102 protein-coding genes, 4 tRNA genes, 2 pseudogenes and 1 riboswitch (2 of these 109 cut by a window edge) are annotated in these 115,343 nt (G+C 52.3%); of the genes and pseudogenes, 48 read left to right on the forward strand and 60 right to left on the reverse strand.

Translation table 11 applies throughout. The features are described 5' to 3' along the window. From leuC to BZG25_RS05550, 7 genes are all read left to right on the forward strand, one after another. Positions 1 to 768, forward strand: partial view of a 3-isopropylmalate dehydratase large subunit gene (gene leuC, locus BZG25_RS05520; RefSeq protein ID WP_077638661.1) — the 3' portion only. Its footprint begins 654 nt before the window's first position; only the last 768 of its 1,422 coding nucleotides appear in the window; its start codon lies off the left edge, out of view; the stop codon is at positions 766 to 768. 9 nt (positions 769 to 777) lie between these two features. Then, positions 778 to 1,380 carry a 3-isopropylmalate dehydratase small subunit gene (gene leuD, locus BZG25_RS05525; protein ID WP_077606379.1) on the forward strand — a complete coding sequence of 201 codons (603 nt, stop codon included), beginning with the start codon at positions 778 to 780 and terminating at the stop codon, positions 1,378 to 1,380. Positions 1,381 to 1,522: 142 nt separating this feature from the next. Beyond that, positions 1,523 to 2,314 carry a DUF547 domain-containing protein gene (locus tag BZG25_RS05530; RefSeq protein ID WP_077638662.1) on the forward strand — a complete coding sequence of 264 codons (792 nt, stop codon included), beginning with the start codon at positions 1,523 to 1,525 and terminating at the stop codon, positions 2,312 to 2,314. Positions 2,315 to 2,352: 38 nt separating this feature from the next. Continuing rightward, a riboswitch (TPP riboswitch) is annotated at positions 2,353 to 2,454 on the forward strand. Between the two features lie 43 nt (positions 2,455 to 2,497). Then, complete coding sequence (gene thiB, locus BZG25_RS05535) at positions 2,498 to 3,493, forward strand: thiamine ABC transporter substrate binding subunit (protein ID WP_046074266.1); 996 nt, start codon at positions 2,498 to 2,500, stop codon at positions 3,491 to 3,493. Between the two features lie 5 nt (positions 3,494 to 3,498). Beyond that, entirely contained in the window at positions 3,499 to 5,088 is a 1,590-nt protein-coding gene (gene thiP / locus BZG25_RS05540; protein WP_046074267.1) for a thiamine/thiamine pyrophosphate ABC transporter permease, read from the forward strand. After that, positions 5,082 to 5,804: a thiamine ABC transporter ATP-binding protein gene (thiQ, locus tag BZG25_RS05545; protein ID WP_046074268.1), complete on the forward strand. Its 723-nt coding sequence runs from the start codon at positions 5,082 to 5,084 to the stop codon at positions 5,802 to 5,804. The genes thiP and thiQ overlap by 7 nt, the downstream gene beginning before the upstream one ends. 48 nt (positions 5,805 to 5,852) lie before the next feature. Continuing rightward, positions 5,853 to 6,857: a GGDEF domain-containing protein gene (locus BZG25_RS05550; RefSeq protein WP_046074269.1), complete on the forward strand. Its 1,005-nt coding sequence runs from the start codon at positions 5,853 to 5,855 to the stop codon at positions 6,855 to 6,857. 45 nt (positions 6,858 to 6,902) lie between these two features. Here the strand turns inward: BZG25_RS05550 and BZG25_RS05555 are convergent, their stop codons facing one another. Beyond that, positions 6,903 to 8,276: a PhoH family protein gene (locus tag BZG25_RS05555; protein ID WP_046074270.1), complete on the reverse strand. Its 1,374-nt coding sequence runs from the start codon at positions 8,274 to 8,276 to the stop codon at positions 6,903 to 6,905. Between the two features lie 315 nt (positions 8,277 to 8,591). Here BZG25_RS05555 and rapA point away from each other — a divergent pair, with 315 nt between their 5' ends. The 3 genes from rapA to BZG25_RS05570 all read left to right on the forward strand — a co-directional run bounded on the left by rapA (position 8,592) and on the right by BZG25_RS05570 (position 13,324). Then, complete coding sequence (gene rapA / locus BZG25_RS05560) at positions 8,592 to 11,501, forward strand: RNA polymerase-associated protein RapA (protein WP_077638663.1); 2,910 nt, start codon at positions 8,592 to 8,594, stop codon at positions 11,499 to 11,501. 39 nt (positions 11,502 to 11,540) lie between these two features. Then, positions 11,541 to 12,284, forward strand: a complete 744-nt coding sequence (gene rluA / locus BZG25_RS05565) for a bifunctional tRNA pseudouridine(32) synthase/23S rRNA pseudouridine(746) synthase RluA (protein ID WP_077638664.1) — start codon at positions 11,541 to 11,543, stop codon at positions 12,282 to 12,284. A gap of 68 nt (positions 12,285 to 12,352) precedes the next feature. Then, positions 12,353 to 13,324: a D-2-hydroxyacid dehydrogenase gene (locus BZG25_RS05570; protein WP_077638665.1), complete on the forward strand. Its 972-nt coding sequence runs from the start codon at positions 12,353 to 12,355 to the stop codon at positions 13,322 to 13,324. A gap of 12 nt (positions 13,325 to 13,336) precedes the next feature. Here BZG25_RS05570 and djlA read toward each other — a convergent pair whose 3' ends face one another. Then, the gene (gene djlA / locus BZG25_RS05575; protein WP_046074274.1) at positions 13,337 to 14,158 is read right to left on the reverse strand and encodes a co-chaperone DjlA; all 822 of its coding nucleotides are present in this window, start codon (positions 14,156 to 14,158) and stop codon (positions 13,337 to 13,339) included. Positions 14,159 to 14,312: 154 nt separating this feature from the next. On the opposite strand from djlA, the gene lptD reads away from it, so the two are divergent. The 6 genes from lptD to apaH are packed head-to-tail and all read left to right on the forward strand — an operon-like array spanning position 14,313 to position 21,007. Further along, positions 14,313 to 16,637, forward strand: coding sequence for an LPS assembly protein LptD (gene lptD / locus BZG25_RS05580; RefSeq protein WP_077638666.1), 2,325 nt, complete (start codon positions 14,313 to 14,315; stop codon positions 16,635 to 16,637). 53 nt (positions 16,638 to 16,690) lie between these two features. Beyond that, positions 16,691 to 17,986: a peptidylprolyl isomerase SurA gene (gene surA, locus BZG25_RS05585; protein WP_046074276.1), complete on the forward strand. Its 1,296-nt coding sequence runs from the start codon at positions 16,691 to 16,693 to the stop codon at positions 17,984 to 17,986. Next, entirely contained in the window at positions 17,976 to 18,968 is a 993-nt protein-coding gene (gene pdxA, locus BZG25_RS05590; protein WP_046074277.1) for a 4-hydroxythreonine-4-phosphate dehydrogenase PdxA, read from the forward strand. The genes surA and pdxA overlap by 11 nt, the downstream gene beginning before the upstream one ends. Beyond that, positions 18,958 to 19,764, forward strand: a complete 807-nt coding sequence (gene rsmA, locus BZG25_RS05595; protein WP_077578804.1) for a 16S rRNA (adenine(1518)-N(6)/adenine(1519)-N(6))-dimethyltransferase RsmA — start codon at positions 18,958 to 18,960, stop codon at positions 19,762 to 19,764. Before pdxA ends, rsmA begins: the two co-directional genes overlap by 11 nt. A gap of 14 nt (positions 19,765 to 19,778) precedes the next feature. Further along, positions 19,779 to 20,162: a Co2+/Mg2+ efflux protein ApaG gene (gene apaG, locus BZG25_RS05600; RefSeq protein WP_046074279.1), complete on the forward strand. Its 384-nt coding sequence runs from the start codon at positions 19,779 to 19,781 to the stop codon at positions 20,160 to 20,162. Between the two features lie 17 nt (positions 20,163 to 20,179). Next, on the forward strand, positions 20,180 to 21,007 hold the full coding sequence (apaH, locus tag BZG25_RS05605; RefSeq protein WP_077578805.1) for a bis(5'-nucleosyl)-tetraphosphatase (symmetrical) ApaH: 828 nt from the start codon (positions 20,180 to 20,182) through the stop codon (positions 21,005 to 21,007). On the opposite strand, the gene folA is transcribed toward apaH, so the two are convergent. The 6 genes from folA to rplU all read right to left on the reverse strand — a co-directional run bounded on the left by folA (position 21,004) and on the right by rplU (position 24,855). Then, entirely contained in the window at positions 21,004 to 21,486 is a 483-nt protein-coding gene (gene folA / locus BZG25_RS05610; RefSeq protein WP_046074281.1) for a type 3 dihydrofolate reductase, read from the reverse strand. The two genes, apaH and folA, sit on opposite strands and share 4 nt — an antisense overlap. Positions 21,487 to 21,503: 17 nt before the next feature. Beyond that, complete coding sequence (locus BZG25_RS05615) at positions 21,504 to 21,968, reverse strand: threonine/serine exporter family protein (protein WP_046074282.1); 465 nt, start codon at positions 21,966 to 21,968, stop codon at positions 21,504 to 21,506. After that, complete coding sequence (locus BZG25_RS05620) at positions 21,965 to 22,744, reverse strand: threonine/serine exporter ThrE family protein (RefSeq protein ID WP_046074283.1); 780 nt, start codon at positions 22,742 to 22,744, stop codon at positions 21,965 to 21,967. The genes BZG25_RS05615 and BZG25_RS05620 overlap by 4 nt, the downstream gene beginning before the upstream one ends. A gap of 145 nt (positions 22,745 to 22,889) precedes the next feature. Further along, the gene (gene cgtA / locus BZG25_RS05625) at positions 22,890 to 24,050 is read right to left on the reverse strand and encodes an Obg family GTPase CgtA (protein ID WP_046074284.1); all 1,161 of its coding nucleotides are present in this window, start codon (positions 24,048 to 24,050) and stop codon (positions 22,890 to 22,892) included. A 217-nt stretch (positions 24,051 to 24,267) separates the two neighbouring features. Then, the gene (gene rpmA, locus BZG25_RS05630) at positions 24,268 to 24,525 is read right to left on the reverse strand and encodes a 50S ribosomal protein L27 (protein ID WP_046074285.1); all 258 of its coding nucleotides are present in this window, start codon (positions 24,523 to 24,525) and stop codon (positions 24,268 to 24,270) included. 18 nt (positions 24,526 to 24,543) lie between these two features. After that, positions 24,544 to 24,855: a 50S ribosomal protein L21 gene (rplU, locus tag BZG25_RS05635; RefSeq protein WP_046074286.1), complete on the reverse strand. Its 312-nt coding sequence runs from the start codon at positions 24,853 to 24,855 to the stop codon at positions 24,544 to 24,546. A 367-nt stretch (positions 24,856 to 25,222) separates the two neighbouring features. Between rplU and ispB the strand changes: the two genes are divergently transcribed. Beyond that, positions 25,223 to 26,194 (forward strand): octaprenyl diphosphate synthase, encoded by a 972-nt coding sequence (gene ispB / locus BZG25_RS05640; RefSeq protein ID WP_046074287.1) that lies wholly within the window; start codon positions 25,223 to 25,225, stop codon positions 26,192 to 26,194. Positions 26,195 to 26,271: 77 nt separating this feature from the next. On the opposite strand, the gene mdh is transcribed toward ispB, so the two are convergent. Beyond that, the gene (gene mdh / locus BZG25_RS05645; RefSeq protein WP_046074288.1) at positions 26,272 to 27,210 is read right to left on the reverse strand and encodes a malate dehydrogenase; all 939 of its coding nucleotides are present in this window, start codon (positions 27,208 to 27,210) and stop codon (positions 26,272 to 26,274) included. Between the two features lie 306 nt (positions 27,211 to 27,516). Between mdh and argR the strand changes: the two genes are divergently transcribed. The 3 genes from argR (at position 27,517) to BZG25_RS05660 (ending at position 31,341) form a co-directional block, all read left to right on the forward strand. After that, positions 27,517 to 27,987 (forward strand): transcriptional regulator ArgR, encoded by a 471-nt coding sequence (argR, locus tag BZG25_RS05650; protein WP_046074289.1) that lies wholly within the window; start codon positions 27,517 to 27,519, stop codon positions 27,985 to 27,987. A 292-nt stretch (positions 27,988 to 28,279) separates the two neighbouring features. Then, entirely contained in the window at positions 28,280 to 30,850 is a 2,571-nt protein-coding gene (locus BZG25_RS05655; protein ID WP_077638667.1) for a TRAP transporter permease, read from the forward strand. A 59-nt stretch (positions 30,851 to 30,909) separates the two neighbouring features. After that, positions 30,910 to 31,341, forward strand: coding sequence for a universal stress protein (locus BZG25_RS05660; RefSeq protein WP_046074291.1), 432 nt, complete (start codon positions 30,910 to 30,912; stop codon positions 31,339 to 31,341). Positions 31,342 to 31,381: 40 nt separating this feature from the next. On the opposite strand, the gene BZG25_RS05665 is transcribed toward BZG25_RS05660, so the two are convergent. Beyond that, positions 31,382 to 32,002 (reverse strand): flavin prenyltransferase UbiX, encoded by a 621-nt coding sequence (locus BZG25_RS05665; protein ID WP_046074292.1) that lies wholly within the window; start codon positions 32,000 to 32,002, stop codon positions 31,382 to 31,384. Then, positions 31,992 to 33,365: a UDP-N-acetylmuramate:L-alanyl-gamma-D-glutamyl-meso-diaminopimelate ligase gene (gene mpl / locus BZG25_RS05670; RefSeq protein WP_046074293.1), complete on the reverse strand. Its 1,374-nt coding sequence runs from the start codon at positions 33,363 to 33,365 to the stop codon at positions 31,992 to 31,994. Before mpl ends, BZG25_RS05665 begins: the two co-directional genes overlap by 11 nt. A gap of 256 nt (positions 33,366 to 33,621) precedes the next feature. Here mpl and fbp point away from each other — a divergent pair, with 256 nt between their 5' ends. Both fbp and ppa read left to right on the forward strand, forming a co-directional pair. Next, a complete protein-coding gene (gene fbp / locus BZG25_RS05675) occupies positions 33,622 to 34,644 on the forward strand; it encodes a class 1 fructose-bisphosphatase (RefSeq protein WP_077638668.1) in 1,023 nt (340 codons plus the stop codon). A 126-nt stretch (positions 34,645 to 34,770) separates the two neighbouring features. After that, on the forward strand, positions 34,771 to 35,298 hold the full coding sequence (ppa, locus tag BZG25_RS05680) for an inorganic diphosphatase (RefSeq protein WP_046074295.1): 528 nt from the start codon (positions 34,771 to 34,773) through the stop codon (positions 35,296 to 35,298). Positions 35,299 to 35,350: 52 nt separating this feature from the next. Here ppa and BZG25_RS05685 read toward each other — a convergent pair whose 3' ends face one another. Together BZG25_RS05685 and BZG25_RS05690 are read right to left on the reverse strand one after the other, a co-directional pair. Then, positions 35,351 to 39,121 carry a translocation/assembly module TamB domain-containing protein gene (locus tag BZG25_RS05685; RefSeq protein ID WP_077638669.1) on the reverse strand — a complete coding sequence of 1,257 codons (3,771 nt, stop codon included), beginning with the start codon at positions 39,119 to 39,121 and terminating at the stop codon, positions 35,351 to 35,353. Continuing rightward, the gene (locus BZG25_RS05690) at positions 39,118 to 40,821 is read right to left on the reverse strand and encodes an autotransporter assembly complex family protein (RefSeq protein WP_241828655.1); all 1,704 of its coding nucleotides are present in this window, start codon (positions 40,819 to 40,821) and stop codon (positions 39,118 to 39,120) included. Before BZG25_RS05690 ends, BZG25_RS05685 begins: the two co-directional genes overlap by 4 nt. A 188-nt stretch (positions 40,822 to 41,009) precedes the next feature. Between BZG25_RS05690 and msrA the strand changes: the two genes are divergently transcribed. After that, positions 41,010 to 41,642 (forward strand): peptide-methionine (S)-S-oxide reductase MsrA, encoded by a 633-nt coding sequence (msrA, locus tag BZG25_RS05695; RefSeq protein WP_369795695.1) that lies wholly within the window; start codon positions 41,010 to 41,012, stop codon positions 41,640 to 41,642. Between the two features lie 96 nt (positions 41,643 to 41,738). On the opposite strand, the gene BZG25_RS05700 is transcribed toward msrA, so the two are convergent. Next, positions 41,739 to 41,945, reverse strand: a complete 207-nt coding sequence (locus tag BZG25_RS05700) for a DUF1107 domain-containing protein (protein ID WP_025673598.1) — start codon at positions 41,943 to 41,945, stop codon at positions 41,739 to 41,741. 373 nt (positions 41,946 to 42,318) lie between these two features. On the opposite strand from BZG25_RS05700, the gene BZG25_RS05705 reads away from it, so the two are divergent. The 7 genes from BZG25_RS05705 (at position 42,319) to BZG25_RS05735 (ending at position 47,742) form a co-directional block, all read left to right on the forward strand. Continuing rightward, positions 42,319 to 42,876 carry a YtfJ family protein gene (locus tag BZG25_RS05705; RefSeq protein WP_046074298.1) on the forward strand — a complete coding sequence of 186 codons (558 nt, stop codon included), beginning with the start codon at positions 42,319 to 42,321 and terminating at the stop codon, positions 42,874 to 42,876. A 63-nt stretch (positions 42,877 to 42,939) separates the two neighbouring features. After that, positions 42,940 to 43,263: a hypothetical protein gene (locus BZG25_RS05710; protein WP_046074299.1), complete on the forward strand. Its 324-nt coding sequence runs from the start codon at positions 42,940 to 42,942 to the stop codon at positions 43,261 to 43,263. Positions 43,264 to 43,288: 25 nt separating this feature from the next. Further along, positions 43,289 to 44,107, forward strand: coding sequence for a DUF2796 domain-containing protein (locus tag BZG25_RS05715; protein ID WP_108744010.1), 819 nt, complete (start codon positions 43,289 to 43,291; stop codon positions 44,105 to 44,107). Positions 44,108 to 44,147: 40 nt separating this feature from the next. After that, entirely contained in the window at positions 44,148 to 44,843 is a 696-nt protein-coding gene (locus BZG25_RS05720; RefSeq protein WP_046074301.1) for an ABC transporter ATP-binding protein, read from the forward strand. Continuing rightward, positions 44,840 to 46,099 (forward strand): ABC transporter permease, encoded by a 1,260-nt coding sequence (locus tag BZG25_RS05725; protein WP_077606395.1) that lies wholly within the window; start codon positions 44,840 to 44,842, stop codon positions 46,097 to 46,099. The genes BZG25_RS05720 and BZG25_RS05725 overlap by 4 nt, the downstream gene beginning before the upstream one ends. 3 nt (positions 46,100 to 46,102) lie before the next feature. After that, positions 46,103 to 46,600, forward strand: coding sequence for a DUF3299 domain-containing protein (locus BZG25_RS05730; RefSeq protein WP_077606396.1), 498 nt, complete (start codon positions 46,103 to 46,105; stop codon positions 46,598 to 46,600). 239 nt (positions 46,601 to 46,839) lie between these two features. Next, entirely contained in the window at positions 46,840 to 47,742 is a 903-nt protein-coding gene (locus BZG25_RS05735) for a TIGR03899 family protein (RefSeq protein WP_046074304.1), read from the forward strand. On the opposite strand, the gene cysC is transcribed toward BZG25_RS05735, so the two are convergent. The 5 genes from cysC to cysG are packed head-to-tail and all read right to left on the reverse strand — an operon-like array spanning position 47,739 to position 53,928. Next, positions 47,739 to 48,365 (reverse strand): adenylyl-sulfate kinase, encoded by a 627-nt coding sequence (gene cysC / locus BZG25_RS05740; RefSeq protein WP_077638670.1) that lies wholly within the window; start codon positions 48,363 to 48,365, stop codon positions 47,739 to 47,741. The two genes, BZG25_RS05735 and cysC, sit on opposite strands and share 4 nt — an antisense overlap. 34 nt (positions 48,366 to 48,399) lie before the next feature. Beyond that, positions 48,400 to 50,142 carry an SLC13 family permease gene (locus tag BZG25_RS05745; protein WP_077638671.1) on the reverse strand — a complete coding sequence of 581 codons (1,743 nt, stop codon included), beginning with the start codon at positions 50,140 to 50,142 and terminating at the stop codon, positions 48,400 to 48,402. A 3-nt stretch (positions 50,143 to 50,145) separates the two neighbouring features. Further along, positions 50,146 to 51,570: a sulfate adenylyltransferase subunit CysN gene (cysN, locus tag BZG25_RS05750; protein WP_077638672.1), complete on the reverse strand. Its 1,425-nt coding sequence runs from the start codon at positions 51,568 to 51,570 to the stop codon at positions 50,146 to 50,148. 9 nt (positions 51,571 to 51,579) lie between these two features. Then, a complete protein-coding gene (cysD, locus tag BZG25_RS05755; protein WP_046074308.1) occupies positions 51,580 to 52,488 on the reverse strand; it encodes a sulfate adenylyltransferase subunit CysD in 909 nt (302 codons plus the stop codon). A gap of 12 nt (positions 52,489 to 52,500) precedes the next feature. Beyond that, positions 52,501 to 53,928, reverse strand: coding sequence for a siroheme synthase CysG (gene cysG, locus BZG25_RS05760; protein WP_077606400.1), 1,428 nt, complete (start codon positions 53,926 to 53,928; stop codon positions 52,501 to 52,503). Positions 53,929 to 54,219: 291 nt separating this feature from the next. Between cysG and cpdB the strand changes: the two genes are divergently transcribed. Continuing rightward, a complete protein-coding gene (gene cpdB, locus BZG25_RS05765) occupies positions 54,220 to 56,175 on the forward strand; it encodes a 2',3'-cyclic-nucleotide 2'-phosphodiesterase (protein ID WP_371326847.1) in 1,956 nt (651 codons plus the stop codon). Between the two features lie 79 nt (positions 56,176 to 56,254). Continuing rightward, positions 56,255 to 56,722, forward strand: a complete 468-nt coding sequence (locus tag BZG25_RS05770; RefSeq protein WP_077638674.1) for a GNAT family N-acetyltransferase — start codon at positions 56,255 to 56,257, stop codon at positions 56,720 to 56,722. A 64-nt stretch (positions 56,723 to 56,786) separates the two neighbouring features. Here BZG25_RS05770 and BZG25_RS05775 read toward each other — a convergent pair whose 3' ends face one another. Further along, complete coding sequence (locus tag BZG25_RS05775; RefSeq protein ID WP_077638675.1) at positions 56,787 to 58,418, reverse strand: methyl-accepting chemotaxis protein; 1,632 nt, start codon at positions 58,416 to 58,418, stop codon at positions 56,787 to 56,789. Between the two features lie 407 nt (positions 58,419 to 58,825). Next, entirely contained in the window at positions 58,826 to 59,446 is a 621-nt protein-coding gene (locus BZG25_RS05780; RefSeq protein WP_158075458.1) for a LysM-like peptidoglycan-binding domain-containing protein, read from the reverse strand. A gap of 125 nt (positions 59,447 to 59,571) precedes the next feature. Between BZG25_RS05780 and BZG25_RS05785 the strand changes: the two genes are divergently transcribed. Then, a complete protein-coding gene (locus BZG25_RS05785; RefSeq protein ID WP_077606404.1) occupies positions 59,572 to 60,192 on the forward strand; it encodes an FKBP-type peptidyl-prolyl cis-trans isomerase in 621 nt (206 codons plus the stop codon). Between the two features lie 78 nt (positions 60,193 to 60,270). Here the strand turns inward: BZG25_RS05785 and alr (BZG25_RS05790) are convergent, their stop codons facing one another. The 12 genes from alr (BZG25_RS05790) to azu form a co-directional block, all read right to left on the reverse strand. Continuing rightward, positions 60,271 to 61,506: an alanine racemase gene (gene alr, locus BZG25_RS05790; protein WP_077606405.1), complete on the reverse strand. Its 1,236-nt coding sequence runs from the start codon at positions 61,504 to 61,506 to the stop codon at positions 60,271 to 60,273. A gap of 227 nt (positions 61,507 to 61,733) precedes the next feature. Then, positions 61,734 to 62,513: a phosphoadenylyl-sulfate reductase gene (locus tag BZG25_RS05795; protein WP_077638677.1), complete on the reverse strand. Its 780-nt coding sequence runs from the start codon at positions 62,511 to 62,513 to the stop codon at positions 61,734 to 61,736. Next, positions 62,506 to 64,221 carry an assimilatory sulfite reductase (NADPH) hemoprotein subunit gene (gene cysI, locus BZG25_RS05800; protein ID WP_077606407.1) on the reverse strand — a complete coding sequence of 572 codons (1,716 nt, stop codon included), beginning with the start codon at positions 64,219 to 64,221 and terminating at the stop codon, positions 62,506 to 62,508. The genes BZG25_RS05795 and cysI overlap by 8 nt, the downstream gene beginning before the upstream one ends. Continuing rightward, positions 64,221 to 66,029, reverse strand: a complete 1,809-nt coding sequence (locus tag BZG25_RS05805) for an assimilatory sulfite reductase (NADPH) flavoprotein subunit (RefSeq protein WP_077638678.1) — start codon at positions 66,027 to 66,029, stop codon at positions 64,221 to 64,223. The genes cysI and BZG25_RS05805 overlap by 1 nt, the downstream gene beginning before the upstream one ends. Positions 66,030 to 66,169: 140 nt before the next feature. Further along, complete coding sequence (locus BZG25_RS05810; RefSeq protein WP_046074318.1) at positions 66,170 to 66,397, reverse strand: hypothetical protein; 228 nt, start codon at positions 66,395 to 66,397, stop codon at positions 66,170 to 66,172. A 123-nt stretch (positions 66,398 to 66,520) separates the two neighbouring features. After that, positions 66,521 to 68,029: an aldehyde dehydrogenase family protein gene (locus BZG25_RS05815; protein WP_077606409.1), complete on the reverse strand. Its 1,509-nt coding sequence runs from the start codon at positions 68,027 to 68,029 to the stop codon at positions 66,521 to 66,523. Positions 68,030 to 68,246: 217 nt separating this feature from the next. Then, the gene (locus tag BZG25_RS05820) at positions 68,247 to 68,891 is read right to left on the reverse strand and encodes a TIGR04219 family outer membrane beta-barrel protein (protein WP_046074319.1); all 645 of its coding nucleotides are present in this window, start codon (positions 68,889 to 68,891) and stop codon (positions 68,247 to 68,249) included. 161 nt (positions 68,892 to 69,052) lie between these two features. Continuing rightward, positions 69,053 to 69,316, reverse strand: a complete 264-nt coding sequence (gene pspG / locus BZG25_RS05825; protein ID WP_046074320.1) for an envelope stress response protein PspG — start codon at positions 69,314 to 69,316, stop codon at positions 69,053 to 69,055. 158 nt (positions 69,317 to 69,474) lie between these two features. Beyond that, positions 69,475 to 70,503: a tRNA dihydrouridine(20/20a) synthase DusA gene (gene dusA / locus BZG25_RS05830; protein ID WP_077606410.1), complete on the reverse strand. Its 1,029-nt coding sequence runs from the start codon at positions 70,501 to 70,503 to the stop codon at positions 69,475 to 69,477. A gap of 179 nt (positions 70,504 to 70,682) precedes the next feature. Then, complete coding sequence (locus BZG25_RS05835; RefSeq protein WP_108744011.1) at positions 70,683 to 70,958, reverse strand: glycosyltransferase; 276 nt, start codon at positions 70,956 to 70,958, stop codon at positions 70,683 to 70,685. A gap of 9 nt (positions 70,959 to 70,967) precedes the next feature. Then, positions 70,968 to 71,615: a hypothetical protein gene (locus BZG25_RS05840; protein ID WP_077638680.1), complete on the reverse strand. Its 648-nt coding sequence runs from the start codon at positions 71,613 to 71,615 to the stop codon at positions 70,968 to 70,970. A gap of 104 nt (positions 71,616 to 71,719) precedes the next feature. After that, positions 71,720 to 72,166, reverse strand: coding sequence for an azurin (azu, locus tag BZG25_RS05845; RefSeq protein WP_046074360.1), 447 nt, complete (start codon positions 72,164 to 72,166; stop codon positions 71,720 to 71,722). A 282-nt stretch (positions 72,167 to 72,448) separates the two neighbouring features. On the opposite strand from azu, the gene zur reads away from it, so the two are divergent. Together zur and BZG25_RS05855 are read left to right on the forward strand one after the other, a co-directional pair. Beyond that, entirely contained in the window at positions 72,449 to 72,892 is a 444-nt protein-coding gene (gene zur, locus BZG25_RS05850) for a zinc uptake transcriptional repressor Zur (RefSeq protein ID WP_046074361.1), read from the forward strand. 29 nt (positions 72,893 to 72,921) lie between these two features. Next, positions 72,922 to 73,386, forward strand: coding sequence for a chemotaxis protein CheX (locus tag BZG25_RS05855; protein WP_046074362.1), 465 nt, complete (start codon positions 72,922 to 72,924; stop codon positions 73,384 to 73,386). A gap of 142 nt (positions 73,387 to 73,528) precedes the next feature. Here BZG25_RS05855 and pgi read toward each other — a convergent pair whose 3' ends face one another. Further along, the gene (gene pgi / locus BZG25_RS05860; RefSeq protein ID WP_046074363.1) at positions 73,529 to 75,184 is read right to left on the reverse strand and encodes a glucose-6-phosphate isomerase; all 1,656 of its coding nucleotides are present in this window, start codon (positions 75,182 to 75,184) and stop codon (positions 73,529 to 73,531) included. 229 nt (positions 75,185 to 75,413) lie between these two features. Here pgi and BZG25_RS05865 point away from each other — a divergent pair, with 229 nt between their 5' ends. Continuing rightward, positions 75,414 to 75,848 (forward strand): secondary thiamine-phosphate synthase enzyme YjbQ, encoded by a 435-nt coding sequence (locus tag BZG25_RS05865; protein ID WP_077638681.1) that lies wholly within the window; start codon positions 75,414 to 75,416, stop codon positions 75,846 to 75,848. 39 nt (positions 75,849 to 75,887) lie between these two features. Here BZG25_RS05865 and alr (BZG25_RS05870) read toward each other — a convergent pair whose 3' ends face one another. Then, positions 75,888 to 77,018 (reverse strand): alanine racemase, encoded by a 1,131-nt coding sequence (alr, locus tag BZG25_RS05870; protein ID WP_077638682.1) that lies wholly within the window; start codon positions 77,016 to 77,018, stop codon positions 75,888 to 75,890. After that, entirely contained in the window at positions 77,008 to 78,399 is a 1,392-nt protein-coding gene (locus BZG25_RS05875; protein ID WP_077578833.1) for a replicative DNA helicase, read from the reverse strand. Before BZG25_RS05875 ends, alr (BZG25_RS05870) begins: the two co-directional genes overlap by 11 nt. Before the next feature lie 177 nt (positions 78,400 to 78,576). Here BZG25_RS05875 and BZG25_RS05880 point away from each other — a divergent pair, with 177 nt between their 5' ends. Continuing rightward, complete coding sequence (locus BZG25_RS05880) at positions 78,577 to 79,323, forward strand: YdiY family protein (RefSeq protein ID WP_077638683.1); 747 nt, start codon at positions 78,577 to 78,579, stop codon at positions 79,321 to 79,323. Positions 79,324 to 79,370: 47 nt separating this feature from the next. On the opposite strand, the gene rplI is transcribed toward BZG25_RS05880, so the two are convergent. The 4 genes from rplI to rpsF are packed head-to-tail and all read right to left on the reverse strand — an operon-like array spanning position 79,371 to position 80,818. Further along, positions 79,371 to 79,820 carry a 50S ribosomal protein L9 gene (gene rplI, locus BZG25_RS05885; RefSeq protein ID WP_046074368.1) on the reverse strand — a complete coding sequence of 150 codons (450 nt, stop codon included), beginning with the start codon at positions 79,818 to 79,820 and terminating at the stop codon, positions 79,371 to 79,373. 32 nt (positions 79,821 to 79,852) lie between these two features. Beyond that, positions 79,853 to 80,080 (reverse strand): 30S ribosomal protein S18, encoded by a 228-nt coding sequence (gene rpsR, locus BZG25_RS05890; protein WP_021023493.1) that lies wholly within the window; start codon positions 80,078 to 80,080, stop codon positions 79,853 to 79,855. Between the two features lie 16 nt (positions 80,081 to 80,096). Beyond that, complete coding sequence (priB, locus tag BZG25_RS05895; protein WP_046074369.1) at positions 80,097 to 80,399, reverse strand: primosomal replication protein N; 303 nt, start codon at positions 80,397 to 80,399, stop codon at positions 80,097 to 80,099. 8 nt (positions 80,400 to 80,407) lie between these two features. Then, entirely contained in the window at positions 80,408 to 80,818 is a 411-nt protein-coding gene (gene rpsF, locus BZG25_RS05900) for a 30S ribosomal protein S6 (RefSeq protein ID WP_046074370.1), read from the reverse strand. Positions 80,819 to 81,428: 610 nt separating this feature from the next. On the opposite strand from rpsF, the gene BZG25_RS05905 reads away from it, so the two are divergent. The 5 genes and pseudogenes from BZG25_RS05905 (at position 81,429) to BZG25_RS16230 (ending at position 88,119) form a co-directional block, all read left to right on the forward strand. Next, positions 81,429 to 84,254, forward strand: a complete 2,826-nt coding sequence (locus tag BZG25_RS05905; RefSeq protein ID WP_077638684.1) for a glycosyl hydrolase family 18 protein — start codon at positions 81,429 to 81,431, stop codon at positions 84,252 to 84,254. Positions 84,255 to 84,306: 52 nt separating this feature from the next. Next, complete coding sequence (locus BZG25_RS05910; protein ID WP_077606414.1) at positions 84,307 to 85,479, forward strand: lytic polysaccharide monooxygenase; 1,173 nt, start codon at positions 84,307 to 84,309, stop codon at positions 85,477 to 85,479. 18 nt (positions 85,480 to 85,497) lie between these two features. Continuing rightward, positions 85,498 to 87,477: pseudogene (locus BZG25_RS05915) on the forward strand (glycosyl hydrolase family 18 protein); the annotation flags it as partial. 96 nt (positions 87,478 to 87,573) lie between these two features. Further along, positions 87,574 to 87,810, forward strand: a pseudogene (locus tag BZG25_RS16225) (Ig-like domain-containing protein); the annotation flags it as partial. Positions 87,811 to 87,819: 9 nt separating this feature from the next. Continuing rightward, the gene (locus BZG25_RS16230) at positions 87,820 to 88,119 is read left to right on the forward strand and encodes a carbohydrate-binding protein (RefSeq protein ID WP_371326848.1); all 300 of its coding nucleotides are present in this window, start codon (positions 87,820 to 87,822) and stop codon (positions 88,117 to 88,119) included. Positions 88,120 to 88,197: 78 nt separating this feature from the next. On the opposite strand, the gene rlmB is transcribed toward BZG25_RS16230, so the two are convergent. The 14 genes from rlmB to BZG25_RS05990 form a co-directional block, all read right to left on the reverse strand. Continuing rightward, positions 88,198 to 88,932, reverse strand: coding sequence for a 23S rRNA (guanosine(2251)-2'-O)-methyltransferase RlmB (rlmB, locus tag BZG25_RS05920; protein ID WP_046074372.1), 735 nt, complete (start codon positions 88,930 to 88,932; stop codon positions 88,198 to 88,200). Between the two features lie 3 nt (positions 88,933 to 88,935). Continuing rightward, the gene (gene rnr, locus BZG25_RS05925; RefSeq protein WP_077638686.1) at positions 88,936 to 91,431 is read right to left on the reverse strand and encodes a ribonuclease R; all 2,496 of its coding nucleotides are present in this window, start codon (positions 91,429 to 91,431) and stop codon (positions 88,936 to 88,938) included. Positions 91,432 to 91,648: 217 nt separating this feature from the next. After that, on the reverse strand, positions 91,649 to 92,284 hold the full coding sequence (gene motX, locus BZG25_RS05930; protein ID WP_046074374.1) for a flagellar protein MotX: 636 nt from the start codon (positions 92,282 to 92,284) through the stop codon (positions 91,649 to 91,651). A gap of 203 nt (positions 92,285 to 92,487) precedes the next feature. Continuing rightward, positions 92,488 to 93,786, reverse strand: a complete 1,299-nt coding sequence (locus BZG25_RS05940; protein WP_046074376.1) for an adenylosuccinate synthase — start codon at positions 93,784 to 93,786, stop codon at positions 92,488 to 92,490. A gap of 117 nt (positions 93,787 to 93,903) precedes the next feature. Next, positions 93,904 to 94,089 carry a DUF2065 domain-containing protein gene (locus BZG25_RS05945; RefSeq protein WP_046074377.1) on the reverse strand — a complete coding sequence of 62 codons (186 nt, stop codon included), beginning with the start codon at positions 94,087 to 94,089 and terminating at the stop codon, positions 93,904 to 93,906. Between the two features lie 92 nt (positions 94,090 to 94,181). Beyond that, positions 94,182 to 95,072, reverse strand: coding sequence for a protease modulator HflC (hflC, locus tag BZG25_RS05950; protein WP_046074378.1), 891 nt, complete (start codon positions 95,070 to 95,072; stop codon positions 94,182 to 94,184). A 2-nt stretch (positions 95,073 to 95,074) separates the two neighbouring features. Continuing rightward, complete coding sequence (hflK, locus tag BZG25_RS05955) at positions 95,075 to 96,235, reverse strand: FtsH protease activity modulator HflK (protein WP_077606418.1); 1,161 nt, start codon at positions 96,233 to 96,235, stop codon at positions 95,075 to 95,077. A 49-nt stretch (positions 96,236 to 96,284) separates the two neighbouring features. Then, positions 96,285 to 97,577, reverse strand: a complete 1,293-nt coding sequence (hflX, locus tag BZG25_RS05960) for a ribosome rescue GTPase HflX (RefSeq protein WP_046074380.1) — start codon at positions 97,575 to 97,577, stop codon at positions 96,285 to 96,287. A gap of 28 nt (positions 97,578 to 97,605) precedes the next feature. After that, a complete protein-coding gene (gene hfq, locus BZG25_RS05965; protein WP_046074381.1) occupies positions 97,606 to 97,884 on the reverse strand; it encodes an RNA chaperone Hfq in 279 nt (92 codons plus the stop codon). A gap of 77 nt (positions 97,885 to 97,961) precedes the next feature. After that, a complete protein-coding gene (gene miaA / locus BZG25_RS05970; RefSeq protein WP_077638687.1) occupies positions 97,962 to 98,903 on the reverse strand; it encodes a tRNA (adenosine(37)-N6)-dimethylallyltransferase MiaA in 942 nt (313 codons plus the stop codon). Next, positions 98,896 to 100,908, reverse strand: coding sequence for a DNA mismatch repair endonuclease MutL (gene mutL, locus BZG25_RS05975; protein ID WP_077638688.1), 2,013 nt, complete (start codon positions 100,906 to 100,908; stop codon positions 98,896 to 98,898). Before mutL ends, miaA begins: the two co-directional genes overlap by 8 nt. A gap of 1 nt (position 100,909) precedes the next feature. Beyond that, positions 100,910 to 102,598, reverse strand: coding sequence for a LysM peptidoglycan-binding domain-containing protein (locus BZG25_RS05980; RefSeq protein ID WP_046074384.1), 1,689 nt, complete (start codon positions 102,596 to 102,598; stop codon positions 100,910 to 100,912). 1 nt (position 102,599) lies between these two features. Then, positions 102,600 to 103,070 carry a tRNA (adenosine(37)-N6)-threonylcarbamoyltransferase complex ATPase subunit type 1 TsaE gene (gene tsaE / locus BZG25_RS05985; RefSeq protein ID WP_046074385.1) on the reverse strand — a complete coding sequence of 157 codons (471 nt, stop codon included), beginning with the start codon at positions 103,068 to 103,070 and terminating at the stop codon, positions 102,600 to 102,602. 67 nt (positions 103,071 to 103,137) lie between these two features. Next, positions 103,138 to 104,610: a bifunctional ADP-dependent NAD(P)H-hydrate dehydratase/NAD(P)H-hydrate epimerase gene (locus tag BZG25_RS05990; RefSeq protein WP_077638689.1), complete on the reverse strand. Its 1,473-nt coding sequence runs from the start codon at positions 104,608 to 104,610 to the stop codon at positions 103,138 to 103,140. Positions 104,611 to 104,690: 80 nt separating this feature from the next. Here BZG25_RS05990 and queG point away from each other — a divergent pair, with 80 nt between their 5' ends. Continuing rightward, positions 104,691 to 105,818 carry a tRNA epoxyqueuosine(34) reductase QueG gene (gene queG, locus BZG25_RS05995; RefSeq protein ID WP_158010252.1) on the forward strand — a complete coding sequence of 376 codons (1,128 nt, stop codon included), beginning with the start codon at positions 104,691 to 104,693 and terminating at the stop codon, positions 105,816 to 105,818. Positions 105,819 to 106,288: 470 nt separating this feature from the next. On the opposite strand, the gene BZG25_RS06000 is transcribed toward queG, so the two are convergent. The 5 genes from BZG25_RS06000 to orn all read right to left on the reverse strand — a co-directional run bounded on the left by BZG25_RS06000 (position 106,289) and on the right by orn (position 107,355). Beyond that, a tRNA-Gly gene (locus BZG25_RS06000) sits at positions 106,289 to 106,364 on the reverse strand. A gap of 18 nt (positions 106,365 to 106,382) precedes the next feature. Beyond that, positions 106,383 to 106,458: transfer RNA gene (locus tag BZG25_RS06005), tRNA-Gly, on the reverse strand. Positions 106,459 to 106,488: 30 nt separating this feature from the next. Further along, positions 106,489 to 106,564 (reverse strand) — tRNA-Gly (locus BZG25_RS06010). Positions 106,565 to 106,601: 37 nt separating this feature from the next. Next, a tRNA-Gly gene (locus BZG25_RS06015) sits at positions 106,602 to 106,677 on the reverse strand. A 132-nt stretch (positions 106,678 to 106,809) separates the two neighbouring features. Further along, positions 106,810 to 107,355: an oligoribonuclease gene (orn, locus tag BZG25_RS06020; RefSeq protein ID WP_046074388.1), complete on the reverse strand. Its 546-nt coding sequence runs from the start codon at positions 107,353 to 107,355 to the stop codon at positions 106,810 to 106,812. 79 nt (positions 107,356 to 107,434) lie between these two features. Here orn and rsgA point away from each other — a divergent pair, with 79 nt between their 5' ends. From rsgA to BZG25_RS06045, 5 genes are all read left to right on the forward strand, one after another. Beyond that, on the forward strand, positions 107,435 to 108,487 hold the full coding sequence (rsgA, locus tag BZG25_RS06025; RefSeq protein WP_046074389.1) for a small ribosomal subunit biogenesis GTPase RsgA: 1,053 nt from the start codon (positions 107,435 to 107,437) through the stop codon (positions 108,485 to 108,487). Between the two features lie 158 nt (positions 108,488 to 108,645). Next, the gene (asd, locus tag BZG25_RS06030) at positions 108,646 to 109,446 is read left to right on the forward strand and encodes an archaetidylserine decarboxylase (RefSeq protein WP_198535207.1); all 801 of its coding nucleotides are present in this window, start codon (positions 108,646 to 108,648) and stop codon (positions 109,444 to 109,446) included. Positions 109,447 to 109,647: 201 nt separating this feature from the next. Then, complete coding sequence (locus BZG25_RS06035; protein ID WP_046074391.1) at positions 109,648 to 111,054, forward strand: DASS family sodium-coupled anion symporter; 1,407 nt, start codon at positions 109,648 to 109,650, stop codon at positions 111,052 to 111,054. A gap of 239 nt (positions 111,055 to 111,293) precedes the next feature. Continuing rightward, a complete protein-coding gene (locus BZG25_RS06040; protein ID WP_077638692.1) occupies positions 111,294 to 113,180 on the forward strand; it encodes a methyl-accepting chemotaxis protein in 1,887 nt (628 codons plus the stop codon). Between the two features lie 181 nt (positions 113,181 to 113,361). After that, entirely contained in the window at positions 113,362 to 115,239 is a 1,878-nt protein-coding gene (locus BZG25_RS06045; protein WP_046074393.1) for a methyl-accepting chemotaxis protein, read from the forward strand. A gap of 49 nt (positions 115,240 to 115,288) precedes the next feature. Here BZG25_RS06045 and epmA read toward each other — a convergent pair whose 3' ends face one another. Then, positions 115,289 to 115,343, reverse strand: partial view of an elongation factor P--(R)-beta-lysine ligase gene (gene epmA, locus BZG25_RS06050; protein ID WP_077578846.1) — the final stretch only. It continues 923 nt past the right edge of the window; only the last 55 of its 978 coding nucleotides appear in the window; its start codon lies off the right edge, out of view; it ends in the stop codon at positions 115,289 to 115,291.

The following is a 115,343-nucleotide window of genomic DNA, read 5'->3' on the forward strand; positions in this document are numbered from 1 at the left end:
TTGTCGATGGAAGGGAGAATGACGGTGTGCAACATGGCAATCGAATTAGGCGCCAAAGCTGGCCTGATCGCCCCGGATGACACCACCTTTGCCTATTTAAAAGACAAGAAATTTGCCCCGAAAGGCGAGCAATGGCAGCAAGCAATCGCCTATTGGCAAACCTTGCATTCGGACGCCGATGCGCAGTTTGATCGCGTGGTCACCCTCGATGGCAGTCAAATTCACCATCAAGTGACCTGGGGCACCAACCCCGGCCAAGTGGTCAGTGTGCATGATACCGTGCCTGCCCCAGAGACAATGAACGATCCGATTGAACGTCACTCGGCAGAACGCGCATTAAAATATATGGGGCTGACACCCGGCCAAGCCATCAACCAAATCCGTATCGATAAAGTCTTTATTGGCTCTTGCACCAACTCACGGATTGAAGACATGCGTGCGGCCGCCGCAGTCGCCAAAGGGCGACGTGTGGCAGACAGCGTGCATGCCATGGTGGTGCCAGGCTCCGAGCAAGTGCGGGCACAGGCGGAGCAAGAAGGGCTGGATGTCATTTTCCGTGACGCTGGCTTTGAATGGCGCTTGCCCGGCTGCTCAATGTGTTTGGCGATGAATAATGATCGCTTAGGCCCCAAAGAGCGCTGCGCCTCCACCAGTAACCGCAACTTTGAAGGGCGTCAAGGCCGTGAAGGCCGCACCCACTTGGTCAGCCCAGCCATGGCCGCAGCGGCGGCGATTGCGGGCCATTTTGTCGACGTTAACCAATTATAAGGAGGCCTTATGTCAGGCATACACACTCATACCGGCATTGTTGCCCCGTTGGATGCGGCGAACGTCGATACCGATGCGATCATTCCTAAGCAGTTTTTGCAAAAAGTCACCCGCACCGGCTTTGGGCAGCACCTGTTTCACGATTGGCGCTTTTTAGACGATGCGGGCCAGCAACCGAACCCCGAGTTCGTGCTTAACCAAGCACGTTACCAAGGCGCTAGCGTCTTGCTCACCCGCGAGAATTTTGGCTGTGGCTCATCCCGCGAGCATGCGCCTTGGGCGCTGGATGATTACGGGTTTAAAGTGATTATCGCCCCCAGTTTTGCCGATATTTTCTATGGCAACTGCATTAATAACCAAATGGTGCCGGTGACCCTTGAAGAAGGCCAAATCGATGCTTTATTTACGTATGTGGCAGAAAATGAAGGCGCGACTGTAACGCTAGATTTGCCCGCCCAAACCATCCGTGCCGGTGAACACTGCTTTGCCTTCCAGATGGATGATTTTCGCCGTCATTGCCTGTTGGAAGGGTTAGATAGCATCGGTCTGACGTTGCAGCACGAAGCCGATATCTCACGCTTTGAAAAACAAATACCAGACTTTTTGGTGTAATACGCCCTCCAAGAACGCCAATAAGCGCGGTGTTACCCGTACTTATTGGCGCTTCAACCCATTTTTTCCATCCTCAATGAAACCAACCGCTGACTCGCTTGGTCTAGTCTCAAAGAAGGTTTGATCGCATTAAGGACTGGCAATGCAAAAACATTTGGTAATTCTGCTCTGGTTAGTGTTTCCGATCATCAGCCAAGCCGCGCCCAAAGCGGATTACTGGGCAATGTGGGATGCCCATAACCCTGACAGCCAAGCCACGTTTACCCATCACAGCTGGCAAGTGTTACTCGATAAGTATTTGCAATCTCAGGGGCAGCACACCTTATTTAACTATGCCGCGGTCACGGATAACGACAAAGCAACCCTCGACCATTACATTGACATGCTCACCGCGCGCGACCCACGTACCCTGACCAAAGACGAGCAATACGCGTATTGGGTTAACCTCTATAATGCGGTCACGGTAAAACTGATTATCGCCGAGTACCCGGTCCGTTCCATCACCAAACTCGGTGGGCTATTTAGCTTTGGCCCTTGGGATGATGAAGTGGTTACCATCGCTGGCGAGCCGCTCACTTTAAACGATATCGAACACCGGATTTTACGCCCGCTTTGGCAAGATCCGCGTACCCACTATGCGGTCAACTGTGCCAGCCTTGGCTGTCCTAACCTTCAGCCACAAGCCTTTCAAGCAAGTGCACTTGATGCACAGCTCGAGCACGCCGCCTATACCTTCATTAACAGTGATAAAGGCGTGAGTCAGCAAGGGGAAAAATGGCAAGTTTCCTCAATTTATGAATGGTTTGAAGCTGACTTTGGTGGCGATAAGCTAGGCGTGATCGCTCACATAAACCAGTATCGCGATATTCCATTGCCACAAGAGGCAACATTGGAATACGACTACAACTGGGACCTTAACCAACTCGGCAACTAAAAGGCTTGGTTAACCCTAAGCCAATCAGTACAATACCAACGTACTCATTGGGGAGCCTCACGGCTGAGATTGCGCACTGCGCTAGACCCATCGAACCTGATCCAGCTAACACTGGCGTAGGGATTGAGACTTGATGTTGCCATCAACTTGCCTCAACACCCACGCCCAACTTAGGAGCGTGCTGTGAAAGTTTTTACCTCTGTTCTCACTCTGGTTTCTTTATCGCTATTATCACTCGGCGCCCGCGCCGCGGACCCGCTTACTGTCTATACCTATGACTCCTTTATTGCTGAATGGGGGCCGGGGCCTAAAATTAAAGCGAAATTTGAACAGCAATGCGATTGCCAACTTGAGTTTGTGTCTCTCGACGATGGGGCCGCCTTACTTAATCGCCTGCGCATTGAAGGAGAAACCACCCAAGCCGATATCGTACTCGGTATGGATACCAACTTAATGAAAGAAGCCGAGCGCAGTGGGATTGTTGCCGAGCACGCGGTCAATACCGAGCGCCTGCAAGTGCCTGGCGGGTGGGATAACAAATACTTTATCCCTTACGATTACGGCTATTTTGCCTTTGTGTATGACACTACTCGTTTGCTCGACCCACCCAAAAGCCTCAAAGCCTTGATTGAGGAGCGCGATGACATCAGTGTGATTTACCAAGATCCGCGCGTATCAACGGTCGGTCAAGGGCTAATGCTTTGGATCCAAAAAGTGTACGGCGATAATAATCAACAAGCATGGCGCGATCTTGCCGATAACACGATCACTGTGACCAAAGGCTGGACCGAAGCTTACAACATGTTCCTCAATAAAGAAGCGGACATGGTGCTCTCTTACACCACCTCGCCGGCTTACCACTTAGTGGCCGATGAAGACGATCGCTTTGCCGCCGCCATGTTTGAAGAGGGGCACTATATGCAAATCGAAGTCGCCGCTAAATCAGCCTATACCGATCAGCCGGAACGTGCGGATGCGTTTTTACAATTTATGCTCAGTGATGCGGCACAGTCAGTTATCCCAACCACTCAGTGGATGTATCCGGTCACCGATGTCAACTTGCCTGATGCCTTCTACACCTTGGACAAACCGCAAGAGAGCTTGCTGTATCAGCCTGATGAAGTGATGGGCAATCGCCAGCAATGGGTGCGTGACTGGCAAACCGCGCTGGTTGAATAGCCAAGATGCTCAACCCTTCTCGAACCTGGCCGGGCAGTATTGCGGCCAGCTTGGTCGTGGCTTTGATTGGCAGCGCACTCTGGGCGTTATTCTCTCACAGCCACGATTTGTCACTTGCCTCCTTGTGGCAAGATACCTACTTGCGTCATGTCACCTACTTTAGTTTTAAACAGGCCGCTTTGTCCGTTGTACTTAGCGTTGGGCTAGCAGTGCCAGTCGCTCATGCGCTGTCTCGCCGACAATTTCCAGCAAAGGCATGGCTGCTGAAGTTATTCGCCATGACCTTGGTGCTGCCGGTCTTGGTGGGAGTATTTGGACTGGTTGCTATCTATGGCCGTAGTGGCTGGATTGCACAAGCTTTCGCGCACTTCGATGCGGCTATGCCGTTTTCTATTTATGGCTTAAGTGGCATTTTACTCGCCCATGTGTTTTTTAATCTCCCTTTTTCCGCCCAATTAATGGTGCAAGCCTTAGAGGGGATCCCAGCCGATCAACGCCGTCTTGCTACCCAGCTAGGGCTCAAAGGCTGGCAACGTTTTAAGCACCTAGAATGGCCGTATCTACGCCAAAGCTTGCCTCATATCGTGGGGCTAGTATTTATGTTGTGCTTTACCAGCTTCGCGACTGTCATGGCACTGGGCGGCGGGCCGAAAGCGACGACCATCGAGCTGGCCATTTACCAAGCCATTCATTTTGATTTCGATTTACAAACGGGTGCTGTCCTCGCGCTGTGGCAAATGCTGCTATGCGGGGCCATCGCATTTACCGTGCAAACCTTGACGCGCCCGCTGCCGAGCACACCCAGTGAAGTGCTGCCGCTGCCTGCGTCTTTGGATAGCCGTGCGGCCAAGTGTTGGGATGGCCTTTGGATTGGCCTCGTTTTGCTACTGGTGTTACCGCCTCTCGGCGTGGTGATTGCACGCGGGTTGAACCCCAGCGCATTAGCGGTGCTCGGCGATAGCGCACTGTGGCAAGCAACTCTGCACTCGCTGTTCATTGCCACGGGCGCAACCACCTTTGCTTTTGTGTTAGCCGTGGCGGTGATCTTAGCCAGTCGGCACTGGCGCTTACATGGACGAAAAAAACAGGCGGACGGCATAGAAACGCTCGGTGCCATCATCCTGGTAGTGCCAAGTATCGTGCTCAGTACCGGGCTTTTTTTGCTGTTTCGCCAGTTTAGTAACGTATTCAGCTTAGCGCTGTGGCTGGTAATGACAGTGAACGCCCTGATGGCGCTGCCTTATCTTATCAAGGTCTTGAGTGCCCCCGCCTTCCAGCTCGCTCAGTCATACCATAACTTGTGCGCCACCTTAGGCGTCAGAGGCATCACGCGTTTACGTCTGATTGAGTGGGACTGTTTACGTGCACCTATTGCGCGCGGTGTCGCGGTGAGTTTTGTGTTATCCATGGGCGATCTCAGTGCCATCTCCTTATTTGGTAGTCAAAACTTTCAAACCCTGCCCCTGTATTTGTTTCGCTTAATGGGCAGTTACCAAATGGAAGCGGGCGCCGCCGCGGCGATGCTATTACTGCTCACCAGCTTGGGGTGTTATGCCCTACTGACGCGCCTTATCCAATGGAGACACGCATGTTAACGCTTTCCGATGTTCAGTATAGTTACCAACAAGATTGGATGACCTTTGATGCCCATATCGCCCCTGGAGAGATTGTGGCCGTGCTTGGGCCCAGCGGGGCAGGCAAAAGCACCTTACTATCACTGATTGCCGGGTTGATTGCCCCTGATAGTGGCGAGATTGCTATTGATGGTAAGCCAGTGACAACAACCCCCGCCCACCAGCGGCCACTGTCTATCTTGTTCCAAGAGCATAATGTCTTTACCCATTTGTCGGTGTTCGACAATATGGCGATTGGCTTATCACCATCACTGAAACTCACCGCTACCCAGCGGGAAAACATTGAACAGGCAGCGCAATCGGTCGGCTTAAGCGACTATCTCTCTCGCCTGCCCGGCCAATTGTCAGGCGGGCAACGACAACGTATCGCACTGGGTAGAAGCATCGCACGCAACCAACCTTTATTGCTGCTCGATGAGCCCTTCTCCGCACTCGATCCCGCGCTAAAAAAAGACATGCTGATGCTAGTTAAGCGTACCGCCCAAGCGCAAGGCACTACCGTGGTGATGGTCACCCACCACCCTGAAGATGCTCAAGCCATTGCCTCTCAGTTTCTTTATCTCGATGATGGAAAAGTCTGTCTTCACCGTCCGGTTGAGGTGCTCAATCATCCACCCGCGATGATGCAAGGTTACATGGGCACCGCTGACGATTCGTTCCGGGTGGCATCCCCCTGATAGGCTTCTATACTAAGGAAAACACGGAAGAATCCAAGGAGGCGCCTTGTGGCCGCCAGCAGCATCCAGATCCTCGACTCGATTGTCGACTTTACCGCTAAAACGGAAGTCGATGCGATTACTAAAAGCTTGCTGACCTCAATTACCGAGCTTACCCCAGTGAGTGAAGTGGTGCTACTTGATTACTGCGCCGATATGCAGCCTGCCTTCACGGTATTAGGCACCAATGACAACAGCGCTTTTCAGCAAGAGAACATCCATCAAATTGACGCGCTGCTTGCAGAATGCCTAGCGACACAAGCGGTGACTCAACACCATACCAATGATCATGTATTGATTGCTGTCCCCATTTATTACGAAAAAGAAGAAGGTGTGAACGGTGTTTTATGCGGCCGCGCCACAGATCTCAGCCAGGAACAACGTGCTCTAGTGGCAGGATTGACGCGTATTTACGAGAACTATCAGCAGATTATCATGGCCAGCGAGCGTGACAGTTTCACCAGCTTATTTAATCGCAAAGTCCTCTCTAAAAAGCTGGATCTTATTTGTGATCGCCTAGCACAAAGCGAGGCGACATCAGATAGTGACTCCGACAGCTCGCTCTCACCTTGGGTGTGTATTTTCGATGTTGATCACTTTAAGCAAATCAATGATAACTTTGGTCATGTATTTGGTGACGAGGTCATCTTGTTACTGGCTTCATTGATGCGCCAGACCTTCTCGTCACAAGACACCTTGTTCCGGTATGGCGGCGATGAATTTGTGGTGCTGTTTCAGCCCTGCTCGCGGGCGATGGCAGAGCAAAAAGCCAACACCTTTATTGCTAATGTCAACGCTCGAGATTTTGGTGCCGCTCAGACCGTGACTATTTCCATGGGCGCGACACGGATTGAACGTGGACAACTCAGTACCAGCACCATCTTAGGCAATGCGGATCAAGCGCTCTATCACGCCAAACAAAACGGCCGTAACCAAGTCGCTTTTTATGATGACTTACTGCAATCTGGGGTGATAAAAACCTTTGTCGCCGAGGACGATGTTGAATTGTTTTAGCTCATGGAGAAAGGTGGCGGCTTGATGACCACCACCTGATATCCACTACAAATTCTCTTCGGCAAATTCAGCCAACCGACTACGCACCACGCCATTGAGGTATACGCACGCACTGCCCTCAAAGTTTTTAAACCGCTCGACAATGTAAGTTAGCCCTGATGTCACTGGGGTTAAATACGAAGAATCAATTTGCGCTAAGTTCCCCGAGCACACCAGCTTGGTTCCCTCCCCACATCGGGTGATAATGGTTTTAAGCTGAGAGGCAGTCAGGTTTTGGCACTCATCCAAAATGACAAACGCGTTTTGAATCGAACGACCACGCATAAAGTTAATCGATTTAAACTGTAGATTGGCTTTCTCCATGATGTACCGCATCGAGCCATCAGTGCACTCGTCATGCATGTGCAACGCTTCTAGCGTGTCGGTGACGGCCCCAAGCCAAGGCAACATTTTCTCTTCTTCAGTGCCCGGTAAAAAGCCGATCGACTCGCCAATATCTGGGGTATTGCGGGTCACGATAATCTTGTCATACATCCCTTTTTCGACCACTTGTTCAAGGGCCGCTGCCATCGCCAGAATGGTTTTACCACAGCCCGCCGGACCGGTGAGGATCGCCAAGTCAATGCTCGGATCCAGCAACGCATCCATTGCCATGCCTTGGTAGATATTTTTCGGTTTCACATCCCACGCGGCGCGATGCATCAATCGCTCTCGGCTCAGATCTTTAATCACCGCTTTATCGCCATCAATGGCTTGCACTCGCGCAGCAAAATCGTCACTGTCATCCAACAGGTATTGATTAACAAACGGGGTATCGAGGAGCTCGGAGGGCAACGTATGTAGGGTCTCTGTGCCATAGGCTTGACTATTGCACTCCCCCACTTTATCCCAAAAGCTACCTTCAAATTGGTGGAAACCCTTGGTCAACAATCGTACATCATCAATCAACTGGTCGGTGCGATAATCCTCCACATGCATCACCCCCGCCCCTTTAGCGCGCAGACGCATATTGATGTCTTTGGTCACCAACACCACTTTACGTGGCGAGCGTTTGGTTTGTAGATATAACACCGCATTGAGTATTCGGTTATCACCCGCTTTATCCGCGAAGGCATGGACCGTTTCTTTGATCTCAAAATCAGCGAGAATCGATACCGTGCCAGTGGCATCCCCTTTGCCAACGGCAATACCCTCGCCAATTTCGTCAGGAGTAGCCTCTTTAAAAATATCTTCCAAGGCGCGGATCGCCACACGCGCATCCCGTGAGACATCACGCTTGCTGTCTTTGATGCGGTCAAGTTCTTCGAGGACAGTCATGGGGATCACGACATCGTGTTCTTGGAAAGAGTAAATCGAGAAAGGCTCGTGGAGGAGAATATTAGTATCAAGTACAAACAGCTTCCGGTCGGCGTCGCCCATAGGCACCTCCTGTGTCGGCAGTTCACTGTCGGTGACAGCGCTTAAAATAAGCGTAGACCTGGCCGTTGGGATGCGCCCAACTTGTTTTACTGCGCCAGCTCACGCTTTTATCTTTGCCGCCCATTAATGACGTTTGTATGTCAGCGTGACCTTTGATGCGATTCGTTGAGTTTCATCGTGACCCTCCTCACAAGTTCGAGTACTATTGGCGGCCAATTTTTTCAGTGCCACACTGAATAGCAGAGTATTTAAACGACGCTGTATTGAATGGCGTCGCGTCTTTCGACAATCGAGTTAATTCAGAGGTTTTCCCCTATGTCATTTGCGCTTGGACAACGTTGGATCAGTGATACGGAACATGATCTTGGACTCGGCACTGTGGTGTCCGTTGATGGCCGTACCGTGACCCTAATGTTTCCTGCTAGTGATGAAACACGGCTGTACGCCAGCCATGATGCGCCCGTGACTCGGGTGATGTTCAATCCCGGCGATGAGGTGGAAAGTCACGAAGGCTGGACCATGACCGTCTCACGCGTTGAGGAAAACGATGGGGTATTAACCTATTACGGCCAGCGTTCCGACACAGGGGAAGATGAGGTCGCACTGCGTGAGATCTTACTCAGCCACCAAATTCGCTTTAACAAGCCGCAAGACAAACTGTTTGCAGGCCAACTCGATCGTATGGACCGTTTTGCCCTGCGTTATCGCGCCCTGACCAACCAATATCAGCAATTGCGCAGCCCGCTACGCGGCTTGACTGGTATGCGTGCTGGCCTGATCCCCCATCAGCTTTACATTGCCCATGAAGTCGGTCGTCGTCATGCACCACGTGTGCTGCTCGCCGACGAAGTGGGTTTGGGGAAAACCATTGAGGCAGGAATGATTATCCACCAGCAGGTGCTGGCTGGCCGTGCGGAACGTGTGCTGATTGTGGTACCCGAAACCCTGCAGCACCAGTGGCTGGTGGAGATGATGCGCCGCTTTAATCTGCATTTCTCCATTTTCGATGAAGAGCGCTGTGTCGAGGCTTTTGCCGACTCCCCCAACCCCTTTGATACCCAACAGTTGGTATTGTGCTCACTCGAGTTTCTGCGCAAAAACCGCCGCCGGGTGGAACAAGTCTGTGATACCCATTGGGATCTACTGGTGGTTGACGAAGCCCATCACTTGACTTGGACGCCAGAGGCACCGAGTCGAGAATATCAAATCGTTGAGAGCATTGCCGAACATACGCCGGGCGTGTTGCTACTTACCGCCACGCCAGAGCAACTGGGCCAACAAAGCCATTTTGCTCGCTTGCGCCTGCTCGACCCCGACCGTTTCTATGATTACGACGTCTTTGTCGAAGAAGCACAACAATACGCGCCCGTGGCTGAGGCCGTTGAAGCGCTGCTGAGTGATACCCCACTGACCGACGCGGCACAAGCTGGGATACGTCAGCTATTGCAACACGAAGATCTGTCAGCACGTTTAGCCCAAGTGCACAGTGATAACGCAGAAGAGAAAGCTCAGGCGCGCCAACAATTGATTGATGATCTTATGGACCGTCACGGCACCGGGCGTGTGTTATTTCGCAATACCCGAGCGGCAATCAGTGGCTTCCCCAGCCGCCACCTGCATATGCACCCACTCGCGCTACCCAGTCAATATCAAACTGCCATGCGAGTCGCTGGCATGATGGGTAGCACCGGCTCAAGCGAACAAAAGGCCGTGCAAAACCTGTACCCAGAAGATATCTATCAACAGTTTGAAGGGGATAGCGCGAGCTGGTGGGGCTTTGATCCACGTATTGACTGGCTGCTGGATTACTTAAAGGCCCATCGCAGCGAGAAGGTGCTGATTATTTGCTCGCGGGCGCAAACCGCACTGACTCTGGAGCAAGCACTGCGTGAGCGCGAAGGCATTCGCGGTACCGTATTCCATGAAGGCATGTCGATTGTCGAGCGTGACAAAGCCGCGGCTTACTTTGCCCAAGAGGAAGGGGGCGCTCAGGTCTTGATCTGCTCGGAAATTGGCTCTGAGGGGCGCAACTTCCAGTTTGCTCATCAGCTGGTAATGTTCGACTTACCGATGAATCCCGACTTACTCGAGCAGCGTATTGGCCGCCTTGACCGTATTGGCCAGACGCAAGATATTGCCATTCATGTCCCGTACCTTGAAGGCACCGCGCAAACCATTTTGGCGCGCTGGTATCACGAAGGCTTGGACGCGTTTGAAGATACTTGCCCCACGGGCCGAGCGGTGTTTGAACAATACGGCGAGACCCTCCTGGCCTTGTTGGCCGCCAACCAACAAGATGATGCGCTGACGACCCTTATTCACGACAGTGCCACCATGAACCAACGGCTAAAAGCGGAAATGGAGCAAGGCCGCGATAAACTGCTAGAAATGCACTCTCACGGTGGGGAAGCCGCCAACCAACTGGCAAACACCATTGCTGAGCAGGATGGCGATACCAACTTAGTCACCTTTACCTTGGGGCTGTTTGATACTATCGGTGTCAATCAAGATGACAAAGGGGAAAATGCCTTGGTGGTCAAACCGTCTGAACACATGATGGTGCCCAGCTACCCAGGGCTGCCTGCCGACGGCTGTACCATCACCTTTGACCGCGATACCGCATTGAGTCGCGAAGATGTCCAGTTTGTGTCTTGGGAGCACCCCATTGTTCGCGGCGGCATTGATTTGCTGCTGAGCGAAAACATCGGTACCACCGCGGTATCACTGCTTAAAAACAAGTCACTGCCGGTCGGCACGCTGTTTGTCGAGCTTATCTACACCATTGACGCCCAAGCTCCGAAATCGAGCGGTATCCACCGCTTTTTACCGCAAACACCCGTGCGACTGTTGCTTGATGCCAATGGCAATGATCTGTCCGCCAACGTCGAGTTTGAAAGCTTCCATCGTCAACTGAGCCCTGTTAACCGTCACCTCGGCAGTAAAATGGTCAATTCAGTACAAAGCCAGATCCACAAGCTGATTGAGAGCAGTGAGCCACTGGCAGAAAAAGCCCTCGGTGAGATCCAAGCCCGGGCGCTCCAAGAAATGGAAACCGAGCTCCAACAAGCCTTAGCGCGTTTAGAGGCGCTGAAAACGGTCAATCCGAATATTCGTGATGATGAGCTAGACGCATTACGCGAGCAGATAAGCACCTTGTCGCACCATATTCAGCACGCACAAATTGAACTCGATGCGCTGCGCCTTGTTGTGGTTAGCCACCAATAAACCAAAGTGAGACGGGGCCCGGCGGCCCCGATAAACCCTATGGCAATGACTGAATACCATCCACCGACAGATCCTTGGTTAGACATCCTCTATCAAGATGCGGATCTGGTGGTGATCAACAAACCCAGTGGTCTGCTGGCCAACCCTGGTCGCAATCCCGAGCATTACGACAGCGCATGGTCGCGCGTGAAAGCCGCGTTTCCCTCCGCCGAGCTGGTTCACCGCTTAGACATGTCCACCTCAGGGGTGATGGCCTTTGCCGCCCATAAAGAAGCAGAGCGCAACCTTAAAGCGCAGTTTCGCGACCGCGTCCCCACCAAACTCTATTATGCGGAAGTGTGGGGACAACCCGACAGCCATGACGGCATCATTGACTTGCCGCTGATTTGTGACTGGCCCAACCGCCCGCGTCAGAAAGTGTGCTTTGAACATGGCAAGCCATCACAAACCCACTACCGTTGCTTGCAAGCCTCACCATCTACCTGCTTGATGGCCCTGTACCCGTTGACGGGACGCTCGCACCAACTGCGTGTGCATATGCAGTCTATAGGGCACAGCATTGTCGGCGATGAATTTTATGCCTGCCCGGATGCGCTCGCCTATACCCATCGACTGCACCTCCATGCTGCCGAACTCAGCCTGCTGCATCCGGCCACCGGTGAAACGCTCCATTTTCAGGCTCCCTGTGATTTTTACCCCACGATGCCCGACAACCGCTTGGCCAATGAGTATCAATTGGCCGTACCACTTGCGAGCACAACGACGGATTCACAGGCCAGCTAGCTGAAACCATTGCACAACATCGCGATATCTCGCACCCTAGAGCCATGGATTGAGACTCGGAGATCAACATGGCTCAGCACGACCCCGTCAATATCGTCTTTCTCGACCGCAACACTATCCCAGCGCATATTGTCCTGCCCACGCCCCAGCATCCACATCACTGGCAAGCCTACGGTGAAACGCAACCCAGCGATGTGATCGCGCGCTTGCAAGACGCTGATATCGCCATTACCAACAAGGTGGTGATCGATGAGACGGTGCTTACCGCCTGTCCGAAACTCAAACTGATTGCGGTGGCCGCAACAGGGGTAAACAATGTCGACTTGGCGGCCTGCCAAGCGCATGGTGTACAAGTATGCAATGTGCAAGGCTATGCCACTCAGTCGGTGCCTGAGCATGTCATTGCCATGATTTTTGCCCTCAAGCGCCAGCTCCTCGGCTACCACCAAGATGTCCAAAATGGCGAATGGCAAAAGCAAGGACAGTTCTGCTTTTTCACCCACCCTATTGGCAGTGTGGCCGGCAGCACATTAGGGATCATTGGAAAAGGTGCATTGGGCGAGGCCGTCGCACAACTTGCGCGCGCAGTAGGAATGAAGGTGGTTTTCGCCGAGCACCGTGGTGCACAGGCATGCCGGCCTGGTTATCTGCCTTTTGAACACGTGCTATGCCAAGCAGATGTGCTCTCCTTACATTGCCCACTCACCGATAACACCCATCATCTTATCGACCAAGACACGCTGGCGTTGATGCCAGAGCATGCCATATTGATCAACACCGGACGTGGCGGCTTAGTCAACGAGACCGCGCTGCTACACGCGCTAGAAACGGGTCAAATTGGCGGTGCTGGATTGGATGTGCTGAGTGAAGAGCCGGCACCTAACACTCACCCGCTGATCGCCGCATCATTGCCTAACCTGCTGGTCACCCCTCATATCGCATGGGGCGCAGATGAAGCGGTTAACCGTCTCGCCAACCAACTGGTGGATAACATTGATGGCTTTTTAAGCGGATCGCCGCAACATACACTGGTTGACTAACGCACAAGCCCGCTACATATCGCGGGCTTTTTTCACCACATCGTAGGCTTTTTGGATCTCTTGCGCCTTTTCTTTGGCAAGCTCCATCATTTCTGGCGGCAAGCCTTTTGCCATCAATTTATCGGGATGATGCTCATTCATCAGCTTACGGTAGGCTTTTTTCACCTCCTGAGAGGAAGCCGACGCATCAACACCCAGCACATCATAGGCATCATCAATCTCACTTTGCCGTGGTGGTGCGCCCGGCCCATCGGTTTGATGCTGCCAGCCGCCTTGATAACCTTGGCTAAAGCGAAACGCGGCTTCTTGCATCCGTAACCGTTGCTCCAGTTGCTGCGGCGAAAAACCCAGTTTCTCAGCAATCACATAGAGTAGTTCGCGCTCTTTAGGATGTAGCTCGCCGTCAGCAAACGCCGCTTGTATTTGCATTTCCAGAAAGACACGCGACAAATCACGCTGCCCTTGGCTCAAAGCACGAATGCCGTTGAGGGTTTCATCCAGCGGAAAATCACTGTCTTTCCCCTCACGGAATGCCTGCTGAGCCAACTGCCTGGCTTCACCTTGCAGCTGCATTCTGTCCATAAATAAGCTGGCGAGACGAATTTCATCCTGTGTCACCTGCCCTTTGGCTTTGGCGATATGTCCCATCACGGCAAAGGTACCGTGAAAAAAAACACGTTGTGCTTGTGGGCCTTGGGCACCAAAACCGCCGAAACGCGCGCGCTGTTTCGCTTTATCAAACTGATGACCCAAGAAAAGGCCAAGAAGAAAACCGATTGGGCCTCCCAACAATGTGCCGAGAATTGCACCAATTACCTTGCCATTTAGTCGCATGCCATGGTCTCATTGCTAGTTTCACACCCTGAACATTTACAGGTGATGCCGGGCGTAAATTGATTTATGATAATCGCATTTTGCAGCCAAAGCATACTGATGCGTTGCCTTCGTGTACACCACGCAATCAGATAAAACAGGAATGTCTTCTTCAATGTCACCGACTGCACGTAGCTTTTTAGCCACCATGATTAGCCTGGCGCTTTATGGCCCAGCCCTTGTTTTTGCTAATGCGGAATCATCCAACGAACCTTGTCCTGATAGCGAGGCGCGCTGTATTCCAGCAAGTGAGCAAACCCAAGATGTGAACAATGCCCCTATTCGCGTGGTGGCCGATCGCGCGGAAGCGCAAACCAATGAAAAAGCCATCTACAACGGTAATGTCGAGGTGACCCAAGGTCATCGTAAAATGACGGCAGATACCGCGACCTTGCGCGATCCAGAACGGATCGTCACCGCTCAAGGTGATGTGGTGTTCAATGACGGCCAGATGATGGTGACATCGGACTATTTACAAGCCAATTTAGAAAACGAAGACACCACACTCAATAATGCGCAGTACAAGATGCTGTGTACGCCAGGGCGAGGGAAAGCCAAGCGGGTATTTAAAAACGGTACCACCTTCTATGAGCTGGAAGATGGCACCTATACCACCTGTCCGGACGAAGACAAAAGCTGGCGCTTTTCTGCCTCGAAAATAGAAAAAGAAGACAGTAGCTTATTTGCTGATCTTTATCACCCTCGGTTTGAGGTGATGAATGTGCCGATCTTTTATCTGCCATACCTGCGGGTACCCGTTGAAGATGGCCGGCTAACGGGCTTTTTATACCCATCAGTCTCTTGGAGTGATCGCGATGGTATCGAGATGGAAACGCCATTTTATTGGAACATCCATCCGCAACTTGACGCCACGATCACGCCCAAATACATGTCGGAACGGGGTGTGCAGCTCAATACTAAGGTGCGTTACTTAACCCCACTCGGCTCAGGCGCCTTGTACTCAGAATATCTGCCTGATGATCAGCGTAACCCAGATCTTGACGCACGCTGGGGCTTTAATTGGACACACAGCGGCGTACAGGGTCACTGGCGCTACCAAGCCGATTACAGCAAGGTCAGTGACATCACCTACTTCCAAAACATTGACTCGGACGTAGGTAAACGGGAAGACAATACCTTGCTGCAAACCGGTGAAATCAGCTACCGCGGCTTAGATTGGAACAGCACCGTGCGCGTGAGAGATTTCCAACCGCTCACAGAAAATACCAGCGTGTATCGTTTGATGCCGCAAGTCGATTTTAACTACTACGCGCCGCAAGTGGTGCCATGGTTGGATATCAGCGTACCGGCACAATTTAGTGTGTTTGCTAACGACGACCCGAATAAACCCGAAGCAACGCGCACACATCTCGCCCCGACCTTGACCATGCCCTTCACACGCCCTTGGTTTAATGCCACGGCCGAAGCCAGCATGCTCTACACCCATTACGATCAGCGCTTTGACAATGCCATGCCAGATGCCGAGTCGACGGCGACCTTGAGTAAGTCGGTGGAGCGTAAAATCCCAACCGTGCGCTTGCATTCCGGCGTGGTTCTAGAGCGTAACTTTTGGGCGATGGGGGGGCACTTTAGCCAAACGATCGAACCTCAAGTACAATACTTGTACATCAAAGACGTAGAACAAGGGGATATTTATAACCCCGTCAACTTCAGTGGTGGTGGCTACGATACCGCACGCTTACAAACCGACTACTATGGGTTGTTCCGCGGCAATCAATTTAGCAGCATTGATTATGTTAACCCGGCTAACCAGCTGACTTACGGGGCGACCACACGTTTTTACGACGGTGGCTATAAAGAGCGACTCAACCTGTCGTTCGGGCAAATTTATTACTTTGATCAGCCGTCAAACCAAGACGCAGAAACCTTTGACTATTCATCGTGGGCGCTCGAAGGGGAAGCGAATATTGATGACTACCTGTTTTTACGGGCATCAATGCAGTACGACAGCAACCTCAGTGAAATGCAATTTGGTAACGTGATTGCCGAGTATCGCCGCCAACAATTCTACGCGCAAACCAGTTATCGCTATGTGGCCCAAGAATACATTGAGTCTACCTTGCCTAACCGCGATATCAGCGCACTCACCGATGACGGCCTATCCCAAGCCGGTGTGGTCACAGGCTTCCCATTGTGGGGAGGCCTCAGTTTTAAAGGCCAATACTGGCGCGATCTGACTCAAGACGTGATGCTAGAAAATCAGTTTAGCCTGACCTATCGCTCGGATTGTTGGGTGGTCGGCCTGAGCTATAACGAGTACTTACTCTCGCGCTCTGATATTAATGCAGACCCAGAATACGACAACAACGTGACCCTCTCGTTTAGCCTATTGGGACTGGGCGCTGACAGTGGCTTTAACTTCAACACAGACTCAGGTAATGCGTTGGGTTATCGTAATCCTTTTGCCCTGAAGAACTAACCCGCCATATTGTGGTCTGGACTGTTGAACCTATGAAAAGAAGTGGACAAAGCATGAACAAATGGAGTCACGCCCTCATCACTGGCGTTTTAGTGTTGCTGACCCCTTTAACACAAGCCGCGCCGAAAGCACTCGATCGCGTGATTGCGGTCGTCAATGACGGCGTGGTGTTAAAAAGTGATATGACGGCGATGCGTCGTACCGTTACCCTTAATGCCGCCAACAGCGATCGCGAATTGCCGCCGCAAGAGGTGCTTGAAGAGCAGATGCGTGAGCGGCTGATTATTGAGGAGCTACAGCTGCAAGAGGCTAAACGTTTAGGGATTCAGATAGACGACAGCCAATTGCAACAAGCAATTGAAAACATTGCTAAGGAGCAATCGGTTAGCGTACAAGCCCTGCGTGAAAAAATGGCTGAGCAAGGTGTCGCGTGGGCACAATACCGTGAACAAGTGCGTCGTGAGCTCACCATTTCCGAAGCACGTAATGCGCAAGTACGGCGCCGTATTAGTATTTTACCGCAAGAAGTCGAGACGCTCGCTAGCCAACTAAACGAGCAAAAAATGCAAAAAGTGAAATACAAACTTTCGCATATTCAGCTCAAGTTAGACGACGATGCTAGCAAGGCTGAGCGTGAAAGCGTGAAACAGCAAGCTCATCGCTTAGTCGATACTCTACGCCATGACGGGAATGTCGCTGAACTGGCGATGGAATATTCCAAAGGGCCCAAAGCGCTCGACGGCGGTGATTGGGGCTGGTTGCGACGAGAAGAAATGCCGACCATTTTCGCCGACCAGATCACCAACCAAGGTAAAGGGGCGATCATCGGGCCGTTTAGAAGCGGGGTTGGCTTCCATATTCTCAAAATTGACGATGTACAAGGGCTAGAAACGGTCGCGGTCACCGAAGTGAAAGCGCGTCATATCCTGATCAAACCATCGATCGTACTGAGTGATAAAGGCGCGGAGAAAGAGCTCAACCAACTGACGAACCAAATCCGACGTGGTGAGCAAAGTTTTGCCGATCTCGCCAAGCAGTACAGCGACGATCCTGGCTCGGCAGTCAATGGGGGGGATCTAGGTTGGTCAACCACAGATGCCTATGTGCCTGCCTTCAAAGCCAAAGTCGATGCCCTGCCAGAAGGACAAGTCAGCGAGCCGTTTAAAACCGTACATGGCTGGCATATTGTCGAAGTCACTGATCGTCGTGAAGTGGATAAAACCGATGCGGCAGTGAAAAATCGCGCTTACCGCATGCTGTTCAATAGAAAATTCAACGAAGAAGCGCAGGCCTGGCTGCAAGAGCTACGCGCAGGGGCTTACGTCGAGGTGCTCACCGATGACAGCTGAGCGTATCGCGATTACGCCCGGAGAGCCTGCAGGCATCGGGCCTGATCTTGTCTTGGCCATGGCGCTTCATGCCTGGCCTCATCAGCTTGTCGCCGTCGCCAATAAGCAGATGCTGGCTGAGCGCGCCAAGCAGTTAGGGCTAGCCATCAGCTTACGCGACTACGATCCCCGCACTGAGCCGCAAGCACACAAGGCGGGCGAGCTCATTGTCGCAGAGACGCCGATTGGCGCGCCGGTGACGCCCGGGCAACTGGATGAGGCCAACGGCCGCTATGTACTTGATACCCTCACCCGCGCCGCGGAAGGAAACATGAGCGGCGAGTTTGCCGCGATTGTCACCGGTCCGGTTCATAAAGGGATCATCAACCGTGCTGGGGTCTCTTTTAGTGGCCACACCGAGTTTTTCGCCCAGCACGCCAATGTCAATCAAGTCGTGATGATGCTCGCCACTGAGGGGCTACGCGTCGCCTTGGTCACCACCCATATTCCATTGGCCTATGTCTCCAAGGCCATCACCCGTGAGCGCTTGCACGACGTTATCGGCATTTTGCATCAAGACTTACGCGAAAAGTTTGCCATCACACATCCTCGTATTTATGTGTGCGGCCTGAATCCGCATGCTGGTGAAGGGGGCTGTTTAGGAACAGAAGAAATCGACACCATTGAGCCGGCGCTGGATGATCTGCGCCAACAAGGGATGGATTTAGTCGGTCCTTTACCTGCAGACACGCTTTTCCAGGAAAAATACCTGCAAGATGCAGACGCCGTGCTGGCGATGTATCACGACCAGGGCTTACCTGTGTTAAAATTCAAAGGATTTGGCCGCTCAGTGAATATTACCCTGGGTCTGCCTTTTGTCAGAACATCAGTAGATCATGGTACTGCACTGGATTTAGCGGGTACCGGTACGGCGGATACAGGAAGCCTGCGGACGGCCATCTCCCACGCCATTGAATTAGTAGATAGCAAGCATGAGCGATAAAGTCCATCAAGGCCACCGTGCCAGAAAACGTTTCGGACAAAACTTCCTAAACGACCCATATGTCATCGATGGGATAGTGTCAGCCATTAATCCCCAATCCGGCGAGAATCTAGTTGAGATTGGCCCAGGCCTTGGCGCGCTCACTGAGCCCGTCACTGAGCAAGTTGATCACTTAAACGTGGTTGAGCTTGACCGTGATCTTGCCGCACGCCTACGCAGTCATCCATTTATGGGACGCAAACTCACGGTCCATGAGGCCGATGCCATGGCGTTTGATTTTGCCGAGCTTGCCAAGCAAGGTCCACTGCGGATTTTTGGTAACCTGCCATACAATGTCTCTACACCGTTAATGTTCCATCTGTTCTCGTTTGCCGATCAAGTGCAAGATATGCACTTTATGTTGCAAAAAGAGGTGGTTAACCGTCTGGCTGCAGGCCCGGGCACCAAAGCATATGGGCGTCTCACTGTGATGGCAAAATACTACTGCCAAGTCATCCCTGTATTGGAAGTGCCACCGAGTGCCTTTAAACCCGCACCAAAAGTGGACTCTGCCGTTGTCCGTCTGGTGCCACACAAAACCCTGCCACACCCGGTCACCAATTTGTCATGGTTAGAGCGCGTGTGTCGTGAAGGTTTTAATCAGCGTCGCAAAACCATACGTAACTGTTTTAAATCATTAGTCAGCACGGACACCTTGACCGATCTCGGTATCGACCCTAGCTTACGTCCTGAGCACATGACTTTGGCGCAGTTCTCCCGCTTAGCTAACTGGTTGGACGCCAATCACTCATCATAAACAGGAGCCTTGATTTGCAAGCCACTGAACAATCGCAATTCGAGATTCACGTCGCGACCCAATACGTGGAAGACCAATCAGAGCCTGACAATGAGCGTTTTGTCTTCTCTTATACCGTCACCATTGAAAACCGCGGCGATGCCCCTGCGCAACTTATGCGCAGAAAATGGCTCATTACCGATGCCAATGGTAAAGAGCTAGAAATAGAAGGAGAAGGCGTTGTCGGCGAGCAACCCAAGATTGCCGCGGGGGAAAAATACACCTACACCAGTGGCACCATCATCGAGACCCCTGTGGGTGTGATGCAAGGTTTTTATACCATGCAAGGTCAAGACGATCAGTCATTTAAAGTCGACATCGCACCGTTTCGTCTCGCGCTGCCAAACATTCTCCACTAACCCCAACAGGGAGGCATATGGCGACCTATCTTGTCGGGGATATCCATGGCTGTGAGCGCACATTAGATGCGCTTCTCACCCAAGTCGGGTTTTCCCCAGATAAAGACACTTTGTACTCAGTTGGGGATTTGGTCGCACGTGGGCCAGATTCCCTTGGCGTATTACGTTACTTTTATCAGCTCGGTGACGCAGCTCAGGTTGTCTTGGGTAACCATGACTTACATTTACTGGCCGTTGCCCATGGCATAAAACCGGTCAAAGCCAAAGACAACACCCAGCCCATTCTCGATGCGCCAGATAGGGAGCAACTCCTCGGCTGGCTTTCTCAGCAACCGCTTCTGATGGATGTCTCCGCGCCAGACGGTGGCTTTTTACTCACCCATGCCGGGGTTAGCCCGCAATGGGATAAAAAGACAGCGATCGCCTGTGCTCGCGAGGTAGAAGCGATATTGCGCAGTGATGATCAGCGCTGGTTACTAGAAAACATGTATGCCGACAGCCCCGATCAGTGGGATCCAACACTCACCGGGCTTGACCGCTATCGCTATATCATCAATAGCTTTACCCGCATGCGTTTTTGTTTCCCAGATGGCCGCCTTGATATGCAATGCAAATTGCCGCCCAACCAGGCCGAAGACAGTGGTTTGTTACCTTGGTTTGAGGTGCCGGCGCGCCAGCCGCTTGATCAGTCGGTGGTGTTTGGCCATTGGGCGGCGTTAAATGGCACCATCCAGCCCAAGCTTTATGGGCTAGATACTGGGTGCGTATGGGGCGGTAAGCTCACGCTCCTTCGTTGGGAAGATAAAGCCTGCTTTACGTTAGCGGCAGACAATAGCGCCACTTAGGCACGATCCCAGACAGTAAAAGTGACGGGGTAGGCGTTTTTTTCATCCACAGGATGGGCGCCGACCTCTGTTTTCACCCATCCTTCTCCCCACTGCGGGAAGCGGGTGTCGCCGTCGACGTCGAGATCGATAAAGGTCAGGTACAAACGGTCAGCACGGGGCAAAAACGCCTGATAAATGGTACCGCCACCAATCACCATGACCTCCTCATACTCGACCACGGTTTCAAGCGCTTGCTCTGGCGAGCTCACCACTGTGACGCCCTCTGGCTGAAAATCAGGGTCGCGGCTGATCACAATGTTCGGTCGTTTGGGCAGCGGACGACCAATCGACTCAAAGGTTTTACGCCCCATCACCACAGGGTGACCAAGGGTGGTGCGTTTAAACCACGCTAAATCCGCCGGCAAATGCCACGGCATTTGGTTATTCTTGCCAATCACTCGATCGTTTGCCATCGCAGCCACTAAACTGATGCGCATTCTAGGTGCCTTTTTCCTTAAATCACTGGTCGGCGACGATAAAACAATAACCCGGGCATCGCAAGACCAATGGCCAATGCCGAGAGAATAAAGCCGGCTGTGGTGAGGTTTTCGATAAGGCTCGCCCATAAAGCAGGGCTATAGCCTTGATTGTTGATGGTTACCAACGCAATCATCGCTTTAAACGCGTAAACGCCGGGGATCATCGGGATGATCGCTGCTACGGTAAACACCTTGGGGTGCGCCAAAAAGCGCTGCGACCAGTACACACCTAAAAACCCAATCGTGGTCGCCCCAGCCAGCGTGGCCCATTCAATCGCGACACCAGACTCCATCAGTAAAAAGCGTAAGCCATGCCCCACGGCACCGCCATAAGCACAGTATTTGAGCGCCTTAACCGGTACATTGAACACTAATGCAAACCCCACCGCAGGGATCATGGCAAAAAACATATCTTCCAGTAAGGCGAGCAATAAACTCATAACCATCCCCACGCCCCCACGAGACTCATAGCACCGACAATGCCTAATGCTGTTGCCAAGGTGAGCAAGGATGCCATCGTCCAGCGTGCGATACCCATATCGACAAAGCCTTTGACCATATCTGATACCGCGTTTATCAACGGGTAGCCAGGTACCAACATTAAGACTGATGAGGCCATGATGAGGAAGGGTTCATTGCCCCAATGCATTATGGTCCCCACACTGGATATCAAGGTGGTGACCATGGCGGTGACCGCGAAGGTGAGAAGCGGATTAAATTGACGGTGAGCTATCAACTGGCGTACCCGCATACCGGTGGCAGAGGCGATAAACGTGAGTGCAAACACCACCGCATCACCGCCCGCTAAACGACTAAAGGCCGCACAAGAAAGCCCTATCATCCCCACCACGAGCCAAGGTGGGTAACGAAAGGGTTCAATCCGGCTCAAGCGCTTACGTACCGCCAAGGCGTCGAGGATCCCTTTCTCGGCCAAAATGACCGTGCGCTGGATATCGGTCACCACTTTCATATTAATCCCGCGATCGGGACAACGTCTGGCGGTGGTAATGCAGTGACCTTGACTGAGTGTGGTGACCACTAAGGAGCTCGCCGATAACGCCAGTTCAACGCTATCGAGCCCTAGCGCCCGCCCTAAACGGATGCTCACATCACTGACGAGTTTACTTTCCGCACCATGCTGTAATAGCCGCTGGCCGACTTCAATCACCAGACGCGATATGGCCCGTTGCTCTGGTTCGGTTAACCGCTTTCCCACCTCAAAAATCCCTCTTCGTTGCACTTATCTACTCGCAGTATTCACCACAGCGTCATCTCGGTCTTTGATGCAAATAAAGTTGTGCTCAGATTATCGCCACGTCGGAGATAAAAAAAGCCGCTACAACAGTAACGGCTTTATAAGATTAAGGCTTGTAGATGATCTCGACATCGTAGTCGTCTTCGTTCCAGTCGTCCCAATCATCGTCGTCATCACTTTGATTGAGCTGCTGTTCGTGGTGATCATCCCACTTAAACGCCACTGTCTCATCTTCCGGCTCAACTTCAGGTTTCGGCGCGGGTAGCGCTTCAATCGACGCCATCAGATCGTAAATAAGCGGTTGGACGTTCGCTTTATTAATCGCAGATATCGCATAGTATTTGTCATCCCACGCCAATGCCTCAAGCACGCGGTCAATCTGCGCCTGCGCCTCGTCTTCCGGCATCAAATCCACTTTATTAAACACCAACCAACGCGGTTTATCCGCCAGCTTTTCGCTGTATTGGTTCAGCTCATCAATAATGGTGAACGCGTTATCGACCGGATCGGTACCATCCACGGGCAGCAAGTCAATCATGTGCAATAAGACGCGGCAACGCTCTAGGTGCTTCAAGAAGCGGATACCCAACCCAGCGCCATCCGCCGCACCTTCAATCAGGCCTGGAATATCGGCCACCACAAAGCTCTTGTCAGCCGCTACACGGACCACGCCTAAGCTTGGCACCAAGGTGGTAAAAGGATAATCAGCCACTTTCGGTTTCGCCGCGGATACCGCACGAATAAAGGTGGATTTACCCGCATTCGGCAAGCCCAACATCCCCACATCAGCCAACAGCAACAACTCCAAACGCAGCTGACGAACTTCGCCTTTGGTTCCCATGGTTTTTTGTCGTGGGGCGCGGTTGATGGACGACTTAAATCGGGTATTGCCTAAGCCGTGAAACCCGCCTTTGGCCACCATTACCTGCATGCCATGCTCGGTTAAATCGGCAATCACTTCACCGGTATCTTCATCGATGGCGCGCGTGCCCACCGGAACATTCAGCACCAAGTCGTCGCCCCGTTTACCGGTACAGTTGCCACCGCGACCGTTTTCGCCACGAGCCGCAGAATGAAAGCGCTCAAACTGGTAATCGATCAGGGTATTCAGGTTTTCGTCGGCCAGCAGATAGACGTCACCACCATCGCCGCCATCACCGCCATCTGGGCCCCCTTTAGGGACATATTTTTCCCGCCGGAAGCTAACGGTGCCATTGCCCCCGTCTCCGGCATCGACGCGAATAATCGCTTCATCTACAAACTTCATGCTAACTTCTCCGCACCAATCGCTAAAACGCACGTTTATTGCAATTAGTTTTATCCCAGATTAGTGAATGGCGATCTTATCGATCTTAGGATCATTTTTCTGTTTTGACCGCTTTTCTGTGCTGCTCTGATCAGACGCTCACTGACCGGTGATCACCAGACACAATAAAAAGCCCCGCCAAAAGGCAGGGCTTCAAAAATTCGCTTGGCGTTGAAGCTTATTCAGCTTCGATAGTAACGAATTTACGGTTATGACGACCTTTGGTCTCAAATTTCACTTTGCCATCAGACAGAGCGAATAGAGTGTGGTCTTTACCGCAACCTACGTTATTGCCTGCGTGGAATTTAGTACCACGTTGACGAACGATGATGTTACCTGCTAGTACAGACTCACCACCGAAGCGTTTAACACCTAGGCGTTTACTTTCTGAATCGCGGCCGTTTTTAGTAGAACCGCCAGCTTTTTTGTGTGCCATCTCTTCTCTCTCCTACTCTTAAGCGCTGATGCCAGTGATTTTGACTTCAGTGAACCACTGACGGTGGCCCATGTGCTTGCGAGAATGTTTACGACGACGGAACTTAACGATATTCACTTTATCGCCGCGACCGTGAGTAACAACTTCTGCTGTTACTTTTGCACCGCTAACAAAAGGCGCGCCAACTTTAACGTCTTCGCCGTTTGCCACTAGCAATACTTTGTCAAGTTCTACACTTGCGCCAGTTTCAACGTCTAGCTTTTCCAAGCGAATAGTCTGGCCTTCGCTTACTCGGTGTTGCTTACCACCACTTTGGAAAACTGCGTACATGTTTTACTCCGCATTTCCGCACGGCCTGCTGCATTATTGAGCAACAAGGGGTGCGCATATAATTCATCAATAGGGCGCGAATTCTACGGCAGAAATTGATTTGAGGCAAGAGGGGAAAGCAAGAAAATTGGTGAAAAGGTGCTCAGCATTAATTCCCGCACATTTTCCCTGTGTGAGCGCTATCTCGTCGCCTGTTATCTGGTGTACTATGCGAAGCTAAATACCCGCTCTGGTGCCGATACTGACGAAGGTTTCACGCCATTCTGAACGTATTAACATGCAATATTTCGCCTCTTGCTGCTAGTGAGTTGTGATTTATTTCGTTAGCTCGGCAGGCAAGTAACTAGGACAACGCCCGGATATATTCATGGATTTCAAATCAATCCAAGCCTTAATTAGTGACGACATGGCGCAGGTCGATCAAAAGATCCTCGCCCAGCTAAACTCTGATGTCGCGCTAATCAATCAGCTCGGCTTTTACATCGTCAACAGCGGTGGTAAACGACTGCGCCCGATGCTCGCTGTATTAGCGGCGCGTGCGCTTGGTTATCACGGTGACAAACATACCACCGCCGCCGCGTTTATTGAGTTTATTCACACCGCCACCTTGCTCCATGATGACGTGGTCGATGAATCCGATTTGCGTCGCGGTAACGCAACGGCCAATGCCTTGTTTGGTAATGCGGCCAGTGTGTTAGTCGGTGACTACATTTATACCCGCTCGTTTCAAATGATGACCAGCCTGCGCTCGTTACGCATTCTGGACTTAATGAGTGAGGCTACCAATGTGATCGCTGAGGGGGAAGTGCTGCAATTGATGAATTGTAACGACCCTGATACCACAGAAACCAGTTACATGCAGGTGATCTACTCTAAAACGGCGCGCTTGTTTGAATCAGCCACCCAGATTGGCGCGATTCTTAACGAGGCGGACGCGGAGACGGAGAAAGCCCTTCAAGACTATGGCCGTTACCTCGGGACGGCGTTCCAGTTAATTGATGATGTGATTGACTACACCAGCGCTGACGATGAAATGGGTAAGCAAACGGGCGATGATCTCGCCGAAGGCAAACCGACATTGCCTTTGTTGCACGCCATGCAACATGGGTCTGAGGCAGAGTCGGCGATGATCCGTACCGCCATCGAAAAAGGCAATGGTCGCGATAAACTCGAGGCGATTCTGGCCTGTATGGACGCCTGCGGCTCTCTCGCCTATACGCGAAAACGTGCCGAGCAGGAATCAGAAAAAGCGATCCGTGCGCTCGATACGCTGCCAGATACCCCGTATAAACACGCCTTAGTGGCGTTGGCGCATTTAGCTGTTGACCGCAACACCTAGCTCAATATAAGCCCCTAGCCAAAATAAAAAGCGGCGCTGTTGCGCCGCTTCTCTGACCAAAAATGTCGAATTGCCCGCTACTTTGCCGCGAACTCTTCGCCCATTTTAATATCTTTACGCAACGTTTCTAGCATCTTGTCCATCGCTTGTTGCTCATAGGCACTGAGCTCACCGATGCTTAGGATCTCGTCGACCCCTTCTTTGCCTAGACGTACGGGTTGAGCAAAGAAACGGGCATGCTCGCCACTGCCTTCAACGTACGCGCATTCCACCACGTTTTGTTCGCCTTGCAGGGCACGGACCAGTGATAGACCAAAACGGCATGCAGCCTGACCCATAGACAAGGTCGCAGAACCACCACCGGCTTTGGCTTCCACCACTTCGGTGCCAGCGTTTTGAATGCGTGGGGTCAAGGCTTCAACCTCTTCTTGGCTAAACGTCACCCCTTTTACTTGTGACAATAGCGGCAGAATGGTCACGCCCGAGTGGCCACCGATAACAGGAATAGACACTTCACGTGGATCCATGCCTTTCAGCTCACCGATAAAGGCTTCAGAGCGGATCACATCCAGCGTGGTCACGCCAAACAGTTTGTTTTTGTCATACACGCCCTTGGCTTTCAGTACATCCGCGGCAATCGCCACCGTGGTGTTCACTGGGTTAGTGATAATGCCTACGCAGGCTTTTGGACAGACATCGGCGATTTTTTCCGCCAATGACTTAACAATCCCGGCATTTACATTGAACAAGTCAGAGCGATCCATACCCGGCTTACGGGCCACCCCCGCAGAGATTAATACCACATCAGCCCCATCAAGTGCTGGCGTTGGGTCTTCGCCGCTGTAGCCTTTGATGGTGACCGGCGTGGGGATATGACTGAGGTCAACCGCCACACCTGGCGTAACAGGAGCGATATCATACAAAGCCAGGTCGGAACCGGCTGGTAAATTGTTTTTTAGCAGTAGGGCTAGAGCCTGACCAATGCCTCCCGCGGCGCCAATCACAGCAACTTTCATGTCGTTCTCCTTTCGATATTTCTTATAGTCCGGATCCGGTCCGGCTTCTGTTCGGGCACAAATCGCCCATCAATGGTGCGAACTGTTGCTTCATCATATGCCCGCCCCTACCCCCACTCAAGCCTCAGGCGGTGATGATCAGCCTAAGCTCTCATTTTTTCGCTCTCCCTTTCCCCCACCCTTTCGTTGTCGTGGGGTGTCTGGTCAGCAACAGTGATATTGTCGCCATTTTACACCCTCAGTGATTGCCCCTCGTTGCATGTATATGCAAAATAGCCACTCGTTTGTCATTGCGAGTCTGCCGTCATGCGTAACTCAGAAAAACAAGACCAATTGGTTCGAGCGTTTAAAGCGATCCTCAAAGAAGAAAAGTTCAGTTCTCAGGGTGAGATTGTCGAAGCCCTACGTGCTCAAGGATTTGAGGGCATCAACCAGTCGAAAGTATCACGCATGTTGACCAAGTTCGGCGCTGTGCGTACCCGCAACGCCAAAATGGAAATGGTCTATTGCTTACCGATTGAACTCGGTGTCCCAACCACTGGCAGCGCCTTGCGCGAGCTCGTGATGGAAATTGACTATAATGAGGCTGTGGTGGTGATCCATACGGGGCCAGGGGCGGCGCAACTCATCGCTCGTCTACTTGACTCTCTGGGCAAGGCTGAAGGTATCCTAGGAGCAGTGGCTGGAGACGACACCATCTTTATCACACCCACCCGCGGTACCAGCACAGAAGCCTTATTTGAGGCCGTGTGTGATCTCTTTGAATATCATTATTGATTCCTTTGTCAGGCAGCGTGAAGCCGCTGCCTACCTGCCCTGTCTTACTTTTGAGTCGCCACAACGAAAGCAAAAGCGATAACATCGTTTTAATTTTTTGATACCCCTCTGTTACTATCTGCCTTTAGCTGCCACACACTGTTCACGCTTTCGTTAAACGTCAATTATACTGCGAACGTAGCAGTGGGCTGCAGACAGGCGAGTCGCTCATGGAGAGTGACGCAGCCGGGTATGCATTTCTCGGGACACTGTAGCCGCATCAGCGGTGCATATGATAATAAGGACAAACTGCATGACGAAGACACATCAATCGTCTCCTGATGTGCAAGACATGGTGGCGCAAGCAGACACAGGCGCACGATCACCGCATGGACTATCAGGACGTATTCTTTGGCTGGTACCACTTTGCTGGTCCCTTTTTCAGCTTTGGTATGCGTCACCGCTACCTTTTGCGCTCGACTTTGGCGTACTCAATAATACCGAAGCACGTTCGCTCCATTTAGCGTTCGCAATGTTTTTGGCTTATACCGCTTATCCCGCGCGTAAAACCTCACCCCGTGATCGCGTTCCCTTGCTCGATTGGGTTTTTGCGCTCGTAGGCAGTTTAGCCGCAGGTTATCTCTTCCTTTTTTACAATCAGCTTGCTGATCGCGCTGGTGCTTACACCTCGTTTGATATCACGGTTGCCGCCATCGGCATGATTCTGATGTTGGAAGCAACACGCCGCGCCCTTGGCCCCCCATTGATGGTGGTGGCTGGTGTCTTCTTACTCTATACCTTTGCCGGCCCCTACATGCCGGATGTCATCGCTCACAAAGGGGCAAGCTTGAACAAAGCCATGTCACACTTGTGGCTGACGACTGAAGGCGTCTTTGGCGTAGCACTGGGGGTGTCCACCTCTTTCGTCTTTCTGTTTGTGCTCTTCGGCGCACTCCTCGACCGTGCCGGCGCCGGTGGCTATTTTATTAAAGTGGCCTTCTCACTATTAGGCCATATGCGCGGCGGTCCTGCGAAAGCCGCGGTCGTGGCCTCTGGCCTCTCAGGCTTGGTCTCGGGCTCATCGATTGCCAACGTCGTCACCACCGGGACTTTCACCATTCCACTGATGAAACGCGTGGGTTTCCCGAGCCATAAAGCCGGGGCGGTGGAGGTTGCCGCGTCGACCAATGGCCAGCTGACTCCGCCGATTATGGGCGCTGCCGCATTCTTGATGGTGGAATACGTGGGGATTTCCTACGTCGAGGTGATTAAAGCCGCGCTACTCCCTGCACTGATCTCTTATATTGCGCTGATTTACATCGTGCACCTAGAGGCCTGTAAAGCCGGTATGGAAGGCTTACCACGCCGCCATACCAGCACGGTATTGCAAAAACTGTTCTCATTCATGACGGTATTTGTCGGCTTGCTGGTGCTCAGCGCTGCGGTTTACTACGGCATTGGTTGGACCAAGGATGTATTTGGCGCCATGGCAACCGTAGTCATCGGTACCCTCACCTTGGTGGCTTATGTACTTTTAGTACGCTACTCCGCCCAGTATAAATCGCAAGCAGCGGAAGACCCCGCGGCGGCCGATTTGTCCGAAGTGCCAGAGCCGGGCCCCACCGTGCGTTCAGGCTTATACTACCTGCTGCCAATCGGCGTATTGGTATGGTGCTTGACCGTCGAGCGCTTCTCACCAGGCCTGTCTGCGTTTTGGGCGACTGTGTTTATGATTTTTATCATTCTCACCCAGCGCCCGCTGATTGCCTACTTCAACCAGCGTACCAACTTTAAAGAAGAGATCCGCGACGGGGTGACAGACTTAGCCGAGGCCTTTGTTACTGGTGCGCGCAACATGATCGGTATCGGTGTCGCCACCGCAGCGGCCGGGATCGTGGTGGGCACGGTGACACTCACCGGTATCGGCTTGGTAATGACAGACTTCGTCGAGTTCATCTCCGGCGGTAACATCTTCCTGATGCTGCTGTTTACCGCGGTCATCAGCTTGCTATTAGGGATGGGACTGCCGACTACCGCCAACTATATCGTGGTCTCCACCCTGATGGCGCCGGTCATTGTTACCTTAGGTGCACAACAAGGGCTGATCATTCCACTGATCGCGGTGCACTTATTTGTGTTCTACTTTGGTATCCTTGCCGATGACACGCCCCCGGTGGGGCTGGCTGCCTTTGCGGCGGCAGCGATCGCTAAATCCGACCCCATCCGCACCGGTGTGCAAGGTTTCACCTACGATATTCGCACCGCCATCCTGCCATTTATGTTTATCTTCAACACTCAGTTGTTGTTGCTCGATCTCGATGGCCCCTTCCACCTGATTTTGACCATTGTGTCGGCGACAATAGCCATGCTGGCTTTTTCTGCCGCGACACAAGGTTGGTGGATGACCAAGAACAAATGGTGGGAAACCGCACTGCTGTTGTTAATCACCTTCTCCCTCTTCCGCCCAGGGTTTTGGTGGGACGAAGTGTATCCACCGACCACCAGCTTCCCAGGCACAGAGATCATCCGTGTAGCGGAGCAGCTACCAGAAGGAAAACCGCTACAACTTGAAGTGGAAGGGGAAAACTTCTTTGGTGAGCAAGTCTCCAAACACGTGGTTCTGCCCGTGGATCATAGCCTTGAAAGCGGTGAAGCCCGCATTAACGACACAGGCTTAATGCTTCGTGAGGAAGATGACAAGTTGTTGGTGGATATGATCCAGTTTGGCAGTGACGCTGACAAAGCGGGCATCGATTTTGACTGGCAAATCAAAACGGTGACGGTTGATAATGCCCGTCCATGGAAAGAGTGGGTGTTTGTCCCCACCCTCTTGCTATTGGCATTGTTGGGGTGGAATCAACGCCGTCGTATTCGCCAAGCCTAATAACAGGGGGACGTGTGTAACACGTGCCCCTTTCTTTTATAAGCGCAAAGGATATCGCTATGTATAAACATATCTTGGTTCCCGTTGATTTGAACGACGAAAGCTTTGCAGATACCGCAGTGGATCACGCCGTTTGGCTCGCCAGCCAGTCAGGGGCCAAAATACACCTGCTCACTGTACTGCCCGGCATTCACAATTCGATGGTCGCCTCTTACTTCCCTGAAGAAGCTGCCAATAAAATGAAACGCGACATGAAGCGCAACTTACAAGGGTTTGCGGATAAATACGTCCCCAAAAGCGTGGCCTGTCAGGTCTCTGTTGAAGAAGGCAAGCCCTACAAGGGGATCATTAAAACGGCAGAGCGCATCGGCTGCGATCTGATTGTGATGCCAAGCCATAAGCGCTCACGCGTCAATAAAATGATGCTGGGCTCAGTCGCCGCCAAAGTGCTCGAGGGTGCGAGTGTCCATGTGATGGTGTTAAAACCTTAACCATACGGTTCAGGCACGCATCGGCGTGCCTGAACATTTATTACCGCTGGCGTTGATCATAGCCCCAGCGCGGCACCAAGGTTTGTTCTGCCCCCAAGTGGTCCAAAATGCGCGCCACCATAAAGTCCACTAAGTCGTCAATTGACTGAGGCTGATGATAAAAGCCTGGCGCGGCGGGCATAATCGTTACCCCCATCTGCGACAGCTTGTGCATATTCTCTAGGTGCAAGGTCGAAAACGGTGTCTCGCGCACCACCAATAGCAACTGTCCGCGCTCTTTAAGCACCACGTCGGCAGCTCTCTCAATCAGGTTATCGGACAACCCATGCGCAATGGACGATAGCGAGCCTGCCGAGCAGGGACACACCACCATTTGCTTCGGCGCCGCAGACCCAGACGCAACAGGCGAAAACCAATCCTCTTTGCCACACACCACCAGCTTATCGGTGTGGCATTGTAAGTGTTCCACTAACACCTTTTTCGCCGCATCCGGCCCGGCGGGCAACTTCAGCCCATGCTCGGTCGCCAACACCACACGTGCGGCCGACGAAATCAATAAGAAAACCTGATAGTCTTGCGCAAGCAGGCACTCGAGCAAACGTAGGCCGTAGGGCGCACCGGATGCGCCTGTCCACGCCAAGGTTATTCGTTTATCCGCCATAAACCGCCTCCTTACTCGCCAGTGCTGTTAGCAGCTTGTCATGAATGCCGCCAAATCCACCGTTGCTCATCACCAGCACGGTATCGCCTGCTTGGGCTTGCTCGCAAAGCGCAGCGACAAGGGCTTCAATATCGGCATGGATGTGCGTCGGCTGGGTGCAACTGTCCGCCACCGCGTCGAGCGACCAATCCAGCCCTTGCGGTTGGTACAAGAACACCGCGTCCGCACGGGCTAATGACGCTGCCAAGGTGTCTTTATGCACCCCTTGCTTCATGGTATTGGAGCGTGGTTCTAACACCGCCAAAATACGGCCACTGCCTACTTTCGCGCGCACCCCCTCAAGGGTTAATCGAATCGCCGTTGGGTGATGGGCAAAATCGTCATATACAGTGACGCCGGCTTGCTCACCGCGCCACTCAAGCCGACGCTTGGTATTGATAAATCGTTCGAGCGATTGACAAGCAAGGTCCGGGGTTACCCCCACATGGCGGGCCGCTGCTATCGCCATCAAGGCGTTACGCACATTGTGGTCACCGACCAAATCCCAGCTCACCGTCCCCACGAGATCACCGGCAAAGTACACATCAAACTGGCTACCAGCCGGGGCTTTTTTCACACTCTGCCACTGACCATCCGGGCCCGCATAAACACACTCGCTCCAGCATCCCATGGCGAGGGTATCCGTGACATTGGCATCGTCTGACGGAGCGATAATCTGCCCAATCCCTGGCACGGTGCGAATCACATGGTGGAATTGCTTCTGGATCGCCGCCAGATCATCAAAAATATCAGCATGATCGAACTCAAGATTGTTGATCACCAAAGTTTTCGGTTGGTAATGAATAAACTTAGAGCGCTTATCGAAAAACGCACTGTCATATTCATCGGCTTCCACCACGAAAAACGGGCTCTCTCCTAATCGCGCCGACGCGTTAAAGTTACTCGCCACCCCACCAATCAAAAAGCCAGGTTGATAACCACAGTCTTCTAAAATCCACGCCAGCATACTCGCGGTGGTGGTTTTTCCGTGAGTGCCAGATACCGCCAGCACCCAGCGGTCTTGCAGTAAAAAGTCGTGCAGCCATTGCGGGCCAGATGTATAAGGCAACCCTTGATTGAGGACCGCCTCAACACAAGGGTTGCCTCGACTCATGGCATTGCCAATAACCACTAAGTCAGGTGCAGGCGATAGTTGGGCAGGGTCATAGCCTTCGATAATATCGATTCCCTGAGACTCCAGTAGTGTGCTCATCGGTGGGTAAACATGGCTATCAGAGCCCGTCACCGTGTGCCCAAGTTGTTTTGCCAGCATGGCTGCGCCACCCATAAAAGTCCCGCAGATGCCTAAAATATGAATATGCATAGCCTTCACTGTATTGTTGATTGCCCTGCCGTTTGGCGCAGGCGTTTATTATGCCTCGGATTAACGCTTGGGTCTTATCGCTTGCGCGCATCTGACATGGTTTTTATGTCGCGATCACACTTCCCTCGCCTGATTCATTTCTTCAGTACGATTAAAAAGTCACGAAAGCTAGAATAGCGGCGATTCCAAGAGGCAGCCCACTGCCCATGTATCCGATTGCACAAGAAAGACAGTTCATCATCATTAAGGATTGAGAATGCCCGACATTAAGACCCTCGGCGAGTACATTGTTGAGAAGCAACACGCGTTTCCGCATGCTAGCGGCGATTTATCTTCTCTTCTCGCCTCGATTCGTCTGGCCGCCAAAATTGTTAACCGTGAAATCAACAAAGCCGGCTTAGTCGACATTGCCGGCGCGATTGGGACGGAAAACGCACAAGGCGAAGAGCAGCAAAAACTCGACGTCTATGCCAACGAAAAATTTAAAGCCGCGATGGAAGCGCGCGACCAAGTGTGTGGCGTGGCCAGTGAAGAAGAAGATGACGCGGTTATTTTTAATAAACAGCTTAACCGTAATGCCAAATATGTGGTGTTGATTGACCCACTTGATGGCTCCTCTAACATTGATGTTAACGTCTCTGTTGGCACCATTTTCTCCATTTACCACCGCGTCTCGCCTGTGGGGACACCGCCCACCGAAGAAGATTTTCTCCAGCCCGGTCACCGCCAAGTCGCCGCCGGCTATATCATTTACGGCTCATCGACCATGTTGGTTTACACCACCGGTGATGGTGTGCATGGTTTCACTTATGACCCGTCCCTCGGCCTGTTTTGCCTGTCTCACGAAAACATGACCATTCCTAAAGACGGCAATATCTACTCGATTAACGAAGGGAACTACATCAAGTTCCCGCAAGGCGTCAAAAAATATATCAAATACTGTCAAGAAAACGTCCCACAAGAGAAACGTCCTTACACGTCGCGTTATATTGGCTCCTTGGTCGCTGACTTTCACCGTAACCTGCTAAAGGGCGGCATTTACCTCTACCCCAGCACGCTCGCCTACCCCAATGGCAAACTGCGCTTGCTGTATGAGTGCAACCCGATGGCGTTTATTATCGAGCAAGCCGGCGGCAAAGCAACCGATGGCACCCAGCGAATCATGGACATCGCTCCGAATGAGCTCCATCAGCGCGTCCCATTCTTTGTTGGCTCGAGCAATATGGTCGATAAAGTCGAGGAGTATCTCGACGCTTATCCGGATCATGACGACGAATAAGCGCAAAATAGACGCCTAACGACAGTCTTCCATGATAAAGAGGCGGCCAACACGGTCGCCTCTGTTATTTTCACGCTTGGCGGTTATAATTGGCACACACTTTTTCATTAAACAAAAGGACATCCCATGAGCCTGAACCAGGTCCCTGCGGGCAAAGAGCTGCCTGAAGATATTTATGTGGTGATTGAGATCCCAGCTAACGCCGATCCTATCAAGTATGAAGTCGATAAAGACAGCGGCGCCGTTTTCGTTGACCGTTTCATGGCAACGCCTATGTTCTACCCATGTAACTATGGCTATGTGAACCACACCTTGTCGTTGGACGGTGACCCTGTCGACGTGCTGGTACCCACTCCCTTCCCATTGGTACCAGGCTCAGTGATCCGCTGCCGCCCTGTTGGCGTGCTAAAAATGACCGACGAGTCGGGCGAAGATGCGAAAGTGATCGCCGTACCGCACAGCAAGTTAACCAAAGAGTACGATCACGTGAAAGACGTGAACGATCTGCCTGAGCTGCTAAAAGCCCAAATCACGCACTTCTTCGAGCGCTATAAAGAGCTAGAAGCAGGCAAGTGGGTGAAAGTGGATGGCTGGGAAGATGCCCAGGCGGCAAAAGACGAAATCCTGTCATCATTTGAGCGCGCAAAGCAGTAATCCTCCGCGTCAATGACACATAAGCCCGCGAGCCTTCGCGGGCTTTTTTCCTCTATTTGATCTCAAACTGATAGAGCAAATCCACCGCTTGATCCACCCCAGAGACCGCTTCGAGATAAAGGTCTTGCATCAATCGGTAGCGCACCGTAAACACCCCTATCGCATCGAAGATCCCCACACCGTATTTCACCTCTAGATCGGGCAGGATATAACCCGATACTTCTACTTTCTGCTCATCACCCGTGCCAGCGGTATCAAGAGTGAGATCTTCCACACCGAACGCTTGACCGATTTCGCCCACTAGCTTGCCACTTTGCGCTAAGCCTAAGCCAATCAGCATCGAGGTCATATTGGCATCACCGGCGCCGGCATCAAGCGCGCGGCCACGTAACAAATAAGACAGGGCGTTTGCCTGCGAGCCTGCCGGATCCATAAACACATCAGCAACCGGGTCATCGGCGGGCCCCGTTAAACGGATCCCTGCTGTGACATCCCCTTCGATGCGTTCAGGATTTCGAATCGCTTCCACCTGCAAATACGGCTGATCAGCGGGGCCATTGAATAAGATCTCACCCTTTTTAATCAGCAAGTCTTGGCCAAACGAGCGGTAAGTACCGTCCAGCAGGCTCACATTCCCCACAATTAAGGCACCTTGCTGATTGTTTTTGATGTTAAGCGCTCCTGCCAAACGCGATTTCAGTCCGAACGCCGCTAATTGCACATCTTGCCCCAGCTCCAGTCGCACATCAGTCTGTAAATTAAAGGGCACAGATTCACTTTGCTCAATATCCTCTGGCACATAGTTCTCTTTCAGCAGGACCGTATCATCCGAGACCGTGATCGCAGACTCGGGCAGATTCTCGACTTCAATCCGCCCCCAAGGCACACGAATATCGCCCCGAATAGTCATATCATGCGGCGTTGCCGATACCGTGAGGTCAGGTGCCACATCCAGCCGCACCATGGGCGGCACGTTGACGCGTAAGGTATCCCCCGCCACGTTTAAGCCAAAGCGCCAGTCGTCCATGCTGGGCCATTGCCCATCGCCGTTAAGTGCCAGCACACCATCCGGCGTCACTAGCTCGCCTTCTACCTTGCCTTGCTTACCATCCACCGTGAGTGCTAACCGCCCATCGTTCACATCGACAGGTGAAGCCAAGCCTTTGACTCGTAACGCGTCAATCGTCAGCCCGCCGTACACATTCGGCAAGGTCAGCGGCCCCTCCATCCGCAAGTTAGCGTTCACTTCACCATTAATATCTGCTTGCTGATCGCTACCCAGCAAAGGTTCGAGTGTCGCGAGTTGAACGTCATTGACCGTCACCTCCCCCAATAAGGCGCGACTTGGCGCCAACAGATCGGTCAAGGTAAAGGCCGAGGCTAGGGTGCCTCCTTCGGACAATGTCAGCGCCATCGCGCCTTGCAATTTATCCTGATGCCAACGCGCATTGAGATTGGCATGCTGCCAGCCAATCACCAGTGGTGTGTCGGCCTGCTGGCGCACATCACCATCCGCGATATCAATCGAGGCTTGCACATCCGGCGAGGCGTCAGGCTGCCAGCGTGCATGAACCGCGGCATTGGCACGTGTATCAAGTTGCCATTCCGGCGGTAAGAAGGCAGCGATTTGCGCGGCTTCAAAGCCTTCAATCTTGGCAACCACCTCCCCTTGCGCGCCGATTGTCGCCGGTTGCGATAAGCACAAAGAGGTCGATTGCCACTGCCAACAATGCTCGCCAACCTCAGTTTGCATATCGGCGAAACGGAGCGTAATCGGTGCTGCACTTTGCTGCACGATGTCGCCAAGATCTTCCACGCTCACCGATGTATCGAGTAACTTTCCTTGCCAGCCTGTGTCTCGCGACAATGCACCTTCAATGCGCAGCCCGCCAGAAGCTGGAGCACCTTGCCAGCGCAAATCCAGCTGATGGGCGGCTTCATCACCGCGCACGGTTAAATCGAGGTTATCTAAACGCACGGTTTGATAGCGCCCGCCCAATACCGATACCGTCAGATCACCACCCAAGCGGTCTTTCACGGCAAGATTGCCGTCTACCGTTAGCTGATTAATGCGCACATCTTGCCAACGCAGCTGCTTAGCATGGAGTGCCAACTTTGCGGTTGGCTGTGCAAACGGCCCGCTCAGTCGCGCATCTCCGCGGATCACACCAGTGAGCATGGGCAAGGATTGCGACAAATCAGCAATATCGACCGATAGCCCCATTTGCCACTCATCACGCACTTGCCCTTGCGCCGTCACTTGGTTGGGACCGTGTGACAGCGTCAACCCCGGTGTTGACACGCTCGGCTGACCATCGCCATCACGATCATGCGCATTGAGCGCGCCCGCGACCGCTAGCGGCAGTTTTTGCAACTCGCCATGCACCACCAACGTGGGCACCGACACATCCCAGCCGCCTTGGGCGGTTAAGCGGCCACGGTGGCTGATTGCACCGGTTAAATCTCCCGTCACCTCTGGCCATTGCTGCTGAGGTTGAATGTTGGCAAAGCCTAACTCAGCTTGCCAAAAAGGCACGCTGGACCAATCTACGCTGGCACGGCCAGCCACCTTGCCCCCGAGCGTGTTGGCCTCCAGCTGCGAGAGGGTCAGCGCCGTCAGGCTGCCTTGGCCGGCAAGATTCAGCTGAGTGGTTGGCACGTCAGGGCCACCGACACCGGTTTGTAAGCCGAGCTGATAGTCAGACAAATCCCCTTCGGCGTGAAATTGTAGCTCGCGTAATGCCGCGATCGCTTCCCCCGTCAGCGGCCACGTCAATGCCTCGCTACCCAATTGCACCGCAAAAGGTAAGTTCGCCGCCAGCAGGTTTGCCTCTCCTTCCAGTGTCGCCGTCACCGGACCGCGCGCATTCGCGCTTAGCTCAAGCGCGGCCAGGCTTCCTGAAGCCGACAGTGATAAGGCTTGGCCTTGAAGCGGGGCGAGATGAGTGGTCAACTGGGTTTGCAAGGTCAGTGGGTACTCACCCTCGAGTGCAATATCACCCGCAAGGCTTGCCGTGCCTTGGGGAGCAGCCACCGAGAAGCTATCAATGGTTACCGCACTGCCTCGAACGCTACCCGCCAAGGATAACGCTGAGAGGGTTTGTACTGTGCCCGCTTCAATCCGCGTATCTTGCAGACGAAGCTGCTCCACCTCGATAGCCAGCGGCAGCGCCACCGTGGGTAACTCCAAGCCTGGGTAATGCCATGGCGTGCTTGCCACCGCGCTATCCGGTTTGCCGACCGCTTGGTCGGTATTTTGTTGAGGCTCGGTGTTGCTCGGCAGACTCACCACCAACTGCTGCCAATCGGTCGGCGATACAGTTAACGTATCACCCACAAAATGCACGCCACCTTGCAGTTGGTGCCAACTCACCGACTGTCCAGCGACCTGAATCGCCACCTCGTTAAAAGCAAAGGCATTGACATGAATAGGCAACGGCGCGTGGATAACCGACGTGGATACGTCTTCCGACGATGTATCCTCCTTATTCGCGGGCAAATCAATATCGAGCGTGACCCCTTCGACGGCCAATTGGTCAATACAAAGCTCAGGCGTCAGTAAGCACTTACCTTCAATAACAAGATTCAGCTGTTTGGCGTTCAGTTGCAGCTGCGCATCCTTATAGCGCACCCCTTGCAGCATAAAGCCGGTCAGCAGGCTGCCTTCGGCCTCATCGACCGATAAAGCTGGCAAGGCTTTTTGCGCGCCCCACAGGCCCACTTGCAGACCCACCGGAGTAAAAAGTGCGGCCGCCACCAGCCCCACCAATGAAAAAAGAGCAATTAACGCAATAAACGTTAGCCTGACGAACCAGCGACTCATAACTCAGGCCCCAAGGTAAGGTGTACACGAAAATCATCATCGTCATTATCAAAGCCATGGGCGACATCAAGACGAATCGGGCCGACCGGCGATGACCAGCGAATACCGGTACCGGCCGCACGCTTCCACGATAAATGACTGGTCCACGCATCACCGCCATCGGTAAATAACGCCCACCACCAGTTGCCGCCGAGGCGATATTGATACTCTAACGTACCGGTTAACATATAGCGCGCGCCACTGAGCTGACCGCTATCGTCACGCGGGGAAACAGTTTCGTAGGCATAGCCACGAATGCTGTTGTCGCCCCCGGCAAAAAAACGCAACGATGGTGGCGCTTCACTAAATTCTTCAGAAATCAAAGCACCACCATCAACGCGTAATAAGCCGCGATGGTTTTTGTTCAGACTACGAATCCACGCACTCCGCCCTTGTAAGCGCACCAAGCTGATGTCGGACAGCCAAACCAGATCAGCCGCTTCCAATGTAATAGATTGTTTGTCTCCCCAATGCGGCATTAATCCACCGCGAGCGCGGGTGCGAGTGAAATTGATCCCAGGCAGCACCACGCTAACGATGTCTTCATCTTGCCCTTGGGTGTAGTTTTCATATAGCCAGCGCAATGAGACACTGCGTTGCCAGCCGGTATCATACAGCCAATGGCGAGAGACAGAGGTGGACACCTCTAGGCTGGAGGTATCGCGTTGATCGGTATTTTGTAACCCTAACTGCACTTGATAATACTCGCGAGAAACATCCTCCAAGGGGACTTTGTAGGTCGAGGTTAGCGTCTGTTCGGGCTCAGAAATCGCCAGTGATGTGTTGATACTGTGGCCGCGTGAGTTATACCAAGGCTTTCGCCAGTTAAACTTGAACCGCGGACCAATGTCGGTGGAGTACCCAATTCCGGTTTCAAACTTGTTGCGTGCTTCAGGGGTGAGCGTCACCTTGATCGGCACTTCGTTGTCATCGGCTTCTTCCATGTCCGCTTGCACCAAGGCACTGGCGAACCAACCGGTATTCGCGAGAGCTTGGTTAAACTCGCCCAATACCGACACGCGATACGGCTCGCCCGGAGAAAAATCACGTAAAGTGTCGAGACGCTGCAACTGAATTTGCGCACCTTGGTAGCGAATCGCACCAAAGTGATAGCGCTTACCACTGGCAAAGTGAAGCCGAATAAAGGCCTGCTGACGATCAGGGGCAACCTCTAATCGCGTTTGCGTAAAGCGACCATCAAAATATCCCTTTTTCACTGCCAAACTTTGAATCTGGCTTTTTAGCGTCTCGTAATCACTGTGATTGAGCCTCGCGCCCGGCTGAGGCCCTTGGGCGATGAGAGCATGAAAGTCATCATCCATATTAGCTTCGCCATTGAACACCACATCCACTTGTGCCAAGCGAACGGGTTTACCTGGGTCAACCTTGACCTCCAGCGTGGCGTCTTCATCCATTCGCGTGGTGATCTTAGGTTGATAAAAACCCACCGCTTGCAGCGCTTTGCGCACATCTTTTTCGACCCGGGCTATAAATCGGTAGGAGCCATCCCGTTCTTCTGGGGCAATCGCCGCGAGATAGGTCTCGACGTTGTCTTGTGCAATGCCGTCTAGCCCTTCAATATCAATGTCGACATCCGCACGAGCAACGCTAGCCATCAAGCTGATAGCGATCGCGAATAGCGGGAGTAGCCGTATATTCATACAGTGAGATCCATTACCCGGGTGTCGCCCGGCTAAATTGATGATATCTTGCCATATTACGTGTTGAGCGGGGATGGATGCCAGTACCATGTTGATAACAAGGTGCGGGAGCTATGCCTGAACGCCAACCATTAACGCGCAAAGCAGCACGCGTTGCGCTTTTCCATCACAGCAGTCAAAGGATGCCTATGTCGATGCAATCTTCCTTTACCCAACCTGACAATGCGATAGCCGATCGCACCGATCCTATTATTCCAACCGAACCGCACGCGGTATTTAATCAGCCTATCACGGCCACGCCAGCGGCCGGTCAAAAACAGGTTATTTTTGGTATGGGCTGTTTTTGGGGGGCCGAGCGAAAGTGGTGGCAACAGCCAGGGGTAGTCATGACATCAGTCGGATACAGTGGCGGCGTCACCCAGCATCCGCGTTATCAAGACGTGTGCACAGGGCAAACCGGCCATGCCGAAGTCGTTAACGTGATTTTTGACCCGTCAGTGGTGAGTTTAGACACCCTACTTGCAGTGTTCTGGGAAAACCACGATCCGACCCAAGGCATGCGTCAAGGCAACGACGTCGGCCCGCAATATCGTTCCGCAATTTACTATTGCGATCCAGCGGACCAAGCCAGCGTCGAGGCGAGCCTAGCGACCTATCAGGCGGCATTGAGAGAGGCGGGTAAGCCAGATGCGGTGACCACTGAGATCGCACCCGCTGGCGCGTACTATTTCGCGGAAACTGACCACCAGCAGTACTTGCACAAAAATCCGCAAGGCTACTGCGGCTTAGGTGGCACAGGTGTTTGTTTCCCCCCGCAGTAAACCATTGGTGCTCAGCCATTCATCATCAACCATGGCTGAAGGGTGAGGCATAAAAAAACACGTCCGGTTGGACGTGTTTTTTCAGTGTGGCGATGTTTATGCGGTAATGGCCATGGCTTTAATTTCTTTATTCACCTCGGTCATTACCGATAACGCTCGTTTGTCACTGTGTCCCGGCGGCAGCAAACGGCCACCATCAAACTCAAACGCGCCTACACCTTCGATATAGAGTCGGCCCTTAAAAAATCGTTTCACATACCGCGCAATCTGGGTTGGTCGATATTGACGAAAGATGCGAAGCATAAGGATCCCTTTCTTTTTTCTCAACAAAGTCTGATTAACAGACCGAAACGGTAACCCGATTCATTCACTGTTCACAGCAAATATGAGCTACCACCATGGAGAGCAGAAGATTATCTAACCATCTCCGCGTACAAAGCTAAGCAAGCAAAGTGCCACCTTGCCAAGGTGACCAACACAGTGTTAGAGGCAACACAACACCAAAAGTTCCCTCGTTTGATCGATGACGAGCCAACGCTTTTTAAGATCACCGGATAAAATTCCGATCTTGCGCACGGATTCACCTTAGATACTTGGCACAAATCACCGTCTGGCGTAACCATAGATAACTTGGCACCTGATGCCAAATAGTGACCACAAACATGGATGATTAATAATGAAAAAAACCACCCTACTTGCTCTCGTCTTTGCGTTATTCTCTGGCACCAGTATGGCGCACACGATCCAAAATGGTGCACCTTTACCTTCAGCCAAGGTCGCCGAGCATGGCGAATTGACCCTCAATGGCGACGATATCGTCTATCAAGACTGGCAAACCGAGCAATTGCCAGGCAAGGTGCGCGTGATCCAAGCTATCGCCGGACGCAGCAGTGCCAAGGAAATGAACGCGCCGTTAATGGAAGCCATCACAGCCGCAGACTTTGATGACGCTCGCTACCAAACCACCACCATCATTAACCAAGATGATGCCATGTGGGGCACCGGTGGCTTTGTGAAATCATCAGCCGAAGACAGTAAACGCGAGTTTAGTTGGTCTTCTATCGTGCTCGACGAAAACGGCAGTGTTGCCGAAGCGTGGCGCCTAAAAGAAGAAAGCTCGTTAATTGCTGTATTGGATGACAAAGGCTCAGTACGTTTTGTCAAAGAAGGCAAATTAAGTGCCGATGAAGTGAATCAAGTCGTCAGCTTAGTCACCCAACTGGTCAACCAATAACAACCGCGCGCGGGGACAGCCCGCGCTGCCATTCAATACTTGGCGTTGATGATGATAATTGTTATGTTATCACATTACTTATATGGCGCGGAAGTTGGTATGTTTCGGCGATTGATCGTCCATCTGCTGTTTGTTTTGCTGCTCAGCCAAGCTGGGCTGTGGGGGCATCATCACCTCGATACTTTCACTCCAACGCATCACAGTGAGCACTGCAGCGCCTGCCACTTGGTGCCACCCGCCCTCTTAGCTTATGCTGTCACAGCACCTGCGCCCACCTATGTGGTCAACGCAATTATTACCCTTTCTAAGCCACCACGTGCTTACCACATCGCCATCGCCTTTTCGGCGCGCGACCCACCTAGTTGGATAAATACCGCAATCAGTTAACCCATTTATTCACTAGGAGAACCCAATGAAAACCCGTTTTTTACCCAATGTTATCGCCATGGCCATCGCAACCGCGTCCACAGCCACGCTTGCTGACGAAGCCAACTATCAGTCGTTCGATGCCCATGTGCACGGTGAAGTCACCGCAAGCCTTGCCCAAGACGGTGAGCGTGTGCTGATTGAACTGACCGCACCCGGCCATGATGTGGTTGGGTTTGAGCACCACCCGAAAAATGCCGCCGACCAGCAAACACTTGAAGATGCTTATGCACTGCTGCGTGATGGTGGGAAACGCTTCCAGCTAGCCAAAGAGGCAAATTGCCAGCTCGCCGAGGCCAAAGTCACCAGCAGTTTTAGCGACTACGATGAGCATCACGGCCACGATGAGCATCACGGCCACGATGAGCACCATGACCACGACGAGCACCACGGCCACGATGAGCAACATGACCACGACGAGCACCACGGCCACGATGAGCACCACGGCCACGATGAGCACCACGGCCACGACGAGCACCACGGCCACGATGAGCACCACGGCCACGATGAGCACCACGGCCACGATGAGCACCATGACGACGACGAGCACCACGGCCACGATGAGCACCATGACCACGACGAGCACCACGGCCACGATGAGCATCATGGGCATGATCACGGTAACCACAACACCTTATCAGCAAACTACCAATTCGTTTGCCAAAACCCGCAAGCCTTCACCGAATTGCAAACTGATTGGTTTAGCCTGTTCCCCAACACAGAAACCATCAAAATTCAGGCCTTTACTGATGATAAGGTCTGGGTAGACACCTTGAATCGTGCCAAGTCGCACATCCAGTGGTAGTGAACAAGGAGGCGGGGCGCGTTAAGCGCCCCTGTCAGGCATGATAACCATCGAACAACTGCGTTTTACGTGGCCAGATCAGCCGCAACCGATCTTAGATATCGACACCTTTGCGATCGATGATGGCGAGCATGTATTTTTAAAAGGTCCCAGTGGCAGCGGGAAATCCACCCTGCTGAGCCTGATTGCAGGCATTCATACCCCACAATCGGGAACACTGACGGTCAATCATCAAGCGCTAACCGCACTGAATGATCGTCAACGGGATCAGTTCCGTGCTAACCACATTGGTTATATTTTTCAGCAATTTAATCTGCTGCCCTATTTATCGGTGATTGACAATGTCACCGTCCCGCTGCGCTTTTCTCACACGCGGCGTCAGGCACTCAGCCAGCCTGCACACCAAGAGGCCGCCTATTTACTCGATAAACTTGGTCTTCCCGCGCACTGTTACCATCAGCCAGTCACTGCACTGAGTATCGGCCAGCAACAGCGGGTCGCAGCGGCTCGCGCATTAATTGGGGCACCAGCATTGATTATCGCTGACGAGCCCACCTCTGCGCTCGACGCAGACACCCGAAATACCTTTATTCAATTACTTCAAGACCGATGCCGTGAAGCTAATAGCAGCTTATTGTTTGTCAGCCATGACAGCCAATTGGCGCCCTTGTTTGACCGCGATGTCTCGCTTCCCGCGCTTAATCGCGCCATACACCGCGAGGAGGCCAACCAATGATTTCACTACTAGGATTGGCAGGGCAAAGCCTCAAGAATCGCCGCGCCACCGCCCTGCTCTCTTTGCTGACTGTCACCATCGCCGTGGTGCTCTTACTCGGGGTGGAGAAGGTGCGCACCCAAGCTAAGGCCAGCTTTGCCAACACCATCTCCAATACCGATTTAATTGTCGGTGCCCGCTCCGGTCCCATTAATTTACTGCTCTACTCGGTGTTTCGTATTGGTAACGCCACCAACAATATCGGCTGGGACAGTTACCAGCGCCTTCGTGAGCACTCGGATGTGAATTGGACCATTCCCATTTCACTGGGCGATTCTCATCGCGGCTTTCGCGTGGTCGGCACCACCAATGATTACTTTGCTCATTATCAATATGGTCAAAAACAACCACTCGCCTTTCGCCAAGGCGGCCCGTTTTCCGGCTTATTTGATACCGTGATTGGCGCCCAAGTGGCGAAAGAGCTGGGATACAAGATGGGCGATAGTCTGATCATTGCCCATGGACTGGCCGACAAAGGCTTTAATCAGCATGACAATTTACCCTTTACGGTCACCGGGATCTTAGCGCCCACTGGCACCCCCGTCGACCGCAGTGTGCATGTGTCGCTTGAAGCCATCGAAGCGATTCATGTCGGCTGGGAAAGTGGCGCGCGACTCGGCCAAGGTCTCACCCAAGCGCAAGCGCAGCAACGCGAGCTACAACCGGAGCAGCTGACCGCAGTGATGGTGGGACTAAACAGCAAAATCAAAACCTTTGCCGTCCAGCGCTGGGTTAATACCTATCCACGCGAGCCACTCACCGCGATTATGCCCGGTATTGCCTTGCATGAACTCTGGGGTATGATGCGGGTTGGCGAGCAAGCACTGCTGGTGATCTCCGGATTTGTCGCCGTCGCCGGGCTTTTGGGCATGCTTTCAAGCCTACTTACCAGCCTGAATGAACGTCGGCGAGAAATGGCAATTTTACGTGCGATGGGCGCGCGTCCTTTGCATATTATTTTGCTTCTGGTCAGTGAGGCAGTCGCGATCACCGTCGCAGGGATCGTCTTTGGTGTGCTCCTGCTTTATGGCGGGCTGGCGCTGGCGCAGCCTTATATCCTCAGTGAGTTTGGCTTGTTCTTGCCACTCGACTGGCCGTCTTCTTATGAGCTATCACTGATGGCAGGTGTGTTAATCGCCGGTTTTATCGTGGGCTTGATCCCGGCCTGGCGGGCCTATCGACAGGCGCTCGCCGATGGCATGACAATTAAGGTGTAACAGATGAAAAAACGGATAACGCTCGGTCTTATCGCTTTACTCAGTGGCCTGTTAAGCTCACTGGCGTGGGCAAGCAGTGAGCCACTCACGCTAGATTGGATTGATTTGGTCCCCGAGCACGAACGCGCCCAATTTGATAGCCGCGGGATGCCGGAAATCAGCCACGACAGTGAGAATCCACAAAGTCTTGTTGGCTCAGTTCGCCCGGAGCTCAACAACAGCCAGGTCAAAATCCCTGGCTTTGTGATCCCTCTAGAAGGCGACGATAAAGTGGTGACGGAATTCCTATTGGTGCCCTTTCTTGGTGCCTGTATCCATGTCCCACCACCGCCACCTAATCAGATTGTTTATGTAAAGTTTGCCGGCGGCGCGCCGATTCAACAACTATGGGATGTGGTGTATGTCGAGGGCACGCTGAAAACCGAGCATGTCAGTCATGACTTGGCAGAAGTGGGATATGTGCTACAAGGCACCGAATTAACTGACTACGACGACGGATAAGTCCCTATCAATCAGTGAGCCCGATCGGCGCACCCGATGTTGTCAGACAATATAATGAGACAAGATCGCCAGTGCGCCAATATACACGGCAATCAACAGCAGATTGATGGGGTTGAGTTTTTGCTTGCGCACACGCATCCCTACACTTGATTGTTAACACTCATAATGTTAACAAATTTAATCTTTAATTAACATATTTGCCAGCATTAAATTTTGCTGACAATCAGTGTGAGACTCGCATGGCAGAGCAAGACAAACCCGTGGTCGTCGACGCCCATCCCGACAAACGGCAACATCAAGATCACAGTTACAAAGAAGACGCGGATCTGCGTGGCAGTAAAGGACGACTGAAAGCGATTGCCAGTGAGTACCACGTGGATGCGCGCCTGCAGGAGGTTGAGCAGGAAGATCTCGCTCACCGCAGTGCCAACCGCCAGCGTCATGTGATGCAAAAGCAGCAGGCCAATCTCGAAGCCATCATCGCTCTGACCTACGACCAGTGTCATAGCGAAACCGCTCAGACCCCAGACCCAGATTGGCTAGTGCGTTTTTTCGATTTAGCACGCAATATTCACGGCCATGCGATGCAGCAGTTGTGGGCGAAGATCCTCAAACAAGAAATGCTCCGCCCCGGCAGCACCTCAATTAAAGCACTGACCATTCTCGAGACCATGACCCAGCGCGAAGCGCAAGCACTGCAACGCGCCTGTGCATTGTCCAGCACCTTTGGTCAAGACAGCACCAAAAAGCTAGTCACCGGTTTTCGCCGCCGCCAAGGCTTGGTGCAATTGCTGCGCCCAGAGCCGCCTCATAAACTCTCGCTGGGTCACTATCAATTGTCTTACACCGACTTAATGCTGTTGATGGACTTGGGGCTGATCCTGCGCACTGAGCTCGAATCCGGCGTGATTGAAATGCAGCCAGCGATGCCGTTTAAACTGCAAGACACCCAATACATGCTCACCCCATTACACAAAGGGATGCGTCTTTATTATTACCGCTTTAGTCCTACCGGCCATGAGCTCGCGAAGCTGGTCGGTAAACGCGTGCATCCCGATTACCACCACGCCATTTGTGAGTTGCTCGCCGAAGGCTTTGAGATGCATAGCGATGTGGGTGATACGGTCAACACCCACGCTTAATCCGACGTGCGTAGCACCCCGCGCTCACGCAGTACGCAAAGGCAGGTCGCCACATGCTCAGCGACGCTGTGATCGCCGGTCAAATGGACCGCCGGCGTTTGCGGTGGCTCGTAATCGGACGATATGCCAGTAAACGCAGGGATCTCGCCGGCTCGTGCCTTTTTGTAAAGCCCTTTTGGATCGCGCTGCTCACACACTGCCAGCGGCGTATCGACAAAGACTTCGATAAACTGCCCCTCTGGCAAACACTCGCGCACCATCTCTCGCTCCGCACGAAACGGTGAGATAAAGGCACTCAAGACAATCAGGCCCGCATCGGTCATCAACTTGGCCACTTCACCAATCCGGCGAATATTCTCGCACCTGTCTTGATCGGAAAACCCCAGATCGCGACATAAGCCATGACGAATATTATCGCCATCCAGCAAATAGGTATGGTGCCCTTCGGCCACCAAGGCCGCCTCTAGCGCGCCCGCGATGGTCGATTTGCCCGAGCCAGACAAGCCGGTAAACCAAAGCACCACGGGTTGCTGCTGTTTTTGTTCGCTGCGCTGGGCTTGATCAACATGATGCTGATGCCAAATCACATTGGGATCCGTTGGCGCAGATACAGTGTCAGTCATGAAAGTCTCCGCAATTTCGTTGGCCACGCCATGATTAAGAGGCCACCGGCGTTAAAGGAAAAACAATCGGTAACAGGGTGAGCACCACCGCGGAATACACCACAGATAACGGTAATCCCAGACGCAAATAATCACGCAGCTGGTAATTGCCCACGCTGTATACCAATAAATTGGTTTGATACCCGTAAGGGGAAATAAAACTGGCACTGGCGCCAAACAGCACCGCCATCACAAAGGGCATGGGATCCACCCCATACCCTAGCGCCAAGCTATAGCCCAGCGGAAAAGCCAGCGCCGCCGCGGCATTGTTAGTGATAAGCTCGGTCAGCAACAAAGTCAGCAAGTACACCGCCACCAGTGCCCCTATCGCGCCACCTGCGGCAAATGTCGCCATAAACCAATCACTAAAGCGGGCTGAAAGCCCTGACGCCAACATCAGCTGTGCCAACGTGAGCGCCGCGCCAACAATCACCACCACTTCAACCGGAAATCGGCGTTGTAAATCGTGCAAGGAGATAATTCCGGTGACCAGCAACACCACCAAATAAGCGGCTAAGCCATTAAGCAGCGGAACCGGGGTCAGCAAGGCAGCGCCGATCACCGCGACAAATCCCGCCAATACCGCGACACTTTTACGCTCGGAAAGACGGGTACTGGCTTCCAAGCCATTAAAGAGCACGAATTCACGCCGCAACGCTTGGCTGTCTTGGCGAAAGGTTTTGCCCGGCACCAACACCAGCGTATCGCCGGCATGCAAAGGAATATTGCCCAGTCCCCCGTCGAGTTTTTCATGGCCGCGTCGAATGGCGACCACCACGGCATCAAAGGTCTCGCGAAAACGGGCGGCTTTGAGGGTTTTGCCACAAATACTGGCGCTGTGGCTCACCACCACCTCAATCAAATTTTGCCCATCAATGTGATGCTGGCCGAACAAGGTCAAGCCTGGGATCTCTTGTAACGTCGCGACACTTTCTACATCGCCAGCAAACTGCAACTTGTCACCGGCCAATAACGGCGTATCCGGACACACAGGCGCAATGACGCCGTCTTGACGATGAATTTCGGCCAAGTACAAACGGCGTAGTGCCCGCAAGCCATTGTCTGCCACACTGCGACCGCATAAGGGTGAGTCGGCGGCCAACCGTGCTTCAAGCACATACGGCAAGCTCTCTTCTTGTTCACCATCCTGGCGTGGCAACCGATAGCTAAACGGAATTAATACCAATAGCCCTGCCACCAATGCAGCAGCACCAATGACTGTTGGGGTGAAAAAGCCCAAACTGGGTAAACCCGCCCGCTCAACAAAGCTGTTCACAATGAGATTGGTGGACGTGCCAATCAGCGTCAGGGTGCCGCCGAGAATGGCGCTGTATGACAATGGGATCAAAAGCTGCGAGGGCGAGTGACGTCGGTTACGCTTGATCGCGCCAATCATCGACACCACCACCGCTGTGTTATTGACCAGCGCCGATAGCAGCGCGCTCGATATGCCTAATTTGGCAATCACGGTGGGTAGCGCGCCGTGCGACGCCTGTCGGGCGACCCAGCTGGTCAGATGGGTTTTCTCCAACGCACAAGAAACCAAAATCAGCAATACCAAGGTCAGCAGTGATGGCGCGGTAAAGTTCGCCGTCAGCGCTTCAACCGAGGTGAGCCCGGTTTGGAACGCCACAAACGCGGCCCCCGCAAACAAGAGTACAGGCTTTATGCGGGTGAGCACCAAGCCGGCGACAATCGCCACCAGCAAGGTGAGTACCGTGGTTTCCTGCCAACTCATCGTTTATCCCAGTTGACGCAGATCCCGCGCTTGCCAATGCGGAAAGTGCTTGCGGATCAGCTGGTTTAACTCAAGCTCAAACGCTGAGAACGACGAGGTGGTTTGCGGCTGCGTCTCCGCCACATGACGGATCATGCCCGCGCCGACCGTCACATTGGTGAGACGATCAATCAGGATAAAGCCACCGGTATTCGGGCTATCGTGATAGGTATCCAGCGGCACCGCTTCGCTCAGGGTCAGGGTGCAACGACCAATGCCATTGAGCGGCAAGGTGTCTGCGTCATGGGTGTTAAGCGTATTCACATCCACCCCATAGGACAGCGACTCAACCTGCGCCGAGGTTTTCTTGCTGGCCAACTTAATCTCGTATTCACGCCCCGGAGCCAGTGGGGTTTGCGTCATCCACACTACGTCGGCGTCAAATCGTTGCCCCACCGCCACGTCATCGTCCGCTCGCACCAAGAGATCGCCACGCGAAATATCAATTTCTCTATCCAAAGTGAGGGTAACCGCTTGACCGCTAAAGGCAAATTCACGATCACCGTCAAAGGTGACGATGCGCGCGACCTTCGCGGTAAGCCCAGAGGGGAGTACCTTAACCTCATCGCCCACATGCAACTCGCCACTGGCAAGGGTGCCCGCGTAACCGCGAAAGTTCAGATCTGGTCGATTGACATACTGCACCGGAAAACGGAATGCGCCCGTCCCGCGCGATTTTTCAATGTCGATGGCTTCTAGCTGGCTGAGCAGCGGCTCGCCTTGATACCACGCCATCGCGTCACTGGCATTGACCACATTGTCGCCTTCCAGTGCCGACAAGGGCACCATAGACACCGACAAGCCGGGGTTGAGCTGATCGGCAAACGCCAAATATTGCTCTTGGATTTCATTAAATCGGGCTTGGCTATATGCCACCAAATCCATCTTGTTCACCGCTACCACAAAATGCTGAATACCCAGCAAGTTAGCGATGTATGAATGGCGGCGGGTCTGATCTAAGATGCCGTGACGCGCGTCGATTAAGATCACCGCCACATCACAGGTCGACGCGCCGGTAGCCATATTACGGGTGTACTGCTCATGGCCGGGGGTATCGGCAATGATAAACTTACGTTTGGAGGTGGAGAAATACCGGTACGCCACATCAATGGTGATCCCCTGCTCACGCTCGGCTTGCAGGCCGTCTACCAGTAGCGCCAGATCGGGTTTCTCGCCCGTGGTGCCGACACGCTGGCTATCGGCATGGACCGCAGCCAGCTGATCTTCATAGATCTGCTGCGAGTCGTGCAGCAAACGGCCAATCAAAGTCGATTTACCGTCATCGACCGAGCCACAGGTCAAAAAGCGCAATAAACTTTTGTGTTGGTGCTGTTGCAAGTAAGCCTCAATACCCAGATCGGCCACCTGTTGTTGAATTGCTGGATTCATGACTGCTCCTTAGAAATAACCCTGACGCTTTTTGCGCTCCATGGACCCGGACTGATCGTGGTCAATCGCCCGCCCTTGACGCTCACTCGAGGTAGCGACCAACATCTCTTCGATGATCTCTGGCAAGGTATTGGCGTGTGACTCGACTGCCCCGGTCAATGGGTAGCAGCCCAGGGTGCGAAAACGCACCGATTTATGGGTCACGGTTTCGTCGGGTCCAATCGGCATCCGCGCATCATCCACCATGTACAAGGTGCCATCGCGCTCTACCACTGGGCGCTCGGCCGCTAAATAAAGCGGAACAATGTCGATATTTTCCAGATAGATGTATTGCCAGATATCGAGCTCAGTCCAGTTAGAGAGCGGAAACACGCGAATACTCTCGCCCGGATTCACTTGACCGTTATAGTTGCGCCACAGCTCTGGCCGTTGGTTCTTCGGATCCCAGCGATGGTTCTTATCACGGAACGAATAGACACGCTCTTTGGCGCGGGATTTTTCTTCGTCCCGACGCGCGCCGCCAAATGCCGCATCAAACTTATGCTGATCCAGCGCCTGCTTCAGCGCTTGGGTTTTCATGATATCGGTGTGCTTGTCGGAGCCGTGATCAAAAGGATTGATCCCCTGAGCCATCCCTTCTGGGTTTTTGTGCACAATCAGATCCAGCCCGAGCTCCTTGGCAGTACGATCGCGAAAGGCAATCATGTCGCGAAACTTCCAGTCGGTATCGACATGCAGCAGCGGAAACGGGATCTTCCCGGGGTAAAAAGCTTTGCGCGCCAAATGCAGCATCACTGACGAGTCTTTGCCAATCGAATACAGCATCACGGGGTTATCAAACTCCGCCGCGACTTCCCGCAGTATATGAATGCTCTCGGCTTCTAACTGCTGGAGGTGAGTGAGTGTTTTTGCATCCATCCTAACTATCCTTTAAGCGAAGTTAACCACAGCGGTGGGGGCTTGCGTGGGGTCGGCATCGCTTACCGCGCGCCCCTCGCCAAACCATGTCAGCTGACCGGCGAGTGCCGCCACTTCGCCCACCACGATAAGCGCGGGCGACGCAGCTTGCTCCGCCAGCGACGGTAAGTTGTTGAGTTGACCGGTAAAGACTTTCTGCTCCGGACGCGTGCCGTTTTCAATCACCGCCACAGGGGTGTCCGGCGATCGGCCGTGAGCCATCAGTTGGCTTTGAATATGGGCCGACTTCATCAATCCCATATAAATCACCAAGGTCTGACGCGGGCGCGCTAACGTCGCCCACTCCAAGGTGTCTTGTTCTTTTTTCAAATGACCGGTAATAAACAGTGCGGTCTGGGCATGATCGCGATGGGTGAGCGGAATACCGGCATAGGCCGTCGCCCCCGCCGCTGCAGTGATCCCCGGCACCACTTGAAACGAGACACCGGCGTTGGCAAGGGTTTGTAATTCCTCACCCCCACGGCCAAACATAAAAGGGTCGCCCCCTTTTAAGCGCACTACCCGCTTTCCGGCTCGAGCATGCTCGACCAACAGGCGATTGATGTCGTCTTGGCTCACACTGTGGTAGCTCGCCCGTTTGCCCACACAGATCAGCTCTGCATCTCGGCGGCACAGCTCCATAATCGGTTCAGCCACCAAGTAGTCGTAAAGCACCACATCGGCTTGCTGCATCAATTGCAACGCGCGCAAGGTCAATAGCCCAGGATCCCCCGGCCCGGCACCAATCAACGCCACTTCGCCTTGGGTGGTGATTTGTCCACTAAGCTGTTCCAGCGCTTGCTCGGCTTGCTGGTGTTTGCCCGCCGCGACTAAATCGGCAAACCGCCCACTAAAAGCGGCCTCCCAGAATTTGCGCCGGCCCGTTAAGGTCGGAATACGCGCTTTCAGTTTGTCGCGAAACGCACCCGCCATTGCCGCCATCTTGCCGATATGTTGCGGCACCAGGGTTTCAATTTTTTCTCGTAACATCCGCGCCAATACTGGCGCTTTGCCGCCCGATGAGATGGCAATAATGATGGGGGAGCGATCAACCAAAGAAGGGACAATAAAGCTGCACTTAGGGGTATCATCAACGACATTGACCAAGATATTGCGGCTGTCAGCAGCGGTGGAGACCAGCTCATTGACGAGGGCGTTGTCAGTCGCCGCAATCGCCAGTATCTTTCCATCCAGATGCTCGGGACGAAATGCCTCGCGCAAGACGGTCAATTTCCCTTGCGCTTGCGCCTCCGCAATTTCACGGTCGACGTCAGGGGCAACCACAGTGACGGCCGCGCCCACCTTAAGCAACATGCGCGTTTTGCGCCATGCGACTTCACCGCCCCCTACCACGAGGCAAGGACGGTTTTTGAGCTGAGCAAAGAGGGGGAGATAATCCATGATCGCGCATTCCCTTGATGACAATACCGCCACTATATCGCCCCACATCTATTACCTGAAATTCTATAAATTCATTTTTTATTCTTTTTTGTGATTAAAAGATCTGAAGTGCCTTTGCCTGAAAGGATTAACGATGACTGAGATCGCAAAGCGTGCAAGATATCGGTGTTGAGCGACAGCCGAAGATAATAAGCCGATCAATCGCACAGCTTTCTAGGTATGAGAAACGGCATAATTCATCTGCCTGATAACTAACGCACATTTTTCACTGGAGACTTTGTTATGCGTTTGATGCCATCTGCTGTCGCCACTGCTGTAGTAGCCGGCTTATTTGCCGCCTCTGGCAGTGCCTTTGCCGACACCATTAACCTACGTGTGATTGAAACCACCGACATTCACACCAACGTGATGGATTATGACTACTACAAAAACAAACCGTCACAAAAAATCGGCTTGGTTCGCGCCGCCACTGTGGTTAAGCAAGCGCGTGATGAAGCACAAAACGCACTATTGGTGGATAACGGTGACCTGATTCAAGGCAGCCCGATGGGCGACTACATGGCCAGCAAAGGCATTAAACCCGGTGAAGTACATCCGGTATATAAAGCGATGAACTTGCTCAATTATGAAGTGGGTAACATCGGTAACCATGAATTCAACTACGGTCTAGCATTCTTAAAAGAGTCGATTAACGACGCCAACTTCCCGTATATCAACGCCAACGTGTTCGATGCAGAGACTGGCGAGCATTACTTTGACCCGTATTTGATTAAAGAATACCAACTCAAAGATGAAGACGGTGACAGCCATACCATCAAAGTCGGCTACATCGGCTTTGTGCCGCCGCAGATCATGACTTGGGATAAAGCCAACCTTGAAGGCAAAGTGATCGCCAAAGACATTAAACAAACCGCTGAAAAGCTCGTCCCAGAGATGAAAGCCAAGGGTGCTGACGTGGTGGTGGCAATCCCACACTCTGGTATCTCCCAAGCGCCGTATAAAGCGATGGCTGAAGATTCCGTGTATTACCTCACCGATGTCGACGGCATTGATGCCATTGCCTTTGGTCACTCGCACGCGGTATTCCCTGGCGAGGACTTTGCCAATATTCCCGGCGCGGATATCGAAAAAGGCACCATCAATGGCGTGGCCAGTGTGATGGCTGGCCGCTGGGGCAGCCACGTCGGGGTGATTGATCTCGCCCTCGAGCAAGTGGACGGTCAATGGCAAGTCACTGATAGCAACGCGCATGCGCGACCCATTTTTGACCGCGCCAACAATAAGGCATTGGTTGAAGCCGATAAGGCGATGCTTGATGCGGTAGAAGCCGATCATAAAGCCACACAAGATTTTGTGAATCAACCAATCGGCAAAGCCAATGATGTGATGTACTCTTATTTGGCATTGCTACAAGATGACCCAACCGTACAAATCGTCAATCTCGCTCAACAAGATTATGTCGAGCGCATGATCCAAGGCGACCCAGATTTGGCCGACCTTCCGGTTGTCTCTGCCGCTGCGCCCTTTAAGGCCGGTGGACGCAAAAACGATCCGAGCAACTTTACCGAAGTGGAAGCCGGTCAACTGACCTTCCGCAACGCCGCCGATCTTTACCTATATCCGAATACCTTGGTGGCGCTGAAAGTCTCTGGCGCCGAACTCACCCAATGGCTGGAGTGCAGCGCCGGCCAGTTTAATCAAATCGATCCAAACGCAGCGCAGCCGCAATCGCTGATAAACTGGGACGGTTTCCGCACCTATAACTTTGACGTGATCGATGGGGTGGAATACCAAATTGATGTCACCCAGCCCGCGCGTTACGACGGCGATTGTAATGAAGTGAACCCAGAGGCATCACGGATCGTCAACCTCACCTATCAAGGCGAGCCGGTTGATCCCGAGCAAACCTTCTTGGTGGCGACCAATAACTACCGTGCGTATGGCGCGAAGTTCCCGGGCACCGGCAGCGATCATATTGCCTTTGCCGCGCCGGATGAAAACCGCACCGTGGTCGCCAACTACATCAGTCGCGTGAGTGAAGAGGAAGGTGAGGTGACCGTTAGCGCTGACAATAACTGGTCGATTGCCCCGATTAAGGGAGATGCCGTGGTGAGCTTTGAAACCTCCCCGAGTGAGCAAGCGGCGCAGTTTATTGAGCAAAAAGGCCGCTGGTCGATGACGCGAGAAGGAAAAGATGAGGTCGGCTTTGCCGTTTATCATGTTGATTTAGGCCAACCTCGCCAGTAATTAACACAGAAAGATAAATAGCCTTTGAATACCGCAGCCTGTCTGCGGTATTTTTTATGTTCAATCAAGAGGAAATGACATGGAATGGCAACAGGCAACCTTTGACGCGCTGGATACGCGCACTTTATTCACACTGATGAAATTGCGTGTCGATGTGTTTGTGGTTGAGCAAGCCTGCGCCTATCCAGAGCTGGACACGCACGATACGGCGCCAGATACCGTGCATTTAATGGGCTGGCTGAACGGAGAGCTCGCCGCCTATGCCCGTATTCTCGCCCCCGGGGCAAGTTACCCAGGGAGCAGTATTGGCCGCGTGATCATTGCACCCACTCATCGCAATGGGCAATGGGGTCATCAGCTGATCCGCCAAGCCATTCAAGTATGCCAACAGCGATGGCCCGCGCAAAACATCGAAATAGGCGCTCAAGCACACCTACAGTGCTTTTACCAAAAGCATGGTTTTGTCGCGTTTTCCGACGTTTACTTAGAAGACGGTATCCCACATATCGATATGCGCTTATCAGTCAGTGAGACGTCTTCCATTTAAGCAAAAAAAATCCCGCTCAAGGAGCGGGATTCATTGTCATGAAGCGTACGCGATCGTTTCGCGATTATTTTGTCAGGCGGAAACGCTGCATAGTGCTTTGCAGTGATTGCGCCAATTGGCTCAATTCGCTACAGGCTTGCGCAGTTTGATCGGCGCCACCCGCCACTTCTTGTGCTGAATCATTGATGCGCTCGATATTGCGACTGAGCTCATCCGCCACTGAGTCTTGCTCACCACAGGCACTGGCGATCTGCATGCCCATATCAGCAATGTTCTCAACCGAGGTTTCGATGCCACGTACCAATTGCTGCGCCTGATCGCCCTGCTCCACACATTGCTCAATGCTTTCACAGCTTTGGGTGGTGGCGTTGCGCGCTTGGGTTGCAAACTGCTGCAGTTTCTCAATGATAGTGGTGATTTCACCGGTCGAATCTTGCGTCCGGCCCGCGAGGGTACGCACTTCATCGGCAACCACCGCAAAGCCACGGCCCGACTCTCCGGCACGTGCCGCTTCAATCGCTGCGTTCAAGGCCAACAAGTTGGTTTGCTCAGCGATATCACGAATCACATCCACCACCATGTTGATTTGTTTCGACTGCTGATCCAATTCATTCACAGTATCGCCGGTTTGACGCATGTCCTCGGCAACTTTACGAATCGAGGCCACCATACCGTCAATGTCTTGTGCGCCCATGCGCGACTGTTCACTCGCTTCATTGGCCGCGGTGGATGAGCTCTCGGTGTTCTGCGCCACATCCGCCACGGTGGCTTTCATTTGCGCCATCGCGGTCGCGACTTGTGATACTTCATGCTGCTGATTTTGCATACCGCTGGAGGTTTGGCTAGAAACCGCACTCACTTCTTCTACCGCACTGCTCAATTGAGTGACCGCGGCAATCACTTCTTCAATCAAGCTACGCAAGCTATCTTGCATGGCGATACTGGAGTCGGCCAATTTACCCATTTCATCATTACCAATCTGGCTACGATCCAACTGGTAAGTCAGGTCGCCCTTGGCAATCGCAGACGACTGCTCCATCACCAAGCGTAGCGGATTGATAATCGCGCGGGTGAAGATAATCGCGACCACAATCATAAAGGCAATCACCGCAAACAATACCCCGATAATGGTCATGCTCACCGTCGACACTTGATTCAGCATGGAGGTGCGGTTTGAGGTAATAAACCCTTGGGTCAGCTCAGACATTTCTTTAAGCGATTTATCCAACTGGCCAAAGGTGCCGAACGAGTTCGACAGGATTTTTTGCGCCGCGGTCAGTTGTCCCGCTTCGACCCTGTCAGGAAAGGCACTGAGCTCTTGATTGTATTGGTCCCAGTGATTTTGAATACGAGTAAAAATAGCACGCTCGTTGTCGTACCAAAGGCTTTCTTCATAGGCATCAAGCGCGCGGCTATAATCGCGCTTCATGACATCGATTTCACCCAAGATTTCACGTCGTTCTGCCGGATCACTAAAGGTGAGAACCGCATACTGATCTTGACGAATACGTATTATCTCTTCATTGAGTCGCTCGATCTCAAGCACTGCGGGGAGGGTATCGTCCGTAAAGTTCAGCATATTATCGCGCATGCCGCTGACTTGGGTATAGATATAAAACCCAAAGATCACCACAGCGATACCAATCAGGGAAAAAGCCGCCGTAAACTTTTTACCAATAGATAGATTTTTCAACATGGAAAAGCGAGTCCTCAACAAATTAGTGATTAGCGTGTTAATGCCTAGACATCCATGTTGAGGCGGGCTTGCGTGTCTGTCCTACACAGCGGCACGAATACTAGCACAAAAAATAACCAAAGTGTGATGAAAGACTCATTATTTTTGCAAAAAGTCTGTCATACAATGATGGCTGATTGTGTAAGCATTCTTGCCCTGAACAGCAACTTATCCCTTTTCCGCCCCAATGGTGTAGCGTATTCGGCTCTATTGACCGATTTATAAAAAGTAGATCAAAAATCGTCCGGCAGCGACTTTAATCACACATCGAGTAGAAAAAAGACAGAACAAGGCTGAGATAAAGAGAGGTTGACTACCGAAAGCACCCTGTTACCAGTGCTTTCGGTTGGGCTCGTGGCGTCAAAAGACTAGCGTTGGCGAGCAAAACCGCCATCAGACAAACGGAAATAGAGTACCGATTGCCCTTTCTCGGTTTCGATTTGCAGAATATCTAACGCACCACTCTGTGTACGTTTAAAGCGGATCCACTGCCCTGGCTGGATGCGACTAATCGGCTTTCCCTCACCTTCAATATTGGCAATCGCATACAGATCGGTTAACGCTAGATCGTAGCGACGAAAGACTTTGGCCAGCGTGTCACCGGGCTCAATTTGATGGCTCACCCAAGGGCTATTTTCTTTTTTTTCAGCTTGTTGAGTCGCAGGCTCAGCAGTTGACGCCGCGACTGACGAATCACTTTGCGACGCTGACGATACATTCGCCCCTGTATTCAGGGCGACGGGTTGACGAGTTTGGGGCGAGGGGGCTTTGGGCGAGGGACTAGGAAGCACAGCCAACACCAATACAGTCGGGATAAGCACCATCAATAGGCGTCGGTGTAAAGCCGGTAGGCGTTGCCAACCCTGCTTTAGCCCCGTCAAACCATGTAGGCTTTTTACGCTAGGACGGTTTTCCCATCCCGCTGTGAGTTTCTCTCGCCATCCAGCACGCAGTTTGTTCCAGTATGAACGCATTGCTGTTAACTTCATTGCCACTCCGCGCATGTTTTGTTGTTTTGTCCTCATCTTGGACGCCTTATTGGCACAAAAGTTTACCCACGAAACCATCACCTGTTATCCTTTCACACTTTATTGACGCAAAAAAGAGAGACGTTATGTCTGACGTACAACTGGAAACTGTCGAGCAGAAGGCGAGCTATGGCATCGGCCTACAAATGGGCCAACAGCTTGCCGGTAGCGGCCTAGAAGGCTTACATGTTGATGCCATTGCAAAAGGCATCAGCACCGCGCTGGCTGGCGAAATGCCAGAGATTGAAATTGACGACATCAATAACGCATTGCGTGAGCTTCACACAAAAGCGGAAGAAGTTCGTCAAGAGGCTGCAAAAGCACAAGCAGCAGAAGGCGATGCCTTCTTGGCAGACAATGCCAAGCGCGAAGGCGTCACCGTGACAGATTCAGGTTTGCAGTACGAAGTACTGGTACAAGGTGACGGTGAAATTCCAACCAGCGATAAGCAGGTGCGTGTTCACTACCATGGTCAATTGATTGACGGCAGTGTATTTGATAGCTCAGTCACACGTGGTGAGCCGGTTGAATTCCCGGTGACTGGCGTGATTAAAGGTTGGATTGAAGCCCTGCAAATGATGCCGGTAGGCTCTAAGTGGAAGTTGTATGTGCCACAAGATCTCGCCTATGGCGAGCGTGGTGCGGGCGCAGCCATTCCTCCGTTTGCCGCCCTTGTCTTTGAAGTTGAGCTACTCGACATCCTGTAATCGCTGACTGAATACAAGCGCCAAATCAGGAATGAAAAAGCGATGCCTCGGCATCGCTTTTTGTCTTTTCATCCAGCGTTATTGCACGTATTCACGTGGGTTCACCGCGCCCCACCAGCTATAGATTTCTGGGAAAATCACATCCGCATTGGTCTCATACTCTACCGCACCAATGGTTTTATCCCCTTGCTGACCGAATAGCACCACCTCATCGTTGGGGGCCACTTGATCCGCAATATCAGTAATATCAACCATTATAGTGTTCATTGACGCAACGCCGACAACAGGCACGCGATGCCCCTGAATGAGCACATCGGCATCATTACCCATTTTACGGGGGAAACCATCCGAATAGCCGACCGGTAAATTGGCCAGAATAGAATCACGCTCCAAGGTATAAGTGCTGTCATAACCAACCGTACTGCCCGCGGGTAAATGATGCACAGAGGCCACCTTGGTCTTAAAGCTCATGATGGGCGGAAACTCTCGGTTGGTTGGCTGATCGCCATACAGCGCCCCACCAGGGCGAACCATATCAAAATGACCCTCTGGCACGTTTAAAGTGACAAACGAGTTCGCGGCATGCAGCAAGACATCTTCACGCTTCAAGTCTGCCTGTTCAATCAACCACTCACTGTTGGTTTTAAATTGTCCTAACTTGCTGCGCACATAATCGGCTTCGTAGTTAGGAAAGTGCGTCATGATACCGACCACGTTAAAACGCGGGTCAGTGGCAATATCCAACGCGACTTGCTTACCCGCTTCCTCGTTCATCTCGATGCCATTGCGGCCCATTCCACCGGCATTAAACGCCATATGGACTGGAATGGTAATATCATGTTTCTCGGCAAGCTGACGCATTTGTTCGGCTTGCTCTGCCGACCCAATCAGCTCTTGCATATTCAATGCTAATGCGCTCTCCATTTCCTGTAAGGTCGCGGTGCGCACACGCATGATCTCGCCGGTAAAACCGCCTTCACGCAAGGTCCGCGCTTCTTCATTGCTAGCAATGCCAACACAATCAATGCCACTGGCAATCACAGTAGGTAAAAGACCAGCAATACCATTGCCATAGGCATCGGCTTTCATGACCACACAAATCTTGGTGCCTTCGCTGACTTTCTGCTGCACACGTTGAATATTGTCGCCAAAGGTGGAGGTGCTCACTTCTAGCCAGCCGTTGCCATGCCCCATATAACGATTGCCGGTATCAGGCGTCGACGGCGTAGGCGAGGAGTAATCCATGACGGCGGGTGCCCCAAGGGCAACGACACCGGCGACGGCAAGCGCCACTAAAGAGAATTTTTTGTTCATAAGCTTCACTGTTGGTCACATAAATGGAGCATCCGTGACGTGTTAAATAAAAGCTGACCGCTTTTATTTATGCCTCCTGGCAATGCGCGCTGTTTATATCACAGAACACTTCACGGCTGACGAGTCACTCAATAAAAAAGATAGACAAGTTCCGCGTGTTTGAACAAAAAAACGCCACCCTAGGGTGACGTTTGAGAGAAGCGTTGTCGCAGACAAAACTCAACACGCTATATGCCAGCGCCATCATTCAAGTCATCTTCGTGCAATCCACATTCGCGTTTTAAGCCAAAAAAGCGTGTTTGTTCATCTCGCATACCTGGCTCCAAGCGCTGGGTGGTATGTACATCACCCACTGATACATAGCCTTGATCACGCAAGGGGTGATAAGGCAAGTCGTGCTCGCGCAGATAGTCATCCACCGCTTGGTTCGACCAATCAATCACGGGCAAGAACTTAAATACTCCATGCTGGACACTGAGTATCGGCAGATTGGCGCGAGAGTCTGATTGACCCCGGCGCAATCCCGACAACCAGGTGCCGGCGTTTAGCTCTCGCAACGCGCGCTTCATCGGCTCGACTTTGTTGATGTGATTGTATTGGGTGATCCCCTCCACTCCTTGCTCCCACAGTTGGCCATAACGCGCTTCCTGCCAAGCGGGGCTAAGTGCGGCGCGATACACCCGTAAGTCCAAATCCAGCCTTGTGGTTAAGGTATCGATAAACCGATAGGTCTCTGCAAACAAGTAACCCGTGTCGGTTAAAATCACTGGAATATCCGACTTCACCTGGCTGACCAAATGCAGCATCAATGCCGCTTGCACCCCAAAGCTCGACGAGAGGATAAACTGCCCTTCAAGGTGCTCTAACGCCCAGGCGACACGCTCAGATGCCGAGAGTGCCTCCAAGGTGGCATTCACCTCCGCCAATGCCAAGGCTTGCTGACTTTTATTCATCGCGGCAATGTCAGCTAAGGCTAACGTCGCGTTAGGTTGAACGGTTTCAGGCATAAAAATCCCTCTTAGATACATGCACGGGGGCAATCACCTCGCGGCGGATCAAGAAATCACCAAAGTGCTCACCCGCTTCGCGCTCTGTCGCCCAGCGACCAATCAACTGATCCAATTCTTCAAGGATCTGACGATCGGTGATGTTCTCTTTGTACATTTTGGGGATCCGGGTACCTTCCCAATTCCCACCTAAATGCAAGTTATAACGACCCGGCGCTTTACCCACCAAACCCACTTCTGCCAACATGGCGCGGCCACAGCCGTTCGGGCACCCCGTTACACGCAGTACAATCGGATCATCTTGCACCTGATGTTTTTGCTGAATTTTCTCCACTTCCGTGACGAAGTCCGGCAAGAAGCGTTCGGCTTCAGCCATCGCCAGTGGACACGTTGGGAAGGAGACACACGCCATCGAATTGGTGCGCTGCACACTGTGTTCGTCATCAATTAAACGGTAACGGCGCGCTAACGCCTCAATCTCGTCTTTTTGCGCTTCCGGGATCCCCGCGATGATCAGGTTTTGATTCGCGGTCATGCGGAAATCGCCCTGATGAACTTTAGCTATCTCCGCCATGCCGGTTTTGAGTGGTTTTTCTGGTGTATCTCGCAAACGACCATTTTCGATAAACAGGGCGAGGTGGTATTTACCGTCAATGCCTTTGGTCCAGCCTAAGCGATCGCCGCGTCCGGTAAAGGTATACGGGCGGCTTGGCGCAAAACTCACACCGGCGCGCTTTTCCACCTCCGCTTTGAACACATCCGCACCAACGCGATCAAGTGTGTACTTGGTTTTCGCATTTTTACGGTTTGAGCGATTTCCCCAATCACGCTGGGTGGTGACCACGGCTTCCGCGATCTTCAGTGTATGCTCAAGCGGAATAAAGCCAAAGTCATCCGCGCGACGCGGGTAGGTGTTGGTATCACCATGGGTCATCGCCAGCCCACCACCAACGAGGACGTTAAAGCCGACAAGCTGTCCTTGCTCGGCGATGGCGACAAAGTTGAGATCGTTGGCGTGCACATCCACGTCGTTTTGTGGCGGGATCACCACCGTGGTTTTGAACTTACGTGGCAGATAACGCTCACCCAAAATCGGCTCTTTGTCTTGGCTGCCTTCGACTTTTTCACCGTCGAGCCAAATCTCTGCGTAAGCGCGGGTTTTAGGCAGCAAGTGCTCGCTTATCCGCTTTGCCCAATCATAAGCTTGCTGATGGAGCTCTGACTCCACCGGGTTGGACGTACACAATACGTTGCGGTTCACATCCCCAGCGGTGGCAATCGAGTCAATGCCATATTCATTCAAGGTCTGGTGCATGAGCTTGATGTTAGGCTTAAGGACACCATGAAATTGAAAGGTTTGTCGGGTGGTCAGGCGAATACTGCCATAGAGCGAGCTTTCACGGGCAAACTTATCAATCGCCAGCCATTGCTGGGGCGTAATGATCCCGCCCGGCATCCGCGCACGCAACATCACATTGTGCAAAGGCTCCAGTTTTTGTTTTTGTCGCTCGGCACGGATATCGCGATCATCTTGCTGATACATACCATGGAAGCGGATCAGCTGGAAATTATCATCCGTGAATCCGCCAGTGATCGGATCATCCAAGTCTTGATCAATGGTGCCACGCAAGTAATCACTTTGCTCTTTCAAACGCTCGTTATCAGCTAGTGGGCCCAGTGTATCGCCCGCAAATTTCTGCTCACTCATTAGTACACATCCCTTTGATAGCGCTTATCTTTGCGCAATTCATTAATAAAGGCTTCCGCTTGCTCACGGCTTTGCTGGCCCTGTGTTTGGGCTATCTCGATTAAGGCTTCATGAACATCTTTCGCCATTTGATTGGCATCACCACACACATAGATGTAAGCGCCGTTCGATAGCCATTGCCATACCGCCTCAGCACGCGCGAGTAACCGGTGCTGGACATAGACTTTCTCAGCCTGATCGCGGCTAAAGGCCACATCCATCCGCGTCAGCAGGCCAGATTTAAGGTATTGCTGCCATTCAACCTGATAAAGAAAGTCGTCGGTAAAGGTGCGATCGCCAAAGAACAGCCAGTTATCACCCTTTGCCTCTCGTTGCTCTCGCTCTTGCAAGAAAGCACGAAATGGCGCAATGCCAGTACCGGGGCCAATCATAATAATGGGGGTGTCATCGCTGGTTGGCAGCTTGAAGTTATCATTGTGCTCAATAAACACTTTGACCGTCTCGGCTGCCTCAGCGCGGTGGGCGAGAAAGCTCGATGCACCACCTTGGCGTGACTCGCCGCTCTCATGCTGATACGCCACCAGCCCAACGGTGAGGTGTACTTCATCTTCCACTTCTGCTTGGCTAGAGGCGATCGAGTACAAACGCGGCGTGAGCCGACGCAATATCGATTGAAATTGCTCGACATTCAGGTTGATGTCCGCCAGTGCCAGCACATCAATCAGTTGAGTGCGATTAGCAAACTCGCGCAATGCAGCTTTGTCTTCCGTCAATGCGGTGAGTGTGTCGCTCTCAGATAACGCTGCCAGCGCACTGACCTGCTGTGGGTTAGAGGCGGTGATCTCATAGTGGGCAATTAGCGCGTCTCGCAACGAGAGGCTGTCACCGTCGATATCGACGGTTTCATCGCCACGCAGACCCACCTTGGCGACGATGCTGTCCACCAGTTCGGGATCATTTTGATACCACACCCCCAAAGCATCGCCTGGCTGATATTCAATGCCGGATTCATCCAGATCCAGCTCAACATGATAAACCGCTTTATCTGAGCCTCGTCCGGTAATGCGCTGGCAGGTGAGTAGCTCAGCGGTATAAGGCGACTGTTTGGTGTATTTTGATTGCGCGGTGGCTTGATGAAGCGGCACTACCTGCGCATCACCACTGGCCTTAAATTGTTGCTTCACCTCGGCTAAGGTTTGCTCTCGCCAAGCACTGGCCGTGGCTTCATAATCCACATCGCAATCAAGGCGGGCAACCATCGGCTTGGCGCCAAGCTTTTGCAAAAAGGCATCAAAGTCTTTCCCCGTCTGGCAGAAGTACTCATAACTCGAGTCTCCCAAGCTCAAGACGGCATAATGAAGATGATCCAGTTTGGGGGCTTTTTTCGATTGCAAAAATTCATGTAACTCAATGGCGTTATCGGGCGGCTCGCCTTCACCATTGGTGGAAGCAACAATCACAAGATGGGTTTCTTTGCCCAGTTGCTTGCCTTTGTAGTTATCTGCTGCAACCAATTTGGCCGGGATCCCAGCCGCTTCCGCTTCCTGATGCAGCGCCTCCGCCACGCCTTTAGCATTGCCGGTTTGTGACGCATACAAAATGGTTAGTGTATGGTTGGGGGCAGAACTGGCTTGTGGCATAGCATTGGGTGCCGCCGCTTCACCAGCAGGTGTTTGGCTTAACCCCCAAAAATAACCACTTATCCAGGCCAGTTGCTGCGGTGACAACTCCGCCACTGCTTGTTGCAACTGGCCTATCTGCTGATCATTGAGCGGGCTGGTTAACCCGGAGAGATCCTTGAGTAACATGGTGACGACATTCCTTGCTAACATTGCGTGAATGCTAGCGTACCCTCACCAATTAATAACAATAAAGAATAGATGTGAATGTTTTATAACTTTTTGTAAGGTAGGTGCGCAGCGGTGTGTCATTGAGCGGGAACATAACGTTAGTCAGCAATACGAACTTGCTGAAAACCAATCTCAAGCGCATTCAACGTCGCTTGGTCAATATCGGTAAAGCATTGTTCAATCCCTTCAGCATTGGTAAGCGCCATTAAACCACCACCGGTGTGGCGGCACTCAACAACCCACCCCTCGCTATCTAACGAAGGCTCAACAACCGCCTCAATCAAAAGCTGCTGACGGTATAAAGCACGTAGCTGTTCGGCTGTCATGATGCTTTGCCCACTGAATTGGATCACTTATTGAGTTTAGTCTCAGATAAGCAAAGCTGCCATGCAGGAGGCTTGATGAGCAGAGGCGATGTTGTCACCGCCTCCGCATTGAGGTGGTCTCTATTAAAAGAAACCCAATGGATCAATGTCGTAGCTAACGAGTAAGTTCTTCGTTTGTTGATAGTGACCCAGCATCATTTTGTGTGTCTCTCGCCCGATCCCTGATTTTTTGTAGCCGCCAAAGGCGGCATGCGCCGGATAAAGGTGATAGCAGTTTGTCCAGACCCGCCCTGCTTCAATCGCACGTCCAACACGATAGGCGCGGTTCATATCACGGGTCCAAAGCCCTGCACCCAACCCGTACTCGGTGTGGTTGGCAATCGCTAAAGCTTCCGCCTCATCTTTAAAGGTGGTCACCCCAATCACCGGCCCAAAGATCTCTTCTTGGAACACCCGCATATTATTATGGCCCTCCAGTAGGGTCGGCTGCACATAATAGCCGCCGCCCAAATCCTGGTGACTACCGCCAATTAATACCTTCGCGCCCTCTTCTTGCCCGACCTTCAAATAGCTCATGATCTTATCAAACTGTTCGTCTGATGCTTGCGCCCCGACCTGGGTCTCGGTGTCGAGCGGGTTACCCTGTTTTATCGTGCCTGCGCGCTCAATCACGCGTGCGATAAAGTCGTCATAGATACTTTCCTGGATCAGCGCGCGCGACGGACAGGTGCACACTTCGCCTTGGTTGAAAAAGCCAAGCAACAGGCCTTCTACCGCTTTATTGATATATGCTTCTTCTTGCTGCATCACATCTTCAAAATAGATGTTGGGGGATTTACCGCCCAGCTCAACGGTTGAAGGAATGAGGTTTTCTGCCGCGCAACGTAGAATGTGATGACCCACTGGCGTAGAGCCTGTGAACGCCAGTTTGGCAATCCGAGACGACGTCGCAAGCGCTTGGCCCGCCTCTGCGCCATAACCATTGACCACGTTAACCACACCAGCAGGCAGCAGATCGCCAATCAACTCCATCAATAGCAAGATGGTCGTCGGGGTTTGCTCGGCCGGCTTGAGTACCACGCAGTTGCCCGCCGCCAAGGCCGGCGCAAGCTTCCATGACGCCATCAGTAAGGGGAAGTTCCACGGAATGATCTGCCCCACAACACCTAAAGGCTCGTAAATATGATACGCCACTGTACCCGCATCCAGCTCCGCCGCAGTACCTTCTTGGGCGCGAATACAACCGGCAAAGTAACGGAAATGATCGGCGCAGAGAGGAATATCCGCCGCCAAGGTTTCACGTACCGCTTTACCGTTTTCCCAGGTTTCCGCCACGGCGAGCATTTCGAGGTTCGCTTCAATCCGATCCGCTATTTTTAACAAAATATTGGCCCGATCAGTGACAGAGGTTTTGCCCCATGCGTCTTTCGCGCGATGCGCCGCATCCAGTGCCAGATCCACATCGTCGCTACTTGAGCGCGGCACTTCAGCAAGGGTTTCGCCAGTGCACGGTGACGTATTGGCAAAATACTGCCCTTTCACCGGCGGCACCCATTCACCACCGATAAAGTTTTGATAACGCGACTTAAAGCTAACCACTGACCCATCTGTTCCTGGTTTTGCGTAGATCATACTCTTTCCTTATTCCGTGTTTGAGTAGATGGCGGAGCACGTACTGCTCTCTCCTTGCCGTTATTGCTCAAAAAGCGTGGCAGAGATTTTATTGGCTGGGTATTAGGCGAAAGTCGCAGTGAGACATGGGCAACAGAAGCGAATAGGCAGAATCTTCAGGTATAAAAAAACCGCGCATGTGCGCGGTTTTTTACTCGTTGCCTTGACGCTCAACCGATTAAAAGTCGAGTTCTGCACCGACAAAGAAGCCAGTCACATCAAGCTCTCCGTCATTATTGTCAAAGTAGTCGAAGTCATGGTCGATCATGCGATAACCGCCTCGCACGTTCAAATCAGCGGCCACTAAACCTAACTGATATTGCAAGCCCGCTTCGGCATCCAAGGTGCTGGTGCCATCAAACTCGCCTTTGCTCACGGTGGCAAATACAAATAAAGGCGTGCCGACTAGACCTACACGTGCATCGGCATAAATGTTCGGTTGCCACTCGTCAAAGCTTTGCCCTTGAAACTTGCCAGATTGGAAACGCTGCATATTAATGCCCGCATCGACCGACACGAGATCGTTATCGAGAAACTCGTAATAGGCAACAAAGTCGATTTGGTCAAAATCAACATCAGGGTTATCCACGCTCACCGAGGTTTGGCGGATTTTCGCATTGGGGATCAATGGTAACGGATGCTCAATCGCCGCGTAATAAGAGCCAGCAGTGCTCGCATCATCGGCTTCTACATTATTGACGTCAGCATCCATAAACCAGGCATCCGCCCCTACTTTACCGCCTGCCAAGGTATCAGCCTGAGCGGGCATGGCCAAAAACGCAGTGAGCGCTGCGGCGGCAAGCGTCATTGAAGTGGTTTTCATGAAACTCTCCACATTGTCGATTAAAAAAGGTCGTCACGCGGAGGCGGCAAAGCCATGCCTTGTCGCCGATTGCTTAGAATGATAGCAAGCTTTGTGCCGAGGTGAAGAGAAAAACCCGCAACGGCGTGTGTTTGCTGTGTCGACGCGCAAATTTTGTGCGCTTAACGGCGACGGAATCGTGCCCAGCGCTTTTCGTTGATAATCACTTCAGGCTCACCTTTGCGGCTGCGACGCTGGCGTTTAACAAGCCACACAACCAAGGCGATCACCAACAGCCATGGTAGTAGCTTAAGCAGCGTACCTATCATCCCGGCCAACATCATCACGGCAAAGCCGGCCAGCATGGCCAGCACCATGCCCATGATGCTTACGCCTGTCATAAACAATACAACAGCAAAGCCAATCAGAAAGAGTATTTCGATCATTGCGATCTCCTTGTCTTGATAGCGAGACAGACTTTGCAGGTTTCAGGCCAATTTGTCACTCTATATTTTCTCATTAATTCAATGGATTACAGCGTTGCCTTCAGGTCTCCATGAAGGTGCGGTTATATTTTCACCAATAATTGGTGCTTTTCACCGGTTCAGGCATCAAGCCATTGCTCAGGGATATGGCTCATTGCGGTGGTCAGTACCTCAACACCCGCACCCGGCTTGTGCGCATTCTCGCTGATATAGCGGCGCCATTGCCGCGCGCCTGGCATATTTTGGAACAGACCTAACATATGGCGGCTAATATGGTTGAGTTGCGCCCCTTGAGTGAGCTGCTGTTCAATGTATGGGAACATCGCCTCGACTGCTTGGCGACGTGTAATGCGAGGGGTTGTCTTGCCAAATAAACGCTGATCGACCTCGGCCAACATAAACGGGCTCTGATAAGCTTGGCGGCCGACCATCACGCCATCAAGATGCGCTAGGTGCTGTTCCGCTTCCTCAAGGCTTTTCACCCCGCCATTGATGGCAAGTGTGAGGTGCGGAAAATCTTTTTTAAGCTGATAAACACGCGGGTAATCCAGCGGCGGGATCTCCCGATTTTCTTTAGGACTCAGCCCTTTTAGCCACGCCTTACGTGCATGCACGGTAAACATATCACAACCACTCTTTTCACTGACGGTACCCACAAAGTCAGTCAAAAATTCGTAGCTGTCTTGCTCATCAATACCAATGCGGGTTTTCACCGTAATAGGCACATCGGTCACTTCGCGCATGGCAGCCACACTCTGCGCCACCAGCTCAGGCTCGGCCATTAAGCACGCCCCAAAACGCCCGTTTTGCACCCGATCCGACGGGCAACCAACGTTGAGGTTAATTTCATCATAACCACGCTCAGCCGCCAGCTTGGCGCATGTTGCCAAGTCCGCCGGATCCGATCCCCCCAGCTGCAACGCCACCGGATGCTCCTGTTCGTTGTAGGCAAGGTAATCGGCCTTACCATGAATGATCGCGCCTGTGGTGACCATCTCAGTAAACAGCAAAGTGTGTTCTGATAGTAAGCGATGAAAATACCGGCAGTGGCGATCGGTCCAATCGAGCATGGGCGCAACAGAGAAACGCTGCATCACCGTTTTTGGCGTCACATCAGGGCTGGCGGCGGTTTTGCTGGGGTTAGTCATGGTCTCGAATCTCTGCAATTACGTTGAACGACGGTCATTTTCGACAGGCGGACGCGGATTATACACATTGCACCGGTAAGATTTAAGCAGAACAGGTGAACGTGAAGGGTTTGAAATAGAAACGGGTGAGAATACGAACGCGGCTGTAATGACCTAAAGTGGATGGCGACCCTTTTCTCCTAGCGCTGTTGCGAAAGCCGAAAGTATTTCCCTGCCACTAAGTAGCTGATCACCGCCTCTTTTTGTCGGTCGCGGAATTGGTTTACCCATTGATGAGCATTGTTGATGATCGCTTGTGCTTCATGCGGATGGGTGAGGTAGTAGTCGATGACTGCCTCTAGGTTGGAAAAATCGGCGTTGACCTCGGCATAGTGGACTCCAGGGATTAATTGGCCCTCCATAAACCAAGTTTCATATTCCATTGGGGGTGACAAGCAAAGCGAGTTAGAGGACATGATCCATTTTTAATTGGTGGCAACGTCTTTCCCTTCCACACTGAGAATAAACTTATGCTGTAGCTGCGCTTGCGGTGTCAGCGGGGCTTTTCGATAGGCTTGGTCAGTATCATTCGCGGGGCGTGTATCCCCGACATCAATAGTTGGATGCGTGTAAAAGCGCTGAAGAAGCTGGCGGCGCTTGTGATTGAAGCAGCGCCCGCGCCATACCGCGCTATCGCGTTTTTGCCCAAACGGCACAGGATCATTAATAAATTGGAAGTGACGCACCGCGTTGAGCTTGAGCAGGACGGCGTTTTGATTGTCGCCATGAATCGGTCGGCTTTTCACGAATGCTGGCGTGGGCGGCGGTTGTGTCACATCGCCGCCTAAGTAATGCAGAAACAAACCATTTGGGAACCAGCGCATTACCCGCAATATATCGAGAAAATATACCGAGCCTTGATCTTGTCTCACACGGCCCGTCTGATGATCGCAATATTGCTCAGACAAACAAAATGGCGCATTCAAACGGTTATAGTAGCTGACGCGCTGGTCGATATCGGATTGATGTTGCTGATAAGTGGGGAAAAGTTGCCTGCGCATCCAAGTGCGATACCAATCATTAGGGATCGCATTGAGTGCCAAGTTATAACTATAGTAGCGGAGTTTATTCACGGCCTTGCTCCGTCAATCCATATGCAGGAAAGCCTAGTTGAGCAAGATGACGAGGGTATGAAATGGGCGAGAGAGCCGAACGATGTGCTCTCTCGCGACAAGACTTATTCGATGGTGAATTTGCCTTTCATCACAGTCCAGTGGCCTGGGAATGAGCAGAAATAGGTTAAGTCTTTGCCTTGCAAACCTTCGGTTGAGAAGGTGATGGTGGTGCTTTCACCGCCGCCAATCAGCTTAGTGTGTGCCAAGATGCGATCGTCGCCTTGCGGCAGATAGTCGTTATCTGCGCCGGCACCGGCGCCTTTCATGGCGATATCTTGCAGGTTAGACGTTTCCGACAGCACCCAGTTGTGGCCCATAGAGGTCACAGGCATTGAGCCTTGATGCTCCAGCGTTAGCGTAACTTCGCTGCAGCTTGCTGGTACGGACAACGATGACTGGTCGTAGGCCATTTTATCGCCGGTGGTGACAGTTAACTCACACTCATTGGCAGCCGCTTGCGTTGAAACAGACGCGAACGCCAGGGCGGCGAGGGCTAACAGTTTTTTCATCGGTACATACTCCTATTATGGATGTAAAGGTATGTTTTTAATGCCTGTGGCACGCTGTCATCATACTGACATGACAGCGCAAAACAGTTAGCCGATTCAAAAATCGACTGATTGGTTTTTATTTTTACTTCTATCATTACTGTAGGGTAACTGATCGCGATCAAGTGATATTGGACTACCTATTTACACTTGTGGCAAAGCGCATAGGATGACGATAGGTGGGGTGCGATGTTATACAGCTATGGTAAGATAACTGACTGACTGTTAGCACTTTGAGGCGCTATGACCAACACCACTGGGTTACTGCACCGCGCACAGCAGCTTTGCGAGCAACGCGGCGTGCGATTAACGCCGCAGCGGACGCGCGTTTACGAGATTATCGCCAACTATTCACGTGCGATCACCGCCTATGAGCTGCTAGACGAGCTGCGTGAAACAGAGCCACAAGCCAAACCACCAACGGTTTATCGTGCGCTAGACTTTCTGTTAGCGCAGGGGTTTGTGCATAAGGTGGAGTCAACCAATAGCTATATCGCTTGTTGTCATCTTGGCCACCAGGGGCACTGCTCCCAACTGCTCATCTGTGATCAATGCGGCACCGTGGAAGAGTGTCACACTGAGGAGCTTTCTGAGGCGTTGCGTGAAAAGGCGCAAACAATGGGGTTTGAGGTCCAACATCACGTGATTGAAACCCATGGTACCTGCGCACAATGCCTAGCTCACTAATACTGAATTGATTAGGACGGACATTCTTTATGGAAGCACAATTCGTCAACCCGTTTCTTACTTCACTGATCAATGTGCTACAGACGATGGCACAGCTGGAAATCCAGCCAGAGAAGCCTCACTTGAAAAAGTCAGAGATCGCCAAAGGGGACGTTTCTGGGTTAATTGGCATGGTCGGCCCACAGACTAAGGGCTCCTTTTCCGTCACCTTTGATGAAGATATGGCGCTTGAAATCATGCAGCGTATGCTTGGAGAGCGGTCCGAGTCGATTGATGAAGAAGTGACGGATATGGTCGGTGAGATCACCAATATGGTGACAGGTGGTGCGAAGCGTATTTTGTCAGAAAAGGGCTTCGAATTTGAGATGGCGACCCCTGTGGTCGTATCCGGCAAAGGCCATACCATCAATCACAAAAGTGATGGGCCTGTGATCATCATGCCATTTAAATCCCCGCACGGCACTGCCTTTATTGAGATCTGCTTCGATCACTAAACGGACATACGTCGCAAGCGATCATGCGCTGTGCCAAAGGCGATAGCTCACTAGGTGGCCTCCAATGGTTGGCCCCCAAAATATAAAAACGCCGCGATAACCATCGCGGCGTTTGACTTTCTCAATCACGGTTCCGCTCAGTTTAGGCTTGGCGCCACTGCTTAAACGCGTTGATCAGGCCATTGGTTGAGCTATCGTGGCTTTCGACCTGCTGCGCATCACCGAGCTCAGGCAGAATGTTACTCGCCAGCTGTTTACCGAGCTCAACGCCCCACTGATCAAAGCTGAAGATATTCCAAATCACCCCTTGGGTGAAAATCTTGTGCTCATACATGGCAATCAGCGCGCCGAGTGTATAAGGGGTAATTTTCTCCACCAAAATCGAGTTGGTTGGACGGTTGCCTTCAAACACTTTAAATGGCGCAATCGCAGCCACGTCTTCAGCTGATTTGCCCGCTTGCGTCAACTCAGCTTCGACTTGCTCACGGCTCTTACCAAAGGCTAGCGCTTCCGTCTGGGCGAAGAAGTTCGCCATCAATTTGGCGTGATGGTCGCCAATCGCATTATGACTGTGCACTGGAGCAATGAAGTCGCATGGGATCAACTTGGTGCCTTGGTGGATCAGCTGGTAGAAAGCGTGCTGACCATTCGTGCCTGGCTCGCCCCAGATGATAGGCCCTGTTTGGTAGTCAACCGGGCGACCATTGCGGTCGACATACTTACCGTTTGATTCCATATTGCCTTGCTGGAAGTAAGCCGCAAAACGGTGCATGTATTGGTCATACGGTAAAATAGCTTCTGATTCCGCCCCGTGAAAGTTGTTGTACCAAAGACCAATCAGTGCCAACAAAACCGGCATGTTCTGTGCCATCGGCGCGGTTTTGAAGTGATTGTCCATTTGGTGCGCACCATCAAGCAGCGCGACAAAGTTGTCGTAACCTACACCCAAGCAGATAGATAGACCAATCGCCGACCACAGTGAGTAGCGGCCGCCAACCCAATCCCAGAACTCGAACATGTTGGCGGTATCAATACCAAAATTTGCCACGGCATCGGCATTGGTTGATAGCGCGGCAAAATGCTTCGCCACCTGGGTCTCATCCCCTGCTGCATTCATAAACCAGTCACGCGCCGTGTGTGCGTTGGTCATGGTTTCTTGGGTGGTAAAGGTTTTTGACGCCACCAAGAACAAGGTGGTTTCCGGGTTAAGATCTTTTAACGTCTCAGCCATATGGGTGCCGTCGACATTAGAGACAAAGTGCAGGTTAAGGTGATTCTTATACGGCGCCAACGCTTCAGTGACCATATAAGGACCCAAGTCTGATCCACCGATACCAATATTCACCACATCGGTGATCGCTTTACCAGTATAACCTTTCCATTCGCCACTGATCACGCGCTCGGAAAAAGACTGCATCTGCGTCAGTACCGCATTAACCTTAGGCATCACATCTTCGCCGTCAACCATCACAGGCGTGTTGCTACGATTACGTAGTGCTGTGTGGAGAACCGCGCGATCTTCTGTACGGTTGATTTTCTCACCGCTAAACATTGACTCAATCGCTTCAGCCACCCCGGTTTCGTCGGCGAGTGCCAATAACTTGGTCAGCGTTTCTTCGCTGATCAAGTTTTTGGAATAATCCAACAGAATGCTGTCTTCGAATTGCGTTGAGAAGTGGGCAAATCGCTCTGGGTTATCAGCAAACAGATCAGCCAGTGTGTAGTCCTGCGCTTCTTCAAAATGGGCGGTCAGTGATTGCCACGCCACGGTCTGAGTGGGATTCGTTGTCTTTAGCATCATGTCATCCAAATCGCGTTGTGAGTGCTGCTGTGGGTATCACAGCAGGCAAGGATCCTGTATAACGTCAGCACCACCACGCTGTACGCAGCGGTCATTGGTGTAATATTACATAATCATGGCTCGATTCTCACATCTAATCGCTGTGAGTAGGTTGCGATCAATCATAGAATAGTTGGATCGCCTGTGAGCCAACAGCATACGATAAAGATCACAACAAGGATTGCTTATGTGGTATCAAACTGAGATTCGTCTGCGTGCTCGGCCGCGCGGGTTTCACCTGATCACCGACGAGATCGTGCACGCGCTCCCCATGTTGGGCGACATGGATGTGGGTATAGTGCAAGTGTTTATCAAGCACACCTCGGCGAGCTTAACCCTCAATGAAAACGCCGACCCGACCGTGCGCCAAGATATGGAGGCGCACTTTAATCACTCAGTGCCTGAGCGAGCGCCTTATTATCGCCACACCTACGAAGGGGACGATGACATGCCAGCGCATATCAAAGCGTCATTGTTAGGTGCAAGCGTCACGGTGCCCATCAGCCAAGGTCGGCTGAATTTAGGCACGTGGCAAGGGATTTATCTGGGCGAGCATCGCGATGAGGGCGGCATGCGTACCTTGGTAGTGACCCTGCAAGGCGCACCACAAGCCAACGTCTAGTCTCGCTGGCCAGCATGCGTTTAGATAAGGGGGCGGGGCCTAACCCACCGCACGCCGCTCGGAGGTGGTGGTCAGGTATTGGCGCGGCACTCGGCCGGTCACTTGGCACACGAGCTCATAGCCGATGGTATCGACCAAGCGGGCAATGCGCTCGACGGGAAGCTCAGGCCCCCATAACACCGCCTCATCCCCCACTTTGTCAGTGGCATCTGGCCCTAAATCGACCGTGATCATATCCATCGATACCCGCCCAGCAAGTGGCACTTCGCGGCCATTCAACCAAACAGGGGTGCCATCGGGCGCCAGTCGTGGGTAGCCATCACCATAACCGATGGCTATCACACCAATCAGCGTATCGCGCTCGCTACGCCAGCGCGCGCCATACCCTACCGGCTCACCGGCTTTTAGCTTGCGAACGGCCATCACCCTTGAGGTTAAGCGCATCGCCGGTTTTAAGCCCAGCTGTTCACCCGTCAGTTCAATCCGCGACGAAATACCATATAGGCAAATGCCGGGTCGCACCCAATCAAAGTGACTTTGCGGCCAAAACAAGGTTCCCGACGACGCCGCCAGTGAGCGTTCACCAGGCAGTCCTTCTGTCACCTGTGTGAAGGTGTCTATTTGCGCTTGCGTAATGGGGTTATCCATTTCATCGGCACAACCAAAATGACTGAGAAAGCCGATGTCTGGCGCCACATTGTCACACGCTGTCAGGGCAGAGAGCGCGTCTGGTACTTGGTCCGGCTCGAAGCCCAAGCGATGCATCCCTGAGTCGACCTTTAACCACACGGGTAAAGGCTCACTCAGTGCCGCGTTAGTCAGCATGGTGACTTGCTCATCACAGTGCACCGTGGCGGTCAGTTGGTGTTCAACCAATAGCGGCAGCTCGTCGGCTTCATAAAAACCTTCCAACAAAACAATAGGCCAGCGTATACCGGCCTGTCGTAACGTCAGTGCTTCTTCAATCCGTGCCACCCCAAAAGCATCGCTATAAGGCGCAAGTGTGGAGGCCACTGAGACCAAACCATGGCCGTAACCATCCGATTTAACCACTGTCATCACTTTGCTATTGGGCGCTTGGCGACGCATCACCTGGATGTTGTGTATCATCGCCTCCGGATCGATAACGGCTTTGGCCGCATTCGTCATGATAAAAGGATTACTCGTCATCAAACGCCGGCCCTGCATAATTATCAAATCGCGAATACTGCCCTTGGAAAGTCAGTCGTACCGAGCCAATCGGGCCGTTACGCTGTTTACCAATCAGGATTTCTGCAATCCCTTTCATCGCACTTTCCGGGTTATAGACTTCGTCGCGGTAAATAAACATGATCAAGTCAGCATCCTGCTCAATGGCACCCGATTCACGCAAGTCCGAGTTAACCGGGCGTTTGTCGGCCCGTTGCTCCAACGAACGGTTAAGCTGTGATAGCGCCACCACAGGCACATTCAGCTCTTTCGCGAGCGCTTTGAGGGAGCGGGAGATCTCGGCAATCTCAAGGGTTCGATTCTCTTGCAAGCCAGGAACACGCATTAGCTGCAGATAGTCGACCATGATCATGCTCACCCCACCATGCTCACGGGCAACACGGCGCGCGCGTGAACGCACATCCGTCGGCGTTAGGCCGGAGCTGTCATCGATGTACATGTTCTTTTTCTGCATTAAGATCCCCATCGATGACGAGATACGCGCCCAGTCTTCATCATCAAGCTGACCGGTACGGATCTTGGTTTGGTCAACCCGTGAGAGCGAGGCCAGCATACGCATCATCAGCTGTTCAGCTGGCATTTCGAGCGAGAAAATGAGTACCGGCTTTTCTTGATCCATCGCCGCGTTTTCACACAGGTTCATCGCAAAGGTGGTTTTACCCATTGAAGGACGAGCCGCCACGATCACAAGATCAGAAGGCTGCAAACCTGCCGTTTTCTTGTTCAGATCAGTAAAGCCGGTCGATACGCCCGTGACCCCATCTTGTGGGGTTTTGAAAAGCTCTTCGATACGCTCAAGGGTTTTACTGAGCACCGAGTCGATATGTTGCGGCCCTTCGGTCTCACTGGTTCGTGACTCAGCAATCGCAAACACCTTGCTCTCCGCCATATCGAGCAGATCTTCTGACGTGCGCCCTTGGGTGTCATAGCCGGCATCCGCAATTTCATTGGCTACCCCGATCAGGTTACGAACCATGGCTCGTTCGCGGACAATATCCGCATAAGCGACAATATTCGCCGCACTTGGCGTATTTTTAGCCAATTCAGCCAGATAAGCAAAGCCGCCCACATCATCCAAATGACCGGTTTTTTCTAGGTGTTCAGATAAGGTGATTAAGTCAAGCGGCTTGCCTTCATCAAGCAAAGACTTGGTGGACTCATAAATCAATCGGTGCGGACGACTATAAAAGTCATGGCCGACCACTTTTTCCGCAACCGCGTCCCAACGTTCGTTATCCAACATCAAACCACCCAACACAGACTGCTCGGCTTCGATAGAGTGTGGGGGCACTTTGAGGTTAGCGACTTGCTGATCTTTTGCGGGTTTACGATTGTCTGCCATAAAAACTCACCTATTGCTACTGGGGGTCATTATACCCGCTGTCCTCGCAGGACGCTGCCCCATGCAGCATTTTTTTCCAAACGCTGAATAAGTCCCCGAGATTTTAACTTAAATTTGACCGCCTAGGAGGCCAGGACACCTAGGATAAGGCGCTATATTGTCAACAGGTGATTCACGATGAAAGTGCCGTCCCTCTTCCTTGTGATGTCCACATTATATACCCCTTTTAGCCACGCCACGGAGACCACGTCATCCCCTTGGCAAAGTGATTTGTCGTTAGGACTGCAACAGTTAAGCGGCAATGCCGATTCACAAACAGTCAACGGGGAAGTGAATGGCCAATATGATGGCGAACAAACACGTTATCAAGCCAGCGCGAGCGTGCTACAAGTGGAAAAAGATGGCGAGGAAGATAAACGTAAAACAGAATTAGAAGCCCAAGCAAACCGTGGTATTAGCGCGCGCAGCTATGTCTTACTGAACGCTACCTATGTCGCTGATCGCTACGGTCCCTATTACGATGACTTTATGTTGGCCACAGGGCTTGGCCACCAATGGTGGCAAAGTGACACCTTCCAACTCAGCACGGAAGTGGGGCCAGGGTATCGCTACCAGCGTCCCAATCTTGATGAAATCGACGATGGCGATCTCATCATGCCTTACTCGGTTCGCGAGCCGGTGATTCGTGCACAGGCTAAAGGAGAGTGGCAACTGGTCGACAGTGTCAGCTTAGAGGGGAGAAGCATTGTAATCTCGGGCGCCAGTAATACCAGCGTGGAAGGTGCCGTCACTCTGGCTTCTACCATTACCGAAAAGCTTTCGATAAAAATAACCAGCAAACACAACTATATGACGGATGTGCCTCCAGGATTGAAGCACCACGACAGCGTGCTAACCGTCGGCCTTCGCTATCAGTGGCTATAAAAAAACCAGCCCGAGGGCTGGCTTTTTATCAACGTTTTGATGCGCGATTACGCAGCAACAACGTTTACTTTTACGGTTGCGAACACGTCATAGTGCAGCTGTACGCTGATTTCGTACTCACCAGTGTGACGCAATGCGCCCTCTGGTAGACGCACTTCGTTTTTCGCAATTTCAACGCCTGCTGCAGTCACAGCATCAGCGATGTCACGGGTACCGATAGAACCAAATAGTTTACCTTCATCACCCGCTTTAGACGCGATTTCAACCGCTTCTAGTGCTTCAACTTTTTCTGCACGCGCTTGAGCGGCTGCCAGTTGCTCAGCAACTTTCGCTTCTAGCTCAGCACGACGCGCTTCAAAGTGTTCGATGTTGGCTTTGGTTGCCATAACTGCTTTACCCTGAGGGATAAGGAAGTTACGCGCATAACCAGATTTAACAGTTACCTGATCACCTAGGCCACCCAGGTTACCGATTTTATCAAGTAGAATAACTTGCATTCTTCAATCCTCTCTAACTTGGACAGTTCCGATTACTGATGCTTGTCAGTGTACGGCAGCAGGGCCAGGTAACGAGCGCGCTTAATAGCACGAGCCAGTTGACGCTGATACTTAGCACGAGTACCAGTGATACGGCTAGGTACGATTTTACCTGATTCGGTAATGTAATTTTTTAGAGTCGCTACATCTTTGTAGTCGATCTCTGTAACGCCTTCTGCAGTGAAACGGCAGAATTTACGACGACGGAAGAAACGTGCCATGGGCTTATCTCCTGATCTAAATGTCTATGATGTTGTCGGCATGCAATACCCATTTACCCTCGCCTTGTCGGCTGGTTTGGTAGGCGAGAAACCCGCTTACCTTGATATGGCTGCCTAAAACTAAATTTTGCGTTTGTTGTGTTGACACTTGCCCACTGGCTACCACAGATAAGCGACAAAACACTTGTCGAGGTAGGTCAGCTTCAACCTGCGTGGAACGGTGCTCTAACACAAAGTGACAGTGCGGAATTCCTGCAGGACTTTGGCGACGGACCGGACCTTTACTGATAACACCAGCAAGCTCCAACCGATTGGTCATCACAGCAATTACTCAGCTGCGTTTTCGCCTTCAGCTTGCGCTTCAGCTTTTGCTTCTGGTTTCGCTTCTGGGCGCTCTTCACGCTTAGCGGTACGCTCTTCTTTAGCCTTCATCATGACAGATGGCTCAGTGATAGCGTCTTTGGTACGCATGATCATGTTACGGATCACCGCGTCGTTGAAGCGGAACATGCTTTCCAGCTCGTCAATCACAGCCTGCTCAGCTTCTACGTTCATCAGAACATAGTGTGCTTTGTGCAGCTTGTTGATTGGGTAAGCCAGTTGACGACGGCCCCAGTCTTCTAGACGGTGGATTTGACCGCCTGCATCTTTGATAGACGCAGTGTAACGCTCGATCATGCCAGCAACTTGCTCGCTTTGATCAGGGTGCACCATGAATACGATTTCGTAATGACGCATTGAGTTGCTCCTTACGGATTAATCAGCTTCCACAATTGGCTCGGTCGTCCAGCGGAAGCAAGGAACGAAAAGTAAAAGACCGAGAATCAGGCGCGAGATAGTACAGAATTGCAGCGCCATAAGCAAACAGATTTTCTCTTTATCTGCTTATCTTTCTGTCACCGTGTCACCACAACGTCAAAAGGCCCTCGCTGCGTTACTTATCGGAACACGCGCCTTATCCTCCCCCTTTACAACATAGAATGTGCGCACCACTTAATTCGCTCAAAACAACAACCTACTGATAACATTCTCCGTGACATAGACCGAAAAAGCATGACAAATCGCAAAAAAATCAAGAAATCAAGCCTGCAAACTGTCAAGTTTGTTTAATTTTCAACCGATATCACGCTATTGATGCACTTCTTTTTTACTGATAATTAATTTCTGAACCCGCGCTCAAATTATTACACCTTCGCCTCCATTTCTTGGCATTCATTGCCCAATATAACCACTTTGTTGCCTAGACTTGACCTGAAAGTCGGTTTTTTAGTGCAAAAAGCGTAGGGAAAGACGCATCAATCACTAACTACATTGATGAAATTCGCTTCAAAAATTTTGGGAGCAAAATATGAAACTAATGACGCCATCACGTGCCGTCGCGCTAGGTTTGGCGGGGCTCGCGTTAACTAGCCCCAGCGTGCACGCTGCGGTTGATTGCCAGCCACTGCCCGGTTGGCAGAATGGCAATACCTACACCAAAGGGGATCAAGTTAAAGCAGACAATACCGCCTATGAGGCAAGGTGGTGGACGCAAGCCGATCCTGCGACTCAATCTGGCGAGTGGAAAGCATGGAAAATCCTCGGTCAGTGCGCGGGCAGCGTCAACCAAGCCCCTACCGCAACCTTAACCGTTTCTCCGTCTGGACCCGTTGAGGTTGGCGACACACTCACCTTCACCCTCGCCGGGACCGATACGGATGGCACAGTGACCTCATTCGTGCTCTCACAAGGCGACACTGTCTTATATGAAGGAGCAGAAGCGACCACCATTGACTGGCAAGCCGAACAAACGGGGCGCTTTACGTTTAGTCTCACCGTGACCGACGACAAAGGCGCGACCGATACCCAAACATTGCAACAGGTAGTGGGGGATGACCAAACCGGCGGCGATGAGTATGCCTGTCGTCCGGCTGGTTTATACACCACCCCAGATGTCGACGTGCCATATTGTTCGGTGTATGACGAGAACGGCCTTGAAGACATGGGCGCCGATCACCCTCGCCGTGTTATCGGCTATTTCACCAGCTGGCGAAACGGTGCCAACGGCCAGCCCGCTTATTTAGTCAGCGATATTCCTTGGGAAAAGATTACCCACATTAACTACGCCTTTGCTCACGTCAACGCGGACAACCAATTGTCTATCGGCGATCCCAATGCACCCGATAATCCAGCGACCCAGATGACCTGGCCGGGCGTGGCCGGCGCAGAGATGGATCCAACCCTGCCGTACAAAGGCCACTTTAACTTGCTCAACAAGTATAAAAAGCAGCACCCCGACGTGAAAACGCTGATCTCCGTGGGTGGCTGGGCCGAAACTGGGGGCTACTTCGGTGAAAACGGCGAGCGTATCGACAGTGGCGGTTTCTACACCATGACCACCAATGCCGATGGCAGCGTCAACCAAGCAGGCATTAAGGCTTTCACCGACAGTGCCGTCGCCTTCTTGCGCCAGTATGGCTTTGATGGTCTAGACATTGATTATGAATACCCATCGTCAATGAAAGACTCGGGGCATCCGGACGATTTCGAGTACTCTAACCCACGTCGGGCGCACTTGAATAAATCCTACCAAGTGCTGATGAAATCGCTACGTGAAGCGCTCGATAAAGCCAGTGCACAAGATGGCAAGCACTATATGCTGACCATCGCCGCACCGTCATCGGGTTACTTATTGCGCGGGATGGAAACTTTCCAAACCACCCAATACTTAGATTACGTCAACATCATGAGCTATGACCTACATGGGGCATGGAATGATCATGTTGGCCATCAAGCGCCACTGTATGACACCGGCGAAGACTCAGAGCTTAAACAGTGGAATGTCTACCAAACGCCTGAATTTGAGGGGATTGGTTATTTAAATACCGACTGGGCAGCAACCTATTTTATGGGCGGTATGTCACCCGGCCGTATCAATATCGGTATCCCGTATTACACCCGCGGCTTTAAAGACGTACAAGGCGGCGATAAAGGCCTTTGGGGACGCGCACCACTGCCAAACCAAAGCGAGTGCCCAGCCGGCACCGGTGTCGGTGAGAAAAACAAATGCGGCAACGGTGCAGTTGGGATAGATAACCTTTGGCATGATGTGGACGAGCTCGGCAACGAAGTGCCTGCTGGCTCTAATCCTTTGTGGCATGTGAAAAACCTGCTCGACGGCAAACTACCGGCCTATGCCGCGAAGTACGGGCTCGACCCTGAACAAGATCCTAGCGATCGCCTCACCGGTAGCTATCAAGCTTATTACGATGATATCGCCAAAGCGCCATGGGTTTGGAACGAGGAAAAAGGCGTATTCCTGTCGATGGAAGACGAAACCTCGATGGCCGAAAAAGTCGACTACGTGATCAATAAAGGTCTAGGCGGGGTGATGTTCTGGGAGCTGGCGGGGGATTATCGCTATGATGATCAGCGTCAAGCCTACTTTATGGGCGATACCCTGACTTCGCTGGCGTACCAAACCTTTAACCAAGCTGGCAGCGACTACTCACTGCAACGTGGCGATGCCAACTTCCAAGTGCCAAGCGAGCAAGTGGATGTCACCTTTGACGCGCTGAACTTCCCAGTGGGCGATGACAACTATCCTATTCGCCCCACGTTCCGCTTTACCAACCACTCGGATCTGGACTTATCGGGCGCCACCATCAGCTTTGATGTGCCCGTGTCTACCTCGGCCATTTTTAAATCTGACTGGAACGCTCAGAAAAAGCTACGCATGGAAGTGGTCCGTGATAGCAGCAACGCCAGTGGCAACAACATCGGCGGGTTTGATGCCACGCACCATCGCTTTGCCATCACCCTGATTAACGAATGGGGCGGCATTGAGCAAAGCTTTAAGCCCGGTGAAACCTTGGATGCTCAGGTGATGTATTACATGCCGATCACCAACCCGACCAATATCACCATCGAAAAAGATGGCCAGCGTTATGCGGTGAAGCAGGAGTATCCAAGCCTTCCGCCTGCGCTACCCGGTAGCACCAGCCAAAGTGGCGGAGAGTCTCAGTGTCCCGGCGTCGATGTTGCCAGCCTGAGTACCTACCCTAACTGGCCTAACGGGGGCAACCATGCCAGCGGTGGCGACCAACTTATCTACCAAGAGGCGGTATGGGAAGCCAAGTGGTGGACCCAAGCGGCACCCGGTGGTCAAGCTTGGCGCCAAGTCTGCAGCCTCTAATCCATTTCTGGTCTTGAATGCGGGGGCTGCGTGCCCCCGTTAAGGAGTCGTTATGTTCAAGTCTTCGTTCACACAGTTTTCCTGCCGTACCGCCGTGGCCCTTGCGTTGGTCGCAAGCAGTTCACAGGTGATGGCACATGGCTATTTAGACAGCCCCAAAGCGCGCCAAGCGATTTGCCATGAGCAAGGGGGCTACTGGTGGCCTTCAGATGGGTCACGTATTCCCAATGCCGCCTGTCGCGCTGCGTTCTTAGAGTCGGGGCACTACCCGTTTGTACAACACCACGAATCAGCGCAATTGGTGGCGGATTATCGCAATATGGATGCGGTGAAAGCGGCCGTTACCGATGGCAACTTATGTGGTGCCGGCGATCCCAATAAAGCCGGGATCAGTTTGCCCTCACCGGATTGGCAACGCACCGAGGTCACCCCAGATGGCAACGGCCAAATTGATGTACGCTTTCGCGCCACCACGCCTCATAACCCAAGCTTTTGGGAAATTTATCTCACCAAGCCAGATTACAACGGCGCGACCGATGCGCTGACGTGGGATGATCTCGAGAAGATCGACACCTTTGGCGACCTGCCCATTGTGATCGGCGATGACGGAAACCGTTATTACGAGATGACCGTGACCCTGCCCGCCGATCGTCAAGGTGACGCCATTCTCTATAGCCGTTGGCAACGCATTGATCCGGCCGGTGAAGGCTTCTACAACTGTGCCGACATCACCATCACCCCCAGTCAGACAGCGCCAGCCCAATGGCACGAGCTGGGCTACTTTGTCCCACATCCACAAATGGCAGCTTTGGGCGATCGCGTGCGTGCCCGCTTGCACAACCGCCAAGGCCAAGAAGTGGTAGATGTCACACTCACTCTGACGGACCAAAATGTGGCGGATTGGCCACACGCGCTGGCCAGCCTTATCGAACAACAAGCTAACGAGCCCTTACGTATCGGGGTGATGCGCAACGATGAGATCCAGTTTAATGCCGATGACGTGGTGCAAAACCAAGTCTTTAGCCATCACGATAGCTATAGCTTCAACCTGTCGGTGATCCCGGCTACCGACGAACCCACCAGCGACCTGCCCGCGTGGCGCGCTTCTGAGGTCTATGTGGCCAAGGATCGCGTGCGCTACGGCGATAACATCTACCAAGCAAAATGGTGGACACGAAACGAGCAACCCGGCGCTGCCCTTGTTTGGCAACGCGTGACACAATAAGGAGCAAACATGAAGCCAATGACCCTACTCTCTCTGGCGATTGCTGGGGCACTGGGTGCCAGCCACGCCGTGGCGGCCCCCTCAACCCCAAGTTTGGACTGGAAGCCACAAAACTATTCTTTTGTTGAAGTCGACGAATATGGCCGCGGATCGTACAAAGATCTGGTGCAACGCGTGGACGAAGTCCAAATTGAAATTAAATGGAATGCCTGGTCCGGTGATGGCGGTGATAGCTACAAGGTGTACTTTGACGATCAAGTCGTTAATCAAGGCACCTTACCGGCAGGAACCAAATCTGGCGTTGTCACTTTCCCCTATGACAAAGGAGGCCGCCACCAGCTTAAACTCGCCTTGTGTGAAGGTGGCGTGGATGGCCAGTGTGCGACCAGTGCCGCCAAACCCATCGTGATCGCAGACACCGACGGCGTGCACCTTGACCCACTGCCGATGAATGTAGACCCGAACAACAATGACTACCCCAAACAGCCTGATACCGTGGTGGGGGCATACTTTGTCGAATGGGGCATTTATGGTCGTAACTTCGATGTCAGTCAGGTGCCCGCGGGGAATCTCACCCACATCTTATATGGCTTTATCCCCATTTGTGGCCCCAATGAGTCATTGGGCGACATCGAAAATGGCAACAGCTTGCGCGCACTAGAGCTCGCCTGCCAAGGCTCACAAGACTATGAAGTGGTGATCCACGATCCTTGGGCGGCGATTCAGAAAAAACTGCCCGGCACACCAGCTAAAGATCCGATTGGTGGCACTTATGCGCAAATGATGGCGCTCAAGCAGCGCTACCCGGATCTGAAAATTCTCCCATCTGTGGGCGGCTGGACCCTATCAGACCCCTTCTATGATTTCACCGACAAAGCCAACCGTGACGTCTTTGTTGCCTCGATGAAAGAGTTCCTACAAACCTGGAAGTTCTATGATGGGGTCGACATTGACTGGGAATACCCAGGCGGTGGCGGTGCCAATCCAGATTTAGGCAATCCAGATAAAGACAGCCAAGCCTACGCGGCCTTAATGCGTGAGCTGCGCGCGATGTTGGATGAGCTCGAAGCCGATACCGGCCGTGAGTACCAACTCACCTCGGCCGTCGGTGCTGGTTATGACAAAATCGCCAACGTCGATTACAGCGCCAGCGCGCCGTACATGGATTATATCTTTGCCATGACCTACGACTTTTTCGGCGCATGGAATAATGTCACCGGTCACCAAACCGCCATTTACTGCGGCAGCCATATGAGCGCCGATGAATGTGATGGTACTGGCGTCGATGATAACGGCGAGCCCCGCAAAGGCCCTGCCTACACGCTCGATAATGGCGTGCAATTACTGCTAGAAAGCGGCGTACCACCGGAAAAAATGGTGATTGGCACCGCGATGTACGGCCGTGGCTGGGAAGGCGTTTTCCCTGCAAATGCGACCGATCCTAGCAACCCGATGACCGCACCCGGAAATGGCCCGATCAAAGGCAGCACCGCAGACGGTATTTGGGAAGCCGGTGTGATTGACTACAAAGGCATCGTCAAGTCCATGCTCGGCAGTGCTGGGAACGGCATCAATGGTTTTCAACCCGGCTATGATGAGCAAGCCGAAGCGGCTTATGTTTGGAACCCAGACAACGGTAAGCTCGTCACTTATGACAACCAGCGCTCGGTCAAAGCCAAAGGCCAGTATGTACGTAATCATAACTTTGCCGGTTTGTTTGCTTGGGAAATCGATGCCGACAATGGCGATATCCTCAATGCGATGCACGAGGGATTAGCACAGGATGGTCAACCACCCGTCAATAATGCTCCTACCGTCACCCTTGCGCAGCAAAGCTATACGCTGGCGCCCGGAGCGTCGTTAACCATTGCTGCCAATGGGCGCGATCGGGATGGCGATGCCCTGACCTATCGCTGGCAAGGCGATGCGGCGTTGGCTCTGACCAATAGCGACACGGATTCGGTCACAGTGACCGCTCCCGATGTGAGTACCAGCACCGACTATTCCCTGTCGGTGACGGTGTCAGACGGCCAAGCCAATGCCGAGGCCAGCGCCATCATTAAGGTGGTGGTACCGGGTGAAAACCAAGCTCCTACCGTGGCACCTATCGTCCCTGTTAGCCTGAAAAGCGGTGAGCAAACCAGCGTGACGATTGAGGCAAACGACCCAGATGGCGATACACTCAGCTACACCTACCGTGCATCCGGCGATCTGGCCGTTTCTGGCACCGGTGATCAGGTGACGCTGACCGCGCCCACCGTGACAGAAAATCGCGACTATGTGGTCACGGTCGAGGTCAGCGATGGCGACAACACCACGCAAGCGCAATTCACGGTAACCGTGACGCCGGCCAGTGGCTTACCAACGTGGGATGAAAACACTGTGTATGTGGGCGGCGATCGTGTCCTGTATCAAGGGGTTGAGTATCGCGCCAAGTGGTGGACCAAAGGCCAGCGCCCAGACCAAGGCGACCCATGGGAACGCGTCGGGGATAGCCAAGCCAACCAAAGCAGTGAATGGCAAGCGACCGTCGCTTATTCCGGCGGCGCTGAAGTTGAATATAACAACCAACGCTACCAAGCCAAGTGGTGGACGCAAGGCGACAAACCCGGCAGCGCCGCAGTCTGGCAATTGCTGTAACGGTTTTTCACTTCCCAAAATGACAAAACGCCCCAAGCTGGGGCGTTTTTCTTCAACGGTGAACAAGAGACACTGCAGTTAACGACGCTGACGCACCGCTTCATACAAGCAAACGCCGGTCGCCACGGACACATTCAAGCTCGACACACTGCCCGCCATTGGGATCCGGATCAGCTCATCACAGGTTTCACGGGTCAAACGGCGCATACCATCTCCTTCTGCGCCCATCACTAAGGCGAGCGGCCCCACCAATTTGGTGTCGTAAACATCATGATCGGCTTCACCCGCGGTGCCCACAAACCACACGCCCTGCTCTTTGAGCGCACGCATGGTTCGCGCTAAGTTGGTGACGCGCACCAAAGGCACCACTTCAGCGGCGCCACAGGCCACTTTTCGCGCCGTGGCATTAAGCTGAGCGGACTTGTCTTTCGGGACAATCACCGCACTGACTCCCGCCGCATCCGCGGTACGTAAGCACGCCCCCAAGTTGTGGGGGTCGGTGACACCATCAAGTACCAGCAACAAGGGGTTCTCGGTATTGGTGAGAATCGCCTCCAAGTCATTTTCGTTGTACTGACGGCCCGCTTTGACACGTGCCACTATCCCTTGGTGCGACGCACCTTGGGTTTTGTCGTCTAAGGCCTTGCGACCCACTTGTTGGATGCTGACCCCCAACATCGCAATCTCATTTAGCACAGGTACCAGACGTTCATCCTGGCGCCCTTTTAACACCATCACTTCGATAAAGCGGGAAGGGTCGGTCGCTAAAATCGCTTTAACGGCATGAATACCGTAAATTACTTCATTACTCATGGTTTACTTCTTTTTCTGACCCGCTTTGGCTTTTTGTTTCTTCGCCTTTTTCTTACGCGCTTTTTCCGCAGGCGATTTCACTTTACGCTTTTTGCCGTTTTTATCTGCAGGCGCCTTGTCTTCTTCAACACTTGGCACCGCACCACGTTTAAGCTGTTGGCGAACCGAGGTTCGCTCACGACGGGCTTGCGGGTCTTTATTCGACTCCGCTCGGCCTTTTTTACGTTTGTCACGAGCCGTTTTACCCGGGCGACGAGCTTTGCGTTCAGAGCCTACCAGCTCAAAGTCGATTTGTCGCTCATCCAAGTTCACCGCCAAGACTTTCACTGTCACCTGATCGCCGAGTCGGAACACACGGCCAGACCCTTCGCCCACCAAGCGTTGCCCTACCATATCAAAGCGATAGTAATCATTATCGAGGTTGGAAATATGGACTAAACCATCGATATGTAGCTCATTAAGGCGGACAAAGAAACCAAAGCCAGTGACATTAGCAATCACGCCCTCCAGCTCATCACCAACGTGATCTTGCATGTACTCACATTTGAGCCAGTCCGATACATCTCGGGTGGCATCATCGGCACGGCGTTCGGTTTTCGAACACTGCTCGCCGAGCACATCCATATCGTCAAACGAGTAGTGGTAGCCACCAGTCGGGGTCCAACGGTCTTGGTTCTTACCCGCTTGCTTGGCAATCAGGTATTTAAGCGCTCGGTGGAGAAGCAAATCCGGATAACGACGGATGGGAGAGGTAAAGTGCGCGTATTGCTTGAGCGCCAAACCGAAGTGGCCTTGGTTATCCGCTTGATACACCGCTTGCTTCATCGAGCGTAGCAGCATGGTTTGAATCAGTTCACTGTCAGCACGACCATGCACCACATGCATCAGCGCCGCGTAATCTTTCGGCGTCGGCTCAAGGCCGCCGCTGAGACTCAGGCCTAACTCGCCTAAGAAATCTTTAAAGCCGCTGAGGCGCTCTTCGCCCGGCGCTTCGTGGACACGATAAAGCGCCGGCTCTTTGTGTTTTTCCACAAAACGGGCAGACGCGACATTGGCCAGGATCATACACTCTTCGATGATCTTGTGTGCATCATTACGCTCCACCGGCACAATGCGGTCGATTTTACGCTGTGCGTTGAAAATAAATTGCGTTTCCACCGTCTCGAATTCAATCGCCCCACGTTGCTGACGTGCATCGCTCAGCACCTTATACATATCGTGTAAGGTTTCTAAGTGCGGGACCAGAGAACGGTAGCGCTCACGCAGCTCCTCGTCGCCTTCCAAGATATGGGACACCTTGGTATAGGTCAGACGCGCGTGGGAGTTCATCACCGCTTCGTAATGTTTGTAACCAGATAACGCCCCTGATTCTGAAACCGTCATCTCACACACCATACACAGGCGGTCGACTTGCGGATTCAGCGAGCATAAGCCATTAGAAAGCACTTCCGGCAACATCGGCACGACTTGGTTAGGGAAATACACCGAGTTGCCGCGGTTTTGCGCTTCTTTATCCAGCGCCGAGTCAGGACGCACATAGTAACTGACATCGGCAATCGCCACCCACAAGCGCCAGCCGCCAGAGCGTTTACGCTCACAATACACCGCATCATCAAAGTCGCGGGCATCTTCACCATCGATGGTCACCAGTGGTAAATCACGCAGATCGACACGCCCCTCTTTGGCTTTTTCTGGCACCTCTTCACTCAAGTTGTTGACTTGCTTGAGCACGGCATCCGGCCATTGATGGGGAATATCATGGGTGCGCAGTGCTATCTCGATTTCCATGCCCGGCGCCATGTTCTCGCCCAGCACTTCGACAATCTTACCGACAGGATTGGTTTGGCGGGTTGGCCGCTGCATGATCTCGACCACCACCACATTGCCCATACGCGCACCTTGGGTTTGTTCCTTGTCGATCACAATATCTTGACCAAGACGGCTATCATCGGGCACCACAAAGCCCATACCGTCTTCCACAAAGTAACGACCTACAATCTGGCCTTGGCGCGCTTCGAGCACGCGAACCACACGGGCTTCTTTGCGCCCACGCTTATCGGTGCCGACACCTTGTGCCAAAATCACATCACCGTGCATCACGCTCCGCATTTGATGATGCGGCAGCATCCAATCATCGTGATTGCCTTTGCCTTCTGGGCGTAGAAAGCCAAAGCCGTCTCGGTGACCGATGACAGTGCCTTTGACCAAATCTAACCGCTCAGGTAAGGCGTAGCACTGACGACGGGTAAACACCAATTGTCCATCACGCTCCATGGCGCGCAGGCGTCGACGTAGCCCTTCATACTGCTCATCACCAGCTAGGCCCAGATGTGAAAACAGATTATCGCGACTCACTGGTGCCTTGAAGCTGCGGATAACTTCCAGCAAATGCTCGCGGCTGGGCACCGGATTCTCGTATTTCTCCGCTTCGCGTGCCTGGTGAGGATCGGCTGCGAGGCTGCTCGGGGTATTATTTGTCGAACCTGTGTCTTGCGACATAGACCTTTTCCTATTGGCGTATGTTGATTTCATTATATCTGTAAACTGTCGCTATTGCGCCGCGATGATCGCAGTTTGACGTTTTGTTTCAGCGCCTTGCTTGCAGGCAACGAGAGGAGCATGGCGCATTGGCCATATCAAATCAGATTGGGAACAGATGTGTATAGAGAGTGTAACGGATTTTGCGCGCAAAGTCGCCTACTGACAAGACCGACCGCTACCAGTAGCTGGTGCGCCGTTTAGCACGGGCGATAATGTTTTGCGGCATCCGCGCCTCAAGTGCTGAACGTAACTGTGCGATACGATTGCGGGTGCGAGAATCCGCGGTGATGGTTTGATATAACCAGCGGTAAGCGTCTTCATAATCAAGCGGCGAACCGACATCGTCCACCAGCAACTCTGCCAGCTGGATCCGGGCACGCGTATCACCCAGCGAGGCAGCTTCACGTAAATAAGGGATTGCACGGTGCTGATCTTGCTGCACCAGTGTGCCATTGGCGTAGTAACGACCAATTTGCTCCAATGCGGCGGGTAGCCCTTGCTGAGCCGCTTGCTTCATGTAGTAAACACCGAGATCCGCGTCTTGCTCAACACACACACCCCACGCCAGCATATCGCCATATAAAAATTCATAGGCAGGGGAGCCCACACGGGTGGCACGGGCTTCAATATCTTGTACGAGCTGGCATTCGTCTTGTTTGACGCGCTCAAGGTGAGAGTTGGTTTCAAACAGCGTGATAAGCTCACTTTCTTCGTATAAAGGCACAGCCGCCCCGACGTCCGCATGGGCCGTTGCTGTCGTCAGCGTCGCTGTCGTCAAAGAAAGTGAAAAAATCAGCGTTCGAAACTTCATGCCTACTCGCTATTCAACCAAGAAACCCAACAGCAACGCGCACGCTCGCCGTGTGCTTTTTTGTATCGGCACCTTGCATACTGACTTTAGCAAAGGCGGCAAGTTTTTTCCGCTTTCACGCGATTTGGCTTCCAACGCCACGCCAAAATATGAAAAAAGCCAGCGATCAACGCTGGCTTTTGGTATCGAACCGTCTTACGTGCTTAACTATTAAAAGGATGCACTTTGATAATGGTTTCGTTACGGTCTGGACCGGTCGAGACCACATCGATAGGCACACCAGTCAGCTCTTCGATACGCTTGATGTAGTTCAGGGCAGCTTGTGGAAGCTCATCCAGAGACTTCACCCCAAAGGTGTTTTCACTCCACCCCGGCATGCTTTCATAGATAGGCTCGATGTTCTCATACGCGTCAGCTGCTAGTGGAGACACCTCAACGGTTGAACCATCTGCCATCTTGTAACCGGTACAAATTTTGATTTCTTCCAAGCCGTCCATCACGTCAAGCTTGGTTAAACAGAAGCCTGATACCGAGTTAATCTGTACCGCACGACGCATGGCCACCGCATCAAACCAACCACAACGACGCTTACGGCCAGTGGTGGCACCGAATTCAGCGCCCTTGGTACCGAGGTGCATGCCAATCTCATCATCCAGCTCAGTTGGGAATGGGCCTGCCCCTACACGGGTGCAGTAAGCTTTAGCAATCCCCAACACATAGCCAAGATGACGAGGACCAAAGCCTGAGCCCGCTGCAACACCGCCGGCGGTGGTGTTTGAGGAGGTCACATACGGATAGGTGCCGTGGTCGATATCAAGCAAAGTGCCTTGCGCGCCTTCAAACATGATTTTGTCACCACGCTTGCGGGCATCATCCAGCTCTTGAGTCACGTCCATCACCATGCCGGTGAGGATGTCCGCTTGCTCCATGACTTTCGCCAAGGTCTCTTCGTAGCTTACTGGCTCGGTTTTGTAGAAATGCTCAAGCTGGAAGTTATGGAACTCCATCACTTCTTTAAGCTTTTCAGCAAAGGCTTCTTTGTCGAACAAATCGCCAACGCGTAGGCCACGACGGGCGACCTTGTCTTCGTACGCAGGACCAATACCACGGCCTGTGGTACCGATAGCTTTCTTACCGCGTGCTTGCTCACGTGCTGCGTCAAGCGCAATGTGATAAGGCAGGATCAGTGGACACGCTTCTGACAGGAATAGGCGCTCACGCACAGGCACGCCACGTGCTTCCAGCTCACCCATTTCTTTCAGCAAGGCGTCCGGGGACAGCACCACACCATTGCCGATAATGCATTTAACGTTGTTGCGGAGGATACCAGAAGGAATCAAGTGTAGGACGGTCTTTTCACCGTCAATGACAAGAGTATGACCTGCGTTGTGACCGCCTTGGTAGCGAACCACGTATTTTGCATCTTCAGTCAAAAGATCAACGATCTTTCCCTTACCTTCGTCACCCCATTGGGTGCCGAGAACGACTACGTTATTACCCATCTTCTTCGATATGCAGCTAGTTAAAAATGGATTCTAGCACCTTAAAAACTCGGTTGCAGTCATTTTTTAACCGTATTGACATTTTCACTTGTCTGCTCGGTGCCAGGTGGCTGAATGCTAGGTTAAAAGCTGGTAAGCCAGCACACTCCCAATCACCACTAAGCAGCCACCAATACGCCGCAACTGGGTGTCAGATTGTTCACCTAAAGCCATGACCATCTGTCGCCACTGTTTCGGCAGTAACATCGGCCCTAACCCCTCAACCACTAATACCAGCGCTAGCGCGCCCCACAAGCTAGTCATTCTTACCTCCTACGTCGAAAATAGGGGATAACGACATAAAAAAAGACAAGGCCAGAGCCTTGTCTTTTATGCGTCGCTACCCATCTAACGATTTACTTTTCTATCGCTTCAGGTTGCTTCATGTATTTGAAGAAATCACTCTTCGGATCCACGACGAGCATATCGCTCTTGCTGTTAAAGCTCTTACGATACGCTTGTAGCGAGCGAACAAAGCTATAAAACTCAGGCTCTTTTTTGAAAGCGCTGGCAAATAGCTTCGCCACTTCTGCGTCAGCTTCACCACGAGTGATCCGCGCTTGACGTTCTGCTTTGGACAAAATCGTCGCCACTTCGAGCTCCGCTTGCGCACGAATGATTTCCGCTTGCTCGCGACCCTGTGCGCGATGGCGACGGGCTACGGCCTCACGCTCAGCACGCATACGCGCATAAATCGACTCACTGATTTCACTCGGTAGGTTGATACGCTTGATACGCAAGTCAATCAACTCAATCCCTAAATCACGCGAGCCCTCGCTGGCCGCCCGCTCAAGGACACTTTTCATCACTTGATCACGTTTTTCAGACACAATCTCTTTGATGGTCTTGTTACCAATTTCGGCACGCAGGCCATCGGCAACACGACGTTGCAACAGAGATTCAGCCGTCAATTTATTACCGCCCCCTGTGGACAGATAATACTGGCCAAAGTCTTTAATACGCCATTTGACGTAAGAGTCGATAATAACGTCTTTTTTCTCCGCGGTAACAAAGCGGTCAGCGCGATCATCCATGGTTTGAATACGCGCATCCAAGGTCTTAACGCGATCAAATAACGGCAGTTTGAAGTGCAGACCGGGCTGGTAGATTTTCGCCACGTCGTTATCCGCTTTAAGTACACGTCCAAAACGGATCACAATGCTACGCTCACCTTCACTCACCACGAAGATCGACATCAAAAAGACCACTGCCGCTAGGACGACAACTGGGATCATCATCTTACGCATGCTTAGTATCTCCCTTCTCGTGATGAACCAGAACGCGGCGCCGACTCTTGCTGTTGAGGCTGAGAGCTTTGCTCAAGCTCAATACCATATTGGCTGCTCGACGTTTCTTTACGCTGGTTAGCGCCAACGGCTGCGCCTCCCATTAGCTTATCCAGTGGGAGATACATGAGGTTGCTGTTTCCGCTTTGCGAATCCACCATCACCTTACTCGTATTGCTGTACACTTCTTCCATGGTCTGGATGTATAGCCGGTTACGCGTCACACGGGGTGCATCACGATACTCAGGCAAGAGTTTCTCAAATTGAGAGACTTCACCCTCTGCTTCGTTAACGGTACGCTCTTTGTAACCCAATGCCGCTTTTTTCAGCGTTTCAGCACGACCCGTTGCTTTCGGCAACACATCATTACGATACGCTTCGGCTTCACGGATAAAGCGGGCCTCATCCTCTCGCGCTGCAATCGCATCATCAAAGGCGTCTTTGACCTGCTCCGGTGGGCGCGCATACTGGAAGTTGACATCCACCACCAACAAGCCCATATCGTACTTGTCGATGATTTCGTTCAGCTCAACCTGAGTGCGCTCACGCACTTCTTGACGGCCACGAGTGATGATGTCGTCCATCAAAGAGTCACCGACGACCGCACGCAATGCTGAATCGGTTGCTTGACGCAAGCTGTCATCTGCATTGGTCACGCTATAAAGATATTGCTGTGGATCCATCACGCGGTACTGAACGTCCATCTCCACGTTGACGACGTTTTCATCTTTGGTCAGCATCAGGCCAGAGCTATTGAGCGAACGAATCGACTCTACATCCACCGTGCTGACCGTATCCACAAAGGTTGGCTTCCAGTTCAGGCCCGGTTGAACGATACGATCATACTGACCAAACCGCAGCACCACACCACGCTGGGCTTCTCCAATGGTATAGAACCCGGAAATACCCCAGACAATGATACCTATCAGCGCGAGAACGCCTAGCCCTGCCATACCACCGCCGAACGATGGTCCTTTACCTTTTCGGCCACCTAAGCCGCCCAATTTGCGGCTTAGTTTGTTAAACAATTCATCAAGATCCGGTGGCCCTTGATTACGGCCTCCACGATTCCCCCAGGGGTCTTTGTCGGGACCGCCATTGTTTCCTGGCTCATTCCACGCCATTCGCGCACTCCATCAAATTGATCTGACGATAATTTTTTACTCTAGCAGCCTAATCACTGACGATAAAGTCGCCGAGTTGGTTGCCTTCTCTTTTTTCTAACCGATACCAGTCCGTTTGCGGCAGCCTGACATCGACGAGTAGATGCCCATCATCTTGGTACTCTTCACTGATAACGCATCGCATCTGGTGAAATTTACTTTGCATTCGCCCAGCCATACTTGGTGGCAGCCGTAATTGATGCCGCACCATGGTGCCAGATAAACGCTCGGTAAGGGCTTCAAATATGAGCGCGATACCTTGACCAGACAACGCTGACACCCATACTGCTTTCGGAACGCCCTCTTCGTCCCGTTCAATACGAGGCTCAGCCTGATCCAGACTATCTATTTTGTTCATAATGATAAGATGAGGCACATCCGCCGCATCGATTTCATCCAACACACTGTTGACCGCTTCAATGTTGTCACCAAAGCGTTCATCACTGGCATCGACCACGTGTAGTAGCAAGCTCGCTTCTTGCGTTTCTTGAAGCGTTGCTTTAAATGCCGCGACTAAGTCATGCGGTAAGTGACGAATAAAGCCGACGGTATCCGCCAATATCGCGGTACCCACGTCGTCCACTTCAATACGGCGCAATGTCGGATCCAAGGTGGCAAACAGCTGATCGGCCGAATATACCCCCGCTTCGGTGATCCGATTAAACAAGGTCGATTTGCCCGCATTGGTATACCCGACCAATGACACAGTCGGCACTTCCGCCCGCGCGCGCGCACGTCGCCCTTGCTCACGCTGCTTCGCAACCTTATCCAGTCGCTTTAAAATCGCTTTCACCCGATCACGCACTAAGCGACGGTCTGTTTCTAACTGTGTTTCACCCGGGCCACGCAAGCCAATCCCGCCTTTTTGACGCTCAAGGTGAGTCCAGCCTCGCACAAGCCGGGTAGATAAGTGGCGTAACTGAGCCAGCTCAACTTGCAACTTACCCTCATGGGTACGCGCACGCTGGGCAAAAATATCGAGGATCAATCCGGTTCGGTCTAACACTCGGCATTTAAATCGCTGCTCTAGGTTGCGCTCTTGGGCCGCGGATAAAGTGTGATTAAAAATCACAATGTCCGCGCCGACTTGTTGCACAGTATCTGCTATTTCTTGGGCTTTTCCCTCGCCAACAAAATATTTGGGATGAGGGGACTGACGGCTGCCGACAACAACTTGCAAGGCATCGACACCCGAGGATGACACCAGCATTTGAAATTCGCTGAGATCATCCCACTCGCCATCATGGGTAAAGTTTATATGAACGAGTACAGCCTGTTCACCGGCCTCGTAACGGTCAAACAAGCGATAGACTCCTTAGCAATAGAATGCTTTATTCCTCAGGTTTTTCTTGCTGACGTTCGCCCTGTGGACGCTCACCAGCCCCTTGATTATTGTTGTGGTGGCTCACAGCACGTGCCGGCACAACGGTTGAAATCGCGTGCTTGTACACCATTTGATTAACCGTATTTTTTAGCAGGATCACGAACTGATCAAACGATTCGATTTGGCCTTGCAACTTAATACCATTTACTAGGTAAATGGAAACAGGAATGCGCTCACGACGTAACGCGTTCAGGAATGGGTCTTGTAATGATTGCCCCTTAGCCATTATTTCTTTTCCTTATTTGTTTGTAATTGTAGTCAATTGTCGCGGTTAAGCAGCGTCCTTGTCAGTGACAGTATACATCAAGTTTCCGTCCCTGCCGTCAACGCTTTTGTCACCGTTTGTAAAGACAGCGACGGCGTGTCGCTATCAAGCCAAGTCACATTATCCCAGCCTCTTAGCCAGGTTATTTGACGCTTGGCTAACTGGCGCGTCGCGCAAATCCCACGGTAAACGGCTTCATCATGGGTGCAACGTCCGGCCAAATAGTCCCACATCTGACGGTACCCGACACAACGAATCGATGGCAGATCAACATGCAGATCATCGCGTTCGTATAATGTGCGTACCTCTTTTTCAAACCCCGCGTCGATCATTTTATCGAAACGAAGCTCGATGCGGCGATGCAATTCGCCTCGATCCTGAGGCGCTATTGCAAATTGGTGTACCTGATACGGCAAAGGTTCACCTTTTTTTTCTGTTAATGCTGTTAGGGTCTGCCCACTGATCCGATAGACTTCTAACGCCCGCATGATTCTTTGCGGATCGTTAGGGTGGATCCGAGCGCCCGACACGAGATCAACCTCGCATAACTGAGCATGTAATGCTTCCCAACCATGCTGTTGCGCCTCGTTTTCTAACCCCTCACGGATATCAGGATCCGCACTCGGCAACGGCGATAGCCCTTCTAACAATGCTTTAAAATACAGCATGGTGCCTCCCACCAACAGTGGGATCTTACCATCGGCGACAATCGTCGCCATTTCTGTGAGCGCATCTTCACGAAAATCTGCCGCCGAGTAGGCTTGAGACGGATCACGAATGTCGATTAGACGATGCGGCGCTTGCGCTAATTCCTCCGCTGTCGGCTTGGCGGTGCCAATATCCATCCCGCGATAAATCAGTGCCGAGTCGACACTAATGATTTCTACCGGCAAGGTCTGGCGCAGCGCAATGGCCAGATCCGTTTTCCCGGACGCGGTCGGTCCCATCAAAAAAATCGCTTTAGGCAGCGGATTAGTCATGCTGTAGTGCTTCTATCACTGAGGTCAGGTCGATGCGTTTAAAGTAGCGCTGGCGGCCCTTTTCTAACGCGTCCCCCTGCCAATATTGTTCAACGTCCGATACGGTTTGTACCGCTTGCGCAAGGCTGACTGGATCCGATGCTACTGTCAACTGCTTTGCCAGCCAACAGCACATACTCGCGCTGTGATCCATGTGGGATTGCTCAGGATCTAATTGCGCTAAAAACGCCAATAACGCGGGGATAAAAGCCTGTAAGTTATGCTGTCTTAGTGGCTGACAGACTGACATCACCATTAATTGCTGCCCTTTAGGGCGAATATGAATACCAAACTGGCCAAGTAACGCCTGATACTGGATCACGCGCTGACACTCTTCTGTAGAGGCAGATAACCGTTGTGGGATCAATAGAGGTTGCGTGACTAGCCCCTCACCCAGAGCGGGTTGTAGCGCGCCTTGATGGCGCCAGCATTCTAACCGGTGATGATCGGCCAGCCATAATCTCTCACCCCATGCCATCAGCACATAGTGCTGCTCAACCACTGAAAGCACCTTCCCTAATCCAGGCTGGCCCGTGCTCGTGGTTGTTGAGACGGTATCAAGAGCTGCCGGGACGCTGTCGAATGGCGACAAACTCGTCGCACGCGTTGGCGTGGCACCACCTAGGTCAGCCCCGGCATCCGGTTGGGGGGTCATCAATGCTTGATACGCTTGCGTCGCTTGCTTTGAGGGTGAGCAAGAAGGAGTATCCGCTCTCCCCGGCCAGTCTGAACCGTGAGAAGGTCGGCCACGCGTTGGGCCGTCATCGGCGTGGTGCTTATACGCTGTACCACGTGACCAAGAAGCCGGTGATGCTGCGTCTTCCTGCCGTTTACCGGGGTAATCAGGGAACGCGTCAACCGCTTGTTGGTAAGGGTTGGGGTTGGCGGTCGCAGAGGCACGCGGCTGATAAGTGACCGCTTCTCTCACTTCGCCCGTCTCAGGGTTCACACTGTGGTCTTCAGGTAACGACGCTTGTTGTAAGCCGTCATAAATGGCTTGATAGATAAAATCATGCACCAAGCGCGCCTGATGAAAACGGACTTCATGTTTCGCTGGGTGCACATTGACATCCACTTGATGCGGATCGACATCAATATACAGTACGAAAGCAGCGTATTGATCCCGTGTAAGGCTTTGTTCATAACCTTGGCGAATCGCGTGATTAATCAGCTTATCTTTCATCATGCGCTGATTAACAAAGCAATGCTGCATATCATTTTGCTGACGAGCACCTTCTGGTGTGCAAATCCAGCCTGTCAGTGCCATGTCGTGATGATGCAGGTCAATCCGCAACGCATGCTCAACAAACTTTTGCCCACAAATCGCCTTCACGCGGCGTAATGGATCGCCGTTTTCTGGCACACGTCGATACTGGCGCACTTGGGTACCGTTATGGCGCAGGTTGATGGTGATATCAAACCGGCTCAATGCAATGCGTCGCAGTAACTCATCAATGTGGCCAAACTCGGTTTTCTCAGTGCGTAAAAATTTGCGCCGCGCTGGGGTGTTAAAGAATAAGTCCACCACTTCAACGGTACAGCCAACCGGGTGGGCGGCGGGCTTTACATTCACCGCCATCTCTCGCCCCTCAGCAAACGCCGACCATGCTTCTTGCTGGTCAGCAGGACGCGAGGTGATAGTAAGACGTGATACCGAGCTCACACTCGCTAGCGCCTCACCGCGAAATCCGAGGCTCATGATCGCCTCAAGATCATCCAAGCTGTGGATCTTAGACGTGGAGTGTCGACTGAGGGCAAGTTGCAGATCCGCTTTGCTGATCCCACACCCATTATCACGCACGCGGATCAGCTTGCTTCCCCCTTTTTCAATATCCACATCAATACGGGTTGCCCCCGCATCAATGCTGTTTTCGACCAGCTCTTTCACCACCGAGGCGGGACGTTCGACCACCTCCCCAGCAGCAATCTGGTTAGCAAGGCGCGCGGGTAAAATCTCAATCGCCATATCAGCTTCCTGGGATGATCAAGGTTTGCCCGACCGCCAGCGTATCAGAGCGTAATTCATTGGCGCGGCGGAGGCTCTCAATGGTCACTCCGTAATTGCTGGCAATTTTGCCAAGGTATTCACCGCGTTTGACTTTGTGTTTGACCGCTGGCGATGTCGCGCCCGGCACGCTTAGCTTTTGCCCCACCCAGAGCGTGTCAGACTTCAGGTTATTCGCGCGGCGCAGCGTCGCCACCGAGACCTGATAATGCTCGGCAATTTTGCCAAGAAACTCTCCGCGACTCACGGTGTGCGTCAGCGTACGCGTTGACGTCGTTTTGCTGGTCTTGCCTGCTAATTTAGCGACATCAACATTAGGGATCGATAACACTTGGCCAACCCGCAAGGTATTGGAGGTTAATCCATTCGCCGATTTTATCGCGGCGACGGAACTCTTATATTTTTTGGCAATGACCGACAGTGACTGGCCGGCACTGACTTTGTGTTTTACCCCGTTTTTGCGCGCAGCAAACAAGGTGCCATCCGGCGGGAAGCGCTCAAAATAATTGCGAATACCATGATAGACCGCATCCGCGAGCCGGCGCTGATGATCCCGCTGAAATAGCAGGCGTTCTTCTTGTGGATTAGAGATAAAGCCAACTTCGACGAGCAAAGACGGTATGTCTGGTGACTTTAATACCGCGAGGCTGGCGTGCTCTGGACTCGATTTATGTAATTTGGTGACTTTGCCGAGCTCCTTTAGGACGCGTTTCGCAACATTAAAGCCTTCCTTTTGCGAGTTACTAAACTGCAAGTCCAATACCGCACGACTTAAGTATTCGTCCTCATTATTCTGAGCCAGCAAAGAGCCCCCACCCAACAAGTTAGATTGCTCTTCATGTTTTTCTATCCAACGACCAATTTCACTGTTCGCACGGCGACGAGAAAGGACCCATACCGATGCGCCACGAGGTTGTGGTTTATGGAAACCATCTGCGTGCACCGAGACCAATAAGTGGGCTTTGTGTTGACGCGCAATTTCAGACCGACGGTTCAAATCGACAAAGTAGTCCCCCGTACGCGTTAAAACCGCACGCATGCCAGGAACAGCGTTAATGCGTGCCGCCGTTTGCTTAGCGATAGAGAGCGTGACATATTTTTCAAATTTACGGCTAGGCCCCACCGCACCGGGATCATTACCGCCATGCCCGGCATCAATTGCCACCACGATATCCTCGGTGCCAAAAGGCAATGCAGCCACCGTCTCACGTCGCTTCTTTTCAGCAACAGACAACGCGGGTTTATTTTTATCTACTTTCTTAGGATGGGGTAAATCAACCACCAGCCGGTGGCCATATTCTCCCCCGGGGGCGAGTGAGAAGATATGCGGCTTGGCACCGTCTTTTAACTCAAAAACTAACCGATACGTCGATGCCTCGGGCGGACTGCTCTTACGGATTTTACGCAAGATATCACTGCCTTTGACCGGCTTAGGTAAGCGCGTAGCCAGCTGGCTCTGCTTTAAATCAACCACCAGCCGATCGGGACGTGACAGTGAGAAATAGCTAAAATCCGGTTTATCTTCAAGATCTACCACCACCCGTGTCTCATTGGGGGCGGGCCATACCCGAATATTTTCAATCTTATTGGCCCAACTTGTTGCACTCAACAAACTGGCGATCATCAAGATGCAAAGCCGCTGCCACATCATGCTAGTCTTCCCATTCTAGACGGTCGATAATTGCGATCCCAACGCGGGTATTCGCGTCAATAACCAGTTCACGCTGCTCACCGTCATAGCGCAGAGTAATGTCTAGATCGGCGCGCGGTAACCAGCCTTGGCCTTTTTCCGGCCATTCAATCAAGCAAAGCGCCTGATCATTAAAATAATCACGGATCCCCATAAACTCCAGCTCTTCCGGATCGCCCAACCGATAAAGGTCAAAATGGTATATGTGCCAGGGTGGCAATAGGTAAGGTTCCACGAGCGTATAGGTGGGGCTTTTCACATTCCCGGTATGTCCCATTGCTTGCACAAAACCGCGGCAGAAGGTGGTTTTGCCAGCGCCAAGATCACCGTGCAAGTAACAAGTGGTATTTTGCGTACATGCACGCGCCAACGCGGCACCAAACGCCACAGTGCGATCGGCATCAGTCAATGAGGTGGTAAAAGTCTGGGTCATACTACAAAGGGATCTCATCTTTATATGGGTATTCGTCGCACCTTGCATGGCTACCGCCACCCGTGCGCTAATCTACTAATTGTTGCAAATAGGGGAATAGATCGCTGGCCAATAACCCCCGTTCACCTGCCTCGGCCGCCTTATCACCCGCTTTGCCATGAAGATAGCACCCCAGAGCCGCGGCAGGAAATAAGTCTACGCCTTGCGCCAGAAGACTGCCTATGACACCCGACAGCACATCGCCCATTCCCCCAGACGCCATGCCAGGGTTACCGACATTAGCAACAGCATAATTTGTGCCATCATATACGATTGTTCCCGCTCCTTTAAGTACGGCAACGCCACCATAACGCGTGTGTATCGCTTTGACGGCAGCAAAGCGGTCAAGTTCCACTTCTTTGGTTTCACAACCTAATAAGCGCGCCGCCTCACCGGGATGTGGGGTGAGGATCCAGTCATCGCGATGTTGTGGCTGCCGCGCTAACTTATTGAGGCCATCCGCATCAATCACCTTGGGCGTCCGGGCACTCATGGCGATCGTCCACAACGCATCCGACCACGCACTCTGGCCGAGTCCCGGGCCAATGACCAAATGTGTTGCCCATGCCAACGTCTCACTGAGTGATTGGCCGGGCTCCCACCCTTGCGTCATCAGTTCTGGCTGACGTGTTACCAGCATCAGGGTATGCGCTTTTTGCGTCACCACTTTGACAAGCCCGGCACCGGTTCTTAACGCCGCTTGCGCTGACAAGGCCACTGCGCCCGCCATGCCCTGGTCGCCCCCTAAACATAGGACGCGACCGAATTGTCCCTTGTGTGCGCTACGTGAACGTTTAGGTAAATGCGGCTCGACCCAGTCATCACGAACAAGGTAACCCGCAGGGGTGGACTGACGCGAGAATGCTGTCGCGACATTCAGGCCTGCAAACATTAACTCACCGCGATGGGCAACCGCTTGGCCGGTGAGCAATCCTTGCTTTAACGCAATCAAGGTGACGGTCACATCGGCGTCAATAGCCACGCCTTTCACACAGCCACTATTGGCACAAAGCCCAGAGGGAATATCTACCGCAACCACAGGTACCGCCGCGAGGTTGATGGCGCTGATCGCCTGAGCAAACTCCCCCTCCACGGCACGCGATAATCCGGTACCCAAGATAGCATCGACCACCACATCGAACTGGCTAATCGTTGGTGGGTGTTCAACATAGCTACCACCACAATCTTGCCACTCTTGCCAAGCGGTCGCCGCATCACCCTCCAGTTTGCTTGGTGTCACTAGCGACCACACGGTAACGCTTAACCCCGCGGATTTGGCAAGCCGCGCAATCACATAACCATCACCCGCATTGTTACCGGCACCACATACGATTAATAGTCGTGCCGCATTGGGATAATGTTGATTGATACAGTCAAACACTGACTGCCCAGCACGTAGCATTAGCTGATACATGGGAATCGACAGTGCACGCGCGACCGCTTGCTCGCCTTCACGAACTTGCTCTGCGCGATAGAAACTCTGTGGTAAACTTGTCGCCATTAAGTGCCTCCATTGATTGTACTGCACCACCCAAGGCCTCAGGATCTATCGCTATGTCGCAACCCAAGCCCGATGCATCCATTGATTTCGACCAACTTGCCCAACGTATCAAGCAATGGGGGCAAGCGCTAGGCTTCCAGCAAGTGGGGATCACGGATGTTGATCTCAAGCAACATGAAGCGCAATTACAGCGCTGGCTCGACAACGGGTATCACGGTGAGATGGCGTGGATGGCCAGACATGGGATGATGCGTGCGCGACCGGACGAACTGGTGCCAGGCACAGTGCGCGTGATCAGTGTGCGGATGAACTACTTGCCGCCTAACGCGGGCTTTGCCCAAACACTGGCAAACCCTGATTTAGGATATGTGAGTCGTTACTCGCTGGGACGTGACTACCATAAACTGATTCGGAATCGACTCAAAAAGCTGGGCCAACAGATTGAGGCTGAAGTGGGCCCATACGGATATCGTCCTTTTGTCGACTCTGCACCTGTTTTAGAGCGCCCGCTCGCGGAGAAAGCCGGCTTAGGTTGGACAGGCAAACACTCCCTGATCCTCAATGATGAAACCGGATCCTGGTTCTTTCTCGGTGAGTTATTGGTGGATCTTCCTTTACCCGTCGACACCCCTGTCGAGAATCAGTGCGGTAAATGTGTTGCCTGCATGACAAGCTGCCCCACTCAAGCAATCGTCGCAGAAGGCGTGGTCGACGCGCGCCGCTGCATTTCCTACCTGACTATCGAATATGATGGCGTGATCCCCTTAGAATTTCGCCATGCCATCGGTAACCGTATCTATGGTTGCGATGACTGCCAGCTGGTTTGTCCGTTTAACCGTGAGGCCGAGATCACCTTAGAGGCCGATTTTCATTGTCGCCCCAGCCTCGAACAACAGCCACTCACCACGCTGTTCAACTGGGATGAGGAGACCTTCTTATCGCTCACACAGGGGTCGGCGATACGTCGCATCGGGATCCAAAAATGGCGGCGCAACCTAGCGATTGCCATGGGCAATGCCCCCTTCAATCAAGCGATCATCGACAGTCTCAAGGCGCGGCTCGGTGAGGACGAGCTGGTTGACGAACATATTCACTGGGCGCTCAGCGAACAAGAGAAAAAACGACAGCGTATTGATGTCAAACCATTACCCACAGGGACGCGTCGTCTCGTGCGCATCATAGAAAAAGGATTGCCTCGTGACGCTTAATCGGGGGCTTACAAGCGGAAAGATGACGCTATTCACATAATGTGGAAAACCGTCACGCAATGCGCATTTATGGTGCGCTTTTTGATAGTTAAACACATTGATGGTGCATTAAGCGAGCAAGATCACGTAAGTGAATAACACTGTGGAAAAGCGTTAGCTAACCTGAAAGAAAACCATGTATTTTTCTTATTTTACAAGCAGTTAAGGTATGTTTGCGTTTATTTCACATGTGCAACATAGATACCGTGCCTGATGATAAGATAACCAGCACCGTACACAGCAACAAATCCATTAACTGGTTTATCCACAACGCTTTCTCTGTGGATAAGTCTGTGCAGTATTGGTAAAAACCGCGCCACCGTGCGCTTTCAGAGAAAGCATGGACAGATGGGATTTGTGTAAGAAATGATGCTTCACAGCATTAAAGATGGCGCTATCTTAAACGCCACACTGGTGGTTAACCAAGTGATTGGAGCGACACACGGGGTTCGAACCCGTGACCTCAACCTTGGCAAGGTTGCGCTCTACCAGCTGAGCTAGTGTCGCTTATTCCGAATTGTTGTTTGGAGCGACATACGAGGTTCGAACTCGTGACCTCAACCTTGGCAAGGTTGCGCTCTACCAGCTGAGCTAATGTCGCATTGCTGATGCATTACATCGCATTTTAATTTGGAGCGACACACGAGGTTCGAACTCGTGACCTCAACCTTGGCAAGGTTGCGCTCTACCAGCTGAGCTAGTGTCGCTTAGATCGACCTGATCAACATCAGATCGATATTAATTTGGAGCGACATACGAGGTTCGAACTCGTGACCTCAACCTTGGCAAGGTTGCGCTCTACCAGCTGAGCTAATGTCGCTTTCAACAGACGATTCACGTCGTTAGGGCTGCGAATTATACGAAGAAAAAACCGGGTTGCAAGTGCTGGTGAGCAATTTTTTGGTTTTTTCTTTTAATCGCTCAAAAGAGCATCAGATCGATGACTGCCTCATCAGATCGTTAAGATCCTCTCTCGATAGAAGCGTAATTCTGCAATTGATTCTCGGATGTCGTCAAGCGCTAAATGGGTTCCCTGTTTAGAGAAATCATTCAACACCTCAGGTTGCCATCGACGTACCAGCTCTTTTAACGTACTTACATCCACCGTACGGTAATGAAAATAGCGCTCGAGCGCTGGCATGTGGCGATAGAGGAAGCGTCGATCTTGCCCCACACTATTACCGCAAATCGGTGACGCGCCAGACGGCACCCATTGCGATAAGAAAGCGATGGTCTGCTCAATGGCGGTTTGCTCGTCAATATCACTCTGTTGTACGCGCGCCACTAAGCCAGACTGGCTATGGGTACGCGTGCACCAATCATCCATTTTGTCGAGCTCGCTTTGCGGTTGATGTACCGCCAGGACGGGCCCCTCAGCCAGAATATTCAACTGTGCATCGGTGACAATTGTCGCGATCTCAATGATCTTATGTGTATCCGGATCCAGCCCCGTCATTTCCAGATCAATCCAGATTAAATTGTTTTCACTGAACGCCATTGAACTTGCCTTTTTTATCGATAAACCATGTATCATACTGTGCTTGATATGAAAGCCAACTTAACCGATAAGAGTCAACGTGGCAAAAAAGAAAAAACTGACGAAGGGTCAACTGCGACGGGTAAGATCCAACCAACAACGCCGGATCAAAGAGAAAGATACCGATCTGCAATGGGAAGATGCCGCACTGGAATCCGCGCGGGAAGGGCGGGTTATCACGCGGTTTGGACAACATGCTGACATCGAAGATCCCGACACAGGTAAGATACACAGATGCAATATTCGTCGCACTGTCCATAGTCTGGTCACTGGCGACCGTGTAGTATGGCGACCCGGTAAAGAAGCGCTCGATGGCTTTGCTGGCGTTGTGGAGGCGGTGCATGAACGTGACTCCGTGCTCACTCGCCCCGATTATTACGATGGGGTCAAGCCCGTCGCGGCGAACATTGATCAGGTGGTGATCGTGGCCGCTATTTTGCCCGAGCTGTCGCTCAACATTATCGACCGCTACCTTATTGCCTGTGAAGCACTGGATATCGCGCCCCTGATTGTGATCAACAAAGTCGATTTGTTGGATGAAGAGGGCCATGAGATGGTCGATGATCTACTCGATATCTATCGAGATATTGGTTATCCCCTCGTGATGGTCAGTGCGGACTCGGGCGAAGGCATGTCAGCGTTGATGACACACCTAGACCAGCATGTGAGCGTCTTTGTTGGGCAGTCCGGCGTCGGGAAGTCCAGTTTGGTCAATACCCTACTCCCCGATGTGCACGCGCATACGCATCAGGTATCGGAAAATTCAGGGCTTGGTCAACATACCACCACCGCCGCACGCTTGTATCATTTTGATCAAGGCGGCGATCTGATTGATTCCCCCGGCGTCCGTGAGTTTGGCTTATGGCATTTAGAACCGGAACAAATTGCTCATGGCTTTGTCGAATTTCGTGATTATTTAGGTGGCTGTAAGTTCCGCGATTGCAAACATGGCGATGATCCTGGTTGCCTACTGCGACAAGCGGTCGAAGACGGACACATTAGTGTCGAACGTTTTGATAGCTACCATCGCATCATTGAGAGCATGAAAGAAGCCAAAGACAACCGTCAGTTCTCGCGGAATAAGCAACACTGAGCGATTGTCACTTTACTGACAGATTCGCTACACTGCGCGCCAATAAAAGGCACGTCACTGACATCAACAACCCGATAATTGGTTAGGACTACACTGTGCGAGACGATTTGAAAGTCGGCCTACAATACCTTACGCCGAAACACGCGTTGACCCGATTGATGGGGAAACTTGCTAACTTGAAAGCGGGTTGGTTCACCACCGCTGTGATCAAATGGTTTATCAAGCAATATCACGTGGATATGAGCGAAGCAAAAGTGAGCGATCCCAGCCACTATCGCACCTTTAATGATTTTTTCGTTCGCGAGTTGAAGCCGGCGCTGCGCCCCATCGATGGCGACGAGGCAACGCTGGTCTTTCCGGCTGACGCCTGTGTCAGTCAAGCAGGCGCGATTGAACAGGGCCGCTTGATTCAAGCCAAAGGCCATAGCTTCTCTCTGACCGAGTTAGTGGGCGGAGATGACACGCTTGCGGCGCAATTTGACCAAGGCGAATTCGCCACCTTGTACCTTTCTCCTCGCGACTATCACCGCGTTCACATGCCGTGTGACGGTGTGTTGCGAGAGATGATTTATATTCCTGGCGATTTGTTTTCAGTGAACCCACTGACGGCAGAAAACGTGCCAAACCTCTTTGCGCGGAATGAGCGCGTGGTGTGCGTCTTTGATACCGCGTTTGGCCCCATGGCACAAATATTGGTCGGCGCCACCATTGTTGGCAGTATCGAAACCACGTGGGCCGGGACGGTGACCCCGCCAACCGGTGGCAGTATTCGTCGTTGGCAATATCCAACCAACGGTGAGCAGGCGATGCACTTTGCTCAAGGAGAGGAAATGGGCCGATTCAAACTGGGCTCTACCGTGATTAACCTCTTCCCGAAAGGGGCGGTACGCTTTGATGACGCCGTCTTACCTGGTGAGCCGACACAATTGGGGCAAGCTTACGCACACCGCCAGCACTAACGTCCCGCTAAAAACCTGAGAAAAATGTGAAATATGGGGCATTTATGCCCCTTTTTTGTGTCGAAATTAGGATATTTTTCCCGTTAATCCAAGATAAAGCGCCGTATGATACGGATATTCCATTACTGATAATAAGGCGCACGCGACTCTTCGCGTCTAAGGCGGAACGCGCTCGCCCATCCATGACGAAGGAGCGTATTTGTGGTTAATGCTCGTTTTATCAAATTGCTGGTCGCCCTCGGCTTACCGCTGTTACTACTGTTAGTCCCTACCGATTGGTTACCCATTGCTAACCTCACTATCATTCAGCACCGTTTGTTAGCGATATTTCTGATGGCGGCCTTGCTGTGGGTCCTTGAGCCTGTGCCGGTGTTTTCAACCTCTTTGCTGATCATTACCCTGCAGTTGGTGATGATATCCGATAAAGGCTTACACTGGTTTCGCGGTATCACACTGCATCATCCTCGCGGAGACTTAATTCCTTATACCGACATTCTCAGCGCCTTTTCGTCCCCTATCATTATTCTGTTTATGGGCGGGTTTTCACTGGCTATTGCCGCATCAAAATATGAACTCGACATCAATTTGGCACGTGTGCTGTTGAGGCCGTTTGGTCACCACCCTAAATTTATCATGCTTGGCCTGATGCTGATTACCGCGGTATTTTCGATGTTTATGTCAAACACTGCCACCACGGTGATGATGCTGGCCCTATTAACGCCAATTATCGCGGTGTTACCCAAAGGTGATCCTTTGGTCAAGGCACTCGTGCTTTGTATTCCCGTGGCAGCGAATACCGGTGGCATTGCCACACCTATCGGCACACCACCTAACGCTATTGCCTTACAGTATTTAACGGGGGAGTATAAAGTCTCTTTTCTGGGTTGGATGCAGATGGGCCTGCCTTTCGTGATCGTTCAGCTCACCTTCGCCTGGTGGCTATTACAACGGCTCTTTCAGAGTCAACAAACCCGCGTGAACCTCGCTTTAGAAGGCCGTTTTTTACAAAGCTGGCAGGCTTACACTGTCTATATCACCTTCGCCCTCACGATCGTACTGTGGCTCACCACCAGTTTGCATGGCATGAATACTTATGTGGTGGCGGTGATCCCACTGGCGATTTTTACCCTCACTGGCATTATTGGTAAGCCAGAGCTCAAACAAATTAACTGGGATGTGTTGTGGCTGGTCGCTGGCGGGATTGCCATGGGGATCGCGCTCGACCAAACCGGCCTAGCCGCGGCGCTCGCTCATGCGGTCGATTACAGCCTGCTTACCGCCATGACGGTGCTGGTTACCTTGTCGATTATCTGCTGGCTGATGGCGAACTTTATGTCCAACACAGCCACCGCTAACCTCTTAATGCCGATAGCCGCGGCCATCGCGACCTCCATGCCCGCACTGGCAAGCATTGGCGGTATGCAGGGGCTATTGATTGTGGTCGCTTTTTCCGCTTCCTTGGGGATGATACTGCCGGTCTCGACGCCACCCAATTCCCTAGCATATTCAACCGGATTTATCAGCAGTCAAGATTTGGTCAAAGTCGGTATCATCTTAGGCATAAGTGGCTTAGGCCTAGTTTATACCGCTGTCCTCTTACTCACATGACAATCGTTTAACGATTGAGACACAAAACGATAGATTCGCCCCAGAACGAGAAAATTGATATTTTTCATCCGCTAAAAATGGGATAACACTGATGATGTGAGTAAGACAGCCAGCTGAGCGTTGAGGATAAACCCACTTTTTGCAAAATTCTTTATCCCTCATTGACTCAAGCTTTCTACAATTAAGCAGATACTCAATAAGAAAGTGTCATCAAAACGTGGTAGTACGAGGGATCTTTAATGAAATTCACCATCAAGACCAAAATATTGCTTGCTGTTGCTTTGGTCGTTGCCTTAGTCAGTGCAGTACAGGCATGGTTTTCCGTTAACCAATTGGAACAAGAGACGCAGCAAAACGTCACTGAGCAAATGCGCGATGTCGGTCTTTCCACCAGCAACTTTATCGAAGAGTGGCTAGATATCCGCAGTGACATGCTAGTCGCCAATGTGCCACTGATTGCGACCCAGCAGAATGTCGATCGTGAATTATTGCTGACCAAGCGCCAGGGTAACTTTCTCACCGTTTACGCCGGCTTTGCAGACGGCTCGATTGCTTATGGTGACAAAACAGAAAGCTGGCCGGCCAATTATGACCCGCGGACTCGACCTTGGTACAAACAAGCCAACGCCGCCAATGAGCTCATTATCACACCGCCTTATGTCGATGCCAATGGTGCCGGGATGGTGATCAGTTTTGCCAAATCGTTCGATCAACGCTTTGAGGGCGTTATCGCGGCGGATCTCTCCGTTGACGCCATTGTGCAAGAAGTGCTCAACGTGCGGTTACCCAACCAAGGTTTCGCCTTTTTGGTGGACGGGAATAACAATGTCGTCGCTTATCGGGATACCGCGCTCAGTACCAAAGCGCTCACCGAGGTTGACGATGAGCTCACCCCCGCTTTTATCCAAAAGGCCCGTAACAGTGACGCACTCGCGAGCATTACCTTTGACGGTGACGGAAGAGAAAAACTGCTCGCCGTGACGCCCGTTGAAGGCGCTGACTGGAGCCTTGGCGTGGTACAAGATAAAAAGTTGGCGTTTGCGTCTGTCTCAGAGCAGATTGTGTCCACCTTGGTCACGTCAGTGATTCTCTTTGTGATCATTGCATTGATTGCCGGCGCCCTTATCCACCGGATGTTAGCCCCCCTGACCCAACTGACACAGGCAGTGAGCTCGCTGTCAAAAGGCAGTGGGGATCTGACTCAGCGCCTTGATATTGTCCGTAAAGATGAAATCGGTGAGCTAGCCGGGCACGTCAATGCGTTCCTTGAGCAGTTACAAGCGATGATAGGCCGCAGCGTCACCCAGAGTGTCACCTTATCGGATCGCGCAGACCAATGTCGCAATCTTGCTCACCAGTCCAGTAGCTTGGTGGGGCAGCAACAGGGCGATGTCGATCAAATTGCTACCGCCATCCATGAGATGTCGACCACCGCCAACGAAGTTGCGAGTAACGCTGAACAAACCGCTCGCTCTGCCCAAGAAGCGGAGAGCTCTTGCCGTGATGGATTAGAGGTGGTGGAGAGCAACCGTGATGCCATTACCCAACTGGCGGAACAAGTGGAGCAAGCGACGGATGTGATTCGAGAGTTGGATACCAATTCACAAAGCATCAACCAAATCATCTCCACCATTCAGGATATTGCTGAACAAACCAACCTACTCGCGCTTAACGCCGCCATTGAGGCCGCCCGAGCCGGCGAACAAGGTCGTGGCTTTGCTGTCGTCGCCGATGAAGTGCGTGTATTGAGTCAGCGTACTCATGACTCCACGGAAGAGATCCGTAACATGATTGAAACGCTACAAAACACCACTCAACGCGCGGTGGATGGCATGACCCAAAGTAATGATATGGCGACCTCAAGTGTCGAGCGCGCGGCCTCAGCGAGCGAGAAACTCAACGAAATCACTCGTGCAATTGGCGACATTTCTGAGATGGCGGCACAAATTGCCAGCGCAGCTGAAGAGCAACGTGCGGTGACCGAGGATATCAACCGCAATACCCAAGCGGTGCGTGACCTATCGTTAGAGATCCACCAAAAATCCAATGAAACGGGCGAGCAAGGTGAGCAAATGGCGCAAGATGCGCAAGAAATGCACAACGACCTCTCCAAATTCAAAGTATAACCTGAGCCACTGCAGTCTGCCTGCCTGGGTAGGCAGACTGTCACTGGCAGAAAGATCACAGATTCATCCATCTTCTCGCGCTTTGCCGCTGTTGTGACCGCATTTTGTCTTATCGATCCAACTTTAGTGCAAACGTTGCGTATACACTTGTGACACTTTTCAAGCAGATGGAAATGTGTCTATGCCCAAGCCAACCATTAAGCTAAAAATCATTGTGGCGATTGCCTTTATCGTGGCCTTGGTCAGTGCGGTACTTGCCAGCATTTCTGTGCGTCAACTCCAAAGCGAGACGACCAGCAGTATCACCAAGCAAATGCATGATGTCGGGGATGCCACCGTCCAGTTTATCGATAGCTGGCTGAGTACGCGCGCCGATATGCTATTGGCAAACGAATCACTGATCGCCAATAAGGCTAATGTGGATCGCGAGCTTCTTGTCACCAAGCGAGCGGGGCATTTTCTCTCCGTATATGCCGGCTTTGAAGATGGCCGTATCGCCTACGGTGATAAAAGCGAAGATTGGCCCGCCGACTATGATCCGCGCACTCGCCCTTGGTATCAAAGCGCCAGTGACGCCAATGGCTTAATCATTACCGAGCCCTATCAAGATTTCGACGGCAGTTTGGTGGTCAGTCTCGCCAAGGCCTTCAATGGCCAATATCAAGGCGTGCTGGCTGCCGACGTCACCGTCACCGATATTGTCGAGCAAGTGTTAAATTTGAAACTCAGTAATGGCTTTGCCTTTCTCGTCGATGGTGACAACCGCTTAGTGGCGTATCGCGACACAGATCTCAGTCGCCAACCCCTCACTGAGCTGGATGAAGAGCTCACCCCGACATTTATGGCCAATGCAAGCGCACAACGCCAACTCACCACCTTTGAGCTCAATGGCAAAGAAAAGCTACTCGCGGCTATCGAAGTACCTAATACCGATTGGACCTTGGGTATCGTTGAAGACAAGACGCAAGCCTATGCCTCAGTATCAGAGCAAATTACCTTTGTGCTGATCGCCTCAGTGATTTTGTTTATCGTGATTGCCTTTGTCGCCGGCGCGTTAATCAAACAACTGCTAAAGCCATTAGGCGAGCTGACAGGGGCCGTGCGCACGCTCTCTGCAGGTGAAGGCGATCTGACGCAAAGGATCAACATCGCCCGCCAAGATGAAATTGGCGAATTGGCTGAATACGTCAATGCCTTCCTCGCTCAGCTCCAGCAAATGGTGGGTAAAGCAGTGAACCAAAGCATGACGTTGTCAGAAAGTGCTGAGGAGTGCCGAACCCACGCCCTGCAATCCAGTCAGCTAGTTGATAAGCAGCAAAATGATGTTGATCAGATCGCGACTGCGATCCACGAAATGTCGACCACAGCCAACGAGGTCGCCAGTCACGCCGAAGATACGGCCTCATCGGCGCAACAAGCGGAGCAGTCATGCCAAGAAGGGTTGAGCGTGGTCGGCGATAACCGCAATGCCATCACTCAGTTGGCCGAGCAAGTGGAGCGAGCCACTAATGTGATCCGCGAGCTGGATGAAAATGCACAGAGCATTAACCAAATCATCGCGACGATTCAAGGGGTGGCAGAACAAACCAACTTGCTTGCCCTAAACGCGGCGATTGAGGCAGCGCGGGCAGGCGATCAAGGGCGCGGTTTTGCGGTGGTCGCCGATGAAGTGCGTGTGCTCAGCCAGCGTACCCATGACTCCACCGAAGAAATTCGCAACATGATTGAGACGCTGCAGCACACCACGCAGCGCGCGGTCGATGATATGACTCAGAGTAACGAGATGGCCACCTCCAGTGTGGATCGCGCCGAAGCGGCCAGTGAGCGCCTGAATCAAATCACCAGCGCCATTGGTACTATCTCAGAAATGGCGATTCAAATTGCCAGCGCCGCCGAGGAGCAGCGCGCGGTCACTGACGACATCAATCGCAATACCCAAGCGGTGAAAGATCTGTCTTATGAGATCCACCAGCAAGCCAGTGCTACCGGCGATCAGGGAGAAAGTATGGCGCAAGCCGCGCGGGATATGCATCAAGATCTGTCAAAATTTAAAGTCTAGGTGAATGCCCTTTCAGACGCCGCCGCAAGGCGGCGTTTTTCTTATGGCGCTACGCGCGTGAGACAGGAAACGCAGTCACCGCATCAATGTGATCACAACCGAGC

It is taken from the genome of Salinivibrio sp. ML198, assembly GCF_001996015.1.
In the GTDB taxonomy this organism is placed as follows: domain Bacteria; phylum Pseudomonadota; class Gammaproteobacteria; order Enterobacterales; family Vibrionaceae; genus Salinivibrio; species Salinivibrio siamensis.

What these genes read in the sequence shown, in the direction of transcription:
- mdh (WP_046074288.1), bottom strand. Translation starts at nt 27,210, where the DNA reads ATGAAAGTTGCTGTGATTGGCGCCGCGGGAGGCATTGGTCAGGCTCTA.
- orn (WP_046074388.1), bottom strand. Translation starts at nt 107,355, where the DNA reads ATGGCGTTCAGTGAAAACAATTTAATCTGGATTGATCTGGAAATGACG.
- rplI (WP_046074368.1), bottom strand. Translation starts at nt 79,820, where the DNA reads ATGCAAGTTATTCTACTTGATAAAATCGGTAACCTGGGTGGCCTAGGT.
- BZG25_RS05855 (WP_046074362.1), top strand. Translation starts at nt 72,922, where the DNA reads ATGGAAGCACAATTCGTCAACCCGTTTCTTACTTCACTGATCAATGTG.
- priB (WP_046074369.1), bottom strand. Translation starts at nt 80,399, where the DNA reads ATGACCAATCGGTTGGAGCTTGCTGGTGTTATCAGTAAAGGTCCGGTC.
- BZG25_RS05905 (WP_077638684.1), top strand. Translation starts at nt 81,429, where the DNA reads ATGAAACTAATGACGCCATCACGTGCCGTCGCGCTAGGTTTGGCGGGG.
- ppa (WP_046074295.1), top strand. Translation starts at nt 34,771, where the DNA reads ATGAGCCTGAACCAGGTCCCTGCGGGCAAAGAGCTGCCTGAAGATATT.
- azu (WP_046074360.1), bottom strand. Translation starts at nt 72,166, where the DNA reads ATGAAAAAACTGTTAGCCCTCGCCGCCCTGGCGTTCGCGTCTGTTTCA.
- BZG25_RS05570 (WP_077638665.1), top strand. Translation starts at nt 12,353, where the DNA reads ATGGCTCAGCACGACCCCGTCAATATCGTCTTTCTCGACCGCAACACT.
- BZG25_RS06040 (WP_077638692.1), top strand. Translation starts at nt 111,294, where the DNA reads ATGAAATTCACCATCAAGACCAAAATATTGCTTGCTGTTGCTTTGGTC.
- BZG25_RS05910 (WP_077606414.1), top strand. Translation starts at nt 84,307, where the DNA reads ATGTTCAAGTCTTCGTTCACACAGTTTTCCTGCCGTACCGCCGTGGCC.
- BZG25_RS05655 (WP_077638667.1), top strand. Translation starts at nt 28,280, where the DNA reads ATGACGAAGACACATCAATCGTCTCCTGATGTGCAAGACATGGTGGCG.
- rsmA (WP_077578804.1), top strand. Translation starts at nt 18,958, where the DNA reads ATGAGCGATAAAGTCCATCAAGGCCACCGTGCCAGAAAACGTTTCGGA.
- BZG25_RS05710 (WP_046074299.1), top strand. Translation starts at nt 42,940, where the DNA reads ATGTTATCACATTACTTATATGGCGCGGAAGTTGGTATGTTTCGGCGA.
- BZG25_RS05880 (WP_077638683.1), top strand. Translation starts at nt 78,577, where the DNA reads ATGAAAGTGCCGTCCCTCTTCCTTGTGATGTCCACATTATATACCCCT.
- rlmB (WP_046074372.1), bottom strand. Translation starts at nt 88,932, where the DNA reads ATGAGTAATGAAGTAATTTACGGTATTCATGCCGTTAAAGCGATTTTA.
- BZG25_RS05980 (WP_046074384.1), bottom strand. Translation starts at nt 102,598, where the DNA reads ATGATGTGGCAGCGGCTTTGCATCTTGATGATCGCCAGTTTGTTGAGT.
- BZG25_RS05685 (WP_077638669.1), bottom strand. Translation starts at nt 39,121, where the DNA reads ATGAGTCGCTGGTTCGTCAGGCTAACGTTTATTGCGTTAATTGCTCTT.
- BZG25_RS05785 (WP_077606404.1), top strand. Translation starts at nt 59,572, where the DNA reads ATGTCTGACGTACAACTGGAAACTGTCGAGCAGAAGGCGAGCTATGGC.
- BZG25_RS05780 (WP_158075458.1), bottom strand. Translation starts at nt 59,446, where the DNA reads ATGAAGTTAACAGCAATGCGTTCATACTGGAACAAACTGCGTGCTGGA.
- BZG25_RS05865 (WP_077638681.1), top strand. Translation starts at nt 75,414, where the DNA reads ATGTGGTATCAAACTGAGATTCGTCTGCGTGCTCGGCCGCGCGGGTTT.
- BZG25_RS05810 (WP_046074318.1), bottom strand. Translation starts at nt 66,397, where the DNA reads ATGACAGCCGAACAGCTACGTGCTTTATACCGTCAGCAGCTTTTGATT.
- hfq (WP_046074381.1), bottom strand. Translation starts at nt 97,884, where the DNA reads ATGGCTAAGGGGCAATCATTACAAGACCCATTCCTGAACGCGTTACGT.
- msrA (WP_369795695.1), top strand. Translation starts at nt 41,010, where the DNA reads ATGTCGATGCAATCTTCCTTTACCCAACCTGACAATGCGATAGCCGAT.
- motX (WP_046074374.1), bottom strand. Translation starts at nt 92,284, where the DNA reads ATGAAGTTTCGAACGCTGATTTTTTCACTTTCTTTGACGACAGCGACG.
- rpmA (WP_046074285.1), bottom strand. Translation starts at nt 24,525, where the DNA reads ATGGCACACAAAAAAGCTGGCGGTTCTACTAAAAACGGCCGCGATTCA.
- pgi (WP_046074363.1), bottom strand. Translation starts at nt 75,184, where the DNA reads ATGCTAAAGACAACGAATCCCACTCAGACCGTGGCGTGGCAATCACTG.
- BZG25_RS05725 (WP_077606395.1), top strand. Translation starts at nt 44,840, where the DNA reads ATGATTTCACTACTAGGATTGGCAGGGCAAAGCCTCAAGAATCGCCGC.
- BZG25_RS05615 (WP_046074282.1), bottom strand. Translation starts at nt 21,968, where the DNA reads ATGAGTTTATTGCTCGCCTTACTGGAAGATATGTTTTTTGCCATGATC.
- lptD (WP_077638666.1), top strand. Translation starts at nt 14,313, where the DNA reads ATGTCACCGACTGCACGTAGCTTTTTAGCCACCATGATTAGCCTGGCG.
- cysN (WP_077638672.1), bottom strand. Translation starts at nt 51,570, where the DNA reads ATGAATCCAGCAATTCAACAACAGGTGGCCGATCTGGGTATTGAGGCT.
- BZG25_RS05940 (WP_046074376.1), bottom strand. Translation starts at nt 93,786, where the DNA reads ATGGGTAATAACGTAGTCGTTCTCGGCACCCAATGGGGTGACGAAGGT.
- BZG25_RS05555 (WP_046074270.1), bottom strand. Translation starts at nt 8,276, where the DNA reads ATGGGCGACGCCGACCGGAAGCTGTTTGTACTTGATACTAATATTCTC.
- mpl (WP_046074293.1), bottom strand. Translation starts at nt 33,365, where the DNA reads ATGCATATTCATATTTTAGGCATCTGCGGGACTTTTATGGGTGGCGCA.
- BZG25_RS05770 (WP_077638674.1), top strand. Translation starts at nt 56,255, where the DNA reads ATGGAATGGCAACAGGCAACCTTTGACGCGCTGGATACGCGCACTTTA.
- thiQ (WP_046074268.1), top strand. Translation starts at nt 5,082, where the DNA reads ATGTTAACGCTTTCCGATGTTCAGTATAGTTACCAACAAGATTGGATG.
- leuD (WP_077606379.1), top strand. Translation starts at nt 778, where the DNA reads ATGTCAGGCATACACACTCATACCGGCATTGTTGCCCCGTTGGATGCG.
- alr (WP_077606405.1), bottom strand. Translation starts at nt 61,506, where the DNA reads ATGAACAAAAAATTCTCTTTAGTGGCGCTTGCCGTCGCCGGTGTCGTT.
- BZG25_RS05720 (WP_046074301.1), top strand. Translation starts at nt 44,148, where the DNA reads ATGATAACCATCGAACAACTGCGTTTTACGTGGCCAGATCAGCCGCAA.
- folA (WP_046074281.1), bottom strand. Translation starts at nt 21,486, where the DNA reads ATGCGCATCAGTTTAGTGGCTGCGATGGCAAACGATCGAGTGATTGGC.
- cpdB (WP_371326847.1), top strand. Translation starts at nt 54,220, where the DNA reads ATGCCATCTGCTGTCGCCACTGCTGTAGTAGCCGGCTTATTTGCCGCC.
- pspG (WP_046074320.1), bottom strand. Translation starts at nt 69,316, where the DNA reads ATGATCGAAATACTCTTTCTGATTGGCTTTGCTGTTGTATTGTTTATG.
- BZG25_RS05705 (WP_046074298.1), top strand. Translation starts at nt 42,319, where the DNA reads ATGAAAAAAACCACCCTACTTGCTCTCGTCTTTGCGTTATTCTCTGGC.
- thiP (WP_046074267.1), top strand. Translation starts at nt 3,499, where the DNA reads ATGCTCAACCCTTCTCGAACCTGGCCGGGCAGTATTGCGGCCAGCTTG.
- BZG25_RS05990 (WP_077638689.1), bottom strand. Translation starts at nt 104,610, where the DNA reads ATGGCGACAAGTTTACCACAGAGTTTCTATCGCGCAGAGCAAGTTCGT.
- BZG25_RS05815 (WP_077606409.1), bottom strand. Translation starts at nt 68,029, where the DNA reads ATGATCTACGCAAAACCAGGAACAGATGGGTCAGTGGTTAGCTTTAAG.
- BZG25_RS05875 (WP_077578833.1), bottom strand. Translation starts at nt 78,399, where the DNA reads ATGGCAGACAATCGTAAACCCGCAAAAGATCAGCAAGTCGCTAACCTC.
- BZG25_RS05665 (WP_046074292.1), bottom strand. Translation starts at nt 32,002, where the DNA reads ATGGCGGATAAACGAATAACCTTGGCGTGGACAGGCGCATCCGGTGCG.
- asd (WP_198535207.1), top strand. Translation starts at nt 108,646, where the DNA reads ATGGGGAAACTTGCTAACTTGAAAGCGGGTTGGTTCACCACCGCTGTG.
- BZG25_RS05690 (WP_241828655.1), bottom strand. Translation starts at nt 40,821, where the DNA reads ATGAATATACGGCTACTCCCGCTATTCGCGATCGCTATCAGCTTGATG.
- alr (WP_077638682.1), bottom strand. Translation starts at nt 77,018, where the DNA reads ATGACGAGTAATCCTTTTATCATGACGAATGCGGCCAAAGCCGTTATC.
- hflC (WP_046074378.1), bottom strand. Translation starts at nt 95,072, where the DNA reads ATGCGTAAGATGATGATCCCAGTTGTCGTCCTAGCGGCAGTGGTCTTT.
- apaH (WP_077578805.1), top strand. Translation starts at nt 20,180, where the DNA reads ATGGCGACCTATCTTGTCGGGGATATCCATGGCTGTGAGCGCACATTA.
- BZG25_RS06045 (WP_046074393.1), top strand. Translation starts at nt 113,362, where the DNA reads ATGCCCAAGCCAACCATTAAGCTAAAAATCATTGTGGCGATTGCCTTT.
- BZG25_RS05795 (WP_077638677.1), bottom strand. Translation starts at nt 62,513, where the DNA reads ATGCCTGAAACCGTTCAACCTAACGCGACGTTAGCCTTAGCTGACATT.
- rnr (WP_077638686.1), bottom strand. Translation starts at nt 91,431, where the DNA reads ATGTCGCAAGACACAGGTTCGACAAATAATACCCCGAGCAGCCTCGCA.
- BZG25_RS05530 (WP_077638662.1), top strand. Translation starts at nt 1,523, where the DNA reads ATGCAAAAACATTTGGTAATTCTGCTCTGGTTAGTGTTTCCGATCATC.
- BZG25_RS05700 (WP_025673598.1), bottom strand. Translation starts at nt 41,945, where the DNA reads ATGCTTCGCATCTTTCGTCAATATCGACCAACCCAGATTGCGCGGTAT.
- cgtA (WP_046074284.1), bottom strand. Translation starts at nt 24,050, where the DNA reads ATGAAGTTTGTAGATGAAGCGATTATTCGCGTCGATGCCGGAGACGGG.
- mutL (WP_077638688.1), bottom strand. Translation starts at nt 100,908, where the DNA reads ATGGCGATTGAGATTTTACCCGCGCGCCTTGCTAACCAGATTGCTGCT.
- djlA (WP_046074274.1), bottom strand. Translation starts at nt 14,158, where the DNA reads ATGCGACTAAATGGCAAGGTAATTGGTGCAATTCTCGGCACATTGTTG.
- rplU (WP_046074286.1), bottom strand. Translation starts at nt 24,855, where the DNA reads ATGTACGCAGTTTTCCAAAGTGGTGGTAAGCAACACCGAGTAAGCGAA.
- BZG25_RS05805 (WP_077638678.1), bottom strand. Translation starts at nt 66,029, where the DNA reads ATGTTACTCAAGGATCTCTCCGGGTTAACCAGCCCGCTCAATGATCAG.
- cysI (WP_077606407.1), bottom strand. Translation starts at nt 64,221, where the DNA reads ATGAGTGAGCAGAAATTTGCGGGCGATACACTGGGCCCACTAGCTGAT.
- miaA (WP_077638687.1), bottom strand. Translation starts at nt 98,903, where the DNA reads ATGACTAATCCGCTGCCTAAAGCGATTTTTTTGATGGGACCGACCGCG.
- BZG25_RS05820 (WP_046074319.1), bottom strand. Translation starts at nt 68,891, where the DNA reads ATGAAAACCACTTCAATGACGCTTGCCGCCGCAGCGCTCACTGCGTTT.
- tsaE (WP_046074385.1), bottom strand. Translation starts at nt 103,070, where the DNA reads ATGACCCAGACTTTTACCACCTCATTGACTGATGCCGATCGCACTGTG.
- BZG25_RS05735 (WP_046074304.1), top strand. Translation starts at nt 46,840, where the DNA reads ATGGCAGAGCAAGACAAACCCGTGGTCGTCGACGCCCATCCCGACAAA.
- BZG25_RS05775 (WP_077638675.1), bottom strand. Translation starts at nt 58,418, where the DNA reads ATGTTGAAAAATCTATCTATTGGTAAAAAGTTTACGGCGGCTTTTTCC.
- surA (WP_046074276.1), top strand. Translation starts at nt 16,691, where the DNA reads ATGAACAAATGGAGTCACGCCCTCATCACTGGCGTTTTAGTGTTGCTG.
- rluA (WP_077638664.1), top strand. Translation starts at nt 11,541, where the DNA reads ATGGCAATGACTGAATACCATCCACCGACAGATCCTTGGTTAGACATC.
- BZG25_RS05745 (WP_077638671.1), bottom strand. Translation starts at nt 50,142, where the DNA reads ATGAGTTGGCAGGAAACCACGGTACTCACCTTGCTGGTGGCGATTGTC.
- BZG25_RS05715 (WP_108744010.1), top strand. Translation starts at nt 43,289, where the DNA reads ATGAAAACCCGTTTTTTACCCAATGTTATCGCCATGGCCATCGCAACC.
- BZG25_RS05835 (WP_108744011.1), bottom strand. Translation starts at nt 70,958, where the DNA reads ATGTCCTCTAACTCGCTTTGCTTGTCACCCCCAATGGAATATGAAACT.
- BZG25_RS05730 (WP_077606396.1), top strand. Translation starts at nt 46,103, where the DNA reads ATGAAAAAACGGATAACGCTCGGTCTTATCGCTTTACTCAGTGGCCTG.
- argR (WP_046074289.1), top strand. Translation starts at nt 27,517, where the DNA reads ATGCGTAACTCAGAAAAACAAGACCAATTGGTTCGAGCGTTTAAAGCG.
- rapA (WP_077638663.1), top strand. Translation starts at nt 8,592, where the DNA reads ATGTCATTTGCGCTTGGACAACGTTGGATCAGTGATACGGAACATGAT.
- cysG (WP_077606400.1), bottom strand. Translation starts at nt 53,928, where the DNA reads ATGGATTATCTCCCCCTCTTTGCTCAGCTCAAAAACCGTCCTTGCCTC.
- rpsF (WP_046074370.1), bottom strand. Translation starts at nt 80,818, where the DNA reads ATGCGTCATTACGAAATCGTATTCATGGTGCACCCTGATCAAAGCGAG.
- BZG25_RS05945 (WP_046074377.1), bottom strand. Translation starts at nt 94,089, where the DNA reads ATGACTAGCTTGTGGGGCGCGCTAGCGCTGGTATTAGTGGTTGAGGGG.
- ispB (WP_046074287.1), top strand. Translation starts at nt 25,223, where the DNA reads ATGGATTTCAAATCAATCCAAGCCTTAATTAGTGACGACATGGCGCAG.
- rpsR (WP_021023493.1), bottom strand. Translation starts at nt 80,080, where the DNA reads ATGGCACGTTTCTTCCGTCGTCGTAAATTCTGCCGTTTCACTGCAGAA.
- BZG25_RS05660 (WP_046074291.1), top strand. Translation starts at nt 30,910, where the DNA reads ATGTATAAACATATCTTGGTTCCCGTTGATTTGAACGACGAAAGCTTT.
- dusA (WP_077606410.1), bottom strand. Translation starts at nt 70,503, where the DNA reads ATGACTAACCCCAGCAAAACCGCCGCCAGCCCTGATGTGACGCCAAAA.
- zur (WP_046074361.1), top strand. Translation starts at nt 72,449, where the DNA reads ATGACCAACACCACTGGGTTACTGCACCGCGCACAGCAGCTTTGCGAG.
- pdxA (WP_046074277.1), top strand. Translation starts at nt 17,976, where the DNA reads ATGACAGCTGAGCGTATCGCGATTACGCCCGGAGAGCCTGCAGGCATC.
- cysC (WP_077638670.1), bottom strand. Translation starts at nt 48,365, where the DNA reads ATGACTGACACTGTATCTGCGCCAACGGATCCCAATGTGATTTGGCAT.
- cysD (WP_046074308.1), bottom strand. Translation starts at nt 52,488, where the DNA reads ATGGATGCAAAAACACTCACTCACCTCCAGCAGTTAGAAGCCGAGAGC.
- fbp (WP_077638668.1), top strand. Translation starts at nt 33,622, where the DNA reads ATGCCCGACATTAAGACCCTCGGCGAGTACATTGTTGAGAAGCAACAC.
- hflK (WP_077606418.1), bottom strand. Translation starts at nt 96,235, where the DNA reads ATGGCGTGGAATGAGCCAGGAAACAATGGCGGTCCCGACAAAGACCCC.